This window comes from Pseudonocardia endophytica, from assembly GCF_004339565.1.
Classification (GTDB): domain Bacteria; phylum Actinomycetota; class Actinomycetes; order Mycobacteriales; family Pseudonocardiaceae; genus Pseudonocardia; species Pseudonocardia endophytica.
The window spans coordinates 1-111,820 of sequence record NZ_SMFZ01000002.1 but is presented as its reverse complement, the minus strand read 5'-3'; the positions used below and the strand labels follow the sequence as shown (position 1 = coordinate 111,820).

The 111,820-nt window shown below is 72.7% G+C and carries 116 protein-coding genes and 2 pseudogenes (1 of these 118 cut by a window edge); 56 read left to right on the top strand and 62 right to left on the bottom strand.

Going from position 1 to position 111,820, the window contains the following annotated elements; translation table 11 throughout:
- The 3 genes from EV378_RS19295 to EV378_RS19285 all read right to left on the bottom strand — a co-directional run.
- Positions 1–1,067: the 5' portion of an acyl-CoA dehydrogenase family protein gene (locus EV378_RS19295; protein ID WP_132428327.1), read on the bottom strand. Its footprint begins 79 nt before the window's first position; only the first 1,067 of its 1,146 coding nucleotides appear in the window; the start codon lies at positions 1,065–1,067; its stop codon lies off the left edge, out of view.
- The gene (locus tag EV378_RS19290; RefSeq protein WP_132428325.1) at positions 1,064–3,097 is read right to left on the bottom strand and encodes an acetyl/propionyl/methylcrotonyl-CoA carboxylase subunit alpha; all 2,034 of its coding nucleotides are present in this window, start codon (positions 3,095–3,097) and stop codon (positions 1,064–1,066) included. Before EV378_RS19290 ends, EV378_RS19295 begins: the two co-directional genes overlap by 4 nt.
- A 156-nt stretch (positions 3,098–3,253) precedes the next feature.
- On the bottom strand, positions 3,254–4,834 hold the full coding sequence (locus tag EV378_RS19285) for a carboxyl transferase domain-containing protein (RefSeq protein WP_243653648.1): 1,581 nt from the start codon (positions 4,832–4,834) through the stop codon (positions 3,254–3,256).
- Between the two features lie 112 nt (positions 4,835–4,946).
- On the opposite strand from EV378_RS19285, the gene EV378_RS19280 reads away from it, so the two are divergent.
- Entirely contained in the window at positions 4,947–5,633 is a 687-nt protein-coding gene (locus EV378_RS19280) for a response regulator transcription factor (RefSeq protein ID WP_132428323.1), read from the top strand.
- Positions 5,634–5,687: 54 nt separating this feature from the next.
- Here the strand turns inward: EV378_RS19280 and EV378_RS19275 are convergent, their stop codons facing one another.
- The gene (locus EV378_RS19275; RefSeq protein WP_132428321.1) at positions 5,688–7,568 is read right to left on the bottom strand and encodes a sensor histidine kinase; all 1,881 of its coding nucleotides are present in this window, start codon (positions 7,566–7,568) and stop codon (positions 5,688–5,690) included.
- Between the two features lie 113 nt (positions 7,569–7,681).
- Between EV378_RS19275 and EV378_RS19270 the strand changes: the two genes are divergently transcribed.
- Entirely contained in the window at positions 7,682–8,269 is a 588-nt protein-coding gene (locus EV378_RS19270) for an SACE_7040 family transcriptional regulator (protein ID WP_132428319.1), read from the top strand.
- Here the strand turns inward: EV378_RS19270 and EV378_RS19265 are convergent.
- Positions 8,198–10,135, bottom strand: coding sequence for a heavy metal translocating P-type ATPase (locus EV378_RS19265; protein WP_132428317.1), 1,938 nt, complete (start codon positions 10,133–10,135; stop codon positions 8,198–8,200). The genes EV378_RS19270 and EV378_RS19265 overlap by 72 nt on opposite strands.
- Before the next feature lie 106 nt (positions 10,136–10,241).
- Between EV378_RS19265 and EV378_RS19260 the strand changes: the two genes are divergently transcribed.
- Positions 10,242–10,559, top strand: coding sequence for an ArsR/SmtB family transcription factor (locus EV378_RS19260; protein WP_207908803.1), 318 nt, complete (start codon positions 10,242–10,244; stop codon positions 10,557–10,559).
- Positions 10,560–10,623: 64 nt separating this feature from the next.
- Here EV378_RS19260 and EV378_RS19255 read toward each other — a convergent pair whose 3' ends face one another.
- Together EV378_RS19255 and EV378_RS19250 are read right to left on the bottom strand one after the other, a co-directional pair.
- The gene (locus tag EV378_RS19255; RefSeq protein ID WP_132428313.1) at positions 10,624–11,664 is read right to left on the bottom strand and encodes an aldo/keto reductase; all 1,041 of its coding nucleotides are present in this window, start codon (positions 11,662–11,664) and stop codon (positions 10,624–10,626) included.
- A 130-nt stretch (positions 11,665–11,794) separates the two neighbouring features.
- Complete coding sequence (locus tag EV378_RS19250; protein ID WP_132428311.1) at positions 11,795–12,634, bottom strand: SDR family NAD(P)-dependent oxidoreductase; 840 nt, start codon at positions 12,632–12,634, stop codon at positions 11,795–11,797.
- A gap of 250 nt (positions 12,635–12,884) precedes the next feature.
- Here EV378_RS19250 and EV378_RS19245 point away from each other — a divergent pair, with 250 nt between their 5' ends.
- Complete coding sequence (locus EV378_RS19245) at positions 12,885–13,706, top strand: amidohydrolase family protein (RefSeq protein ID WP_165922397.1); 822 nt, start codon at positions 12,885–12,887, stop codon at positions 13,704–13,706.
- A gap of 4 nt (positions 13,707–13,710) precedes the next feature.
- Positions 13,711–14,502 (top strand): inositol monophosphatase family protein, encoded by a 792-nt coding sequence (locus EV378_RS19240; protein ID WP_132428307.1) that lies wholly within the window; start codon positions 13,711–13,713, stop codon positions 14,500–14,502.
- A gap of 4 nt (positions 14,503–14,506) precedes the next feature.
- Here the strand turns inward: EV378_RS19240 and EV378_RS19235 are convergent, their stop codons facing one another.
- Complete coding sequence (locus EV378_RS19235) at positions 14,507–16,279, bottom strand: DICT sensory domain-containing protein (protein ID WP_132428305.1); 1,773 nt, start codon at positions 16,277–16,279, stop codon at positions 14,507–14,509.
- 578 nt (positions 16,280–16,857) lie between these two features.
- Between EV378_RS19235 and ppc the strand changes: the two genes are divergently transcribed.
- The 7 genes from ppc to EV378_RS19205 all read left to right on the top strand — a co-directional run bounded on the left by ppc (position 16,858) and on the right by EV378_RS19205 (position 24,310).
- Complete coding sequence (ppc, locus tag EV378_RS19230) at positions 16,858–19,650, top strand: phosphoenolpyruvate carboxylase (RefSeq protein ID WP_243653647.1); 2,793 nt, start codon at positions 16,858–16,860, stop codon at positions 19,648–19,650.
- Positions 19,651–19,743: 93 nt separating this feature from the next.
- Entirely contained in the window at positions 19,744–20,577 is an 834-nt protein-coding gene (locus tag EV378_RS19225) for an SCO6745 family protein (protein ID WP_243653646.1), read from the top strand.
- A gap of 78 nt (positions 20,578–20,655) precedes the next feature.
- A complete protein-coding gene (locus tag EV378_RS19220) occupies positions 20,656–21,540 on the top strand; it encodes a phytanoyl-CoA dioxygenase family protein (RefSeq protein ID WP_132428303.1) in 885 nt (294 codons plus the stop codon).
- Positions 21,541–21,555: 15 nt separating this feature from the next.
- Positions 21,556–22,593 carry a Gfo/Idh/MocA family protein gene (locus EV378_RS19215; protein WP_132428301.1) on the top strand — a complete coding sequence of 346 codons (1,038 nt, stop codon included), beginning with the start codon at positions 21,556–21,558 and terminating at the stop codon, positions 22,591–22,593.
- Positions 22,590–22,721 (top strand): hypothetical protein, encoded by a 132-nt coding sequence (locus tag EV378_RS36790; protein ID WP_279389654.1) that lies wholly within the window; start codon positions 22,590–22,592, stop codon positions 22,719–22,721. The genes EV378_RS19215 and EV378_RS36790 overlap by 4 nt, the downstream gene beginning before the upstream one ends.
- Before the next feature lies 1 nt (position 22,722).
- Positions 22,723–23,442, top strand: a complete 720-nt coding sequence (locus tag EV378_RS19210; RefSeq protein WP_132428299.1) for an rRNA methyltransferase — start codon at positions 22,723–22,725, stop codon at positions 23,440–23,442.
- A gap of 100 nt (positions 23,443–23,542) precedes the next feature.
- A complete protein-coding gene (locus EV378_RS19205; protein ID WP_132428297.1) occupies positions 23,543–24,310 on the top strand; it encodes a LamB/YcsF family protein in 768 nt (255 codons plus the stop codon).
- 109 nt (positions 24,311–24,419) lie between these two features.
- Here the strand turns inward: EV378_RS19205 and EV378_RS19200 are convergent, their stop codons facing one another.
- From EV378_RS19200 to EV378_RS19170, 7 genes are all read right to left on the bottom strand, one after another.
- Complete coding sequence (locus EV378_RS19200) at positions 24,420–24,944, bottom strand: winged helix-turn-helix domain-containing protein (RefSeq protein WP_132428295.1); 525 nt, start codon at positions 24,942–24,944, stop codon at positions 24,420–24,422.
- Between the two features lie 123 nt (positions 24,945–25,067).
- Positions 25,068–26,033 carry a ribose-phosphate diphosphokinase gene (locus EV378_RS19195; RefSeq protein WP_132428293.1) on the bottom strand — a complete coding sequence of 322 codons (966 nt, stop codon included), beginning with the start codon at positions 26,031–26,033 and terminating at the stop codon, positions 25,068–25,070.
- A 6-nt stretch (positions 26,034–26,039) separates the two neighbouring features.
- Positions 26,040–26,693 (bottom strand): HAD family hydrolase, encoded by a 654-nt coding sequence (locus EV378_RS19190; protein WP_132428291.1) that lies wholly within the window; start codon positions 26,691–26,693, stop codon positions 26,040–26,042.
- Positions 26,690–27,202, bottom strand: coding sequence for a CinA family protein (locus tag EV378_RS19185; protein ID WP_132428289.1), 513 nt, complete (start codon positions 27,200–27,202; stop codon positions 26,690–26,692). The genes EV378_RS19190 and EV378_RS19185 overlap by 4 nt, the downstream gene beginning before the upstream one ends.
- Positions 27,203–27,249: 47 nt before the next feature.
- Positions 27,250–27,969 carry a beta/alpha barrel domain-containing protein gene (locus EV378_RS19180; RefSeq protein WP_132428287.1) on the bottom strand — a complete coding sequence of 240 codons (720 nt, stop codon included), beginning with the start codon at positions 27,967–27,969 and terminating at the stop codon, positions 27,250–27,252.
- Between the two features lie 34 nt (positions 27,970–28,003).
- Positions 28,004–29,470, bottom strand: a complete 1,467-nt coding sequence (locus tag EV378_RS19175) for a nicotinate phosphoribosyltransferase (protein WP_132428285.1) — start codon at positions 29,468–29,470, stop codon at positions 28,004–28,006.
- Between the two features lie 404 nt (positions 29,471–29,874).
- Positions 29,875–30,573, bottom strand: coding sequence for a GntR family transcriptional regulator (locus tag EV378_RS19170; protein ID WP_243653645.1), 699 nt, complete (start codon positions 30,571–30,573; stop codon positions 29,875–29,877).
- A gap of 109 nt (positions 30,574–30,682) precedes the next feature.
- Between EV378_RS19170 and EV378_RS19165 the strand changes: the two genes are divergently transcribed.
- Entirely contained in the window at positions 30,683–31,882 is a 1,200-nt protein-coding gene (locus EV378_RS19165; protein WP_132428283.1) for an NRAMP family divalent metal transporter, read from the top strand.
- Positions 31,883–31,896: 14 nt separating this feature from the next.
- Positions 31,897–32,664, top strand: coding sequence for a putative hydro-lyase (locus EV378_RS19160; protein ID WP_207908957.1), 768 nt, complete (start codon positions 31,897–31,899; stop codon positions 32,662–32,664).
- Here the strand turns inward: EV378_RS19160 and EV378_RS19155 are convergent.
- Positions 32,661–34,274: an acyl-CoA synthetase gene (locus tag EV378_RS19155; RefSeq protein ID WP_132428279.1), complete on the bottom strand. Its 1,614-nt coding sequence runs from the start codon at positions 34,272–34,274 to the stop codon at positions 32,661–32,663. The genes EV378_RS19160 and EV378_RS19155 overlap by 4 nt on opposite strands.
- 7 nt (positions 34,275–34,281) lie before the next feature.
- On the bottom strand, positions 34,282–34,806 hold the full coding sequence (locus tag EV378_RS19150; RefSeq protein ID WP_207908801.1) for an SRPBCC family protein: 525 nt from the start codon (positions 34,804–34,806) through the stop codon (positions 34,282–34,284).
- A gap of 228 nt (positions 34,807–35,034) precedes the next feature.
- Here EV378_RS19150 and EV378_RS35930 point away from each other — a divergent pair, with 228 nt between their 5' ends.
- Positions 35,035–35,952 (top strand): SHOCT domain-containing protein, encoded by a 918-nt coding sequence (locus EV378_RS35930; protein WP_207908800.1) that lies wholly within the window; start codon positions 35,035–35,037, stop codon positions 35,950–35,952.
- Between the two features lie 167 nt (positions 35,953–36,119).
- Here the strand turns inward: EV378_RS35930 and map are convergent, their stop codons facing one another.
- Entirely contained in the window at positions 36,120–36,911 is a 792-nt protein-coding gene (gene map / locus EV378_RS19140; protein ID WP_132428275.1) for a type I methionyl aminopeptidase, read from the bottom strand.
- 33 nt (positions 36,912–36,944) lie between these two features.
- On the opposite strand from map, the gene EV378_RS19135 reads away from it, so the two are divergent.
- From EV378_RS19135 to EV378_RS19115, 4 genes are all read left to right on the top strand, one after another.
- Entirely contained in the window at positions 36,945–37,235 is a 291-nt protein-coding gene (locus EV378_RS19135; RefSeq protein ID WP_132428273.1) for a helix-turn-helix domain-containing protein, read from the top strand.
- Between the two features lie 336 nt (positions 37,236–37,571).
- On the top strand, positions 37,572–38,903 hold the full coding sequence (locus tag EV378_RS19125; RefSeq protein ID WP_132428271.1) for a type I glutamate--ammonia ligase: 1,332 nt from the start codon (positions 37,572–37,574) through the stop codon (positions 38,901–38,903).
- A 70-nt stretch (positions 38,904–38,973) separates the two neighbouring features.
- Complete coding sequence (locus EV378_RS19120) at positions 38,974–40,344, top strand: carotenoid oxygenase family protein (RefSeq protein WP_132428269.1); 1,371 nt, start codon at positions 38,974–38,976, stop codon at positions 40,342–40,344.
- 2 nt (positions 40,345–40,346) lie between these two features.
- Entirely contained in the window at positions 40,347–41,000 is a 654-nt protein-coding gene (locus tag EV378_RS19115) for a VC0807 family protein (RefSeq protein WP_341540463.1), read from the top strand.
- Positions 41,001–41,022: 22 nt separating this feature from the next.
- Here EV378_RS19115 and EV378_RS19110 read toward each other — a convergent pair whose 3' ends face one another.
- Both EV378_RS19110 and EV378_RS19105 read right to left on the bottom strand, forming a co-directional pair.
- A complete protein-coding gene (locus tag EV378_RS19110) occupies positions 41,023–42,546 on the bottom strand; it encodes an adenylate/guanylate cyclase domain-containing protein (protein ID WP_132428265.1) in 1,524 nt (507 codons plus the stop codon).
- 9 nt (positions 42,547–42,555) lie between these two features.
- A complete protein-coding gene (locus tag EV378_RS19105; RefSeq protein ID WP_132428263.1) occupies positions 42,556–44,082 on the bottom strand; it encodes an adenylate/guanylate cyclase domain-containing protein in 1,527 nt (508 codons plus the stop codon).
- Between the two features lie 110 nt (positions 44,083–44,192).
- Here EV378_RS19105 and EV378_RS36935 point away from each other — a divergent pair.
- Positions 44,193–44,795 (top strand): annotated as a pseudogene (locus tag EV378_RS36935) (VC0807 family protein); the annotation flags it as partial.
- 59 nt (positions 44,796–44,854) lie between these two features.
- Here the strand turns inward: EV378_RS36935 and EV378_RS19100 are convergent.
- From EV378_RS19100 to EV378_RS19090, 3 genes are read right to left on the bottom strand one after another with little or no spacing between them, the layout of a single operon-like run.
- Positions 44,855–45,256: an SRPBCC family protein gene (locus EV378_RS19100; RefSeq protein ID WP_132428261.1), complete on the bottom strand. Its 402-nt coding sequence runs from the start codon at positions 45,254–45,256 to the stop codon at positions 44,855–44,857.
- Positions 45,257–45,298: 42 nt separating this feature from the next.
- Positions 45,299–46,465, bottom strand: coding sequence for a pyridoxal phosphate-dependent aminotransferase (locus EV378_RS19095; protein WP_132428259.1), 1,167 nt, complete (start codon positions 46,463–46,465; stop codon positions 45,299–45,301).
- Positions 46,466–46,509: 44 nt separating this feature from the next.
- Complete coding sequence (locus EV378_RS19090) at positions 46,510–47,055, bottom strand: L,D-transpeptidase (RefSeq protein WP_132428257.1); 546 nt, start codon at positions 47,053–47,055, stop codon at positions 46,510–46,512.
- Between the two features lie 284 nt (positions 47,056–47,339).
- Here EV378_RS19090 and EV378_RS19085 point away from each other — a divergent pair, with 284 nt between their 5' ends.
- Positions 47,340–49,157, top strand: coding sequence for a glycosyltransferase family 39 protein (locus EV378_RS19085; protein ID WP_132428255.1), 1,818 nt, complete (start codon positions 47,340–47,342; stop codon positions 49,155–49,157).
- 328 nt (positions 49,158–49,485) lie between these two features.
- On the opposite strand, the gene EV378_RS19080 is transcribed toward EV378_RS19085, so the two are convergent.
- From EV378_RS19080 to EV378_RS19065, 4 genes are all read right to left on the bottom strand, one after another.
- Positions 49,486–50,367: a class I SAM-dependent methyltransferase gene (locus EV378_RS19080; RefSeq protein WP_132428253.1), complete on the bottom strand. Its 882-nt coding sequence runs from the start codon at positions 50,365–50,367 to the stop codon at positions 49,486–49,488.
- 221 nt (positions 50,368–50,588) lie between these two features.
- Positions 50,589–51,446, bottom strand: a complete 858-nt coding sequence (locus EV378_RS19075; RefSeq protein WP_132428251.1) for a MaoC family dehydratase — start codon at positions 51,444–51,446, stop codon at positions 50,589–50,591.
- Positions 51,447–52,805, bottom strand: a complete 1,359-nt coding sequence (locus EV378_RS19070) for a 3-oxoacyl-ACP reductase (protein WP_132428249.1) — start codon at positions 52,803–52,805, stop codon at positions 51,447–51,449.
- The gene (locus EV378_RS19065) at positions 52,802–54,103 is read right to left on the bottom strand and encodes an acetyl-CoA C-acetyltransferase (protein ID WP_132428247.1); all 1,302 of its coding nucleotides are present in this window, start codon (positions 54,101–54,103) and stop codon (positions 52,802–52,804) included. The genes EV378_RS19070 and EV378_RS19065 overlap by 4 nt, the downstream gene beginning before the upstream one ends.
- Positions 54,104–54,177: 74 nt before the next feature.
- Here EV378_RS19065 and EV378_RS19060 point away from each other — a divergent pair, with 74 nt between their 5' ends.
- The 4 genes from EV378_RS19060 to EV378_RS19045 all read left to right on the top strand — a co-directional run bounded on the left by EV378_RS19060 (position 54,178) and on the right by EV378_RS19045 (position 58,785).
- Positions 54,178–54,864: a TetR family transcriptional regulator gene (locus tag EV378_RS19060; RefSeq protein ID WP_132428245.1), complete on the top strand. Its 687-nt coding sequence runs from the start codon at positions 54,178–54,180 to the stop codon at positions 54,862–54,864.
- Positions 54,861–56,804 (top strand): acyl-CoA dehydrogenase family protein, encoded by a 1,944-nt coding sequence (locus EV378_RS19055; protein ID WP_132428243.1) that lies wholly within the window; start codon positions 54,861–54,863, stop codon positions 56,802–56,804. Before EV378_RS19060 ends, EV378_RS19055 begins: the two co-directional genes overlap by 4 nt.
- 90 nt (positions 56,805–56,894) lie before the next feature.
- The gene (locus EV378_RS19050) at positions 56,895–57,914 is read left to right on the top strand and encodes an aldo/keto reductase (RefSeq protein WP_132428241.1); all 1,020 of its coding nucleotides are present in this window, start codon (positions 56,895–56,897) and stop codon (positions 57,912–57,914) included.
- A gap of 1 nt (position 57,915) precedes the next feature.
- On the top strand, positions 57,916–58,785 hold the full coding sequence (locus EV378_RS19045; protein WP_132428239.1) for an LLM class flavin-dependent oxidoreductase: 870 nt from the start codon (positions 57,916–57,918) through the stop codon (positions 58,783–58,785).
- Positions 58,786–58,841: 56 nt separating this feature from the next.
- Here the strand turns inward: EV378_RS19045 and EV378_RS19040 are convergent, their stop codons facing one another.
- Positions 58,842–60,134, bottom strand: coding sequence for a D-arabinono-1,4-lactone oxidase (locus tag EV378_RS19040; protein WP_165922396.1), 1,293 nt, complete (start codon positions 60,132–60,134; stop codon positions 58,842–58,844).
- A gap of 157 nt (positions 60,135–60,291) precedes the next feature.
- On the opposite strand from EV378_RS19040, the gene EV378_RS19035 reads away from it, so the two are divergent.
- The 4 genes from EV378_RS19035 (at position 60,292) to EV378_RS19020 (ending at position 64,512) form a co-directional block, all read left to right on the top strand.
- A complete protein-coding gene (locus tag EV378_RS19035; RefSeq protein WP_132428235.1) occupies positions 60,292–60,915 on the top strand; it encodes a DUF4190 domain-containing protein in 624 nt (207 codons plus the stop codon).
- A 73-nt stretch (positions 60,916–60,988) separates the two neighbouring features.
- Entirely contained in the window at positions 60,989–62,281 is a 1,293-nt protein-coding gene (locus EV378_RS19030; RefSeq protein WP_243653644.1) for a multidrug effflux MFS transporter, read from the top strand.
- Between the two features lie 51 nt (positions 62,282–62,332).
- The gene (locus tag EV378_RS19025) at positions 62,333–64,201 is read left to right on the top strand and encodes an ABC transporter ATP-binding protein (protein WP_207908955.1); all 1,869 of its coding nucleotides are present in this window, start codon (positions 62,333–62,335) and stop codon (positions 64,199–64,201) included.
- A 92-nt stretch (positions 64,202–64,293) separates the two neighbouring features.
- A complete protein-coding gene (locus EV378_RS19020; protein ID WP_132428231.1) occupies positions 64,294–64,512 on the top strand; it encodes a hypothetical protein in 219 nt (72 codons plus the stop codon).
- A 4-nt stretch (positions 64,513–64,516) separates the two neighbouring features.
- On the opposite strand, the gene EV378_RS19015 is transcribed toward EV378_RS19020, so the two are convergent.
- Positions 64,517–64,777, bottom strand: coding sequence for a hypothetical protein (locus tag EV378_RS19015; protein ID WP_132428229.1), 261 nt, complete (start codon positions 64,775–64,777; stop codon positions 64,517–64,519).
- 23 nt (positions 64,778–64,800) lie between these two features.
- The gene (locus EV378_RS19010; RefSeq protein ID WP_132428227.1) at positions 64,801–65,127 is read right to left on the bottom strand and encodes a hypothetical protein; all 327 of its coding nucleotides are present in this window, start codon (positions 65,125–65,127) and stop codon (positions 64,801–64,803) included.
- A gap of 85 nt (positions 65,128–65,212) precedes the next feature.
- Here EV378_RS19010 and EV378_RS19005 point away from each other — a divergent pair, with 85 nt between their 5' ends.
- Positions 65,213–66,430 carry an FAD-binding domain-containing protein gene (locus EV378_RS19005; RefSeq protein WP_207908799.1) on the top strand — a complete coding sequence of 406 codons (1,218 nt, stop codon included), beginning with the start codon at positions 65,213–65,215 and terminating at the stop codon, positions 66,428–66,430.
- Positions 66,431–66,438: 8 nt separating this feature from the next.
- On the opposite strand, the gene EV378_RS19000 is transcribed toward EV378_RS19005, so the two are convergent.
- Positions 66,439–66,984 (bottom strand): bifunctional nuclease family protein, encoded by a 546-nt coding sequence (locus EV378_RS19000; protein WP_243653643.1) that lies wholly within the window; start codon positions 66,982–66,984, stop codon positions 66,439–66,441.
- 103 nt (positions 66,985–67,087) lie between these two features.
- Entirely contained in the window at positions 67,088–67,825 is a 738-nt protein-coding gene (locus tag EV378_RS18995) for an SDR family oxidoreductase (RefSeq protein WP_132428221.1), read from the bottom strand.
- A 217-nt stretch (positions 67,826–68,042) separates the two neighbouring features.
- Here EV378_RS18995 and EV378_RS37085 point away from each other — a divergent pair.
- Both EV378_RS37085 and EV378_RS18985 read left to right on the top strand, forming a co-directional pair.
- Positions 68,043–68,105 (top strand): annotated as a pseudogene (locus EV378_RS37085) (hypothetical protein); the annotation flags it as partial.
- Positions 68,093–68,302 carry a hypothetical protein gene (locus EV378_RS18985; RefSeq protein WP_132428219.1) on the top strand — a complete coding sequence of 70 codons (210 nt, stop codon included), beginning with the start codon at positions 68,093–68,095 and terminating at the stop codon, positions 68,300–68,302. The pseudogene EV378_RS37085 and the gene EV378_RS18985, both read left to right, overlap by 13 nt.
- Here the strand turns inward: EV378_RS18985 and EV378_RS18980 are convergent.
- Together EV378_RS18980 and EV378_RS18975 are read right to left on the bottom strand one after the other, a co-directional pair.
- The gene (locus EV378_RS18980) at positions 68,283–68,786 is read right to left on the bottom strand and encodes a TIGR03086 family metal-binding protein (protein ID WP_132428217.1); all 504 of its coding nucleotides are present in this window, start codon (positions 68,784–68,786) and stop codon (positions 68,283–68,285) included. The genes EV378_RS18985 and EV378_RS18980 overlap by 20 nt on opposite strands.
- Before the next feature lie 329 nt (positions 68,787–69,115).
- Complete coding sequence (locus tag EV378_RS18975) at positions 69,116–70,105, bottom strand: AraC family transcriptional regulator (protein WP_132428215.1); 990 nt, start codon at positions 70,103–70,105, stop codon at positions 69,116–69,118.
- A gap of 132 nt (positions 70,106–70,237) precedes the next feature.
- Between EV378_RS18975 and EV378_RS18970 the strand changes: the two genes are divergently transcribed.
- The 3 genes from EV378_RS18970 (at position 70,238) to EV378_RS18960 (ending at position 71,970) form a co-directional block, all read left to right on the top strand.
- Positions 70,238–71,131 (top strand): NAD(P)H-binding protein, encoded by an 894-nt coding sequence (locus EV378_RS18970; RefSeq protein WP_165922395.1) that lies wholly within the window; start codon positions 70,238–70,240, stop codon positions 71,129–71,131.
- Positions 71,128–71,592 (top strand): anthrone oxygenase family protein, encoded by a 465-nt coding sequence (locus tag EV378_RS18965; protein ID WP_132428211.1) that lies wholly within the window; start codon positions 71,128–71,130, stop codon positions 71,590–71,592. Before EV378_RS18970 ends, EV378_RS18965 begins: the two co-directional genes overlap by 4 nt.
- A 108-nt stretch (positions 71,593–71,700) precedes the next feature.
- Complete coding sequence (locus EV378_RS18960) at positions 71,701–71,970, top strand: hypothetical protein (protein ID WP_132428209.1); 270 nt, start codon at positions 71,701–71,703, stop codon at positions 71,968–71,970.
- A 71-nt stretch (positions 71,971–72,041) separates the two neighbouring features.
- On the opposite strand, the gene EV378_RS18955 is transcribed toward EV378_RS18960, so the two are convergent.
- Entirely contained in the window at positions 72,042–73,502 is a 1,461-nt protein-coding gene (locus EV378_RS18955; RefSeq protein WP_132428207.1) for a peptide MFS transporter, read from the bottom strand.
- Positions 73,503–73,563: 61 nt separating this feature from the next.
- Positions 73,564–74,553, bottom strand: coding sequence for a Gfo/Idh/MocA family protein (locus tag EV378_RS18950; protein ID WP_132428205.1), 990 nt, complete (start codon positions 74,551–74,553; stop codon positions 73,564–73,566).
- Between the two features lie 125 nt (positions 74,554–74,678).
- Between EV378_RS18950 and EV378_RS18945 the strand changes: the two genes are divergently transcribed.
- A complete protein-coding gene (locus tag EV378_RS18945; RefSeq protein WP_132428203.1) occupies positions 74,679–75,083 on the top strand; it encodes a VOC family protein in 405 nt (134 codons plus the stop codon).
- Positions 75,084–75,164: 81 nt separating this feature from the next.
- Here the strand turns inward: EV378_RS18945 and EV378_RS18940 are convergent, their stop codons facing one another.
- Positions 75,165–76,028 (bottom strand): type IV toxin-antitoxin system AbiEi family antitoxin domain-containing protein, encoded by an 864-nt coding sequence (locus EV378_RS18940; protein ID WP_132428201.1) that lies wholly within the window; start codon positions 76,026–76,028, stop codon positions 75,165–75,167.
- Positions 76,029–76,341: 313 nt separating this feature from the next.
- Between EV378_RS18940 and EV378_RS18935 the strand changes: the two genes are divergently transcribed.
- The gene (locus EV378_RS18935) at positions 76,342–78,213 is read left to right on the top strand and encodes a hypothetical protein (RefSeq protein ID WP_132428199.1); all 1,872 of its coding nucleotides are present in this window, start codon (positions 76,342–76,344) and stop codon (positions 78,211–78,213) included.
- Between the two features lie 64 nt (positions 78,214–78,277).
- On the opposite strand, the gene aroQ is transcribed toward EV378_RS18935, so the two are convergent.
- The 3 genes from aroQ to EV378_RS18920 are packed head-to-tail and all read right to left on the bottom strand — an operon-like array spanning position 78,278 to position 80,606.
- A complete protein-coding gene (gene aroQ, locus EV378_RS18930) occupies positions 78,278–78,742 on the bottom strand; it encodes a type II 3-dehydroquinate dehydratase (protein WP_132428197.1) in 465 nt (154 codons plus the stop codon).
- A 14-nt stretch (positions 78,743–78,756) separates the two neighbouring features.
- On the bottom strand, positions 78,757–79,425 hold the full coding sequence (locus tag EV378_RS18925) for a response regulator transcription factor (RefSeq protein ID WP_132428195.1): 669 nt from the start codon (positions 79,423–79,425) through the stop codon (positions 78,757–78,759).
- Positions 79,422–80,606, bottom strand: a complete 1,185-nt coding sequence (locus EV378_RS18920; protein ID WP_132428193.1) for a sensor histidine kinase — start codon at positions 80,604–80,606, stop codon at positions 79,422–79,424. The genes EV378_RS18925 and EV378_RS18920 overlap by 4 nt, the downstream gene beginning before the upstream one ends.
- A gap of 191 nt (positions 80,607–80,797) precedes the next feature.
- Between EV378_RS18920 and EV378_RS18915 the strand changes: the two genes are divergently transcribed.
- Positions 80,798–81,241, top strand: coding sequence for a DUF1707 SHOCT-like domain-containing protein (locus tag EV378_RS18915; RefSeq protein ID WP_132428191.1), 444 nt, complete (start codon positions 80,798–80,800; stop codon positions 81,239–81,241).
- Complete coding sequence (locus tag EV378_RS18910) at positions 81,238–81,777, top strand: hypothetical protein (protein ID WP_132428189.1); 540 nt, start codon at positions 81,238–81,240, stop codon at positions 81,775–81,777. The genes EV378_RS18915 and EV378_RS18910 overlap by 4 nt, the downstream gene beginning before the upstream one ends.
- Here the strand turns inward: EV378_RS18910 and EV378_RS18905 are convergent.
- Together EV378_RS18905 and EV378_RS18900 are read right to left on the bottom strand one after the other, a co-directional pair.
- The gene (locus EV378_RS18905) at positions 81,719–82,930 is read right to left on the bottom strand and encodes an RNA polymerase sigma factor (protein WP_132432381.1); all 1,212 of its coding nucleotides are present in this window, start codon (positions 82,928–82,930) and stop codon (positions 81,719–81,721) included. The two genes, EV378_RS18910 and EV378_RS18905, sit on opposite strands and share 59 nt — an antisense overlap.
- 8 nt (positions 82,931–82,938) lie before the next feature.
- Positions 82,939–83,331: a YciI family protein gene (locus EV378_RS18900; protein ID WP_132428187.1), complete on the bottom strand. Its 393-nt coding sequence runs from the start codon at positions 83,329–83,331 to the stop codon at positions 82,939–82,941.
- 120 nt (positions 83,332–83,451) lie between these two features.
- Between EV378_RS18900 and EV378_RS36930 the strand changes: the two genes are divergently transcribed.
- Together EV378_RS36930 and EV378_RS36925 are read left to right on the top strand one after the other, a co-directional pair.
- Entirely contained in the window at positions 83,452–83,784 is a 333-nt protein-coding gene (locus tag EV378_RS36930; protein WP_341540443.1) for an ArsR/SmtB family transcription factor, read from the top strand.
- Complete coding sequence (locus tag EV378_RS36925) at positions 83,768–84,259, top strand: SRPBCC domain-containing protein (protein WP_132428185.1); 492 nt, start codon at positions 83,768–83,770, stop codon at positions 84,257–84,259. The genes EV378_RS36930 and EV378_RS36925 overlap by 17 nt, the downstream gene beginning before the upstream one ends.
- Before the next feature lie 206 nt (positions 84,260–84,465).
- Here EV378_RS36925 and EV378_RS18885 read toward each other — a convergent pair whose 3' ends face one another.
- Positions 84,466–84,975, bottom strand: coding sequence for a DnaJ family domain-containing protein (locus tag EV378_RS18885; RefSeq protein ID WP_132428183.1), 510 nt, complete (start codon positions 84,973–84,975; stop codon positions 84,466–84,468).
- A 61-nt stretch (positions 84,976–85,036) separates the two neighbouring features.
- Here EV378_RS18885 and EV378_RS18880 point away from each other — a divergent pair, with 61 nt between their 5' ends.
- Positions 85,037–85,684, top strand: a complete 648-nt coding sequence (locus EV378_RS18880; protein WP_165922394.1) for a nuclease-related domain-containing protein — start codon at positions 85,037–85,039, stop codon at positions 85,682–85,684.
- Here EV378_RS18880 and EV378_RS18875 read toward each other — a convergent pair.
- On the bottom strand, positions 85,681–86,382 hold the full coding sequence (locus EV378_RS18875) for an alpha/beta hydrolase (protein WP_132428179.1): 702 nt from the start codon (positions 86,380–86,382) through the stop codon (positions 85,681–85,683). The two genes, EV378_RS18880 and EV378_RS18875, sit on opposite strands and share 4 nt — an antisense overlap.
- A gap of 144 nt (positions 86,383–86,526) precedes the next feature.
- On the opposite strand from EV378_RS18875, the gene EV378_RS18870 reads away from it, so the two are divergent.
- From EV378_RS18870 to EV378_RS18850, 5 genes are all read left to right on the top strand, one after another.
- Positions 86,527–87,156, top strand: coding sequence for a class I SAM-dependent methyltransferase (locus EV378_RS18870; protein WP_132428177.1), 630 nt, complete (start codon positions 86,527–86,529; stop codon positions 87,154–87,156).
- 87 nt (positions 87,157–87,243) lie between these two features.
- Positions 87,244–88,131, top strand: a complete 888-nt coding sequence (locus tag EV378_RS18865) for an alpha/beta fold hydrolase (RefSeq protein ID WP_132428175.1) — start codon at positions 87,244–87,246, stop codon at positions 88,129–88,131.
- A gap of 5 nt (positions 88,132–88,136) precedes the next feature.
- The gene (locus EV378_RS18860; protein ID WP_132428173.1) at positions 88,137–89,147 is read left to right on the top strand and encodes a TIGR03617 family F420-dependent LLM class oxidoreductase; all 1,011 of its coding nucleotides are present in this window, start codon (positions 88,137–88,139) and stop codon (positions 89,145–89,147) included.
- A gap of 10 nt (positions 89,148–89,157) precedes the next feature.
- Positions 89,158–90,321, top strand: coding sequence for an acyl-CoA dehydrogenase family protein (locus EV378_RS18855; protein ID WP_132428171.1), 1,164 nt, complete (start codon positions 89,158–89,160; stop codon positions 90,319–90,321).
- Positions 90,321–90,983 (top strand): spermidine synthase family protein, encoded by a 663-nt coding sequence (locus EV378_RS18850; RefSeq protein ID WP_132428169.1) that lies wholly within the window; start codon positions 90,321–90,323, stop codon positions 90,981–90,983. The genes EV378_RS18855 and EV378_RS18850 overlap by 1 nt, the downstream gene beginning before the upstream one ends.
- Positions 90,984–91,073: 90 nt before the next feature.
- Here EV378_RS18850 and EV378_RS18845 read toward each other — a convergent pair whose 3' ends face one another.
- On the bottom strand, positions 91,074–91,421 hold the full coding sequence (locus EV378_RS18845) for a transglycosylase family protein (RefSeq protein WP_424511245.1): 348 nt from the start codon (positions 91,419–91,421) through the stop codon (positions 91,074–91,076).
- Between the two features lie 568 nt (positions 91,422–91,989).
- Between EV378_RS18845 and EV378_RS18840 the strand changes: the two genes are divergently transcribed.
- A complete protein-coding gene (locus EV378_RS18840; protein WP_132428167.1) occupies positions 91,990–92,538 on the top strand; it encodes a PadR family transcriptional regulator in 549 nt (182 codons plus the stop codon).
- On the opposite strand, the gene EV378_RS18835 is transcribed toward EV378_RS18840, so the two are convergent.
- On the bottom strand, positions 92,520–93,002 hold the full coding sequence (locus tag EV378_RS18835; RefSeq protein ID WP_132428165.1) for a methylated-DNA--[protein]-cysteine S-methyltransferase: 483 nt from the start codon (positions 93,000–93,002) through the stop codon (positions 92,520–92,522). The genes EV378_RS18840 and EV378_RS18835 overlap by 19 nt on opposite strands.
- A gap of 40 nt (positions 93,003–93,042) precedes the next feature.
- Positions 93,043–93,717 carry a DUF4386 domain-containing protein gene (locus EV378_RS18830; protein ID WP_132428163.1) on the bottom strand — a complete coding sequence of 225 codons (675 nt, stop codon included), beginning with the start codon at positions 93,715–93,717 and terminating at the stop codon, positions 93,043–93,045.
- Positions 93,718–93,804: 87 nt separating this feature from the next.
- Here EV378_RS18830 and EV378_RS18825 point away from each other — a divergent pair, with 87 nt between their 5' ends.
- Entirely contained in the window at positions 93,805–94,323 is a 519-nt protein-coding gene (locus tag EV378_RS18825; protein WP_243653642.1) for a MarR family winged helix-turn-helix transcriptional regulator, read from the top strand.
- Here the strand turns inward: EV378_RS18825 and paaE are convergent.
- The 5 genes from paaE to paaA form a co-directional block, all read right to left on the bottom strand.
- Complete coding sequence (paaE, locus tag EV378_RS18820; protein ID WP_424511268.1) at positions 94,311–95,396, bottom strand: 1,2-phenylacetyl-CoA epoxidase subunit PaaE; 1,086 nt, start codon at positions 95,394–95,396, stop codon at positions 94,311–94,313. The two genes, EV378_RS18825 and paaE, sit on opposite strands and share 13 nt — an antisense overlap.
- 119 nt (positions 95,397–95,515) lie before the next feature.
- Entirely contained in the window at positions 95,516–96,037 is a 522-nt protein-coding gene (gene paaD, locus EV378_RS18815; RefSeq protein ID WP_132432370.1) for a 1,2-phenylacetyl-CoA epoxidase subunit PaaD, read from the bottom strand.
- A 53-nt stretch (positions 96,038–96,090) separates the two neighbouring features.
- The gene (gene paaC / locus EV378_RS18810) at positions 96,091–97,035 is read right to left on the bottom strand and encodes a 1,2-phenylacetyl-CoA epoxidase subunit PaaC (protein ID WP_243653641.1); all 945 of its coding nucleotides are present in this window, start codon (positions 97,033–97,035) and stop codon (positions 96,091–96,093) included.
- Positions 97,032–97,409 (bottom strand): 1,2-phenylacetyl-CoA epoxidase subunit PaaB, encoded by a 378-nt coding sequence (paaB, locus tag EV378_RS18805; protein WP_132428156.1) that lies wholly within the window; start codon positions 97,407–97,409, stop codon positions 97,032–97,034. Before paaB ends, paaC begins: the two co-directional genes overlap by 4 nt.
- A complete protein-coding gene (paaA, locus tag EV378_RS18800; protein WP_132428154.1) occupies positions 97,406–98,401 on the bottom strand; it encodes a 1,2-phenylacetyl-CoA epoxidase subunit PaaA in 996 nt (331 codons plus the stop codon). The genes paaB and paaA overlap by 4 nt, the downstream gene beginning before the upstream one ends.
- Positions 98,402–98,701: 300 nt before the next feature.
- Between paaA and EV378_RS18795 the strand changes: the two genes are divergently transcribed.
- Positions 98,702–99,616 (top strand): DUF559 domain-containing protein, encoded by a 915-nt coding sequence (locus EV378_RS18795; protein ID WP_165922393.1) that lies wholly within the window; start codon positions 98,702–98,704, stop codon positions 99,614–99,616.
- Between the two features lie 137 nt (positions 99,617–99,753).
- Here the strand turns inward: EV378_RS18795 and EV378_RS18790 are convergent, their stop codons facing one another.
- Entirely contained in the window at positions 99,754–100,359 is a 606-nt protein-coding gene (locus EV378_RS18790; RefSeq protein ID WP_132428150.1) for a TetR/AcrR family transcriptional regulator, read from the bottom strand.
- Between the two features lie 34 nt (positions 100,360–100,393).
- Entirely contained in the window at positions 100,394–101,200 is an 807-nt protein-coding gene (locus tag EV378_RS18785; RefSeq protein WP_132428148.1) for an enoyl-CoA hydratase/isomerase family protein, read from the bottom strand.
- Positions 101,201–101,288: 88 nt separating this feature from the next.
- Here EV378_RS18785 and EV378_RS18780 point away from each other — a divergent pair, with 88 nt between their 5' ends.
- The 3 genes from EV378_RS18780 to paaK all read left to right on the top strand — a co-directional run bounded on the left by EV378_RS18780 (position 101,289) and on the right by paaK (position 104,958).
- Entirely contained in the window at positions 101,289–101,528 is a 240-nt protein-coding gene (locus EV378_RS18780) for a DUF397 domain-containing protein (protein ID WP_132428146.1), read from the top strand.
- A gap of 77 nt (positions 101,529–101,605) precedes the next feature.
- On the top strand, positions 101,606–103,636 hold the full coding sequence (gene paaZ / locus EV378_RS18775; protein ID WP_132428144.1) for a phenylacetic acid degradation bifunctional protein PaaZ: 2,031 nt from the start codon (positions 101,606–101,608) through the stop codon (positions 103,634–103,636).
- On the top strand, positions 103,633–104,958 hold the full coding sequence (gene paaK / locus EV378_RS18770) for a phenylacetate--CoA ligase PaaK (protein ID WP_132428142.1): 1,326 nt from the start codon (positions 103,633–103,635) through the stop codon (positions 104,956–104,958). Before paaZ ends, paaK begins: the two co-directional genes overlap by 4 nt.
- A gap of 165 nt (positions 104,959–105,123) precedes the next feature.
- Here paaK and EV378_RS18765 read toward each other — a convergent pair whose 3' ends face one another.
- The 6 genes from EV378_RS18765 to EV378_RS18740 all read right to left on the bottom strand — a co-directional run bounded on the left by EV378_RS18765 (position 105,124) and on the right by EV378_RS18740 (position 108,377).
- A complete protein-coding gene (locus tag EV378_RS18765) occupies positions 105,124–105,756 on the bottom strand; it encodes a class I SAM-dependent DNA methyltransferase (RefSeq protein WP_132428140.1) in 633 nt (210 codons plus the stop codon).
- 36 nt (positions 105,757–105,792) lie between these two features.
- Positions 105,793–106,221 carry a DUF1707 SHOCT-like domain-containing protein gene (locus EV378_RS18760; protein WP_132428138.1) on the bottom strand — a complete coding sequence of 143 codons (429 nt, stop codon included), beginning with the start codon at positions 106,219–106,221 and terminating at the stop codon, positions 105,793–105,795.
- Positions 106,222–106,290: 69 nt separating this feature from the next.
- Complete coding sequence (locus EV378_RS18755) at positions 106,291–106,689, bottom strand: hypothetical protein (RefSeq protein ID WP_132428136.1); 399 nt, start codon at positions 106,687–106,689, stop codon at positions 106,291–106,293.
- Between the two features lie 53 nt (positions 106,690–106,742).
- Positions 106,743–107,000 carry a hypothetical protein gene (locus EV378_RS18750; RefSeq protein WP_132428134.1) on the bottom strand — a complete coding sequence of 86 codons (258 nt, stop codon included), beginning with the start codon at positions 106,998–107,000 and terminating at the stop codon, positions 106,743–106,745.
- Between the two features lie 4 nt (positions 107,001–107,004).
- A complete protein-coding gene (locus EV378_RS18745) occupies positions 107,005–107,832 on the bottom strand; it encodes an SDR family oxidoreductase (protein WP_132428132.1) in 828 nt (275 codons plus the stop codon).
- A gap of 44 nt (positions 107,833–107,876) precedes the next feature.
- Positions 107,877–108,377: a PadR family transcriptional regulator gene (locus EV378_RS18740; protein ID WP_132428130.1), complete on the bottom strand. Its 501-nt coding sequence runs from the start codon at positions 108,375–108,377 to the stop codon at positions 107,877–107,879.
- A 147-nt stretch (positions 108,378–108,524) separates the two neighbouring features.
- Here EV378_RS18740 and EV378_RS18735 point away from each other — a divergent pair, with 147 nt between their 5' ends.
- The gene (locus EV378_RS18735; RefSeq protein WP_132428128.1) at positions 108,525–108,851 is read left to right on the top strand and encodes a putative quinol monooxygenase; all 327 of its coding nucleotides are present in this window, start codon (positions 108,525–108,527) and stop codon (positions 108,849–108,851) included.
- A 69-nt stretch (positions 108,852–108,920) separates the two neighbouring features.
- Here the strand turns inward: EV378_RS18735 and EV378_RS18730 are convergent, their stop codons facing one another.
- Positions 108,921–109,268: a hypothetical protein gene (locus EV378_RS18730; protein WP_132428126.1), complete on the bottom strand. Its 348-nt coding sequence runs from the start codon at positions 109,266–109,268 to the stop codon at positions 108,921–108,923.
- 313 nt (positions 109,269–109,581) lie between these two features.
- Here EV378_RS18730 and EV378_RS18725 point away from each other — a divergent pair, with 313 nt between their 5' ends.
- Both EV378_RS18725 and EV378_RS18720 read left to right on the top strand, forming a co-directional pair.
- Positions 109,582–110,133: a L,D-transpeptidase gene (locus EV378_RS18725; protein ID WP_132428124.1), complete on the top strand. Its 552-nt coding sequence runs from the start codon at positions 109,582–109,584 to the stop codon at positions 110,131–110,133.
- Positions 110,134–110,254: 121 nt separating this feature from the next.
- Entirely contained in the window at positions 110,255–111,052 is a 798-nt protein-coding gene (locus EV378_RS18720; protein ID WP_132428122.1) for a class I SAM-dependent DNA methyltransferase, read from the top strand.
- A gap of 7 nt (positions 111,053–111,059) precedes the next feature.
- Here the strand turns inward: EV378_RS18720 and EV378_RS18715 are convergent.
- Positions 111,060–111,820: GGDEF domain-containing protein (locus EV378_RS18715; RefSeq protein ID WP_132428120.1), on the bottom strand; the 761-nt coding region annotated here is incomplete at its 5' end.

Sequence of the window (111,820 nt, the reverse complement as noted above, 5' to 3'; positions counted from 1 at the left end):
CGGTAGAAGCGGCCGACCGGGTACTCGTTCATGAACCCGTAGCCACCGAAGATCTGCGTCGCGTCACGCGAGTTGTCCATCGCCGCGTTGGACGCGACGAGCTTCGCGATCGCCGCCTCCTTCTTGAACGGCTCGCCCGCGACCAGCTTCCCGGCCGCGTGCTGCCAGGCCAGGCGGGCCGTGTGCGCCCGCGCCTCCATGTCGGCGATCTTGAACTGGATCGCCTGGTAGTCGCCGATCGGGTGGCCGAACGCCTCCCGCTCGTGGGCGTAGCGCACGGACTCGTCGACGCAGCCCTGCGCCAGCCCGACCGACAGCGCAGCGATCGCGACCCGTCCCTCGTCCAGGATGGACAGGAACTGGGCGTACCCGCGGCCGCGCTCGCCGAGCAGGTTGGCGGCGGGGACGCGGACGTCGTCGAAGAACAGCTCGCGGGTGTCCGAGCAGTTCCAGCCGACCTTCGAGTACTTGCCGCCCACCCGGAAGCCGGGCGTGCCGGAGGGCACGAGGATCGCCGAGATCTCCTTGCCGCCGTCCGGCTTCTCGCCGGTCACGGCCGTCACGGTGACGACGGAGGTGATGTCGGTGCCGGAGTTCGTGATGAAGCACTTCGACCCGTTGATCACCCACTCGTCGCCCTCGAGACGGGCGGTGGTGCGGGTGGCGCCTGCGTCGGAACCACCGCCGGGCTCGGTCAGCCCGAACGCGCCGAGCGCCCGGCCGGCCGCGATGTCCGGCAGCCAGCGGGCCTTCTGCTCGTCGGTTCCGAAGCGGTAGATCGGCATCGCGCCGAGCGAGGTGCCGGCCTCGACGGTGATCGCCACCGACGAGTCGACGCGGGCCAGCTCCTCGAGGACCAGGCAGAGGGCGTAGTAGTCGCCGCCCATGCCGCCGTGCTCCTCGTCGATGGGCAGGCCGAACAGGCCCATCTCGCCCATCTTCCCGACGATGTCGTACGGGAACTCCTCGCGGATGTAGAGGTCGCCGATGACCGGCGCGACCTCCTTGCGCGCGAACTCCTCGACGGTCTCCCGCAGCGCGTCGTACTCCTCGGTCGTGGTGCTCATGACGATCCCTCCGCTGAGCTGGTGCTCGTTCCGCGTTCGCTGCTCTCGGTGGCGGGCTCGACCACGACGAGCACGTCGCCGCGCGCGACGGTGCCTCCGGTCCGGGCCCTCAGCTCGCGCACCGTCCCGTCGACCGGGGCGGTGAGCACGTGTTCCATCTTCATGGCCTCGACCACGACGAGCGTGGTCCCGGCCGTGACCTGGTCGCCCTCGGCGACCTCGACGACGGTCACCGTGCCGGGCATCGGCGAGACGACCGGCCCGCCACCGCCGTCGGTCGCGGTGCGCGCGGCCTCCAGCGGTTCCTGCTCGCGCACGCCCCAAGCCGAGCCGTCGCGGGCGATCCAGACGACACCGTCGGCGCCGGTCGCGACCGCGTAGCGGCGGCTGCGCCCGTCCCGGACGTGCGCCAGACCGCCGGCGACGGCAGACGTGCTGGTACGCACCGGGTCCGCGTCCCCGACGACGATCTCGGCGTCCCGGGCACGGCCCCTGGCACGAACCTCGACGGGCTCGTGCCCGGCGACGACGAGACGGCGCGTCGTCCACGCGGCCTCACCGACGCGCCAGCCGCCGGGCACGTCGAACGGGTCGACGACGGCGGAGTCCGGCTCCAGGCGCAGCAACGCCTGCCCGACGACGGCGGTGAGCACGTCCGGCGGCAGTTCGGTCGTGGCCAGGTCGGCCAGGCGCCGCCCGACCAGTCCGGTGTCCAGGTTCCCGGCGCGGACGTCGGCGTCGGCGAGCAGCCCGCGCAGGAAGCCGACGTTCGTGTCCAGGCCGAGCACGGTCGTCGCACCGAGGGCGGTGTCCAGGCGGCGCAGCGCCTCGTCACGGTCCGCCCCCCAGGCGATGACCTTGGACAGCATCGGGTCGTAGTCGGAGCCGACGAGCGTGCCATCGGCCAGGCCGGAGTCGACCCGCACGCCGGGCCCGACCGGCTCGTGCAGCGCGAGCACGCGTCCGCCGGACGGGAGGAACATGCCGTCGGAGACCGTCTCCGCGTACACCCGGGCCTCGACCGCGTGGCCGCGCAGCTCGACGTCGTCCTGCGTGATCGGCAGCCGCTCACCGGCCGCGACGCGCAGCTGCAACTCGACCAGGTCCAGACCGGTGACCATCTCGGTGACCGGGTGCTCGACCTGCAGCCGGGTGTTCATCTCCATGAAGAAGAACTCGTCCGGACGGTCGGAGCTGACGATGAACTCGACGGTCCCGGCGCCGGTGTAGCCGACCGAGCGGGCCGCCTCGCACGCCGACTCGCCCATCGCGCTCCGCTGCGACGCGGTGAGCAGGGCGGACGGCGCCTCCTCGACGATCTTCTGGTGGCGGCGCTGCAGCGAGCACTCGCGCTCGCCGAGGTGCACGACGGTGCCGTGCCCGTCGGCCATCACCTGGATCTCGATGTGCCGCGGCGTGGTGACCAGGCGCTCGACGAGCAGTGTGTCGTCGCCGAACGAACCGCGTGCCTCGCGCCGGGCGCCGGCGATCGCGTCGGGCAGCTCGGACTCGGCGTACACCTCCCGCATTCCCTTGCCGCCGCCACCGGCGGACGGCTTGAGCAGCACCGGGTAGCCGATCTCGGCGACGGCGTCGGCCAGGTCGTCGTCGGACAGCCCGGCGCCGTCGGATCCCGGCACGACCGGAACGCCCGCCTTGGACACGGTCTGCTTGGCGCGGATCTTGTCGCCCATCGCGTCGATCGCCGACGACGGCGGCCCGACGAACGCGATCCCGGCCTGTTCGCAGGCCGCGGCGAACGCCGTGTTCTCGGACAGGAAGCCGTACCCGGGGTGGATCGCCTCGGCGCCGGTCGCGCGGGCCGCGGCGATCACGTTCTCGATGGAGAGGTACGACTCGGCCGCGGCGGCCGGGCCGATCCGGACCGCCTCGTCCGCCGCGAGCACGTGCGGGGCATCGGCGTCGGCGTCCGAATACACCGCGACCGACCGGATGCCCAGCGCACGCAGCGTCCGGATCACGCGGACCGCGATCTCCCCGCGGTTGGCGACCAGCACGGTGTCAAACACGCGTTCCCCTTCCCGAACGAACGGCACCTTCGTCACATGTGATTGCCCGAACGGCACCTTCGTTCGGGTGGGGGGTGGGCCGTGGCGCCGCGGTGGTCCGGGCCGGGCCGGCGGGTCGCGGAGCCGAGGTGGGCTGTGCGGTGGTGGGCACGGCGCTCACATCCGGAAGACGCCGAAGGCCGGGTCGGCCAGAGGCGCGTTGGCGGCGGTGGACAGGGCCAGGCCGAGGACCGTGCGGGTGTCGGCGGGGTCGATGACGCCGTCGTCCCAGATCCGGGCCGTGGAGTAGTACGGGTGGCCCTGGCTCTCGTACTGCGCGCGGATCGCGTCCGGGTCGGCGTTGCCCACGGTGCCCAGCACGGTGGCGGCCTGCTCGCCACCCATCACCGAGATCCGCGCGTTCGGCCACATGAACAGGAACCGCGGCGAGTAGGCCCGCCCGCACATGGCGTAGTTCCCGGCACCGAACGACCCGCCGATCACGACGGTCAGCTTCGGCACCCGCGTCGAGGCCACCGCGGTGACCATCTTCGCGCCGTTCTTCGCGATCCCGCCCGCCTCGTAGTCGCGCCCGACCATGAACCCGGAGATGTTCTGCAGGAACACGAGCGGGATGCCCCGCTGGTCGCACAGCTCCACGAAGTGCGCGCCCTTGACGGCGGACTCGGAGAACAGGATCCCGTTGTTCGCGACGATCCCGACCGGGTGCCCGTGGATCCGGGCGAACCCGGTGACCAGCGTCGTCCCGTACTCCGGCTTGAACTCGTGGAACCGCGAGCCGTCGACGACGCGGGCGATCACCTCGTGCACGTCGTACGGCGTGCGGGTGTCGGTCGGCACGGCGCCGTAGAGCTCAGAGGGGTCGACGGCCGGCTCCTCGGTCGGCGTCACGTCCCACGGCCGCGGCGCGCGCGGACCCAGCGTCCCGACGATCGACCGGACGATCTGCAACGCGTGCGCGTCGTCGTTCGCCAGGTGGTCGGTCACGCCCGACGTCTTCGAGTGCAGGTCACCGCCACCCAGTTCCTCGGCCGTCACGACCTCACCGGTCGCGGCCTTCACCAGAGGCGGACCACCCAGGAAGATCGTCCCCTGGTTCCGGACGATCACCGCCTCGTCGCTCATCGCCGGCACGTACGCACCGCCTGCCGTGCACGAGCCGAGCACGGCCGCGATCTGCGGGATGCCGAGGCCGGACATCGTGGCCTGGTTGTAGAAGATCCGGCCGAAGTGCTCGCGGTCCGGGAACACCGAGTCCTGCTCGGGCAGGTACGCGCCGCCGGAGTCGACGAGGTAGATGCAGGGCAGGCGGTTGTGCAGCGCCACCTCCTGCGCGCGCAGGTGCTTCTTGACCGTCATCGGGTAGTACGTGCCGCCCTTGACCGTCGCGTCGTTCGCGACGATCACGCACTCCCGGCCGGACACCCGCCCGACACCGGTGATCATCCCGGCACCGGGGGCCTGCCCGTCGTACATGTCGTGCGCGGCCATCGGGGACAGCTCGAGGAACGGCGACGACGGGTCCACCAGCGTGTCCACCCGGTCGCGCGGCAGCAGCTTGCCGCGCTCCACGTGCCGCGTCCGCGACTTGGCCGGCCCGCCGAGACGACTGGACGCCAGATGCGCGTTCAGGTCCGCGACGAGGTCACGGTGGGCCGTGGCGTTCCGCGCGAACGCCGGGTCCGACGGGTCCACCGACGTCTCCAGCCGCGGCGCGGCGTCGATGCCGTGCGTCATGCCGTCCCTCCTCGGTAGTTAATACTCATTAACAGGTTAGCGGTCATTAACCGATCGGTCCACCCCGAGGTCGTTCAGCGCGCTCACAGGCCCGCCCTCTACGGTTGACCTGGTGCGGGTACTCCTGGTCGAGGACGAGAAACCGCTCGCCGAGCTGGTCCGTCGCGGGCTGGCCGCCGAGGGCCACGACGTCGAGGTGACCCACGACGGGAACAGCGGCCTGCAGGCCGCGCTGTCCGGGCGCCACGACGTCGTCGTGCTGGACATCATGCTCCCGGGACAGTCCGGCTACCGGGTGCTGCAGCACCTGCGGGGCGCCGGTGTCTGGACGCCGGTGCTGATGCTCACGGCCAAGGACGGCGAGTACGACGAGGCCGACGCGTTCGACCTCGGCGCCGACGACTACCTCACGAAGCCGTTCTCGTTCGTCGTACTGCAGGCGCGGCTGCGGGCGCTGCTGCGCCGGGCCGGGGAGAGCGCGCCCGCCGTGCTCCGGGTCGGCGATCTGACGCTCGACCCGTCCACCCACCGCGTGCACCGCGGCGAGGTGGAGATCTCGCTGACGCCGCGCGAGTTCGGCGTGCTCGAGCACCTCATGCAGCGGACCGGGCAGGTCGTCACGAAGATCGACATCCTGCGTTCGGTGTGGGACGCGCACTACGACGGCGAGGTCAACGTCGTCGAGGTCTACGTCGGCTACCTGCGGCGCAAGATCGACGCGCCGTTCGGTACCGCGAGCATCGAGACGCTGCGCGGCGTCGGCTACCGGATGGTGGAGCCGGCCGGCAGGCCGGGCTGACCGCTCCGGGCGCGCGTTGCGAGCGCGCGGGACCCGGTGCTGGGTTCCGGGTACTCAGTTCCGGGACGACGACCCGGGTGTCCGGCGCGGACGGACCGGCATGGTCGGGCGGCCGGGCGTCTCGCGCGTCCCGCCGGGCGGGGTCGCGACGGCCGTCCCGGTCCGCGGCACGATCGGCAGCGGACGGGTGGCGTTCTGGTCGGCCGGGCTGCCGACCGTGTTCGGACGGATCGGCAGCGGGCCGGTCGGGGGGTCCAGTGCGGACCGCCCGACGGGGTGCGGCGTCACCGGCGTCCTGACCGGACCGGGCGACGGCCGGCCCGGGCGCGGGCCTTCCCACGGTGGGCCGCCCGTCGGCGCCGGTGGCACGGGCATCCGCTCGTCCTCCGCTCCGGCGACCGTCTCGCCGGTGGTGTCGCCCGCCGTGACGGACAGCTGCTGGTCGTCGTCCTCGACGGGATCCGGTTCGGCCGCGGCCATCGGCATCGAGACCCGGAAGCGCGCCCCACCGAGCGTCGTGGACTCGTCCACCGCGACCGAGCCGCCGTGTGCCGCAACCAGCTCGGACACGATCGCCAGCCCGAGCCCGGAACCGCCGTCGCCACGGGCACGCGCCTCGTCGAGGCGCACGAAACGCTCGAACACCCGCGCCCGGTCGGCCTCGGGTACGCCGGGACCGTCGTCCTCGACGTCGACGACGGCCGTCTCGCCGTCACCGTGCACGGTGACCAGCACCGCGTGGCCGGCGTGCCTGCGGGCGTTGTCGACGAGGTTGCGCAGCACCCGGACGAGCTGCCCGCGGTCGCCGGTCACGCGCACCGGCTCGGTGCTCACGGTGACCGCCACCCGGTCGTCGGCGCTGGGACGCACGCGCTCGGCCTCGGCGATCTCGTCGAGGTCGACCTCCTCGCGGCGCGGGGTGAGACCGCGCTCGTCGGCCCGCGCGAGGAACAGCAGGTTCTCCACCAGAGAGGTCAGCCGCGTCGTCTCGCCGCGGAGGGTCTGCACGGTCGCCATGTCCGCGGAGTCCTCCGGCATGCCGGCGCCGAGCAGCTCGAGGCCGGTGGAGACGGTGGCCAGCGGGCTGCGGAGCTCGTGGCTGGCGTCCGCGACGAACCGCCGCTGGGTGGCCTGGGACTCCTGCAGGCGGGAGAGCATCCCGTTCATCGTGCGGGCGAGCTTGCCGACCTCGTCCTGCGTCACCGGTTCCGGTACCCGCGTGGACAGGTCGCGGTCGGTCAGCCCGGCGACGCGGCGGCGGATCGCCTCGACAGGGCGGAGCGCGCGGCTGGAGAACAGGTAGGTGAAGAAGCCGGTGACCAGGACGAGGATCGGGACGCCGACCATCACCATCACCTCGACCGTGTCCACGGCCTGGTGGACCGGCAGCAGCGGCTGACCGACCAGCACGGTGATCGGGCGGCCCTGCGCCGAGTAGCCCTCTGCGACGAGCAGCACCTCGTCCGTCGTCCCGTCGGCGCGGGTGATCACCGTGCTGGGGATGATCAGTTGCTGGCCCGGGTCGAGGACGACGTCGGACATCCGCGCCTGGTCGTCGAGCGTGTCCGACGAGCCGATGATCTGGACCTCCGGCTTGTCCGGGACGTAGGCGTAGCCGTCCGGACCGCGGTTCTCGTCGGAGTCGTTCGAGTAGTCGGTGACCACCTGCACCAGGTCGCCGCGCTTCCCGGTGGCCTCCAGCGCGTTGCGCTTGGCGTCCCCGGTGCCGGAGAAGTTGGCCTGGATCCGCTGGCCCAGGACCTCGGCCTGCTGCTGGCCCGCGTCCGCGACGGTCGAGCGCAACGACTGGTTGAGCAGGAGCACGAGCGACAGCCCGGCCACCACCAGCACGACGGCCACCGCACCGGCCGCGGCCAGCGCGGACACCACGCGCACGCCCATCCGGGCGCGCAGCCAGCGCAGGGGGCCGTTCACACGACAAAGGGTATCGAACGGCTCCTGTGACCCGGCTGAGCGGACCGCGGCGCCGACCTGCCCGGTGACCTGCACGGTGAACGATCGTTAACCTCCCGCGCTATCCTCTCGGGATGACCGCCCCGCGCACGACCCGGCAGGAGGACCCCGCACCGACCCGGCGCGAGCAGATCCTCGTCGTCGCGGCGCGCCTGTTCGCCCGGCACGGCTTCCACGGCGTGAGCATCGCGGACCTCGGCGCGGCCGTCGGCGTCAGCGGGCCGGCGCTGTACCGGCACTTCCCGGGCAAGGAGGCGCTGCTCGAGGAGATCCTGGTCGGGATCAGCGAGCGCCTGCTGGCCGGTGGGCGCGAGCGGGCGGGCGGCGAGCCCCGGGCCACCCTGGTCGCGCTCGTGGATTTCCACGTCGCGTTCGCGTTCCGCGAGCCCGAGCTGATCGTCGTCCAGGACCGGGACATGGCGAACCTGCCGGACGAGGGACGACGACGGGTGCGGCTCCTGCAGCGCACCTACGTCGAGATCTGGGTGGAGACGCTGCGCCAGGTGCACCCGGACATGTCCGCAGAGGCGGCGCGGATCGCCGTGCACGGCGTGTTCGGGCTGCTCAACTCCACGCCGTACTCGACGGGCTCAGGAGACTCCGACGCGGTCGGCGCCGAGGTCCTGCGCCGCATGGCGCTCGTCGCGCTCGGCGTCGGCTGAGGATCCGCCCGGCACGTTCCAGCCCGGCCACACCAGAAGGCGCAGGCCGTTCAGGCACACGAGCACGGTGGACAGCTCGTGCCCGGCCACGCCGACGGCGAGCGGCAGCGTGCCGAACAGGTCCCATCCGACCAGGACCGCGATCACGACGGCGGCGAACGCGAGGTTCGCCCGCGAGATCCGCCGCGCCCGCCGCGCCAGCCGGACCAGCGGGGCCAGCGACGCGACCGGATCCCTGGTGAGCACGCCGTCGGCGGCTCGCACGCCGAGGCCACCGGCACCGTCGCCGACGACGAGCCCGACGTCCGCGCTCGCCAGCAGCGGCGCGTCGTTCAACCCGTCGCCCGCGGCGAGCACCCGGCCGTAGCGCTGCAGGCGGCGCACGTGCTCGACCTTGTCGGCGGGCAGCAACCCGGCGTGCACCCGGTCGACTCCCAGCTCGGCACCGACCCGCCGGGCCGGGCCGTCCGCGTCGCCGGTGAGCAGCTCAGGAGCCCGGCCGAGCGTGGCCGTCAGGTCCGCCAGTGCCGCGCCGGCACCCGGTCGCAGCTCGTCGGCCAGCGCGAGGACGCCCGCGAGCGCGCCGTCGACGACCACGACGACGGCCGTGTGGCCCTCTGCCCGCAGGTCCTCGACCTCGGCGGGAGCGGGCCCGTCGAGCAGCTCAGGACGGCCGACCGCCACGTCGTGCCGACCGACCCGGGCGCGGACGCCGGTACCGGGGAGTGCCGTGGTGCCGTCGGCCCCGGGGATCTCCAGATGGCGGGCGTGCTCGCGAACGGCCCGGCCGAGCACGTGCTCGCTGCCGACCTCCGCCGCCGCGGCCATGGCCAGCACCTCGTCCGCGCCCCATCCGCCGACCGGACGCACGTCGAGCACCCGGGGACGGCCGACGGTCACGGTGCCGGTCTTGTCCAGCGCGACGGCGTCGACCTCGGCCAGCGCCTCCAGCACGGTCGCGTCCTTGACCAGGGTGCCGCGACGACCGGCCACGGCGATCGCGGCGAGCAGCGGCGGCATCGTCGCGAGCACGACGGCGCACGGCGAGGCGACGATCATGAACGTCATCGCCCGCAGCAGCGTCTCCCGGAGGTCCGCGCCGAACGCCGGCGGGACCGCGAGCAGCGCCGACGCGGCCACGACGACGGCCACCGAGTACCGCTGCTCGATCCGCTCCACGAACAGCTGGCGGCGCGACTTCGTCTCGCTGGCCCGCGCGACCTGCGCGGCGATCCCGGCGACGACCGTGTCCGCCGCGTCCCGCGTGACGTGCACCCGCAGCGAGCCGGTGCCGTTCACGGTGCCGGCCAGCACGTCGTCGCCGACGCTGCGGCGCTGCGGGACCGGCTCGCCGGTCAGCGTCGCGGTGTCCACCTCGCTCACGCCCTCGTCGACGCGGCCGTCCCCCGGGATCCGCTCGCCCGGACGGACCAGCACCCGGTCGCCCGCGACCAGGTCGGCGGCCCGCACCGTGCGCTCGCCGTCCGGGTCCAGCCGGGTGGCGGTCTCCGGTGCCAGATCGAGCAGCGCGTCGATGCTGGCCCGGGTGCGCGCCGTCATCACCGCCTCCAGCGCGCCGGACGTCGCGAAGATGACGATCAGCAGGCCACCGTCGAACCACTGGCCGATCGCCGCGGCGGCGACCGCCGCGACGACCATCAGCAGGTCCACGTCGAGCGTCCGCTCGCGCAGCGCCCGCAGGCCCTCGAGCAGCGGCTCCCACCCGCCCGCGAGGTAGCACGCCAGGTAGGCGGCCACGACGAGCGGCCACCAGGCACCGAGAAGGTCACCGACGGCGGCGACCGCGAACGCGGCCAGGGCCGCCGCGGCCCACCGGACCTCGGAGAGGACGAGAGCGGAGCGCATACCGTCGGACACTACCTGCGCACTCACGAAGGTACGCAGTGAACTGACCAATAATTCTGATGAACGATCACCCGCGCAGATGCGCAGGTGTCGTAGACTGCGTGGCGTGCACGACGAGATCACCGGCTTCGAGATGCCGCCCGACGGCGAGGTCCGTCGTGCCGCGGACCGGCTGCGGATGCTCGGGGACCCGACCCGGCTGAAGATCCTCTGGGCGCTCGCGCAGGGCGAGTCGTCCGTCGCGTGCCTGGCCGAGATCGTCGGCGCGGCACCGACGGCGGTCAGCCAGCACCTGGCGAAGCTGCGCCTCGCCGGCATCGTGAACCACCGCCGCGAGGGGACGTTCGTCCACTACACGCTGGACGACGAGGACGTGCATGCGCTCCTGACCAGCGCCCTGCCCCACGCCCCCCGTCCCAGCTGAGTCCCGCACCTCGCGAACGCGCCGAACGGCTGTGGCGTCCGTGCCACGTCCGTGCGCGGCGTGACTACCCCAGTAGCGTCAGGTCGGCGGCCGAGAGCCGGTCGGACGCCGTCTGCTTCTGGTGCCAGTACGGGTAGCGCAGCGGGGTCGCGCTGACCTCGTCGAGGCGATCCACCTCGTCGCCGGAGAGCTCCAGTTCGGCCGCGGCGAGGTTGTCGGTGAGCTGCTCCTCGTTCCGCGCGCCGACGATCAGTGACGACACGCCGGGCTTGCGGAGCAACCACGCCAGCGACACCTGCGCGGCCGAGACGCCGTGCGCCGCACCGATCTCGACGGCGACCTCGACGATGTCGTAGAGCCGCTCCTGGTCGTGCACCGGCGGCTCGCTCCACTCGGTGAGGTGCCGCGACGTCTCCGGCGAGTCCTTACCGCGCCGGAACTTGCCGGACAGCAGACCCCCCGCGAGCGGGCTCCACACGAGGATGCCGAGGTCCTGGTCGATCGTGGCCGGGACGAGCTCCTGCTCGGCCGCCCGCTCCTGCAGCGTGTAGTGGATCTGCTGGGAGACGAAGCGCACCACGTGTTCCCGCTCGGAGACGCCCAGCGCCTTCATCAGATGCCACGCCGAGTAGTTCGAGCAGCCGACGTAGCGGATCTTGCCCTTGCGGACGAGCGTGTCCAGCGCCTCGAGCGTCTCCTCCAGCGGCGTCTGACCGTCCCAGGCGTGCACCTGGTAGAGGTCGATGTGGTCGACGCCGAGCCGGCGCAGGCTGTCCTCGCACCCGCGCACGATGTGCTCGCGGGACAGCCCGGCGTCGTTCGGGCCGTCGCCCATCGGCATCCGGACCTTCGTGGCGAGCAGGACGTCGTCGCGGCGGCCCTTCACCACCTCGCCGACGATCTCCTCCGACGCGCCCTGCGAGTAGACGTCCGCCGTGTCGATCATGTTCACGCCGCGGTCGATGCTGAGGTCGACGAGCCGTCGGGCCTCGTCCACGCCCGAGTTGCCGACGTTGGCGAAGCCGCCCTTGCCGCCGAACGTCATCGTGCCGAGCGTCATCGTCGAGACGCGCAGCCCCGACCGTCCGAGCTTCCGATACTCCATGCGGGCGGTGTTCCCCGCCGGCGCCGCGATCATGCTCGACGGGCGCACGTCGCAGGGCGTCGGCCGACGTCGCATACCCCGCACGATCTGCGACGACCGGTGAGGGCCTGCGCGGCCCCGGCCGTGCGGTTCAGACGCGTCGGATCGTCGGCGGGACGCCGGTGCTGCCGCGGTTGACGCCGGTCAGGCCGCGCTCGCCGGGGCGCCCGCCGTAGGCCTCGTGCATCCGCGGACCGGCGGCCGTCAGCCCGCCGTCCACGGTGATCTCCTCGCCGGTGACGAACCGGGCGCCGTCGGAGACCAGGAACCCGATCGCCTCGGCGACGTCCTCGGGACGGCCCATGTCCGGCCACGGCTGGCGTCGCGCCATCACGGCGGCCGCCTTCTCCTGCGCGGCGGCACCGTCGACGGCGAGCGGAGTGACGATCAGGCCGGGACAGACGGCGTTCACCCGGATCCGGTCGGCGGCCAGCTCCTCGGCGGCGGAGCGGGTCAGGTTCAGCACGGCGGCCTTCGCCGCCGAGTACGCCTGCGGGCCGGCCCCTCCGCTCTTCGCGGCCACCGACGCCGTGTTCACGATCGCGCCGCCGTTGCCGGCCGCGCGCATCGCCCGCGCGCCGTGCTTGATCCCGAGGAACACGCTGCGCACGAGCACCGCGAACGTCCAGTCCCACTCGTCGACGTCGATCTCGGTGAGCGACCCGAACGCGCCGCCGACGCCCGCGTTGTTCACCACGGCGTCGATCCGCCCGAACTCGTCGACGCACCGGGCGACGGCGCCCGCCACGTCGTCCTCGGACGACACGTCGACGACCGAGAACGACGCACCGAGCTCCTCGGCGGCGGCCGTACCGGTCGCCCGGTTCAGGTCGGCCACCACGACCGACCAGCCCCGCTCGCGCAGCAACGCGACCGTCGCCCGACCGATGCCGCTCGCCCCGCCCGTGACAAGGGCCGCCCGCTCCGTCACACCGACCTCCCGTTCCGTGCACCGATCGAGTGCGACGGTAGGCCACCGCGCCGGTGTCGGGCGGGGTTCAGGGCGCCCCCGGTCCGCCGGACGGCTCCGGCACCGGTGATCGGCGCAACCGGCACGAGGACGCCACACGTGGCGCGTTCCGGCCGGTTCCCCCGATCACGGTGCCGGGCGCTCCTGCGGAAGCCGACCGAACGACGGCGGCGTGGTCCCCCGCTGCGCGGGGATGTGTGACGGTGGGGCCATGAGCCCGGTGCCGGACGGAGCGGTGGACGTCCACGCCCATGTGATGACCGGCGCGTCCGCCGGCGTGCCGGGCGCGGCCTACGCCCCGTTCGAGGCTCCGCTCGGCGACTACCTGGCCCATCTGGACGGGCTCGGTCTCGCCGCGGGCGTGCTGGTCACACCGAGCGCCTACGGCACGGACAACTCCGTGCTGCTCGACGCACTCGCGGCGTCGCCGGGACGCCTGCGCGGTGTCGCGGTCGTGGGCGACGGCGACGATCTCGGCGCTCTGGACCGCGCTGGCGTGCGCGCGGTGCGGGTGCAGGACCGGTTCGCCGGTGGCGCCCCGGTCGGCGCCCTGCCGGATCTGTTGCGGCGCAGCGCGTCCGTCGGTGACCGGCCGTGGCACGTCGAGGTGTGGACCGATCCCCGCGAGCATCTCGACGTGCTGGCCGCGAGCCTCGCGACCGGCCGGGTACTGCTCGACCACCTCGGCATGATCCCCGCACCCGCGCCCGGCCGGTCCGATCCGGCGATCCCGGTCCTGCGGACCCTGCTCGGGTCCGGAGACTGCTGGGTGACGCTGTCCGGCGCGTACCGGCTGGCGCCCGGCGTGCCGGAGACCGACGCGGCCGAGCGGCTGGCCGACCGCGTCGACGCCGTGCTGGACGTCGCCCCGGACCGGGTCGTGTGGGGGTCGGACTGGCCGTACGTCGCGGCGCCCGGCCCGGCCCCGACTCCCGACGACCACCGCGCCGTGCTCGACCTGTGGCTGCCCGACACCGAGGTGCGCCGGCGGGTGCTGGTGGACAACCCGCGTCGCCTGTACGGCCTAGGCTGAACACATGACCACAGTGGACCTCGCGCACGCCAGGGACATCGCCGAGGCCGCGGCACGAGCGGGCGGAGCGGTGCTGGCCGCCACCGACCGGACGCAGATCGACGTCCACCTCAAGGACGAGCGGGTCGACCTCACGACGTCGGCGGACGCCGCCTCCCAGGAGGCCGCCGTGACGGCGATCCGGGCCGCGTTCCCGGACCACACGGTCGTCGGCGAGGAGGGCACCGTGCCGGGCTCCGACTCCCGGCACGTCTGGTACGTCGACGGGCTGGACGGCACGTCGAACTTCACGCACGGCCTGCCGTGGTTCTGCGTGTCCGTCGCGTTGCGGATCGACGGCGCGGCAGCGGCCGGCGCGGTCCACGACCCGGTGCACGACGAGCTGTTCTCGGCCGCCCGCGGGCTTGGCGCCACCTGCAACGGGCACCCGCTGACGACCGGCGGACCCGATGAGATCCGGCGCGCCGTCGTCGCGACGCAGGTGCAGACGTCGGACCCGTCGCGGATCGCGCGCTTCACGCGCGAGCTGGAGGCGCTGATGAACGCGTGCGGGGGCGTCCGGTTCCTCGGCGCACCCGCGCTGCTGCTCTCGCACATCGCGGCCGGTCACCTGACCGCCTACGTCGAGCGGGAGATGCCGCCGTGGGACATCAGCGCCGGGCAGATGATCCTCACCGAAGCCGGTGGGCGGCTCACCGACCTGGACGGCACCGACGTCGACACCGCCGCCGTCACCGACGTGGTGGCCACGAACGGCCGGATCCACGACGCGCTGCTGGCGGCGTTCCCGCGCTGAGGAGTCAGCGACGGTGCCCGTTCGGCGGGTCGGACAGGTCGGCGAACACGTCCATCCGGGCCCGCGGGTCGCCGGTCGACACCGGGTCGTCGCCGTAGACCAGCCGGTGCAGGGCCTCCTGGGCGGTCCGTTGCGGCAGATCCGGCGCCGCGACGGCCGCGGGCTCCGCGTCGTCGACGGGCCCGTCCGGCGCCGTCCCGTGACCGCCGTGCCGCGATGCCGGAGGGTCGAACCCGCCGGCCGCAGGCCCCGCGTCCGGCGAGCCCGTGTGGCCGAACGGCGAGACCGCGGGCCGCGGTTGCGGTGGCGCGGGGACCGGCGGGGCCTCCTCCGGATCCGCCTCGACGGCGTCCGGATCGTTCGAGTACCGGCCGTTCGCGTCGTCGCGACTCTCCTCGGGTCCGGCCTCGTCCGGCGTGACGTCGGACGAGGCCTCGACGACCGGACCACGGGAGGCCGCCCGTCCGGACCGGCCGGCGTGCAATGCCGTGGACGACACCGTGACCCGGCCGCCGTCGATCTCGCCCGCGTCGAGCGGGCCGGATCCGCCGTCGAGATCCAGGCGTGTCAGCGAGCCGTGGAGCTCGTCCACCGGCAACGGACGGCGGCAGGTGACGACCGTGGCGACCCGCGCCCGCAGCGCGATGTCCGGGTACCCGTGTGAGGCCAGCTCGAGCTGCTCGGAGATCTGGTCGCAGAGCCCGGCCAGGTGTCGCTGCGACGCGCCGGGCACCACCACGAGGAACTCCCGCGCGCTCATCCGCACGACGGCGTCGACCGGCCCGAGGGGTTGGGTGAGCGCGGCCGCGACCTGGTGCGCGGCGAAGTACGACGCCCGCTCGTCGTCGCGCATCGCGTCGCCGTCGAGCTCGGCGACGTCGAACAGGGCGAGCCCGATCGGCAGCGGGTTCGCGCCCGTGGGGTGCGACCACCGCCGCAGGAAGTCCGGGTTCGCGACGCCGCTGTGCGGGTCGGTCGTCGCAGCCGCGCGAGCGGAGACCGCCCGCTGCGCGTCGGCCAGCTGCTCGCGCAGCTCGCGGGTGCCGGCCCTGGCGGTCAGCATCCCGTCCATCATGTGACCGAGCGACGTCGTCGCCCAGGTCTCGCCGGGTGTGCCGGCGGAGGCGGCGGGCGCGCCGCCGGCCGGCATGTGCTCGGCCAGCAGGTCGTCGATCGTGCCGCGGAGCACGACGTCGAGGCGGTCACCGAGGGAGAACCGCAGCCGGGCCAGCTCGGTACCCGCCTGGGCGCGCGAGTAGCCCCAGCGCCCGACGAACTCGCGGTTCGCCTCGTGGTCGCGCTCGGAGGGGTCGAACGCGTGCTGGTCGGTGGCCACCAGGAACGCGCCTGCCGCCGGTCCGACGGCGACGACGCTCCACTCGTCGGCCAGCGGCTCGTCGGGGCGCAGGGACACGACGTGCACACCGTCCGGCGGTTGGTGTTCGTCGCCCTCCACGAACCCGACGACGACGATCGCCCCCGCCGCGGCCATCCGCGCGTAGACCTCGCGCTCGCGGTCGAAGAACCGCAGCTGCTGGAACAGCGCGACGACGACCGTCGGGTACCCGATCGGTCCACCGAGGACGGCCTTCTCGATGCTGTGCGAGAGCGACACCAGCAGCCGCTTCGGCGTCCGCTGCGGCCGCGCACCGGACGCCCGCTCCCACGCGGAACGGCGAGTGTCCACGAGTCCGTCCAGATAGGACTGATCGGACGCGACGCGTGCCGCGTGCGCGAGGGGACCCTCGTCCCCCCGCTCGCCCTGACCGGTAGCCATGGCCGCTCCCTCCGCTGCGGATGGCGACGATCCAATTACCGTCCGACCTCACGGGCAACCTCACCGGGGCCCCGAACGTCGGACCTACGGAAGCCCGCGACCAGCGGCAACAGCCGGTGAACGACGGCCGACGTGACGACGAACGTGAGGTCCGACGCGGCCAGCGGACCGACGTAGCCCGTCCGGGCGACGCCATGGTCGAGATTCCGGACGGCCGCCCCTCCGGACCCGACAGAACGTGACCGGGTGTCACCCGGATGCCGGGGCTCAGACCTGCGATTCCGCGACGCCGCCCCCGCTTCCCCGAGCCGCGCCCCACTTCCCCGAACGAACGGCACCTTCGAGCAGTGTCATTGCTCGAAGGTGCCGTTCGTTCGACAGGGCAGGGGTGGGCGGGGCGGGGGTGGCCCGTGGGTGGGGTGGGGGTGTGGCAGAGGGAGGGGGTGTGTTTCCCGCGGGTTACGGGTGGGCGCTGGAGTTGGCGACGCCGGCCGCCGGCGGGGGACGATGCCGGGACGACCCGCTCCCACCGGTGCGAGCGGCCCGACGACCCGCCGCGCGCGGGGAACGGAGTACCCGTGCCGGAGAACACCACGCCCGCCGCCGTCCCGTCCGAGCCGTCGCACACGGAACTCGCACCGGACTCGCTGTCCGCGCACTCCGGCGTCGTGTCCGAGTCCGAGCACGAGGCCCTGCGCAAGGACATCCGCCGCCTGTCCACGATGCTCGGCGAGACGCTGGCCGAACAGGCCGGACCGGATCTGCTGGAGCTCGTCGAGGACGTCCGGCACCGGGCCCGCGAGGTGACCGACGGCGAGGTGGAGCCGGACGCCGTCGCAGCCCTGCTGCACGGCATCGACGCGGGCACGGCCGTCGTGCTGGCCCGCGCGTTCTCGCAGTACTTCCAGCTGGCGAACGTGGCCGAGCAGCTGCACCGCTCCCGCGAGCTGCGGGCGCTGCGCCCGGCCGACGCGCGCCCGTTGCGCACGGTCATGCGACGCCTCGCCGAGGAGGCCGACCCGGACGAGGTCGCCGACGTGCTGTCCCGCGCGCAGCTGCGGCCGGTGTTCACGGCGCATCCGACGGAGTCGTCGCGGCAGTCGGTGCTGGCGATCCTGCGCCGGGTCGTCGACGGGCTGGACACCGGCCTGTCGGACCGGAAGCTCGGCGCGCTCGTCGACATGCTCTGGCAGACCGACGAGATCCGGCCCGGCAGGCCGACCGTCGTCGACGAGGCCCGCAACATCTCCTGGTTCGCCGAACGCCTCGGTGAGCGCACCGTCCCGGACCTGCTCGACGAGTTCGCCGCCGAGGCCGCCGGCGCCGGGCTGACCGTGCCCGACGACGTCCGCCCGCTCGCCCTCGGGTCCTGGGTCGGGGGCGACCGGGACGGCAACCCGAACGTCACCCCCGCCGTCACGCGCGAGGTGCTGGAACTCTATGCGGACAGGGCGCTGCGCATCCACGCCGACCAGGTCGCGCAGCTGATCACCGAGCTGTCCGTGTCCACCCGCGTGATGGGTGTGTCCGAGGAGCTGCGCGGGTCGCTGGCCCGCGACCGCCGCGCGCTGCCCGATGTCTACGACCGGTTCATCCGGCTCAACGCGCACGAGCCCTACCGTCTGAAGCTCTCCTACGTGCAGGAACGCCTGGAGCGCACCCGCCGCCGGATCGCCGAGCACGGACCGCACGTGGAGAACGAGGACTACCTCGGCGTGGCGGGTTACCTCGACGATCTCGGCGTCCTGGACCGCTCGCTGCGCGGGCACCTGGGCACCCGGATCGCGGAGGGGACGCTGGCGCGGGCGATCCGGTCGGCCCGCGCGCTCGGCCTGCACCTGATGGAGCTCGACGTCCGGGAGCACTCCGAGAAGCACCACGAGGCCCTCGGGGCGATCTTCGACGCGCTCGGCGAGCTGGACCGCCCGTACGCCGACCTGAGCCGCGACGAGCGCCGCGAGCTGCTCTCGGCCGAGCTGCGGGGCCGCCGCCCGCTGATCCGCCGGCACTACGGGGTACCGGAGGCCGCGGCGAAGGTGGTCGACACGTTCGACACGCTGCACGCCGTCCAGCACGAGTTCGGCCAGGACGTCGCCCGCACCTACATCGTGTCGATGGCCCGCGACGTCGACGACCTGCTCGCCGTCGCCGTGCTGGCCCGCGAGTCCTACATGGTCGAGATCAACGACCACCCGCGGTCCTCCGTGGACCTGGTCCCGCTGTTCGAGACGGTCGAGGAGCTGTCCAAGGCGGGCGAGCTGCTGGACGGGCTGCTGACCGACCCGGGCTACCGCCAGCAGGTCCGCAACCGCGGTGACCTGCAGGAGATCATGCTGGGCTACTCGGACTCGAACAAGGGCGCCGGGATCACCAGCTCGCAGTGGGAGATCCACCGCGCGCAGCGCCAGCTCCGCGACGTCGCCGCACGGCACGGCGTGAAGCTTCGGCTGTTCCACGGGCGCGGCGGGTCGGTCGGCCGCGGCGGCGGACCGGCCGGCGAGGCGATCGCGTCCGCACCGTTCGGCTCGGTGGACGCGACGATGAAGCTCACCGAGCAGGGCGAGGTCATCTCCGACAAGTACTCGCTGCCCAGCCTCGCGCACGACAACCTGGAGATCCTCCTGGCGTCCATGTTGGACGCTTCGCTGTTGCACCAGGCGTCGCGCTGGCCGGAGGAGACCCTGGAGCGCTGGGACGAGGTGATGACGTGCGTCGCGGCCGCGTCCACCGAGTCCTACCGGCGCCTCGTCGGCGACCCGGACCTGCCGGAGTTCTTCACCGCGGCGACGCCGGTCGACGAGCTGGGGCGGCTCAACGTCGGGTCGCGCCCGTCGAAGCGGCCCGGTGCCGACCCCTCCCTCGACGATCTGCGCGCGATCCCCTGGGTGTTCGGCTGGACCCAGACGCGGATGGTCGTGCCCGGCTGGTTCGGGCTGGGCAGCGGCCTGCGCGCGGCCCGTGAGGCCGGATACGACGACGACCTGCAGGACATGCGGAAGTGGGCGTTCTTCGCGAACCTGATCGGCAACGTCGAGATGACGCTCGCGAAGACCGACCTGCGGATCGCCTCGAACTACGTGAGCACGCTCGTCGAACCCGCGCAGCAGAAGCTGTTCGAGCTGATCCGCGAGGAGCACGAGCTGACGCTGCGCGAACTGCTGCGGCTCACCGGCGACCGCGCGCTGCTGGCCCGGCACCCGGTGCTGCGCAACACGCTCGAGGTCCGCAACGCCTACCTGGAGCCGCTGCACCACCTGCAGGTCGAGCTGCTCGAGCAGCGCCGCCGCACCGAGGAGCCGGACCCGGACCTGGAGCGCGCGCTGCTGCTGACGATCAACGGCATCGCGGCCGGGATGAAGAACACCGGCTGACCCGTCCCCCGCGCTCGGCGCCGTCCGGCGAGGCCCGGATTTCACTCCGCAAGGCTCCGATGAGTCCGGGTTGCACGGCCGGTCGAACAGGCCATGAGCACCCCGAGCACCGCCCGTCGCATGTTCGAGCTCCTCGAGCCGATCTGCCTGGTCACGTTCTTCGCCGACGAGGCCGACGAGGAGCTCGCCGCCCTCGGCCACCGCACCTACTGGGACGGCTACTTCGCCAGCCGCGCCTTCCCGCTGGGGCGGGTGCCGGCGCAGGTCGTGCACGCGGCCTTCTACAGCTTCGCCGACGGCGAGGCCGCGCGGCACATCCCGAGCGCGTGGGCGACGGTCCCGCCGGAGACGTCGTTCGACGCGTGGCGGCGCGGCAGCGCGGCGTCGGTGCGGCGGATCCTCGGCGACGGGCTGGCCGCCTCCCCCGGCCTGGCGCGGGCCGCCGACCTGGCCACGAAGGCCGCGCACGGCGCGCCCACGAACGGCCGGGTGCTGTTCGCCGGGTGGCGCTCGCTCGACGTGCCGAGCGACCCGGTCACGCGCCTGTGGCACTCCGCGACGATGCTGCGGGAGCACCGCGGTGACGGGCACGTCGCCGCCCTCGTCGGCGCGGGCGTCGGCGGCACGGAGGCCCACATCCTGTCCGCCCTGGAGCACGGCATCCACCCGCCGGAGTCGTTCGGGCGCGTGCACCACCTGCCGCGCACGCGGTTGGCGGCGGTCATGGACGGCCTGCGCGAGCGCGGGCTCGTCGACGCGGACGGCCGGTTCACCGACGCCGGCCGCGAGACCAAGCAGCGGATCGAGGACCTGACCGACGAGCTCGCCGTCCCGCCGTACGACGCCCTGTCACCGGCCGAGCTCGGCGAGCTGTTCGGCGAGCTCGAGCCGATCACCGCGACGCTGGTGGCCGCCGGATCGCGGTGACCCGAGGTCCGGCCACGGGTGGACGAAACGCCCCTCCGGCAGGTTCCCTGGTGTGCTGGGAGCCAACGAGGAGGAGCAATGACGCTCGCCGACAACCGGACGCGACCGAAGGTGATCACCGAGGAGCAGCGGGACTTCTACGACCGCAACGGCTACCTCGTCCTGGAACGGATCATCCCCGACGAGTGGCTGGAGCGCCTGCGCGCGGTCACCGACGAGATGGTCGAGCGCAGCAGACCGCTGACCGAGTCGGACAGGGTGTTCGACCTCGAGCCCACGCACTCCGCGGAGGACCCGCGGCTGCGACGCGTGACGAGCCCGGTCGACCAGCACCCGGAGTACTGGGCGTTCGCCTCGGAGTCGGTGATCGCGGACGTCGCGGCCGACCTGGTCGGCGACGACGTGAAGTTCCACCACTCCAAGCTCAACTTCAAGTGGGCGAAGGGCGGCGCGGAGGTCAAGTGGCACCAGGACATCCAGTTCTGGCCGCACACGAACTACAGCCCGCTCACGATCGGTACCTACCTCTACGACTGCGGCATGGAGCAGGGGCCGCTCGGTGTGATGCCGGGCAGCCACGAGTGGGAGCTCTACGACCTCTACGACGACCAGGGCAACTGGCGCGGCGCACTGTCCGAAGAGGACGCGGCGGCCGTCCCCGCCGAGCGGACCGAGTACCTGCCGGGACCGGCCGGGTCGATCACGATCCACAACTGCCGGATGCTGCACCATTCCGCGGCCAACCACTCGGACATCGGCAGGCCGCTGCTGCTCAACATCTACAGCGCCGCCGACGCGATGCCGTACACGTACAACCCGTTGAACTCGAGCCACGCCGGGGACGTCGTGCGCGGGAACCCGGCCCGGATGGCGCGCCACGACCCGCGCCCGTGCCCGATCCCGCCGGACTGGTCGGGCGGCTACTCCGGCCTGTTCGCCCAGCAGCAGGCGCCGGCGATGTAGCGCTACGGTCGTCGCGTGGGTCTGCGAGCCGGGATCATCGGGACGGGCTTCATCGGGGCCGTGCACGCGCACGCCGTACGCGCCGCGGGGGGCACCGTCTCCCGGGTCGCGGCGTCCACTCCGGACCGTGCCGTCGCTGCGGCACAGCGGCTCGGAGCCGCGGCCGCGTCCGGCAGCGCGGAAGAGCTGATCGACGCCGACGACGTGGACGTCGTGCACGTGTGCACGCCGAACTCGCTGCACGTGCCGCTCGCGCGGCGGTCGCTGGACGCCGGGAAGCCGGTCGCGTGCGAGAAGCCGCTCGCGACGACCCTGGCCGACGCGTCGTCGCTGGCCGGTCTCGCGAGGGGCCAGGTGGCCACGGTCCCGTTCGTCTACCGGTTCTACCCGGTCGTGCGCGAGATCCGGGCGCGGGTCGCGGCCGGTGACGCGGGGGCGGTCCACGTGCTGCACGGCGCCTACCTGCAGGACTGGCAGGCCGCGAGCGCCCCGGCCGGGTGGCGCGCTGACCCGGCGGAGGGCGGCACCCACCGGGCGTTCGCCGACGTCGGCGTGCACTGGTGCGACCTGGCCGAGTTCACCTCCGGCCAGCGGATCACCCGGCTCTGCGCCGTCACGGCCGAGTCCGGCACGACGACGACCGTGCAGCTCGCGACGGACGCCGGCGCACTCGGGTCGGTGGTGATCAGCCAGAGCTCGCTGGGCCGTCGCAACGCGCTGCTGCTCTCGCTGGACGGGGAGCGCGCGTCGTACCGCTTCGACCAGGAGGACCCGGAGACACTGCGGATCGGACAGGTCGACGGCGACCTCGCGCAGCACCGCGGATCGCCCTCGTTCTCTGCCGACTCGGCGCGGTTGTCGCTGATCCCGCCCGGCCATCCGCAGGGTTACCAGGACTGCTTCAACGCGTTCGTCGCCGACACGTACGCGGCGATCGGAGGTGCTGTGCCGGAAGGACTCCCGACGTTCGACGACGGGCTGCGCGCCGCCGTGCTCGTCGACGCCGTGATCCGGTCGCACGAGTCGGGGAGCTGGGTGGAGGTCCCGGCGTGAAGCTCGGCATGCCGACCGCCTGCCTGCCGGAGTCGTCGCTCGCCGACATCGCCGCGCGGGCGTCCGGGCGGGGATGCGAGGCGCTCGAGGCCGCGGACCGGACGCTGCGGCCGCTGATCGTGGCCTGAGGTGCGGTATCACCACGCGCCTGCCGCCGACCACGGAGCGCTGGACGCCGTGCTGGTCTCCGCGCCAGGACGCCCGACCCTGCCGGTCCGGTTGACGCTGGAGCTGTTCGGGAGGGCGCTGTCGTTCGTCGGGGACGGCACCGGCCCGGTGACGGTGTGGGACCCGTGCTGCGGCGCCGGGACGACGCTGGCGGTGCTCGGTCTGTGCAGGGGCTCGGTGCTCTCCGGCCTCCTCGGCAGTGACGTCGACCCCTCCCCGCTGGACCTCGCCCGTCGCAACCTGGCACTGCTGGATCCCGGTGGTCTCGACGGCCGCGCCCGTGACCTGGACGCGCTCGCCGCACGGCACGGCAAGGCGAGCTATACGGGCGCGGCCTCCGCCGTCCGGGGTCTCGGCGGCGCGCCGGTCTCGCACGAGGTCGCGGTCGCCGACGCGACCGATCCGGCCGCGACCGCCCCGCTGGTCGCCCGCCACCGTCCGCACGTGGTGATCGCCGACCTCCCGCACGGCATCCGGACGAGCTGGTCGGGCTCCGACGACGCCGCGTCGGAACTGGTCACGGCGCTGGCGGCCGTCCTCACACCGGATGCGGTGATCGCGATGGCCGGGCTCGGCCGGAAGCTCGTGCTCCCGTCCGGAACCCGCGCGCTCGATCGGCTCCGCGTCGGACACCGAGCGGCCGCGATCGCACGGGCCGGGGACGTCTCGCGCTCGACGTGAACGTGACGGTCGTCCGGAGGCGGCCGGACAGCTGTGGTGTTCACGTCGACGGGGGCCACCCCTCTCGCGGGCTGCGGGCTCAGCCGGGACGATCCGGGCCATGGCTTCCGAGCGCGCCCTCGACCTCAACGCCGACCTCGGCGAGTCCTTCGGGCAGTGGACGCTCGGCGACGACGACGCGATGCTCCGGCTCGTCACGTCGGCGAACGTGGCCTGCGGGTTCCACGCGGGTGATCCGTCCACGCTGCGCAGGGCGACGGCAGGGGCGGCGCGGTCGGGGGTCGCCGTCGGAGCTCAGGTGTCCTATCCGGACCTGGGCGGGTTCGGGCGGCGGTTCGTCGACGTCGAACCGGCCGCGCTGACCGACGACGTGCTCTACCAGCTCGGCGCGCTCGAGGCGATGTGCCGGGTGGCGGGCGACCGGGTCCGGTACGTGAAGCCGCACGGCGCGCTCTACAACGCGACGCGCACGCACGAGGCGCAGGCGGCGGCCGTCGTCGAGGCGGTGCGGGCCTACGACCCGTCGCTTCCCGTCCTCGGCCTCCCCGGCTCCGCCCTCCTGGCCGCCGCCGAGTCGGCCGGCCTGCGCGCCGTGCCGGAGTTCTTCGTCGACCGCGGCTACACCTCGGAGGGCGCGCTCGTGCCGCGGCGTGAACCCGGCGCCCTGCTCGACGACGCGGACGAGGCCACCCGCCGCCTGATCCGGATGGTCGACGAGGGCGTGGTCCGCTCGGTGGACGGCACCGACGTCACGGTGCGGGCCGAGTCCGCGTGCGTGCACGGCGACTCTCCCGGCGCCGTCGCGATGGCACAGGCGGTCCGCGACGGCCTGGGTGCCGCCGGGATCCGGCTGTCCGCGTTCGTCTGAGCGCGACCTCGCAGGCCATCCGGCGACCGCGCAGGACGCGCAGGGGCTGCGACGTCTGCGAATCGCCTGCGAGGTCACGCGAGCGACGAGCCGGCGCGACGGGACGTGGTCACGGTCGGTCGTCGATGACGAGGAACCGGTCCGACGGCTCGTACCGGTACCCCACCCCCCGCACGGTGGCCAGCGGCGGTGGCGTCCAGGTGAGCTTGGCCCGCAACCGGGAGAGGATCACGTCGACCGCTCGTGGGCCGAGCGACCCCTCCGAGTCACCGATGCCCTCGCAGAGCTCCTGGCGGGAGACCGGCCGGCTCGGGCGGTGCACGAGATAGGACAGGACGGTCGCCTCCCGTGGAGTCAGCCTCACCGCCGCCCCGTCGACCACGAGCTCCTGGGTCTTGACGTCGAACACACCGCGTGCGGCCTGCGGGCGGTGCGGCGAGCCGAGCACCGACACCGACGCGGCGCGGGTGCGCGGGCTCAGCTCGGACAGCGCTCGCAGTGCGACGCCGACCGCGTCGGCGACGTCGTGCGGTGAGGTGTCCGGGTCCACGGCCTCCACCTCGACCAGGAGGTGGACACGCGGAACCGGGATGCGGTCCGCGGTGCCGATCGCGGACGGGTCTTCCTCGGGCATCGGGATCTCCAGGCGCACGGCTCTGCGGGGGACGGTGGGTCCCGCACACAGAGCGCGCTGGAGCAGTGACTGAGGTCCACGTGGCGGCGCGACGTCAGGTGCGGCAGGGCGGATGTCGGCATGTCACCCCTCGAACAGCGAGGTCACGGAGCCGTCCTCGACGATCTGCTCGATCGCGCTGGCGATCAGTGGGGCGATCGAGAGGACGGTGAGACCGGGGAACCGGCGCTCGTCGGGCACCTCGAGCGTGTTCGTCACGATCACCTCGCGCACACCGGAACCGGCCAGGCGGGTGCTCGCCGGGTCGGAGAGCACGCCGTGCGTCGCCGCGACGACGACGTCGCGCGCGCCGGCGGCGAACAGCCGCTCCACCGCAGCAGCCACCGTACCGGCGGTGTCGATCATGTCGTCGACCAGCACGCAGAGCCGTCCGGCGACATCGCCCACGACCCGGTTGGCGACGGCGTGGTTCGGCACCGCGACGTCCCGGGTCTTGTGGATGAACGCCATCGGGGCCGAACCGAGCCCGCCGGCCCACTTCTCGGCCAGCCGGGCACGCCCGGCGTCCGGGGAGACGACGGTCAGGTCGTCCGGACCGTAGGTGGCCTGCACGTGCGCGGCCAGCAGCGGCTGGGCCTGCAGGTGGTCGACCGGCCCGTCGAAGAACCCCTGGATCTGGTCGGCGTGCAGATCCACCGTGATCAGCCGGTGCGCCCCTGCGGTGTGCAGCAGGTCCGACACGAGACGCGCGGTGACCGGTTCCCGGCCGCGGTGCTTCTTGTCCTGCCGGGCGTACGGGTAGAACGGCAGGATCACCGTGATCCGTCCGGCCGACGCGCGCTTGAGGGAGTCGACCATGATGAGCGTCTCCAGCAGGGCCTTGTCCGGCCGCGAGCCCACCGACTGGACCACGAACACATCCGCGCCGCGCACCGACTCCTCGAACCGGACGAAGGTCTCCCCGTTCGCGAAGTCGTAGACCGACTGGGGTGTCACCGGGACGTCGAGGTGCTTGGCGACCTGCTCGGTCAGCTCGGGGTAGCCGCGGCCTCCGACCAGCATCGTCCGTCGTCTGGTCTCATCGGTCATCGTGGTTCACCCGGTTCCCTCCTGCAGAGTCCGGGCGCCCAGCAGCATCCGGCCCCGCCCGTAGGCGTCGCGCAGGTCGTCGCCGTCGTAGACGACACGCGCCAGGCGCCGGATCCGGCTGTCGGCGTTGATCGCCACCGTGTTCGGCACCGCCCGGAACAGCGCCGTGTCCGTGTAGGAGTCGCCGTAGGCCACGCAGTCGTGCGGCTCCAGCCCGTGCTCGCCGAGCAGCGACTCGACGATGGTCACCTTCGCCTCGGTGGTCAGCACCAGGGACTCGTCCAGCGGTCGACCGATCGGCACGTCGGTGGCGTGCACCGAGCCGGCTCCCCAGTCGAGCAGCCTCCGGACGAAGAACAGCGGCGACATCGAGACCACCGCCGAGCGCTCGCCGCGCTCGGCGATGTCCGCCCAGACCTCGGCGATCCCGCCGATCCACGGGGCGGCGGCGAACGCGTCGTCGACGTCGGTCTCGGTGAGCGTCTGCCAGATCGGATGGCAGGCCCTGGCGAACGCGACGTTGTCCATCGTCCCCGCCGAGGACGCCGCCTCGAACTCCTCGATGTCGGGCAGCCTGCCGATCCCGCGGCCGATCTCCAGGCTCGCGCTGGTCCCGCGCAGCAGGGTGCCGTCCATGTCGAAGACGTGCAGCGCGGTCACGGCTCGTCGCTGCCCTGGAGCTGGTCGCCGAGAAGGCGCAGGGCCACCTCCACCGCCTGCAGCTTGACCTCGGTGCGGTCGCCGTCGAACACGTGCCGTTCGGTGACCACCTTGCCGCCGCGGTGGATGGCCGAGGTGTAGACGGTGCCGACCGGGTCCCGGTCGTTACCGCCGGTCGGTCCGGCGTAGCCGGTGAGGGCGACGCCCGCGTCGGCCGTCGAGTTGTCCAGGATCCCCGCGGCGATCCCCTCGGTGACCGCGGCGCTGACCACGCCGTGCTCCTCGGACACCTCCTGCGGGACTCCCAGCCCGACGGCCTTCGCCGTCGGGTGGTACAGGACGAAACCGCGCTCGAACACTGCCGACGCACCGGACACCGAGGTGAGCGCGGCCGCCACGAGCCCCCCGGTGACCGTCTCGGCGGTCGCGATGCGGACACCGCCGTCCCGGGCGCGGGCCAGCACCTGCGCCGCCTGGTCGAGTACCTCGCGGTCGAACAGTTCGGACATTCCTGCTCCTCGTGTGGTCGTCCCGGCCGGGCCCGGTCCGGGAACGGTCAGTGGGTCGCTGCGGCCAGTGCCGTGTCGGCCAGCCGGCGGGTGGCCGCGGCCGGGTCGGGGTCGGCGTGGATCGCGCGCCCGACGATGGCGTGCGCGCGCGGGCCACGGACGGCGGAGAAGGCCGCGGCAAGAGGGCTGCCCTCGGCCCCGATCCCCGGCAGGAAGAACGTCGGGTCCTGCCCGCCGTCGGTCAGCTCGCCGGTGACGGTCTCGAGCTGCCGCAGGTCGTGGGCCGGCACGACGACGTCGCGCGCCCCCTCGGCCAGCGCGAGTGCCGCCACCCGCGCCAGCACGTCGTCGTGCAGCCAGCCGCCCCCGGAGATCGTGAAGTCGGGCAGCGGGAGCGCGGCCCCGACGATCGGCCGAACGCCGTGGTCCAGCGCTCCCCGGACGAAGCCGCGCACCGCGGTCGGTCCGGCGACCGGGAAGACGATGACGCCGTCCACGCGGGCCGATGCCACGGCCGAGGCGAACCCTGCCCCGTTGGACGGGACGTCCAGGCCCGCCTTCTGGTGGTCGTAGTACAGCGGGCGGTCGGTGACGGTGCGCAGCGCCCGCACGGCGTCGACGAGACCGATCTCCAGCACCGTGCGCTGGCTGATCTTGTACCCGACGACGCCGTCGATCCCGGTCGTGGCCTCGACGAGCCGCAGCACCTCGTCGATGCCCGAGACGTCGAGAGCGGGTATGACACCGTGGGACGGTTCGGCCCCCATGTGGTGAGTCCTCCCGGAAGGCGGGTCGCCGGTCTCAGGCACCGGCCGCGGGCAGCGGGGCGTCGGAGGAGCTGCTGGGCAGGATCGAGGAGTAGTAGTGCTCCGGCACGGAGCGCTCGCTGCGCTCGATCAGGTCGAGGAAGTCCCATCGCCTGAGCAGCTTTCCGTTGCGGTAGACCGGCTGGAGCAGGTTCTCCTCCGGCGGGACGGAGTCCTTCGGGACGGTCTCGTACCCGTCCCCGACCCTGCGCACGGCCAGCCTGCCGCGCTTGGAGGCCTTGAGGTCGACACCGCTGGGGCTCTTCCAGATGTCCACCCACTCACCGTCGATGCGCACCGCGTTGGCCTTCTGCGCGAAGTGCAGCGTGTCCCGGTTGATCTGCTGCAGCAGGCCGCCGCCCATCCCGAAGTACACGTTGTCGGCGGCGAGCTTGCGCCGGTCGAGCTCGGCGTAGATGTCCCGCAGGCTGTCCAGGGTGATGCCGTCGCCCTGGCAGACCCGGATCTGGTCGGGCAGCACCTTGTAGCCCTTGCTGTTCTCGATGTGGCCGTAGTGCTTGATCAGGCCCTCGATCGTGTCCGACACGATCGACACCGGGTCGCCGGAGTCCGGCCGGACGAACACCGTCCCGGTGTGGTTGTCCACCAGCTCCTTGAGCTCGCGGCCGAAGATGTTGTGCACCGCGTTCTCGAGGTCGTAGGAGTCGGACACGATCACGACGACCGGCCAGCCGCGGTACTTGTTGATCGCGTTGGCGTACGCGGCCGACTCGTTCTCGGGCCCCCATGCGGTCATCGTGGAGTGCTCGGAGTTCGGTCCGGACGCACCGGGGGCGATCGCGTTGTAGTACCGCTGCGCGGCGAGCGAGCCGGAGATCGTGTCCGTCTGCTCGAAGTTCACCAGGTGGGCGAGCCCGCCCAGCGCGGCCGACTGCTGCGAGCTCACCCCACGTGCGCCGTAGTCGTGCAGCAGGTCACGGATGATCTCCGGGTGGTCGGAGGTCCGCTGCAGCGCCGTCCGGATGATCTGCTTGCCGAGCCAGCTCAACGTGCCCACCGACGTCGGGTACCAGACCGAGCGCAGCAGCGGGGTCTCGACGAAGCTGGTGAGCCAGTAGTACTTCGGATCGGTGTTGATGATCTGGACGAGGGCGTTGCGGACCGGCAGCACGGTGCCCTCGGGGATCGCCTCGATCTCCAGCGGCAGGTAGCCGTCGTGGTCGTTGAGCACGCCGAGCCAGCCGTCCCGGTTGAACGGGATCTTGTGCTGGCGGGTGACGACCTCCGCCTCGTCGATGTCCTCCAGCGTGATCGGCTTGAGCAGGTATTCCTTGACGAACGCCTGCAGACCGACGAACAGGTGCGCCGGGTAGGGCCCACCGCGGGACTCGATGTAGCTGGAGACGTACTCGGTGTTCGGCGGGTACAGCACGTGGTGGGAGTGCTTGTAGCTGTCGGTGTTGAGGATGATGTTCCCGAAATCGGAGAACTTCGTGACCATGAGCGTTTCCTCTCGATGATGCGAGCTGCAGAACGCCGTTGTTCGAGAGCCGGAATCGGTACGAATCGGTGACGCACCACGAACCGGGATGCGCCGGCAGGCATCACGGAAAATGGTGCGGAAGAAGAACCGGGAAGATCACCCGGAGGGCGTCGGTCCGAGCGCTCGCAGCGACTGCGGGGCCCGACGGGACGACGGGTCGAGAATCAGGAGCGACAACAGCGCAGGACACGGTGACACGGACCGCCCCACACTGCCTCGTCGGCACCAAGACTCCGTCGCATGCAACGAAAATACGAAAGAAAAGCAGTCGCGAACAAGCGCCTGTGCTCGCTCTCACACTGTTTCGTTCGTATCAAACATGTCAATTGTTTCAGGCTGCGAGGCCCATTCATATTGACGCGTCAGAGCCCCGCGTACGCCTCCACGATCTGGTCCCGCGCCACGACGAGGTAGGCGGCCAGCTCGTCGGCGGCCTCGGGAAGCGCGCCGCGCTCGATCAGGTCGGTGATCGCGATGTTGCGGGCCAGGTACGGCTCGTGGAACGCGCGAACCTCGGGCATCCGCTGGAACACCAGCCGCATCTCGGCGAGCAGGCGGTCCATCTCCCGGTCCAGTCGAGGGCTTCCGGCCAGGCCGACGACGGCGCGGTGGAAGAACTGGTTCGCGTCCGCGACGCCGGTCCAGTCGCTGCGCGCGGCGGACGCCCGACCACCCTCGACGGCCGAGCGGACCCGCGCGACCGCCTGCGCGTCGTCGACGAGCTCGCCGTGCCGCAACGCGCCCGTCTCGATCACGAGGCGGGAGCGGTACACGTCGCGGACGTCGTCGACCTCGGGCTGCACGACGAACACGCCGCGGTTCGGCACCCGCACCAGCACGCGCTCGGCGATCAGCTGGGACAGCGCCTCGCGCACGGTGTTCCGGGAGACCTGCAGCGCCCGGCCGAGACCCTCCTCCGGGAGACGCGCACCGACCGGCAGCTTCGCGGCGGCGACCTGGTCACGGATGTCGGCCGCGACCCGCTCGGACGCCGGGACGACGACATGACGGGTCGCCGCGAGCGAGGCCAGCGCCTCGGCGACCACGGCGTCGGTTCCCACGTGACCCGACACTACCCAGATCGTCAACACGTCGGATTGCGGGATCGTTGAACAATCTCTACCGTCTTCGTGACGCGCACCACCAACCGCAATCCGGCTGGAGGACGTCATGTCCCAGGACACGCGCCCGGTGAACGCCAGGGCCACCGTGCTCGGAGCCATGTTCCTGATGGCGACGAGCGCCATCGGGCCCGGCTTCATCACGCAGACCACCACGTTCACGGCACGGCTCGGGGCCGCGTTCGCCTTCGCGATCCTGGTGTCCACGCTGGTCGACGCCGCCGTGCAGCTCAACGTGTGGCGCGTGATCGGGGTGACCCGGATGCGCGCGCACGAGCTGGGCAACCGGGTCGCGCCGGGCGCGGGTTGGGTGCTGACCGTGCTCGTCGTGGTCGGCGGGTTCATCTTCAACATCGCGAACGTGGCCGGTGCGGGCCTCGGGATGAACGCGATGTTCGGGATGGACGCGCGGATCGGCGGCGCGATCTCGGCGGCGCTGGCCGTCGCGCTGTTCTGCATCAAGCGGGCGGGCGCGGCGCTGGACCGGGTCGTCGTCGTGCTCGGGTTCGTGATGATCCTGCTGACGGCGTACGTCGCCGTCGTGTCCGGGCCGCCGGTCGGGGATGCGCTGCGTCAGACCGTGCTCCCGGACCAGATCGACTTCATCGTGATCACCACGCTGATCGGCGGCACGGTCGGCGGGTACATCACCTATGCCGGGGCGCACCGGCTGGTCGACTCCGGCATGACCGGGCCGGAACACGCGCGCGAGGTCAGCCGCAGCTCCGTGCTCGGCATCCTGGTGACGGCTCTGATGCGGGCGCTGCTGTTCCTGGCCGTGCTCGGCGTCGTCGCGGCCGGCACGTCGCTGTCCACCGACAACCCGACGGCGACCGTGTTCGAGACGGCGGCCGGTCAGGTGGGCCTGCGGATGTTCGGCGTGATCCTGTGGGCCGCGGCGATCACGTCCGTGATCGGTGCCGCGTACACGTCGGTCACCTTCATGACGTCCGAGGCGACACCCGCCCGTCGCAAGACGCTGGTCACGGTCGCCTTCATCGTGCTCAGCGCCGCGGTGTTCCTGGTCGCCGGGACGACGCCGGTGACGCTGCTCGTGTTCGCCGGCGCGTTCAACGGCCTGATCCTGCCGATCGGGTTCACGGTGATCCTCTGGGTGGCCTGGCGACGGCGGGACCTGCTCGGCGGCTACCGGTATCCGGTGTGGCTGCTGGTGATCGGCATCCTGGCATGGCTGGTCAGCCTGTTCCTCGGCTACCAGACGATCGTCGAGTTCGTGGGGAAGCTGTGAGCGCCCCGACCGCCCTGCACCCGGCGGACGCGCGGGCCCGCTTCCGGGACGGTCTCGTGACACCGACGACCGGATGGTGCGACGGGTGGGTGCAGGCGAACCTGATCACCATCCCGTCGGCGAACGCGTGGGACGTGCTGCTGTTCGCCCAGCGCAACCCGAAGTCCTGCCCGGTGCTCGACGTGCTGGAGGCCGGTGAGATCTCCGGCCCGCTGCTGGGCGGACCGGACGGCGACGTGCGGACCGACCTCCCCGCCTACCGTGTGTACCGCGACGGCGAGCTCGTCGAGACCGTCCCGGACGTGCGCGACCACTGGCGCGACGACCTGGTCAGCTTCCTGCTCGGCTGCAGCTTCACGTTCGAGCGCGCGCTGCTGGCGGCCGGGGTCCCGGTGCGGCACATCGCCCGCGGCTGCAACGTGCCGATGTACCGGACGACGCGGCGCTGCCGGTCGGCGGGCGCGCTCGGCGGCCCGCTCGTGGTGTCGATGCGCCCGATCCCGGAAGCGCTCGTGCAGCGGGCCGTCGAGATCACCGCCCGGTACCCGGAGACGCACGGGGCACCGGTGCAGGTCGGCGACCCCGGTGCGCTCGGGATCACCGACCTGGACGACCCGGACTACGGCGACCCGGTCCCGGTCGCGCCGGGCGAGGTGCCGGTGTTCTGGGCGTGCGGCGTGACACCGCAGGCGGCCGTCGTCGAGTCGCGGCTGCCGCTGGTGATCGCGCACGAGCCGGGGCACATGCTGATCACCGACACGCCGGAGCCGCTCGTCGGTTAGTCGTTCTTCGCCAGGTCGCCGTGCCGGTCGCGCAGCTCCCGCTTGAGGATCTTGCCGCTCGGGTTCTTCGGCAGCTCCTCGGCGAACACGACGTACTTCGGGCGCTTGTAGCCGGCCAGCTTCTCCTTGGCGTGCGCGTTGACGTCGTCCTCGGTGAGCGTGACGCCGTCCTTCGGCACGACGACCGCCGTCACCGCCTCGATCCAGTGCGGGTGGCTGATCCCGAACACGGCCACCTCGGCGACGCCCTCGAGCAGGTAGAGCGACTCCTCGACCTCCCGGCTGGCCACGTTCTCCCCACCGGTCTTGATCATGTCCTTCTTCCGGTCGACGACGGCGAGGTACCCGTCGTCGTCCATCACCCCGAGGTCGCCGGAGTGGAACCAGCCGTCGGCGAACGCAGCGGCTGTCTTCTCCTCGTCGCGGTAGTACCCGAGCATCGCGTGCGGGCTGCGGTGCACGATCTCACCGACCTCCCCGCGCGGGAGCTCGGTGTTCTCGTCGTCGACGATCCGGGTCTCGACGTTCAGCGACGCCCGCCCCGCCGACCCGGCCCGCTCGAGCTGCTCGTGCGGACGCAGGATCGTGGCCAGCGGCGACATCTCGGTCTGGCCGTAGAAGTTCCAGAACCGGACGTCCGGCAGCCGGCGGCCCAGCTCGTGCAGGACCTCGACGGGCATGGCGGCGGCGCCGTAGTAACCCTTGCGCAGGCTGGACAGGTCGGTGTCGTCGAACCGGGGATGGCGGAGCAGCGAGATCCACACCGTCGGCGGGCAGAACAGCTTCGTGACCTTCTCCCGCTCGATCGTCGCGAGCAGCGTCCCGGCGTCCGCGCCCGGCAGGATGATGCTGGTCGCGCCCAGGTAGACGTCGACGGAGAAGAAGCAGTCCAGCTGCGCGCAGTGGTACATCGGCAGGGAGTGGGCCTCGACGTCGTCGTGCTCCATCCCGCCGTCGACGATGCAGGACAGGTACTGCGAGATCAGCGAGCGTGACGGCAGCAGCACGCCCTTGGGCTTCGACTCGGTGCCCGAGGTGTACATCAGGCGCAGCGGATCGTCGTCGGCGACGTGGACGTCCGGGGCGCCCGGGTTCCGATCGCCGTCGATCCAGGTGTCCACATCGGTCCAGCCGTCCGCGGCGGGCGTACCGCCGAGGTTCACCCAGCCCCGGATCGGGACGTCGATCCCGGCGACCTCGATCGCCTTCTGCACGGTGCCGGACAGCGAGTCCTCGGTGACGACGGCACGCGAGCCGGAGTGCTCCAGGATGAACGCGATCTCCTCGGCGTTCAGCATGAAGTTGACCGGCACCAGGACGACCCCGAGCCGCGCGGTCGCGAAGTTCAGCACGCCGAACTGCCAGCTGTTGTGACACACCAGCGCCAGCCGCTCGCCCTGGGACAGCCCCGCGTCCGACAGCGCGGCGGCGCACCGGTTCACGGCGGCGTCGAAGTCGGCGAACGTCACCCGGCGCTCGCCTGCGATCACGCCGATCTTGTCCGGGTGGCGCTGGGCGGTGCGGTGCAACAGCGTGCCGATCGACTGCTGGCGGGCGCGGTCGACCGAGGCCTGCGTCTCGGCGGAGTAAGCGAACACGTCGTCGGGCATGCCCGGATCATGCCTGGCCCGGTCGGCCTCCGGCCAGGGCGGCGAGCGTCCGGAGCTGCCTGCGCATCATGACCAGGTCGCCCCACGCGATCAGGTGCGCGACCACCCGTCGAACCCGGTTGTCCACCGTCACGTCCAGCCGGGCGACCAGCCTGCTGCGACCGGGCCCGTCCGGCACGACGCGGTACGTGCAGGCCACCGGACCGAACGCCCGGTTCCCGCCGACGGCGGTGATCTCGCGGCCGGGCACGAAGCCGCTGATCCGGAACATGATCAGAAAGCGCTGGCCGGGGCTCAGATCGTCGAGCCCCGGGGTGAGCGTGCGCGGGCTGCGACGACCGAGGTTGTCGACGAGGTCGTAGCTGTACGGCGCGACGCGCAGCTGGCAGAGCCGGCGGAACACCGTCTCCGGGTCGGCCGCGACGTCGACGGCCCGGACCATGGACCGTCGCGACGGCACGTGGTCACCACACGGGAACGGCGCCGCCACCTCGTCGGGCCGGGCGCCCCACACCCACGGCAGTCCGGTCACCACACCAGCGTGCACCGGTGCCCGGCACGCCGCGATTCGTGTAGATCGCTACAGTTTGCGACCTCGTCAGCCGAAGGAGGACTGATGCAGCCGGTCATCGGATCGAAGGTGAAGGACCGCCACGCTCAGAAGTGGTTGGACGCACTGACGTCGCACATGTTCCCGGGGGAAGCGGTGACAGCTCTGTCGCGGACGACGCTCGGCCGTCCGATGTGCGACGGCCTCGCCGTGACGAACGCCCGGTTGGTCGCGTTCAACAGCGTCGACATCGACGCGAAGGGCATCAAGCGTTTCGTGCATGCCGACGACATCGCCCGCATCGAGGTCGTCAAGAAGACGCTCACGCCGAACAACCTCACGGTGACGACCCGCTCCGGCGAGCAGATCAGCTTCGGTGACATTCCTGGACCCGACCTGGATCTCGTTCTCGGTGCTGCGCAGCAGCTCGGCGTTTCGGGCGCCGCTCCTGATGCACGCAGGGCGATGGCCCACCAGGCCGCGGACGATCGCCGCAGTACGGACGCGTGGGCGCAGGTCCCGGTCGTCGGTACCGCGCCCAGCGACAAAGCATGGAAGGCGCTGAAGGACCACTGTTCGCCGGGCGAGCTCCCGATCTTCGTCATCGGCTCCGGAACCGGCGGCGTCTTCGCGGCACTGCCGGACCGCGCCATGATCATCAAGGTTGGCGCGATGACGAGCATGATGGCCGGCTCGCTGGGGGGCGGACGGGTGACGACGTTCCCGTTCTCCGAGATCACGGGCATCGAGTACAACGCAGGATTCGTGAACGGCGTGCTCGAGGTGCTCACGCCCAGCTACAGCGGAACCGCGAACAAGGACTACTGGCGCGGCTCCAACAAGGGACGCAACGCCGACTCGAACGACCCGTGGACGTTGTCCAACTGCCTGCCGTTACCGAAGCCGGTGTATCAGCAGGCACTGCCACGCCTGAACGAGATGCGCGCGCACATCGCCCAGCTCAAGCGGCCGACCGTCGTCGTCCAGCAGCAGCCGTCGAACGGATCGGCACCGAGCGTGGCGGACGAGTTGGGCAAGCTCGCGGGCCTCCGCGATCAGGGAATCCTGTCGGACGCCGAGTTCCAGGCCGCGAAGCAGCGGGTACTCGCCCAGCACGGCATGGGGTGAGCGCGCGAGGCGCCCCGAACAGCAGCAACGTGCCACTCGATCCGGTTCGCGGATCGATCGGCACGTTCCGGTCGTCGCGACCGCCACAACGTTCCACTCGATTCGCCGGGCCGATCGAGCGGCACGTTCCGGTCGTTCGGACCGCCGGGAGGTGACGACGGCGTGGGTCAGGCCGGGACGCGGTCCCGCGCTCCGTTGCCGGTGAGCACGCGCGGGCCGTCGGCCGTGACCGCCACCGTGTGTTCGACGTGTGCGGCGCGGGATCCGTCGGCCGTGCACAGCGTCCAGCCGTCGGGGTCGACGCGGTAGGCGTCCCCGCCTCCGGCGATCAGCATCGGCTCCAGCGCCAGCACCATGCCGGTCTGCAGCCGCAGGCCACGGCCGGCGCGGGCCTCGTTCGGGACGTGCGGGTCCTCGTGCATGGAGCGACCGACGCCGTGACCGCCGAAGCCCTCCATCAGGCCGTACCCCGCCGGGCGGGCGACGGAGGCGATCGCGTGCCCGACGTCGCCCATCTTCGCGCCGGGGACCAGCTGCGCGATGCCCGCGTCCAACGACCGCCACGCCGTGTCGATCAGCGTGGCGTCCGCGGCCGAGGGCGACCCGATCGCGACGGTGAACGCGGCGTCGGCGCACCAGCCGTCGAGGTACACGGCGAAGTCGACGGACAGCAGGTCGCCGCGGCGCAACGGGGTCGCGGTCGGGATGCCGTGCACGACGGCGTCGTTGACGCTCACACACAGCGGGCCGGGGAACGGCCGCGGCGCCCACGACGGGTGGTAGCCGACGAAGCTCGACCGCGCGCCCGCGTCGGCGATCAGGTCGGCGGCCAGCGCGTCCAGCTCGACCGGGCGCACACCAGGGCCCGCCGCCTCCCGCACCGCGTCCAGCACCCGTCCCACGACCTGCCCGGCCGCCGCGACGGCGTCGATCTCGTCCGGTGTCTTCAGCTCGATCACGTCGATAACTATACCGGTATTACTATCGACGTCATGGTGCGCGTCCCCCTGACCCCGGAAGAGCGCGAGCGCGGCGAGCGGCTCGGCTGCGCGCTGCGCGAGGCCCGAGGCGACCGGAGCATCGTCGACGTCGCGGCCGCCGCCGAGATCTCGGCCGAGACGCTGCGCAAGATCGAGACCGGCCGGATCCCGACGCCCGCGCTGTTCACGGTGGCCGCGCTCGCCGCCGCGCTGGACCTGTCGCTGGACACGCTGGTCGCCGCGACCGGAACGCCGGCGGCCCCGGCGGCCGGATCCGTGACACGGCCACGGCCGGCGGCCTGAGGCGACCCGCGCAGCTCCGGCGATCCCGCACGGCCGGATCCCGCACGGCCGGATCCCGCACGGCCGGATCCCGCACGGCCGGATCCCGCACGGCCGGATCCCGCACGGCCGGATCCCGCACGGCCGGATCCCGCACGGCCGGATCCCGCACGGCCGGATCACGCACGGTCGCGATCCCGCGGGACCGGTTCACGGACGGCCGCACGATCGCCGGAACCGGCGCGGATGCGACGGGAATGTCGCGTTCGGACCAGATCCGGGAGATCGTGAGTCGCGACAGCGCACGGTCCGACCGGGCATGCTGACGGCCCCCGCCGTCGTCCCCGGAGCCGCCCCATGAGCAACGACGCCCTTCTCCGCGAGCTGATCGACGCCGGCGTGGCCGGCCTGACCGTCTCCTGGGCCGACAACAACGGGATCCCGCGCTCGCGCACCGTGCCGATCCGCGGCCTGCACGCGGCCGGCGAGACCGGCATCGGGGTCACGTCGCTGTTCGCCGTGTTCGACAGCTCGGACGCGATCACGTTCGAGCACCCCGGACTGTCCACACCGTCCGGTGACACCCGGCTGGTGGCCGACCTGAGCCGCGTCGTGCAGCTCGCCGGTCAGCCCGCACTCGCCTGGGCGCCCGGCAACCTCGTCGCGGCCGACGGCTCGACCTGGCCGTACGACCAGCGCGGTGTGCTGCAACGGGTGGTGGCCGAGCTGGCCGGCACCGGCCTGACCGCGCTCGCCGGCTGGGAGATCGAGTTCACGGTCGAGCGCGACGGCGAGCCGGGTCACCACGGGCCCGCCTACGGTCCGGCCGCGCTCACCGAGATCGACGAGTTCGTGGCCGCCGTGCTGCAGGACTTCGCCGCGAACGGGCTGGCGATCAACCAGCTGCACGCGGAGTACGGGCCGGCGCAGGTGGAGCTGTCACTGGACGCCACCGACCCGGTCAGCGCCGCCGACGACCAGCTGCTCGCCCGCCAGACGCTGCGCGCCGCCGCCCGGACGCACGGCCTGACGCTCAGCTTCGCTCCGCTCCCGTCGCTCTCACACGCGGGCAACGGGTGGCACCTGCACACGTCGCTGTGGCGCGGGGCCGAGAACCTGCTGACCGGCGGGCCGGACGGCCCGACCGGCGAGGGCGCGTCGTACCTGGCCGGACTGCTGCGCGACCTGCCGGCCGTCGCCGCGATCACCGCGCCGAGCCTCGGCTCGCTCGCCCGGCTGCGGCCCGGGTTCTTCGCCGGCGCGTTCGCGTTCTGGGGCGTCGAGAACCGCGAGGCGCCGCTGCGCTACGTGCCCGGTACCGACTTCCTCGGACAGGAGCGCGCGAACCTCGAGCTCAAGGTGTGCGACGCGTCGGCCAACCCGTACCTGGCGCTGGCCGTCACGCTCGCCTGCGGGGCGGCGGGCATCGCGGAGGGGCTGACCCCGCCCGCCGCGTACGGCACCGATCCCGGCACCTGGGACGAGTCGGACCGCGCGGCCCGCGGCGTCGCGGCGCTCCCCAGCACGCCGGACGACCAGGAGGCCGCGCTGGCCGCCACGCCGCGGATCGAGGGGGTCCTCGGATCCGACCTGCTCAGCGCGTTCCGGGCGGTCCGGCGCTCGGACGCGGCGGCGGCGCGCGACACGACGCAGGACGACGTGCTGGGGGGCCTTCGATTCCGGTACTGACATGTAAGTATTGACATGTCACGGCCGAGGGGTGGACTCTGGTCCCGTCACCACGAGACGGGAGCTGCCGATGAGCACCACCGAGCACTCCGTCCGGCTCCCCGGGTACCTCGCCCCGGTGCCGGACGAGATCGACGCCCACGACCTGACGGTCCACGGCTCGCTGCCGCCGGAGCTCTCCGGCCGCTTCCTGCGCAACGGGCCGAACCCGCGGCCCGGCGAGCCGGCGTCGCACTGGTTCACCGGGCACGGCATGGTGCACGGCATCCGCCTGCGTGACGGTCGCGCCGAGTGGTACCGCAACCGTTGGGTGCGGACCCGGGCGCTGGACGGCGAGCGGATGGTCGGCGAGGACGGCACCGTCGACCGCCGCGTCGGGACGGCGAACACGCACGTGCTCGCCCACGCCGGTCGGATCATGGCGCTGGTCGAGTCGTCGTTCCCGCACCTGCTCACGCCGGAGCTGGAGACGCTCGGGACCTGCGACTTCGACGGCATGCTCACCACCGCGATGACCGCGCACCCGAAGACCGACCCGTCCACCGGCGAGCTGCACTTCTTCGGCTACGGCCTGTCCGAGCCGTACCTGACCTACCACCGGCTCTCCGCCGCCGGGAGGCTCGTGACCAGCGCCGGGATCGACGTGCCGGGCCCGACGATGATGCACGACTTCGCGATCACCGCCGAGCACGCCGTGTTCCTCGACCTCCCGATGACGTTCTCCGACGAGCGCAGGCGGCGCGGGGAGATGCCGTTCGCCTGGGACGACGCCTACGGCGCACGGATCGGCGTCATGCCGCTGGCGACGCCGGGCACCGTGCGCTGGTTCGACGTCGAACCCGGTTACGTGTTCCACGTCGGCAACGCGTTCGCCGACGACCGGGGGCGCGTCGTGCTGGACGGCGCCCGCTACTCGCCCGCCGGGATCCGGGCGGCATGGGAGTCGCTGGGCACCGACCCGTCCGACCTGGCCGCGCAGGCGGCCGACTCCGGGCAGGCGCGGATGCACCGCTGGGTGCTCGACCCGGCCACCGGCGCGGTCTCCGAGTCCGTGCTCGACGAGCGCGGCATCGAGTTCCCGACCGTCGACGACGAGCGCGTCGGCCGCCCGGCGCGCTACCGCTACGCGGTGGCCGACACGCTCGGCGACACCGGGATCGTCAAGATCGACACCGGCGCCGGGACGTCCAAGCTGCACGATCTCGGCGAGGACACGGTCGCCGGTGAGGCCGTGTTCGTGCCGTCCGGGGCGCCACACCGGGCCGAGGACGACGGCTGGCTGCTCTCGATCACCACCCGCCGGGACGGCAGCGCGTCGCAGCTGCTCGTGCTCGACGCGACGGACGTGGCCGGCGCACCGGTCGCGGCCGTCGACCTGCCCCGCGGGGTGCCCGCGGGTTTCCACGGATCCTTCCTGACCGACGACGAGCTGGGGCTGTGACGATGATGATCGCCGACCGCACGGAACGCACCGAGTCCACCGGCGGCACCGACCGCGGCGGCCCGCGGATGGGGAAGATCCTCCGCGGCCTGCTGCTCGACGTCGGGCTGCCGGTCGTCGTCTACTACGCCCTGCACCTGCTCGGCGCCGACGACTGGGTGGCCCTGCTGGCCGCCACCGGCGCCGCGGCGCTGCGGATCGTCTGGGGCGCCGTCGCCCGCCGCGAGCTGAACCTGTTCGCCGTGGTGATGCTGCTGGTCTACGGCCTGAGCCTGGTGATGGCCGTGGCCACCGGCGACCCGCGGCTGCTGCTGCTCAAAGGCTCTCTGATCACCGGCGGTGTGGCCGCGGTGTTCCTGACGACCGCGTTCGGCAGGCGCCCGCTGACGTTGGCCGCGGCACAGTCGTTCGAGCCGGACCGGGCCGCGGAGATCGCCGAGGAGTTCCGCACCCAGCCCGCCGCGCGTCGCGGTCACCGGGTCGCCTCCACGGTGTGGGGTGTCGGCCTGGCCGTCGAGGCGCTGGTGCGACTGCCGGTGATCTTCCTGCTGCCGATCCCGGTGGCGACCGGGGTCTCGGAGGGCATGCTCGTCATCGCGTTCGTCCTGCTCATCGCGTGGAACGCCTGGTACGTGCGGCGGCTCACCAGCGCCTGAGCCCGCGCAGGGAGGACTGCGATCACCGACCGGGACCGGCCAGCACGGCGGTCCCGGTCGGTGTGTCGCGTCCGCGCAACGTGACGTCGTCGGTGACCGTCCAGTGCCGGCCCTCCGTCTCGCCCACCCCGGCCACCGCGTGACCGGCCGCCACCACCCCGCCCGGCGCCTGCTTGGCCACGTCGGTGAGCCGGGCGGCCTCGTTCACCGGGTCGCCGATCACCGTGTACTCGAAGCGGCGGACGTCGCCGACGTAGCCGGCGACCACCTCGCCGGCGGACACCCCGATCCCGAACCGGGCCTCCGGGACCTCCTCGACCAGCCGTCCGGACAGGTGTCGGGCCGCGGCCAGCGCCGCCGCCGACGGCTCGTCCAGCTCCGCAGGGGCGCCGAACACGGCCAGCGCCGCGTCGCCCTCGAACTTGTTGATCCAGCCGCCGGACGACTCCACGACCTCGACGACCACGTGGAAGAACCGGTTGAGCAGCTCGACGACGTCGGCGGGCGAGCGGCGCAGCGCCATCGCCGTCGACCCGGCCATGTCCACGAACAACACGGCGACGTGGCTCGCCTGCCCACCGAGCTCGATCTCGTCCGGGCCGTCCGCCGCGGCCGCCGCCACCTCCCGCCCGACCTGGCGGCCGAACCGGTCGCGCAGCCGCTCCCGCTCGCGCAGGCCGGCCACCATCTCGTTGAACCCGTACTGGAGCTGGCCGAGCTCGGTGTTGTCGTAGACCGGGACCTGGGCGTCCAGGTCGCCCTCCCGCACGCGCAGCAGCGCCCGGCGGACCGCGACGACCGGGTCCGCCGTCGCCCGCGCGGCACCCACCGTCGTCAGCAGGCCGCCGCCGACCGCGATGCCCCCGATCACCAGGATCGTCGTGGCCAGCTGCGTCGACGACGCGTCGCGGTAGAGGAGCGCGAACAGCCCGGCCAGCATCAGCCCGACGACCGGGATCGCCGTGCCCAGCGCCCAGAACGCGACGGACCGCACCAGGACGCCGGACAGGAGCCGCCGTCGTCGCACTGGGACACCGCCGAGCGCCCGGATCGCGGACCGGCGCAGGATCCGCTCGACGAGCAGGTACGTCAGCCCCCAGGTGGCGAACGCGCCGAACATCGTCGTCATCGCCACCGACAGCGCCAGCCGCCCGGAGTGCTCCAGGTTGAGCAGGCCGAACAGGACCGCGGCACCGCTCCACGCCACGACCAGCAGGTAGACGACGCGTCGTGGTCCGTTCGCGATGATCGTGCGAGCCCGCGCGGCGGGGTCCGGCGCGTTCCGCCCGACCCGGAACCACTGGCGACCGAGCACGAGCCCGACCGGGAGGACGACGAGCCCGTATCCGGTCAGGACCTCCAGGTTCAGCAGCCGCAGCGCCGCGTCGTCCGGGACGCCACTGCCGCCGGGCAGCACGAACGCGGCGACGATCGCGACGATCGCCATCCCACCGATGTTCGCGCACACGACGGTCACGGCCAGCGCCGCGCGCACCGGGACGCGCAGCGCCGACCGGCCTGCGCTCGCGACGTGTTCGTCCGTCATTTCCTGCGATTATAGGCCGAACGGGTGAGCCTGTACCGTCGCGCGGGGCGACGCGGTGCCGGTCGACTGCCGGCGCCCGCGCAGCGTCACGTCCTCGCCGGGCTCCCAGCGGGCCGCCTCGCCGGGGCCTGCGGCGTCCACCGCGCGCTGCGCGGCGAGCACCCCGCCGGGCGCGGACTTGGCCAGCTCGGTGAGCCGGGCCGCCTCGTTCACCGGGTCGCCGATCACCGTGTACTCGTAGCGCCGCACGTCACCGACGTTGCCGGCGACCGCGTCACCGGCGGAGACGCCGATGCCGGCGGAGATCTCCGGCATCTCCACGGCCAGCAGCTCGCCCATCCGGCGCGCGGCGGAGAGGGCCGAGCCGGCGGCGTCGTCGAGATCGTTGGGGGCGCCGAACACGGCCAGCGCCGCGTCGCCCTCGAACTTGTTGATCCACCCGCCGGCGTCCTCGACGCACTCGACGACGATGCCGAAGAAGCGGTTCAGCACGTCGACGACCTCCTCCGGCGGCCGGTCGGCGGCCATCGTCGTCGAGCCGGTGAGGTCGACGAACAGCACGGCCACGGGTCGCACCTCCCCGCCGAGCCGGATCTCGTCCGTGCGCGCGGCGGCGGCCTCGGCGACGTCGCGTCCGACGTGCCGTCCGAACAGGTCCCGGATGCGTTCGCGCTCGCGAAGGCCCTCGACCATCGTGTTGAACCCGGCCTGCAGCTGGCCGAGCTCGGTGTTGTCGTAGACCGGCACGCGGACGTCGAGATCGCCGTCCTGCACGCGGGCCAGCGCGCGGCGGACGGCGACGACCGGGTCGGCGATCGCGCGCGCGGCACCGATCGTCGTGAGCAGCCCCGTTCCCACCGCGGTCCCGCCGATCGCCAGGATCGCGATCGCCAGCTGGGACGGCGTCGCGTCCCCGTAGATCAGCGCGACGAGCCCGGCCAGCATCAGGCCGATCACCGGGACGACCGTGCCGAGCACCCAGAAACCGACGGTGCGCACCATGACGCCGGTCAGCAGGCGCCGCTTCCTCGGCGGCTGCCCGGACAGCACCCGCGCAGCGGAGCGGCGCAGGATCCGCTCGGTGAGCAGGTAGGACACGGCACAGGTGCAGACCGCGCCGATCACGATCGTCGCCGACACCGAGAACGCCAGCCGCGGTGAGTACCGCACGTTCAGCACGGCGAACAGCACGAGCGCGACGAGCCACAGGAAGCCGAGGAGCTGCACGATCCGCTTCGGGCCGGCGAGCACGAGCGCGCGGGCCCGCCGCTCCGGGTCCCGGGACCGGCGCCCGACGACGAACCGGCGGCGGCCCCACGCGATACCCAGCGGGATCGCGACGACGAAGAACGCGACGAGGGCCGTGATGTTGACCAGCCGGACCCCGCTCGGGTCCGGGATGTTGCTCCGGGGCAGGACGAACGCCGCGAGCACCAGCACGACAGCGCCGCCGATGAGGTTCGCGACCACCATGGCGAACGCGAGGAGCAGCCGGATCGACAGCGTCAGGACCGAGCGGCCGGATTCCTGCTCCATGAGCGGATCTTAGTGGTGGGCCCGCGCTCCACCTCCGCGTGCCGGATCTCCACCCGGGGTCCGACGCCGGGTGGATCCGGCGCGCCCCTCCACGGCGGAGTCTCGACGGCATGACCGACACCGAGTCTCCGTCGTCTCCGTCCTCCCGCCGCTGGTCCGTGGTGAAGACCATGGTCCCGACGCTGGCGATGGAGGTGGCCCTGCCCTACCTCGTGTACCTCGTGCTGCACGCCTGGGGACTGTCCGAGGTCGTGGCGCTGGCGTGGTCGGCGCTGCCGCCCGTGCTGAGCATCGGCTGGCAGGCCTGGCGGTCGCGGCGGCTGGGCGGCGTCAGCGTGTTCGTACTGGCGTCGATCGCCGTCGGTGTCGCGATGGCGCTGCTGGCCGGGAGCCCGCAGCTGGCCGTCGCCCGCGACGCCGTGCCGAACCTGGTCATGGCCGTCGCGCTGGGCGGGTCGCTGCTGGTCGCCCGGCGGCCGCTCGTGTTCTACGTCGTCCGCGCGTTCGGTGAGACCTACCAGCCGGACCTGCGCTCGCGCATGGCGACGGCGTGGGCGGAGAACCCGCGGTTCCGGCAGGTGCTGCGCCGGGCGACGGCGGTCGGCGCCGTCGTGCTGCTGGCCGAGGCCGCGCTGCGGCTGGTCGCGGCGGCGGTGCTGCCGGTCGCCGTCGCGCTTCCGGTGCTGCAGATCCAGTCGTTCGTCGTGTGGGCCGGGCTGGTCCTGCTGCTGCGCCGTTCGATCATGCGCGTGGTGCGGGAAGGAAAGGCAGCTCAGGCCTCCGACTCGGCCAGCACGCGCAACGTCTCCAGGTCCGACGCGATGGTCGCGGCGTCGCCCTCGAACTCCTCGGCGCTCACGCCGTCGCGCCACCTCAGGGTGAACACGACCTCGGAACCCGTCGGGTGAGCGAGCACCCGGAGCGGGTTGTGGACGGTCTCGCCGTTCGGGAGCTCGACGTCGTGGTCGAGCACCCCGAACTCGTTCCGCGGAGCGAAGCGGACCGTCACCCGCCCCAGCGGCCCGTCGACGACGAGCGTTCCGTCGCCCTCGTCGACGGCCGCGCCCAGGCCGGAGGCCCAGCGGGACAGGTTCCGCGGGTCTCCGGCGAACGCGTACACCCGCTCCGGGTCGGCGGCGACGACGACGGACAGGTGGCGGGTCTCGTGCGACACGAGCTCATCCTCGCGCCGGGCGGCGAGCGCGTCGTGAACGGATCAGACACGCCCGCGCAGCCCGGCCAGCCGGTCGGCCGCCTCGGACAGCACCTCGTCGCGCTTGCAGAACGCGAACCGGACCAGCGGCCTCGTCGCCGCGACGCCCTCGTCCGAGCTGCAGAACACCGACACCGGCACGGCGGCCACCCCGCACAGCTCCGGGAGCTTCCAGGCCAGCGCGACGCCGTCGTCGACGCCGAGCGGGGACGCGTCGGCCACCACGAAGTACGTGCCGCGCGGGGTGTAGACGTCCAGCCCCGCGGCGCGCAGGCCGTCGGAGAGCAGGTCACGCTTGCGGGCCAGCTCGGAGGAGATGCCCGCGAAGAACGCGTCGTCCAGGGCCAGCGCGTTGGCGACGGCGGGCTGCAGCGGCGTCCCGCCGTGGAACGTCAGGAACTGCTTCACCGCACGCGCGGCCGCGACCAGCTCGGACGGCCCGTGCACCCAGCCGACCTTCCAGCCGGTGACGGAGAACGTCTTGCCCGCGCTCGAGATCGTGAGCGTGCGCTCGGCCATCCCCGGCAGCGTCGCCATCGGGACGTGCGGGGTGCCGTCGAACGTCATGTGCTCGTACACCTCGTCGGTGACGACGACCGCGTCGAACTCCGCGGCGAGCGTCCCGATCTCGACGAGCTGCTCGCGCGAGAACACGGTCCCTGTCGGGTTGTGCGGCGTGTTGACCAGCACGACCTTCGTGCGCTCCGAGAACGCGGCGCGCAGCTCGGCCGGGTCGTAGACGAAGTCCCGCCCGCGCAGCGGCACGGTTCGACGGGTGGCGCCGGACAGCGCGATCGAGGCGGCGTAGGAGTCGTAGAACGGCTCGAACGTGACCACCTCGTCGCCGGTCTCGCACAGCCCCAGCAGCGTGGACGCGATCGCCTCGGTCGCGCCGAACGTCACGACGACGTCGGCCGGGTCGACGTCCAGGCCGTAGAACCGGCGCTGGTGCGCGGCGACCGCGTCGCGCAGCGCCGGGACGCCGGGCCCCGGCGCGTACTGGTTCAGTCCGTGCCCGGTGATGTTCGACGCGGCGTCGGCGAGCAGGGAGTCCGGACCGTCGGTGTCCGGGAAGCCCTGCCCGAGGTTGATCGCCCCGGTCTCGACGGCCAGCCGCGAGATCTCCGTGAAGATCGTCGAGGTGAACGGGCGCATGCGCTCGACCAGCATGGCCCGACCCTAGTGCCGCGCCGGGGACCGTCCTCGGCGCGGCGTCAGTGCCCGCCGCGCGCCGCCATCTCGGCCTTCGCGGAGACGACCTGGACCTTGTCGCCGATCTGCAGGTAGTCGAACCAGGCCTTCGCGTCGTCCGGGTTCAGGTGCACGCAGCCCGCCGACGAGCGGCTCGGACTGCCGCTGTGGAACGCGATGCCGCCGTCCTCGAAGAACACCGAGTTCGGCATCGGCGCGGGTGCCCCGTTCGGCAGCCGCGACTCCTGGCTCTTGTGGTTCGCGTCCTTGCGGTAGACGCGCAGCGAGTGCCCGACCGGCGTGGCCTGACCGTCGCCGCCGGTGGCGACCGGGACCGGCCCGCGCAGGATCGTGCCGCCGGAGAACAGCCACGCACGCTGCGAGTCGAGGTCCACGCAGGACTTCGCGCTGACGGTGCAGGGGGTGCCCGGGACGAGCGCCTCCTTGTGCGCGGCCGCCGCGGCGGGCGACTCGGCGAGCGCGGTGCCGGCCAGCAGCACTCCGGCCGTGGCGACCAGCCCGACCACGGTCAGGCGACGGCGGCCTCGGAAACGCCGGATGTCGATCATCAAGTTCCTCTGCTCTCGTCGGACTCCCGAATGGTCGACGCATCACCGGCGGCGCGGGTTGCGTCGAATTCCGAAATTCGACGACCCGATCTCGGACGTCCGGTCACGGGGGTCGAAATCGGATATCCGACACACCCGGACAACTCCGACATGGCCTGCCACCAGGTATTTTATTCGCGCCGTCGCATTCAGCCCGATTCGCCGTGAATGCGCACCGATATCCTCTCGCGGATCGAGCTCATGATTTCTACGGTGCACTCGACGATCGACGCGGGGGGTGCGGGATGACGGACACGGCGACCGTTGAGGCACCACCGGTGCCCGACCCCACACCACCCCGGTGGCCGCGCCGCGCCGCGCTCGGACTGCTGACGCTGATCGCGGGCGGCCTCTACGGGTGGGGCATCGGCGAGACGCCGCTCGAGCCGTACTACGCGGCCGCGGTCCGGACGATGGCAGGCAGCTGGCGGGCGTTCGCGTTCGGCGCGTTCGACCCGGCGCAGACGATCACGCTCGACAAGCTGCCCGGAGCGTTCTGGCTGCAGGCGCTGTCCGTGCGCGCGTTCGGCTTCCATCCGTGGGCGCTGGTGCTGCCGCAGGTACTGGCCGGCATGGCGACGGTCCCGCTGCTGTACCGCGCGGTGCGCAGGCTCGCCGGTCCCGGCGCGGGCCTGACCGCCGCGCTGGTGCTGGCCGTGACACCTGCCGTCGTCGCGCTGGACCGGGGCAACATCTCGGACACCGTGATGGTGCTGCTGCTCGTCGCGGCCGCGGACGCGATGTCCGGCGCGATCGTGCGCGGCGGGTGCGGGCGGGTCCTGCTCGCCGGCGTCTGGGTGGGGCTGGCGTTCCAGGCGAAGATGGTCGAGGCCTGGATCGTGCTGCCCGCGCTGGCGCTGCCGTACCTCGTCGCGGGCCCCGGGCGGGCCGGGAGGCGGACGCTCGACGTCGTGCTCGGGGGCCTCGTCACGGCGGCGGTCTCGCTGGCCTGGACGACGGCCGTCGCGCTCGTCCCGGGGTCGTCGCGGCCGTGGGTGGACGGCAGCACCGGCAACTCGCCGTTCGAGCAGGTCTTCGTCTACAACGGGCTGGGCCGGGTCGGGCAGCAGAGCCCGCTGCAGGTGCTGGCCGGGCAGGGGCTCTCGGTCGGCGTGGCCAGCGACCCCGGCCCGCTTCGGCTGGTGTTCGGCGTGCTCGGGATCACGACCGGCTGGATCCTGCCGCTGGCCGTCCTGATCGCCGTGGCCGGCGTCGTCGCGCGACGACGCGAGCCGCGCACCGATCCGGTGCGCGCGGCCGTGCTCCTGTGGGGGACATGGCTGGTGCTGTTCGCGGTCGCGTTCTCCGTGCTGTCGACGGTGAACCCGTACTACACGGCGGCGCTCGGCCCGCCCGCAGCCGCGCTCGTCGGGATCGGTCTGGTGCAGGCGTGGGCGCACCGGCACTCGGTGCGGCTCCGGATCGCGGTGGCCGTACTGGTGCTGCTCACCGCGGCGCACGCGGCGCTGCTGTCACTGGCGCCCGGCGCCCCGCGTGGACTGTCGGCCGCCGTTCTCGTGGTGGGTGTCGTCGCGGTGGTGCTCGTGGCCGTCGCCCGGCGGACCGCGGGCCGGACGGCGGCCGCAGGATTCGCGCTCGCGGTGGTGGCCGTGCTGCTCGCCCCGGCCGTGGCATCGGCGACGGTCGTCGCCAGGGACGAGGGCGCCCTCGACGTGCCGTTCGAGCCGGCCCGCGCGACGACCGCGATCCGGGGGCTGTTCGTCCGGACGCCGGAGCAGGTCGCCGGGACGCTGCCCGTGCTGGAGCAGGTCCGGGCGGGCGCTCCGGACCTGATGGCCGTGCAGTCGTCGGCGGTGGCCTCGGTGTTCGCCGAGCAGGCGGACGAGGAGGTCCTGCCGATCGGCGGCTTCACCGGGACCGGTCCGACGCCGTCGCTCGACGAGCTGCGCGCGGACGTCGCGGCCGGGCGGTTCCACCTCGTGCTGGCGTTCCCGAGTCACGACCCGCGGATCGTCTGGGTCGCCACGCACTGCCGGCATCTCGGCCGCACGCCGCCGCCGTTCCGGGACTACGTCTGCACCCCGGCGGACGCGGCGCGCTGACCGGGCAGGACGTCAGTCCAGCCCGCGCACGATGTTCGTCTCGTCCTCGGCGTCGTAGACCTCGACGTCCTCGCGCTCGGCGGTCAGCTCGGTGACGGGCATGGCTCCTCCTCGGGTTCGCGCGGCGAGGTGTGGGGAGGACCCACGGGAACGCCGGGCTTGCATCACGACCTTGAAATGGTGAACGCCGGAAGAACGCCGGTCATTACACCTCAGGAGCTTTTCCGGTCTGTGAACCGATCCAGAGCCCTCGGGAGACGGCGTGGGCCACGCTGCCCACGCCCGTCGCCGATTGTCACCGCCACATGCGTCGGAACACCAGAGGTGCTCACGCGTCGTGACGGAACCGCCACACGACGAGAGCAGGCACGCCGTCGTTCGCCGCCCGGGCGGCCCGCGGCACCATCGCGGCGAGCGACCACGGCCAGACGTCCCAGGGGCCGGGATCGGCCGTCGGTTCGGTGGCGGCGGGCGGCGGCGGTACCGGCTCCTCGCAGCGCTCGACGGCCAGGCCGAGCGGCAGCGCGGCGCGCAGGTAGTCCCCGACGAGGTGGCGGTGCGCGGGCAGCCGGCCCGGGCGACCGTCGCCGTCGCGCACGGTGGGGACGGAGCTGCGCAGTACGGACTCGTGGTGCATGTCCGACACGACGAGCCGGCCGCCCGGTCGCAGCACGCGCGCGAACTCGCGCATCGCGGGAGCGAGATCGGGCAGGTGGGCCAGCGCGAGCCCGCAGACGACGACGTCGATCTCGTTGTCCGGCAACGGGAGCGCGGACAGGTCGCCGCCGCGGAACTCGGCGGCGGGGATCTTGTCGCGGGCGACGGCCAGCATGTCCGGGGAACGGTCCACGCCGATGACCTCATGCCCGCGGTCCAGCAGCGCGGCGGTGTGCCGGCCCGTCCCGCAGGCGGCGTCCAGTGCCCGGCCGGGCGGCAGGTCGTCGAGCATGCCGTGGACGAGCGCGGTCTCCAGGCCGAACGCGGCGTTGGCCGGGTCGTCGTAGGTGGGCGCCCAGGCGCGGTAGCCGTCGACGGTCCCGGTCTGTTCGACGTCGACCGCGAGACCGTCCAGCGCCGGGTCGTCCAGGAGCGCACGGATCTCCCGGAGGCGGTCGGCGACGAACTCCCGATCGTGCTCACCGCGGAACGCCCGCAGCAGCGCCTGGCCTTCGACACCGAGCAGGTAGGCCCGCGGGTCCTCGTGGATCATGCACCCGACGCTAGGAACGGACGCCGCGCGCGTTCCACCGGATTTCGGCGGCGGCACCCGGCCGTCTCCGGCAGCAGGCCCGCGCGATCCGGGGCGGCACACCGCATCCCGGTGGCGCCCCGGATGTCCCGCGGCGCCCCGTTACGGACCGCGGCACCCTGCCGCGCTCTCCGGCACCCCGCGCGACAGGAGCCGCGCGGGGTGCCGGAGTACCGCAGGGGTCAGGACACCCGACCGACCAGGTGGACCTTCTCCGCGTCCTTCGCCGAGCGCACGGCGAGCGACCACCCGCCGTCGCGCTGCGCGGTGACGAGCTCGACGCGGCTGGGCAGCAACAACGGCTTGCGGAACGCGACGTCGTAGGTCAGCGCGTCCGGGACCCTCCCCTGCAACGACGCCAGCGCGTGCGCGGCCGTCCACATGCCGTGCGCGATCGCGCGCGGGAAGCCCATCGCCTTCGCGGTCAGGCCGTACAGGTGGATCGGGTTCACGTCCCCGCTGGCCGCCGCGTACCGGCGACCGGTGTCGTCGGCGACCTTCCACGTCGCCGCGGCCGGTCCGGTCGGCGTCTCCGGGTCCGGGATGTCCGAGCCGGCCTCGGTCTCTCGCGGGGCCTTCGCGCCGCGGGCCAGGTACGTGCTGCGGCCGTCCCAGACCCGCTCGCCGCCGGAGTCCACCTCGGCCACGAGGTCGACCTGGGCACCCTTGCGGTGCGCGACGAACCGCTCGGCCCGCACGGCGATGTCCAGCGTCTCGGTCGGCGCGATGCCGCGGTGCACGGTGATCCGGTTCGCCAGGTGCACGAGGCCGGGCAGCGGCACCGGGAACGCCGGATCGGCCATCAGCACGACCTGCAGTCCGAACGCCAGCACGTGCGGGTAGGTCGCCGGCAGCGTGCCGCCGATGCCGAACCCGCAGGCCAGCGCGTAGTCCGCCAGGTGGTCCTGCTCGACGGTCACGCCGCGGCGGACGATCTGTCTGTCCGGCAGCTCCGTCGCGCCCCGTCCACCCGGTAGCACGCTCCTGGCGTACAGCGGCCCGAGGGACGGCGGTCCGTCCAGTTCGGTCACGGTGCCCATTCAGGCCCCCAGCATCGACTGGCCGCACACGCGCACGACCTGCCCGTTGAGCCCGCCGCTCTCCGCGCGGCCGAGCCAGCCGATCGTCTCCGCGACGTCCACCGGCAGCCCGCCCTGCTTGAGCGAGTTGACCCGGCGGCCCGCCTCACGGGTGCCGATCGGCATCCTTCCGGTCATCTCGGTCTCGATGAATCCCGGCGCGACGGCGTTGATCGTCGCGCCGCGCTCGGCGAAGCGCGGGGCCATCGCCCGCACCATTCCGATCACCCCGGCCTTCGACGACGCGTAGTTCGTCTGCCCGCGGTTGCCCGCGATGCCGGACTGGGAGGACACGCAGACGATCCGGCCCGCGTCCCGGAGCGGGGACCCGGGAGCCAGCAGTGCCTCGTTGATCGTCAGTTGGGCGCCGAGGTTCACCGCGAGCACGGAGTTCCAGCGGTCCTCGGTCATGTTCGCGAGCAGCTTGTCGCGGGTGATGCCGGCGTTGTGCACCACCAGGTCCACGCCGCCGTGCCGCTCCGCGAGGTGGTCGAGCAGGCGCTGCGGCGCGTCGTCGGCCGTGATGTCGAGCTGCAGCGCCGTACCGCCGATCCGGTTCGCCGTGCGCGCCAGGCCCTCGCCCGCCGCCGGGACGTCCACGGCGACGACCGACGCGCCGTCGCGCGCCAGCGTGTCCGCGATCGCCGCGCCGATCCCGCGCGCCGCCCCGGTGACGACGGCGACACGCCCGGCCAGCGGCCGCTCCTCACCGCGCGGGTCGTCCACCTCGGCCGGGTCCAGCGTCGGCCCGACCGGGACGCCGACGTGCACGACCTGACCATCCACATAGGCCGAACGGGCGGACAGGAAGAACCGCACCGAGGAGTCCACGGCGGACGGTGCCGCGTCGCCGTCCACGACGAGCAGGTTCGCCGTCGCGCCGAAGCGCAGCTCCTTGCCGATGGACCGGATCAGGCCCTCCAGCGACTGCGCGACGGCGGCCGCCTCCGCGCCGGACGCCCCGGACGGCTCCGCCCCGAGCAGCAGCAGCCGCCCGGACGGTCCGAGCTTCTTCACGGCGGGCGACAGGATCTGCTGCGCGGCCGCGAGATCGGCCAGCGTCGTCGCACCCGAGAGATCGACGACGACGCCGTGCAGCTTCTCCTCGCCCGGCTCGGTCACGGCGTTCTGGCCCTGCTCCTCGACGAACGCCGTGATCGGCTTCGCGAACCGCCCGTCGCCGACGGACGTCACGAGCACCGGGCCGGCCAGCAGCGGGTCACCCGGGGAGTGCCGGCGCAGCTTCGGGACCGTCGGCAGGCCGAACTGCTTCGCGATCGGCGTGCGGGACAGCGTGGTCAGCAGATCGTCCGAACTCATGCCTTCGCCTCCAGGATCGCGACGACGCCCTGGCCGCCCGCGGCGCAGATCGAGATCAGGCCGCGCGTGTCCTTCCCGGTCTCGGTCGCCTTCTCGCGCAGCAGCTTCGCCAGCGTGGCGACGATCCGTCCGCCGGTCGCGGCGAACGGGTGCCCGGCCGCGAGCGACGAGCCTGCGACGTTGAGCTTCGCGTCGTCGATCGCACCCAGCGGGGCGTCCAGGCCGAGGCGCTCCTTGGAGAACCGCGGGTCCTCCCAGGCCTTGCGCGTGGTGAGGACGACGGACGCGAACGCCTCGTGGATCTCGTACAGGTCGAAGTCCTGGAGGCTCAGGCCGTTGCGCGCCAGCAACCGCGGCACGGCGAACACGGGCGCGGTGAGCAGCCCGTCCGGGCCGTGCACGTAGTCGACGGCGGCCGTCTCGGCGTCCACGAAGTGCGCGAGGACGGGCAGCCGGTGCTCCGCGGCCCACTCGTCGGAGCCGAGCAGCACGAGCGCGGAGCCGTCGGTCAGCGGCGTCGAGTTGCCGGCCGTCATCGTCGCGTCCGGACCCTTGCCGAACACCGGCTTGAGCTTCGCCAGCTTCTCCACGCTGGAGTCGGCGCGCAGGTTGTTGTCCCTGGTCAGCTTCAGGTACGGCGTAACCAGGTCGTCGAAGAACCCGCGGTCGTAGGCGGCGGCGAGGTTCTGGTGGCTGCGCACGGTGAGCTCGTCCTGCTCCTCGCGGCCGATGCCCCACTCGGCGGCCGTCCGCGCGGCGTGCTCGCCCATCGACAGGCCGGTGCGCGGCTCCCGGTTCTCCGGGATCTCCGGCACGATCTGGCCGGGTCGCAGCTGGCCGACCAGCTTGAGGCGCTCCACCGGCGTCTTCGCCGCGTTGATCCGGACCAGGACACGGCGCAGGTCGTCGTTCAGCGCGATCGGCGCGTCGGACGCGGTGTCCACGCCGCCCGCGACGCCGCTCTCGACCTGGCCGAGCGCGATCTTGTTCGCGACGGCGATCGTGGCCTGCAGGCCGGTGCCGCACGCCTGCTGGACGTCGTAGGCCGCGGTGGCCGGGTCCAGACGGCTGCCCAGCACGGCCTCGCGCGTGAGGTTGAAGTCGCGCGAGTGCTTGAGCACCGCGCCGGCGACGACCTCGCCGAGCCGCTCACCGGCCAGCCCGAAGCGGGCCACCAGCCCGTCCAGCGTGGTCGTCAGCATGTCGAGGTTGGACGCACGGGAGTACGCGCCGTTGGCGCGCGCGAACGGGATCCGGTTGCCGCCGATGACGGCGGCGCGCCGGGGACTGGCTGGCATGGAACGTCCTCCTACCGAGGGGTGCGTGCTCTCCGGAGTGACCGGGGTAGCCGGTACTCAAGGTACACGGTACTATGAGTTTCGTGAAGGCGGCACGAGATCGACGCGACAGCCGGTGGGACGCCCATCGGGAGCAGCGGCGTGCCGAGCTCGTCGCCGCGACGATCGGGGCGATCCGCGAGCACGGCGCGGGCGTCGGGATGGACGACGTCGCGGCCGCGTCGGGCACCAGCAAGACCGTCGTCTACCGGCACTTCGGCGACCGCACCGGCCTGTACACCGCGGTGTGCGATCAGGTCGCGGCCGTGCTGTTGGACCAGGTCCGCCGCGCGACGGACGAGGCACTGCCGACCGGTCCCCGGGCCGCCGTGTCCGCCGGGATCGACGCCTACCTCCGTCTGATCGAGTCCGATCCCGAGCTCTACCGCTTCGTGGTGCACCGGCCGTTGTGGGTGCAGCCCACCGGATCCCGCGGTGAGGCGCCCGGCGAGACACCCGATCCGGTGAACGACCTGGTCTCCGTCATCGGCGACGAGATCGCTGCCGTGATCGCACAGCGCCTGCGCGGCAGCGGTGTCGAACCGGGTGATGCCGCGCGGCCGTGGGGACACGCGATCGTCGGGCTGGTGCGCGGCGCCGCCGACGACTGGCTGCTCCGCCCCGGCGGCATGACCCGCGACCGCCTCACCACACACCTCACCGACCTGGCCTGGTCCGGACTGTCCGGCCTGGCATCGCAGTTGCAGGAGGACGACGCATGACCCCCGCGGTTTCCGCACTCCGCACGGTCCTGGACGGGCGCTGGGCGCACGTCCGCGAGGACACCCGCGAGCAGATGGGGCAGCACGCCCTGTCCGCCGACCCCGACTTCACGACCGAGCAGTACCGCGCCTGGACGCTCGAGGCGCTCAAGGTCCTGACCGCGTCCGGCCGGCCGAACACCGGGTTCGATCCGTCCGTCGGCGGCGAGGGCGACGTCGGCGGTGTCGTCACGTCGTTCGCCATGCTCGCCTACGGCGACCTGTCGTTGCTGGTCAAGGCCGGCGTGCAGTGGGGACTGTTCGGCGGGGCCGTCCAGGTGCTCGGCACGTCCCGTCATCATGAGACGTACCTCCGGAAGATCATCGACGGCGAGCTGCTCGGCTGCTTCGCGATGACCGAGACCGGACACGGCTCCGACGTGCAGCACCTGCACACCACGGCGACGTACGACCCGTCGTCGCAGGAGTTCGTGATCGACACCCCGCACCCGGGCGCGCGCAAGGACTACATCGGGAACGCCGCGCGCGACGGGCGGATGGCCGTCGTGTTCGCGCAGCTGATGACGCGCGGCGAGAAGCACGGCGTGCACGCGTTCCTGGTCCCGCTCCGCGACGGGAACGGGCAGCCGATGCCCGGCGTCGAGATCACCGACGACGGCCGCAAGGCCGGCCTCAACGGCGTCGACAACGGGCGCCTGGCGTTCGACTCCGTCCGGGTTCCGCGGGAGAACCTGCTCAACCACTTCGCCGACGTCGCGGAGGACGGCACGTACTCCAGCTCCATCGAGAACGAGACGGCCCGCTTCTTCACGATGCTCGGCACGCTCGTGCGCGGCCGGATCAGCGTGGCCGGCGGCGCGGGTGCCGCGGCGCAGAAGGCGCTGACGCTGGCGATCCGCTACGGCGAGCAGCGCCGCCAGTTCGCCGACCCGACGACCGGCGAGGAGATCGCCGTCCTCGACTACCTCGCCCACCAGCAGAAGCTGCTCCCGGCGCTGGCCACGAGCTACGCGCTGCAGTTCACGCAGGACGATCTGGTGGCCCGGATGCACGAGATCCAGGCTCCGGGGAAGCCCCCGGCCGGAGCCAGGGAGCAGCGGATGCTCGAGCAGTCCGCCGCGGGGATCAAGGCGATCGCCACGTGGCACGCCACGCACACGATCCAGACCTGCCGCGAGGCCTGCGGCGGCGCCGGCTACCTGTCCGAGAACCAGCTGCCCGCGCTCAAGGCGGACACCGACGTGTTCACCACGTTCGAGGGTGACAACACGGTCCTGCTCCAGCTGCTGGCCAAGGAGCTGCTGTCCGACTACGGGCGGACGATCAAGGTCGGCAACCCGCTGAAGATCGCTCCGCTGCTCGGCCGCCAGCTCGCGAGCATCGGCGCCGAGCGGACCGGGCTCGCGTCGGCCCTGCGCCGGCTGCCGGGCCTGTCGCTGGACCTGACCGACCGCCGTCGTCGACAGGCGTTGCTGGAGACCCGACGCGACGACACGCTCGCCACGGCGATCCGGAACCTCGCCCCGGCGCTGCGCAGGTCCAACGACGAGTTCACCGTGTTCAACTCCTCGCAGGACCTGCTGCTGACGGCGGCCCGCGCGCACGTGGACGCGCTCGTCGAGGAGTCGTTCCGGCAGGCGATCGAGCGCACGACCGACCAGGACGTCGCCACCCTGCTCCGGCGGGTCTACGACCTGCACGTCCTCTCGGTGATCGACCGCGAGCGCGCCTGGTACCTGGAGACCGGACGGCTGACGGCGACCGAGTCGCGCCGCATCCGGCCGCTGGTCAACGAGCTGTGCGCCGAGCTCCGCCCGCACGCCCGGCTGCTGGTGGACGCGTTCGGCATCCCGGAGCCCTGGCTCGCCTGCCCGATGCTGGACGGCGCCGCGCCGCTCCCGGCCACCCAGGAGACCGCGGAGGTCGCCGCCGCCGGCTGAGACACGACCGCCTTGATATCCGGAACCTTGTTCCGCTAGCGTGAGCGGAACAAGGTTCCGGATATTCATGATGGCAGGAGGCGAGCTCTCGTGCAGTACCGCACGTTGGGCCGGACCGGCATTCAGGTCAGCACGCTCGTACTGGGCGCGATGAACTTCGGCGGCCTCGGCCGCACCACGCAGGACGACGCCACGGCGATCGTCGACGCCGCCCTCGGAGCGGGCGTCAACCTGATCGACACCGCGGACTTCTACTCGCACGGCGAGTCCGAGGAGATGGTCGGCAAGGCGATCGCGGGCCGCCGCGACGACGTCGTGCTCGCCACGAAGGCCGGCCTCCCGATGGACGACGACCGCAACCACCGCGGCAGCTCGCGCCGCTGGCTGGTCACCGAGCTGGAGGCGAGCCTGCGCCGTCTCGGCGTGGACCACGTGGACCTCTACCAGGTGCACCGCTGGGACCCCTCGGCCGACGACGAGGAGACGCTGTCCGCGCTGACCGACCTGCAGAGGGCCGGCAAGATCCTCCACTTCGGATCGTCGACGTTCCCGGCGTACCGGATCGTCGAGGGCCAGTGGACGGCGCGCGAGCGCGGGCTCGGGCGGTACGTCACCGAGCAGCCCGGTTACTCGGTCCTGCAGCGCGCCATCGAGACCGACGTGCTGCCGGTGACCGAGCGGTACGGGATGGGCGTGCTCGTGTGGAGCCCGCTCGCGTCCGGCTGGCTCTCCGGTGCCGTCCGCAAGGGACGCGAGGTCACGACGAACCGGTCCGCCGTCGTGCCGCACTACTTCGACACGTCGGACCCGGTGAACCTCGCGAAGCAGGACGCCGTCGAGAAGCTGGCCGACGTCGCCGACGGGGCGGGCCTGACGATGATCCAGCTCGCGCTCGGCTTCGTCACCGCGCACCCGGGCGTGACCAGCGCGATCATCGGCCCGCGCACACTGGACCACCTGACGTCGCAGCTCGCGGCAGCGGACACCGTGCTGCCCGCGGACGTACTGGACGCGATCGACGGGATCGTCGCCCCTGGCGTCGACCTCGCGCCGGGGGAGAAGAACTTCACCCCGCCTGCGCTGGCGGACGCGACGCTGCGGAGGCGCTGAGATGGCACCCTCGTTCGGGATCATGACCGCGCCGATGCAGGTCGGCTACGACGACGTGCTGCGCGTCTGGCGCGAGGCCGACGAGATCCCCGAGATCGAGCACGCGTGGCTGTTCGACCACCTCATGCCGATCGGCGGTGACCCGGACGGCCCGGTGTTCGAGGGCTGGACGATGCTCTCCGCGCTCGCCGCGAGCACCCGGCGGCTGCGCATCGGACTGCTCGTGACGAGCAACCGGATCCGGCCGCCCGCACTGCTGGCCAAGATCGCGACGACCGTGGACGTCGTCTCCGGCGGACGGCTCGACTTCGGCATCGGAGCGGGGTCACGGCCGAGCGTCCCGATGGCCCGACGCGAGTACGACATGCACGGCCTGCCCTACGTGACCGGACCGGAGGCCGTCGAGGCACTGGGCGAGGCGTGCACGGTGATCCGTCGGCTGTGGACCGAGAACGAGCCGTTCGACTTCGACGGCGAGCACGTCCACCTCACCGGGGCGTTCGGCAACCCGAAGCCCGTGCAGGAGCCGCACCCGCCGATCATGATCGGCGGGCGGGCGTCGTCGACGCTGCGGGTGGTGGCCGAGCACGCCGATCTGTGGAACATCCCGGGCGGCGGCGACGTGGAGGACCTGCTCGGACGCGGCAGGCTGCTCGACCGCTACTGCGCCGAGATCGGCCGCGACCCGTCGTCGATCACGCGCTCGATCCACCTGTCGGTGTCCTACGAGGACCCGGGTGCCACGCGCAAGCAGGTCGAGGCGGCCGTCGGTGCCGGGTTCACGCACGTGATCCTCGGCCTGGGATCGCCGTACCCGGACGGCGTCGCCCGGCGGGTGGCGGACGAGATCATCACGCCGGTTCGCGGGTAGCTCGCCGTCGCCGGCCGCGGCTCGCGCCGCCAACGGTGACGGCGCGCTGCGCCGGCTCAGCCCAGCACGCGCGTGACGTGCGGGTTCGTGAAACGCCGCTGCGGGTCCAGCCGCTCGCGGACGGCGGCGAACCGCTCCCACGCCGGGTACAGCGGGGCCAGTGCGTCCGCGCGCATCAGATGGCGCTTGCCCCAGTGCGGGCGACCGTCGAACGACCGCGCGATGTCCTGCACGGCCCGGAAGTACGGTTCCCACGGCATCCCGCGGTACACGTGCGCCGCCACGAACACCGTGTCGCGGTCCCAGGAGGGCGAGAGGAACGCGTCGGTGTCCGCGGCGCCGAACCGCACCTCGATCGGGAGGGTGACGTCGTAGCGGCCGCCGGCCAGGTGGATCGCGCGCACCGCGTCGGCGGCGGCGGACCGCGGCATCGCCCACTCCGTCTCGGTGAACCGGACGGTCCGGCGGGAGCAGAACACCCGGTGGGCGACGTCGACCCGTTCCGCAGGACGCAACGCCGTCGCGGCGAGGCGGTTGAGCAGCGGGATCGCGGTGGGCGCCGTCCGCCCGAGCCGGCACACGGCGCCCAGCCCGCGGTTCCGCAGCAGCGTCTCGTCGACCCACCGCGACGCGCGCCCCTGCGGCCGGGCCGGTACGCCGGTGACGTCGTTCGTGCGGGTCAGCGCCGTCGCGGTGTGCGGGAACAGGTGGAACTCGAAGTGGTCGTGGCGATCTGCCAGCTCGTCGATCCCGGAGAGCACCTCGGCCAGCGGCATCGGCCGGTCTCGCGCCCACAGCCGGAAGGCCGGGACCACGTCGAGCGCGACGGCGGTGACGACACCGAGCGCGCCGAGCGGGACCCGCGCCGCGGCGAGCGTCTCCGGATCCCCCCGGTCGATCGTCGTGACGGTCCCGTCCGCGGTCACCATCTCGAGTGCGACGACGCGCGTGGCCAGGTTCCCGTGCCGGGCGCCGGTGCCGTGGGTGGCGGTCGCGACCGCGCCGGCGACGGTCTGCCGGTCGATGTCGCCGAGGTTCGGCATCGCCAGCCCGAGACCGTCGAGCTCCCGGTTCAGCTCGTGCAACCGGGTCCCGGCACCGACGGTCACGACGGCACCACGGCCGGTGCGCTCCAGCGACCGGATCCCCCGCAACCGTCCGAGGTGGACCAGCACGCCGTCGGTCGCGACGACGTCGGAGAACGAGTGGCCGCTGCCCGCCACGCGTACGACCCGGCCGGTGCTCTCCGCCCGGCGGACGACGTCCACCACGCCGTCCACATCGGAGGGTTCCGCGTACTCGGCGGGCCGGCACATCTGGTCGCCGGTCCAGTTCCGCCACCGCGCCACGGCGTCAGAGCGTAGGCGGTCTCCGTCGAGAGAGTGCATCGCCTCATCAGTCCTGATGAGCTGCCCGGGCGAGTCGCTAACGGCATTCGGCCCAGCGACGTGGAGCAGATGACAGGCGCGGTCGTCGGGGACCGGCCGTGATCCACCGGAGGCCGAGATGACGAGCACGACCGAACGACCCGTCGCGCCGTGGCCGACCCGCCGTGAGCGCGAGGGCGGCCCCGCGCGACGGCCGATCTCCGTGTCACGTCCCGCCGCCTACATGCCACGGCACGCCGTCGCCGACGTGACCGAGCGACTGCCGATCGTGATCCCGGCGCAGCGGTCGGCCGAGGCCCGCCCCGCGACCTCCGCCACCCCGCACCCCGCCCCGTGGCGGCCGACACACGCGCCGCGCCCGCCGCGCCCCGCGGTCGGCAGCGCCGTCCACGACGTCCGCCCGGTGACCGGGACGGCACGCGACGGGCTCGGCATCGCCGCCGTGTGTCTCGGGGCGGTCGGGCTGCCGTTCGGGCTGGTCCCGGTCACCGGGTTCATGGCGGCCGGGCTCGGTGTCCTCGCGCTGGCGTTCGGGATCGCCGGATGGTCGCGATTCCGGGCCGGGCTGGTGTCGAAGCGGGGCGCCGCCGTCACCGGGGCCGTACTCGGCCTGATCGCACTCGGAATCGGGGTGGCCGGCACGGTCGCGTTCGTCCGGGCACCCGACCGGCTGACCTACGACCTGAACTCGATCTCCACCTCGTGGTCGGGTGCGACCGCCGTCACACCGGCGGGGGAATGACTCCTCGCCGACCGGGGTTGGCCCCTGACGTGGCTGTGACGATTCCGACGACGACTCCGAACCGGACGACCTCGTGAGCTCGGGCCTCCTGCGGTCCTTCGCGTCCGGGCCGACCGGGATCCCCGGCCGGCTGCGGGTCGCACTGATCCTCGGTGCGCTGATCGCGCTCGGCCCCCTGACGATCGACACCTACCTGCCCGCGCTGCCGCGCGTCGGCGCCGATCTGCAGGCCGCCGAGACGACGGTGCAGCTCACGCTCACCGGAACGCTTCTCGGGCTGGCGCTCGGCCAGATGCTGATCGGCCCGCTGTCCGACGCGTGGGGGCGCCGGCTCCCGCTGCTCGCCGGCACGGCGCTGCACGTGCTGGCCTCGGCCGCCGTCGCGGTCGCGCCCTCGATCGAGGTGCTCGCCGTGCTCCGGGTACTTCAGGGCGTCGGTGCGTCCGCGGGCGCCGTCGTCGGTCTGGCCGTGGTCCGCGACCTCTACACCGGACGCCAGGGCGCCACGATGCTGTCCCGCCTGATCCTCGTGATGGGCGCGTTCCCGGTGATCGCCCCGACGCTCGGCGGCTTCCTGCTGCGCTGGACGTCCTGGCGCGGCGTGTTCCTGTTCCTGGCCGTCTACGGGCTGGTCATGCTCGTGGTCGTCACGCGAGGGCTCCCGGAGACGCTCCCGGCGAACCACCGGCGCAGCGCACGGCTCGGCCCGACGCTGCGCACGTACGGGACGCTGCTGCGCGACCGCACGTTCGTCGGGCTCGTCCTGGTGGCGGGCCTCGCGATGGCCGGGCTGTTCAGCTACGTCTCCGGCGCCGCGTACGTCTACCAGCAGCAGTTCGGCATGGACCAGCAGACGTTCGGGCTGTTGTTCGGCGCGGGCGCGGTGTGGCTCGTGATCGGCACGCAGCTGAACCCGGTCTTCCTGCGCCGCTACGAGCCGCGGCGGATCCTGACCGTCGCCGTGCTGGCGGGCGTCGCGATCGGTGCCGTGCTGTTCACGCTGACGGCGACCGGCACCGGCGGGCTACCCGCGCTGCTCGCCGGCGTGTGGGCGCTGCTGCTGTCGGCCGGGTTCGTGCTGCCGAACGCGCCCGCGCTCGCGCTGGCCCGCTACGGCGAGTCGGCCGGCACCGCGGCCGCGCTGCTCGGTGCGCTGCAGTTCGGGATCGGGGCGGCGACATCCCCCGTGGTCGGCGTGCTCGGCAACGACGCGTGGGCGATGGCGACCTCGATGTTCGGCGCGACGGCGCTCGGCGCGCTGGCGCTGCTCGCGGTCGTGCGGCCGTGGACGCTGCCCGACCTGGGCGACGACGCGGACACCACCGACGACGAGCTCGACGGGGACGCGCTGCCCGCCGCCGCATGACTTCTTGACCTGAAGTCAGCTTCAACTCATACCGTCGTGCCCATGACGGACATGAACGCCTGGATGGCCCTGCGCAACGTCAGCGAGCGGCCGGGACGGCACACGCAGCCGACCGGTCGCGTGGTCCGGCGGATCATGGAGTTCGCCCGGCCGCACCGACGACGGATCGGATGGTTCCTCGTCGCCAGCGTGGTCGGCGCCGTGCTCACCGTCGCGACGCCGCTCCTGGCCGGCGAGGCGGTGGACGCCATCAACGGCCGCGCGCCGATCGGCGTGCTGGCCGGGATCGCACTGCTGATCGGTGCGATCGCGCTGGTGGAGGCCGGCGCGGGCCTGTTCACGCGCTGGCTGTCCGCCGGTCTCGGCGAGGGCCTGATCTGGCAGCTGCGCACGGCGGTGTTCGACCACGTCCAACGGATGCCGGTCGCCTTCTTCACCCGGACCCGCACCGGCGCACTGGTCAGCCGGCTGAACAACGACGTGCTCGGCGCACAGCGCGCGTTCAGCGACACGCTGTCCGGGGTGGTCAGCAACCTGGTCACGCTCGCGCTGACGCTCGGCGTGATGCTGGTGATCTCCGGGCCGGTCACGCTGCTGACGCTGGTCCTGTTCCCTGTGTTCGTGCTGCCGGCCCGGATGATGGGCCGCAGGCTGGCCACCCTGCAGCGCGAGGCCGCCGAGCACAACGCGGCGATGAGCACCCGGATGACCGAGCGTTTCTCCGCGCCCGGCGCCACGCTGATCAAGCTGTTCGGCCGCCCGGCCCAGGAGTCCGCCGAGTTCTCCGACCGGGCCGAGAAGGTCCGCTCGATCGGCGTGCGCTCGGCGATGGTGCAGTGGGTGTTCGTGACGGCGCTGACGCTGGCGTCGTCGCTGGCCGTGGCACTGGTCTACGGCGTCGGCGGGTACTTCGCGCTGGGCGGCAGCCTGAACGCGGGCGACGTCGTGTCGCTGGCGATGCTGCTGACCCGCCTCTACGCGCCGCTGACGGCGCTGGCCGGCGCCCGGATCGAGATCATGAGCGCGCTGGTGAGCTTCGAGCGCGTGTTCGAGGTGCTGGATTTGAAGCCGATGATCACGGATTCGCCCACGGCCCGCCCGGTCCCGGACGGCGGCGTCGCGGTCGAGTTCGACCACGTCCGGTTCGCCTACCCGACGGCGGACAAGGTGTCGCTTGCCTCGCTGGAGGAGGTCGCCACGCTGGACACCCGGGGCGGCGACGAGGTGCTGCACGACGTCTCGTTCTCCGTGGCACCCGGGCGGATGCTGGCGCTCGTCGGGTCGTCCGGGGCCGGGAAGTCGACGGTCGCGCAGCTGCTCGCGCGGCTGTACGACGTGGACTCCGGCGCGGTCCGACTGGCCGGGGTCGACGTCCGCGACCTGACCTCCGAGTCGATCCACCGCACGATCGGCTTCGTCACCCAGGACGGGCACCTGCTGCACGACACGATCGCCGCAAACCTGCGGATCGGCGCGCCGGACGCGGCCGACGCCGACCTGTGGGGCGCGCTGGAGCGGGCCCGCCTCGGCGAGCTGGTCGCGTCGCTGCCGGACGGGCTGGAGACGGTCGTCGGCGAGCGCGGCTACCGGCTCTCCGGCGGCGAGCGGCAACGGATGACGATCGCGCGGATCCTGCTGGCCCAGCCACGCGTCGTCGTACTGGACGAGGCGACCGCCAGCCTGGACTCGACGTCGGAGGCCGCCGTGCAGGCCGCGCTGGCCGAGGCACTGACCGACCGGACCGCGATCGTGATCGCGCACCGGCTGTCCACGATCCGCGAGGCCGACGAGATCCTGGTGCTGGAGTCCGGACGGGTCGCCGAGCGCGGTACGCACTCCGACCTGCTGCTCCGCGACGGCCGCTACGCGGAGCTGTACCGGACGCAGTTCGCGGACACGCCGGCGCCGGTCGCCGCGTGACCATCGGAACGACCGTGCGGCCGCGGCAGGTGGCCCGGCCGCACGATCGCGCCTGCGGCTCTGACCTCGGTGATCCGCGCTATCGTTCGCAGGTGATCGAGCGTTCGCTGGTCGTGACCCGGGTGTCCGCCGACCGCATGCCGTCCTCCGTCGGTGACGTGGCGTCCCTCGCGATCGACTACGCCGGGAACCCGGACCTGCTGGACCACCTCGGGGCGGACCGGCGGGTGGTGTCCCACAACCTCACCCCGCTGCCGAACGGCGACTTCCTGCTCTCGCTGTTCCTGGAGACGCGCGGCCACGAACGCTGACGCGCTACGGCGTGTTCAACGGCCCGTTGCCGAGCGGTCCGTAGTAGCCACCCGCGGGCGGCTCGGGCTGGGGCGTGCTCGGCTGCGGCGTCGTCATGATGATCGCGCGACCCTCCGGGTTGTCCGGCGTGCAGGGCACGGCCCCCGGCACACCGGGCGGACCGGGAGGCGGGTCGGCGGCGGCCATCGCGGGCCCGGCGCCCAGCAGGAGTCCGCCTCCGGTCAGCGCGGCGGCGGTGAGCAGTGTCGTGATGGTCGTCCTCATCATGCGTCTCCCGTTCGGTGTCGTCAGACGTCGTTGCGCGGGTCGTGGCATCCGGGCGGGAGCGGGACGCCCATGATGTCCTGGCAGATCGCGTTCTCGTTCGGCGGCGCAGGCGCGGGTGGCGGGGGCTGGTCGTACTGGCTGGAACCGGGTCCCTCCTGGCCGGGCTCCTGCATCGGCGGCGGGACCGGAGGCCCCGGCGGCACCGGGGGCTGCATCGGCACGGCGACCGCGACGGCGACCGGTGCGGTGACCTGGTCGGCGGCCTCTTCGGCCGTCGCCAACGCGCCGAGGATCCCGGCGGCCGCGACCGTCCCGAACGCCATCCGTGTCATGAACGTCGATCTCATGGGCCGGGACGCTAGGACGATCTCCGGGGAGGCCTCCCGAGCCGCTGCCGCGCGGGCCGACCCGCCCGACCGCACACTCGATCGCGTGCGACTCCCCACTCCCGGCACCGGCGAGGAGACCTCCTGGGTCGCCGAGCACCTCGGCGACCTGTGCCGCGACGAGCCCCACGCCTCCGGCGCGTTCCGCGGTGGCCAGACGGCTGCCGACGACGCGCTGGGCGCGCTGGACATCAGCTTCTACGCCCGCCGCCGCAACGAGGTGCTGCCCAGGTCCCGGCGCGGCGCCACCGGGCTGTCGCCGTGGATCCGGCACGGGCTGCTCGACCTCCCGAGGGTGTGGGACGCCGTGGCCGACACGCCGCCGTCGGACCGCAGGAAGTTCCGCGACGAGCTGTGCTGGCAGGAGTACTCGCGGCACCTCTACGCGCGGCTCGGCACCCGGACCCGGTCCGCACTGCGGGCCGCGCCGGCCAGGGCGACGGACGGCTGGGACGAACCCTGGCCGCGGGACATGGCCTGCGTCGACGCGTGCGTGACCGAACTGCACGACGACGGCTGGCTGGTGAACCAGACCCGGATGTGGATGTCCTCGCAGTGGACGGTCCGGGCCGGGCACGACTGGGCCGACGGCGAGTCGGAGTTCTTCGCCCACCTGCTCGACGGGTCGCGCGCGGCGAACCGGGTCGGGTGGCAGTGGACGATCGGTGCGGGCACCGGCAAGCCCTACGGCTTCTCGCGCTGGCAGGTCCGCAAGCGGGCGCCGCAGCTGTGCCGGTCCTGCGCCCTGTCCGACGACTGCCCGATCGAGAGGTGGCCGGACATCCCGTCGTCGCGCCCGGCGCCGGAGCGGGACCCGCGACTGCGCTCGGACCCCGATCCGGAGGCGACCGGCGGCCCGTCGGAGCCGGTGGGCGACGACGCCCCGGACGCCGTGTGGCTGACCGCGGAGTCGCTCGGGGACGCCGACCCAGCGCTCGCCGCGCACCCGGGTCTGCCGGCCGTGTTCGTGTTCGACGAGCCGCTGCTACGACGGTTGTCCCTGTCCGGCAAGCGACTCGTGTTCCTCGCCGAGACGCTCGCCGATCTCGCGACGCGGCGCGAGGTGCGGGTGTACCGCAGGACGCCCGGCGAGGCTCTGGCCGGGGCGGCCGTCGCCGTCACCCACGCACCGGTGCCCGGATTCGGCCGGCGCCGCGACGCCGTCGAACCGGCGGTGATCCACCCGTGGCCGTGGCTCCACCGCCCGCACGACGGGCCGGTCACGTCGTTCTCGGCCTGGCGCAAGCGGTTGGCCCGGCGCTGAGCGCCTGCTCAGCGGAAGTCGTCCGGCGACACCTCGTCGATGAACTCCTTGAACTCCCGCAGCTGGTCCTCCGGCGGGGCGTCCGGCCCGTCGGCGCCCGCGGCCGCCCGCGTCTGCGCGCCCTGACCGGAGGGATCCTCCGAGTCCGGCGGGATGACGTCGTCGACGTTCTGGCCGACCTCCTCCAGCACGTGCTCGGCGATCCCGATCGGGAGCCGCTCGCGCACCGCGACCGACAGCGCGTCGCTCGGCTTGACCTCGACCCGCTCCCCGGTGTCGAACACGAGCTCTGCCGTGTAGACGCCGTCGGTGAGGTCGGTGATCTCGATCCGCTCGAGGCTGTGCCCGAGCGCCTCGACGACCGGCAGCAGCACGTCCTGGGTGAGCGACGTGGAGTCACCGTCCCGGGGCCCGACGGCGATCACCTCGGCCTGCGCCGGTCGCAGGAAGATCGGAACACATCGCGTGCCCTCGATCTCCCCGAGGAGCAGGACCGGCTGCCGCGACCGTGCGTGCACGATCAGCCGCAGGACATGCATGGACTTGACGCTCACGCCGCCTCCGCAGGACAGAGCCATTGACGCTGATCCTCCATTCTCACCGGACCACCGGCACGGGCGCGTCTCATCGCGAGACGCCCGTCACAGTGCCGAGGCATCAGCCGCGGCCGATGAACGGCATGGTCGTCGCCGTGACGGTGAGGAACTGGACGTTCGCCTCCAGCGGCAGGGACGCCATGTAGAGGATCGCGTCGGCGACGTGCCGGGCGTCGAACGTCGGTTCCGGGCGCACCGAGCCGTCCGCCTGCTTCGCGCCCGTCGCGATCCCGGACGTCATGTCGGTGGCCGCGTTCCCGATGTCGATCTGCCCGCAGGCGATCCCGAACGCGCGCCCGTCCAGCGACAACGAGCGGGTCAGGCCGGTGATCGCGTGCTTCGTCGCGGTGTACGCGGCACTGCCGGGGCGCGGCACGTGCGCGGAGATCGACCCGTTGTTGACGATCCGCCCGCCCTGCGGGTCCTGGGAGCGCATGGCCGCGAACGCCTCCCGGGCGCAGAGGAACGAGCCGGTCAGGTTCGTCGCGACGGCGGCCTTCCAGTCCGCGACGGCGATCTCGTCCACCGTGCCGCCCGGACCGAACGTGCCGGCGTTGTTGACCAGCAGGTCCACCCGCCCCCAGCGGTCCCGCACGGCGGAGAACAGGGCGGCGACCGACGACTCGTCGGAGACGTCGGTGGGCACGGTCAGCGACTCCGGGTGCCCGCCAGCGACGGCCTCCAGCCGCTCCGCCCGCCGCCCGGCCAGCGCGACGCGCCATCCCGCGCCGAGCAACGCCTGGGAGATCACCTCCCCGAGCCCCGAGCTCGCCCCGGTCACCACCGCCACGCCACCCATGCACGCACTCTCGCACCGCTCGTCGGTCCCCGTCACCGGCATCGCATCGTCTCGGCGCGTCTACCGCAGATCCGATACGCGGCGAGACGGCGCGATGCCCGTCGGCCACGTGTCGATCAGGACAGGGGAGCGGTCACCGCACGATCGAACAGCGCTGATGTCCTGATCGACGTCTGCCCGGCCGGAGTCGCTGGTACGCGGCGACCTGGTCACCGGCGTGATCGACTGGAGCGACGCCCGGAGCGCCGACCCGGCCGAGGACCTCGCGTGGGCCCTGCGCGGTGCGCCCGCCGGGTTCGCCGCGGCCGTGGCGGACGCCTACCGGTCGACGCCGGACGAGGTGTCCCGCGCGGGGGCTGGCTGCCGGTCGGCCCGTTCCACGCGGTCGCGCACGGGCTGGACACCGGCGACCGGGCGCTCGTCGCGTCCGGCCGCCGGGAGATCGTGGACCGGCTCGCTACGGCGTCCGGCCGGTGATCGCGACGATCCGGTCGATCAGCGGAGCACCCTCGTCGACGACGGCGGGTGGTCCCCACAGCTGCGGCACCGGCGCGTCGGGCACGAACTCGGCGACGTGGTCCAGGCACGCCCGCAGCGTCGGCTCGTCGGAGAGGTCGAACTGCCGGCCGATCGCGCGGGCGAGGTCCCAGCCGTGGACGACCATCTCGGTGAGCACGATCCGGCCCCACACCGCGTTCGGCAGGTCCAGGGCGCCGACGCCCTCCCACGCGGCCGGATCCGCCCACTCGGCCGCGAGCGCGTCGAGACGCTCCGGGACGTCCGTCCGCCAGCCGGGACCGAGCGGGTCGGCGGTGTCGGCGCCGCGGGCGACCTGGTCGAGATGGGCGATCAGGTCGCGCACCGCGAGGTCGGTGCAAGGGGTCGGGTCGTCCAGCCGGTCGGCGGGTACGTCCGCGACCAGCGATGCGGTCACGGTGCACGCGGGCGCGAGATCGATCACGGGATCCTCCGTTCGTCACCCCCATGACCACCCGGACCGGCCGGACTCATCGCGAATCGAGGATTCTCGGACCGTCTAGATCACACCCGATAGTCGGGCAGACGAACCGATCGGACACCGATCGCGTCGTATCCGGCGGTATAGATCCTCACCGAGACACCGGAATACGGCGCCGTCGCGCCAAGACCCTTCCGCACCGCCCCGCCCCCTCTCCGAACGAGCGGGCCGTTCGGGCAATGACATTGCTCGAAGGTGCCGTTCGTTCGGGGTCGAGGGCGGTGCGCCGGGGAACGGCGGCCGGCCCCGACCTCGGCTCGATCGCGGAATCTTCAGGCGTATAGCGAATTGATGAGAGATGCGGATACGAGGCGATCGCCGCGGCGGCGGACGGCTCCCGGCGACTCGCCGACCACGCGGCTGAACGCCCGGCTGAACGCCGCCTCCGACCGGTAGCCCATGCGGCCGGCCAGCTCGGACACCGTCACGTTCCCGGTGCTCAGCTGGTCGACGGCCGAGTGCATCCGCCAGCGCGTCACGTAGCTCATCGCCGGCTCGCCGACCAACTCGGTGAACCGCGCCGCGAACGCCGAGCGCGACATCGACGCCGCCGCGGCCAGCGTGCCGACCGTCCAGTCCCGCTCCGGCTCGCGGTGCACGCGGGCGAGTACGGCACCGATCCGGTCGTCGGCAAGCGCGCCCAGCCATCCGGTGCGGGCGGCCGGATCGTGGGCCAGCCAGGTCCGGATGGCCTGGATGACCAGCACGTCGGCCAGCCGGGTGATCACCGCCTCGCCGCCGGGACGCAGGTCCTCGACCTCGGCCGCGAGCAGCCGCAGCGTGTCCTCCAACCGGCCGGACAGCGCCGTCGGCTCCACCCGGATGATCCCGGGCAGCACGTCGACCAGGCTCTGCGCGGCCGGGTGCTCGAACCGCACCGCACCGCACACCATCCGGGTCATGTCCCCGCCGCCGCCGTGACGCAGCAGCGCGTACCGGTCGTCGATCATGGGGTGCGGGATCGATCGGATGTCGGGCACCGCGGCACCCTCCGCGCTGCGCAGCCGGTGCCCCTCACCGCGCGGGACCAGCACGAGCTCGCCGGGGCGCATGTCGACGCGGGCGCCGCCGTCGACATCGACGTCGAGCAGGCACGAACCCGACGTGACGACGTGGAACCACAGGCAGCCCGGCGTCGGCGGCAACGACATGCCCCACGGCGCGGAGAGCTCCGAGCGCCCGTAGAACGTCCCGCTCATCCGCAGCACGTGCAGGGCTTCGCCGACAGGGTCGGCGGTCGCGAACGGAGGCGCGATGTCCATGGACCAAGGCTCCCCCCGAACCACGAGGTCGTCCACGAGGTCGGACGATCGAGCATGAAGACAGGACGGTTTGAGCTTCTACGTCCACGCGGCCTCCCCGATTCTGGATCCACCAACGAACAGGGAGTGGACATGATCACCGTGCTGGGAGCGAGCGGGAACACCGGCGGACGGGTCGTCGAGCGGCTGTGCGCCGAGGGGGAACGGGTGCGTGCGGTCGGCCGCGACGCCGACCGCCTGGCCGCGGCCGTCGCGCAGGGGGCCGAGCCGGTCGTCGGTGACGCGCGGGACCCGGAGTTCCTGCGCGTCGCGTTCGACGGCGCCGACGCCGCGTACGTCCTGATGCCGATGGACGTCGCGGCCGCCGGCTACGCGGGCCAGCAGGCCGCCGTCGGCACCGCGATCGCGGGGGCGCTGGCCGCGACCGCGGTCCCGCGGGTCGTCGCGCTGAGCTCGCTCGGCGCCGACGTGCCCGGCGGGCCGGACCTGGAGGCCACCGGCTACCTCGGGACGCTGCACGACCAGGAGGGACGGCTGCGGACGCTGGACGCCGCCGTGACGCTGCTGCGGCCGGGCATGTTCCTCGAGTCGTTCCTGTTCGCGGTCGACGCGATGCGCGGGCACGGCGTGCACGCGGACTCGATCGACCCGCAGGTGTCGCTGCCGATGGTCGCGACCCGCGACGTCGGTGACGTCGCGGCCGAGGAGCTCCGCCGGACCGGACCGCAGGGGGTGGTCGTGCGCGAGGTGCTCGGGGCGGCCGACGTGACGGTCCCGGACGTCGTCGCGGCGCTCGGGCCGGCGCTCGGTCTGCCGGACCTGACGTATGTCCGCGTCCCGGACGAGGAGATGGTCGGCGTCCTGCGGGAGGCGGGCATGCCCGCCGACGGCGCGCGGCTGCACGTGGCGATGAACCGCGCGTTCAACGAGGGCCGGGTCGCCTCGCTCGCCGGTCGCGGCGCGGAGAACAGCACGCCGACGACGGTCGGGGACTGGGTCGCGACGCTGACGGCGGTCGCGCGATGACCGGCCTGTGGATCACCCGCGGCGTCCTGTGGGTCGCGACGATCGGCTCCGGCCTGCTCGGCGGGATCTACCTGGCGTTCTCGGTGGCGGTGATGCCCGCGCTCGCGGCACGACCGGCGGGGGAGTCGGCCGCCGCGATGCAGGAGATCAACCGTGTGATCGTCAACCCGGTGTTCGGACTGCTGTTCGCCGGCACGGCACTGGCCTGCCTGCTGACGGCCGGGTCACCGCTCGTCGTCGGCGGCGACGGGAGCGGGTGGCGGGTCGCGGGCGGGGCGGTGGGGCTGCTCGGGTTCGTCTCGACGGCCGCGGTGAACATCCCGCTCAACAACCGGCTGGACGCCCAGGGTGTGCAGGTCTGGACGCAGTTCCTGGCGCAGTGGGTGCCGGCCAACCACGTGCGGGCGGTCACCTCGCTCGTCGCCGCCGTCGCGCTGACGCTGGCGCTGCGGACGACCTGAGTGCGGGAGGCCACCCCGGCGGGGCCTGGATTCCACCCCGCCGGGCATGCACTCTGAACACCTGCCCGCTCCCCCGGGCCAGGAGACACCGACCGGCACCGGGGGAGCATGAACCACCAGCAGCGCGCGGCCCTGCGCGCCGACCGCGAGGCCGTCCTGGCCGCGGCGGCGTGGCTGCGGCACGCCGCCGTCCAGCGCAGCTACGCCGGGCTGGACCGCCCCGAGCACGCGTTCTCGCTCGCCTCGATGCTCGAGATGTTCGCGATCCGGATCGCCGACCAGGACCCCGCCTACCGCTTGTACGTCGTGCGGGTGTGCCGGGAGCTGGTCGGCGACGGGATGGACCGCCCCACGGTCCGGCGGACCCGCCGCCGGTAGTTCTCCACATCTGTGGATGACCGTGGGGACAACTCGAACAGGTGTTCGGGGTCACGCCGAACGACGCGACGTCAGCGGACGCCCTCCATCAGCACCTTCAGCTTCGGCACCATCGCGACGACCACCAGACCGACGACGATCGCGACCCCACCGGTGATCCCGAAGTAGGCCACCTCGGCGTCGGCGGAGTAGTAGTCGGCGAGCAGGCCGGACAGCACGGTGCCCATCGAGACGGACAGGAAGAACAGCGCCACCATCTGCGTCCGGAACGCCATCGGCGCGAGCTTGGTGGACAGCGACTGCCCGACCGGGGACGTGAGCAGCTCGGCCACGCAGAACACGAGCAGGATCCCGACGAGCGCGATCAGCGGCGACCCGTTCGGGCCGGTTCCCGCCATCGGCACGAACAGCAGGAACCCGAGGCCGACGATGATCGTTCCGAACGCCATCTTCAGCGGTGACGACGGCTGCCGCGGCCCCATCGTCGTCCACACCGCCGCGAACACGCCCGCCAGCAGGATCACGAACACCGGCTCGATCGACTGGGTCCAGGTGACCGGCATCTCCCAGCCGAAGACCGTCCGGTCGAGGCGCTCGTCGGCGTAGATCGTGAGCACCGTGAAGATCTGCTGGAAGATCGCCCAGAACACGGCACTCGCGACCCACATCGGCAGGAACGCGAGCACCCGGCGCCGCTCGATCCGGTCCACCTTCGGACTGGAGAGCATCAGCGAGAAGTAGGACACCGTGGCGACCACGACGATCCCGAACACGATCCACTTGAGACGGTCGGGCGTGATCACGTCGGTGGCGATCAGCACGGCGACGAGGACGACCACGACCAGCACGATCCCGCCGACGACCGTCCGGCCGGACGGTGGCAACGGGTTCGGCACCTCACGGCCGGTCTCCGGCAGCTTGCGGCGGTTGAACGCGTACTGCGTCAGACCGGCCGCCATGCCGACCGCCGCCAGCCCGAACCCGGCGTGGAAGCCCCAGGTCTCCTGGAACAGGCCGGTCAGCAGCGGACCGACGAGCGCGCCGATGTTCACGCCGAGGTAGAAGATCGAGAACCCGGCGTCGCGACGGTCGTCGCCCTCGCCGTAGAGCGTCGCCAGGATCGTGCTGGCGTTCGCCTTCACCCCGCCGCTGCCGAACGCGACCAGCACCAGGCCGATCGCGAGCCCGACACCGCCCGGGACCAGCGCGAGCGCGATGTGGCCCGCCATGACCGAGATCGCGCTGCCGAACAGGACGCGCTCCGGGCCGAACAGCCGGTCGGCGACCCAGGCCGCGAGGATCGTGGACAGATAGACCGTCCCGCCGTACGCACCGACGATGCCGGCCGCGACGCCCTGGTCGATCCCGAGACCGCCCTGGACGGCCTCGTAGTACATGTAGAGGAGCAGGATCCCCTGCATCCCGTAGAAGGAGAAGCGCTCCCACATCTCGACGCCGAACAGCGTTCCGAGCTGGGTGGGATGGCCGAGGAAGGTCCGTTCCCGGGGCCGTGGTGAGACGGTGTTGGTCACGGGGTTCCGGATTACTCCTCCGCCCGTGCGTCACGCAACGATCTTGAGCAGGTGTTGAGGGTCAGAGTTCGGCAGAACCCTCGATCGGGCGCATGCCCAGCCGCTCCGCGACCGCCGCCATCGCGTCCTGCACGGCGACGGTGTCCGACAACGGCATCACCGGGCTCTCCGGTTCACCGGCCGCGATCCGCTCGGTCACCTCGGCCAGCTCGTGGGTGTAGCCGCCGCCGACGGAGGGAGCGACGATCTCCTCCGGGTCGGAGCCGTTGCGGTGCAGCACGATCCGGTCGGGGTGATGGAAGCGCGGTGGCACCTCGATCCAGCCGTCGGTGCCGATCACGCGCGCGCTGCCGGGCATCGCGCACCGCAGCGAGACCTGCAGGGCCGCGCTGCACCCGTCGTCGAAACCGAGGACGATCGACTCCTCGACGTCCACGCCGGTCGGCGCCATCGAGCCCGACGCCGCGACGGACGTCGGCGCCCCGAGCACCATCTGCGCGAACGACACGACGTAGACGCCGAGGTCGAACAGCGCGCCGCCGCCGAGCTCGGGGGACCAGAAGCGGTCGTCGGGGCCCGCCGTGTTGCGTACCCCGAGATCGGCCTGCACGGAGCGGACCTCGCCGATTGCACCGGAGTCGACCAGCTCCCGCATCCGGACGACGGCCGGGAAGAACCGGGTCCACATCGCCTCCATGGCGAACACCCCGGTGGCCCGTGCCGCGGCGACGACCTCGCGGGTCGCCTCCGGGGTCACCGTGAACGCCTTCTCGACGAGCACGGCCGTGCCTGCGTTCAGTGCGGCGAGGGCGATCGCGCGGTGCTGCGGGTGCGGCGTCGCGACGTAGACGACGTCGACGCCGTCGTCCTCGAGGATCGCGCGGTAGCCATCGTGCACGGTCGGGATGCCGTGGCGGGACGCGAACTCCGCCGCCCGGTCCTTCGAGCGCGATGCCACGGCGACGAGCTCGGCGCCCGGGACGTGCACGAAGTCCTGCACGAGCTTGTCGGCGATCCGGCCCGGTCCGATCACACCCCACCGCACGGTCATGCACGCGATCCTGCCCGATCCGGTGACGCCCGAAAAATCCCCGGCGACCGACCGATGAGTCACCCGGCCGTCGCCGGTCCATCCGTTCGACCGCATCAGCACACCCCGCACCCCAGGAGCCCGCCATGGTCAACATGATCTTCCCGAACCTGCCGGTCGCCGACGTCGACCGCTCCCGCGATTTCTACGCCGCGCTCGGCTTCACGCCGAACGCCCAGTTCTCCGACGAGAACACGGCGTCGATGGTCGTCAACGAGTCCATCGTGATCATGCTGCTGAGCCGGCCCCGGTTCGCCGACTTCACGAAGAAGGAGATCGCCGACGCGCACACGACCACCGAGACGATCATCGCCCTCGGCGTGGAGGCCCGCGACGAGGTGGACCGCCTGGCCGACGCCGCGCTCGGCGCCGGCGGGACGGTCGGCGGGGACACCCAGGACCACGGGTTCATGTACGGCCGCAGCATCGACGACCCGGACGGCCACCGCTGGGAGTTCGTCTGGATGGACCCGTCGGCCGTCCAGGGCTGAGCAGCCCGCCCACCGTCCGGTGATCGGGTTCCGGGCAGTGCAGGCGGACAGAGTTGTCCTTCCGCACTGCCGAGGAGCCGATCACCGGTGGAGCGCGGCCCGGATGCGGGCGACGACCCGCTCCGGGCGCCGGGTGATGTCCCGCCACGTGAAGCGCAGGACGGTCCATCCGGCCAGCGCGAGCGCATTGCCCTTGTCCCGGTCCGCCGCGAACCGGGCCGGATCGGTGTGCCACGCCCAGCTGTCGATCTCGACGGCCACCCGCTCGTCGGGGAACGCGAGATCGACCCGGGTGTCGCCGAACGGGTACCGCGGCACGAAACCGTCCAGCCCGGCCCGGCGCAGCAGCGCCACGAGGCGGCGTTCCAGGGTCGAGTCCACCCCGACCCCCGCGGCGACGAGCAGCTCGCCGGCTCGACCCATGCCCCGGGCTCCCTCCGCACGGCAGTAGGCCGCGTGGAGCTGCGCGAACGTCACCTTCCGTCGTTGGAGAACGCGGTCCAGGAACGTCTCGCCGTCCGGCAGCACGGCCGCCGTCTCCAGGACGGTCAGCGGGACGGCCGTGACGGCGACCCCGCGACGGACGGTCCGGTCGATCGGATCGAGGTTCCGGCGACGCACCCGGACCAGATCACGTGACGGCCGGGTCGTGCTGCGCGGCAACGTGATCGTGACGACCGGCGGGGCCCGGTCCAGGAGGCCGGACCAGTACGCCGCCGCCGGTCCGCTGACGACTCCGTCCCGGCCCGCCCACAGGGCCGCCGCCCACACGCGGGCCGTGTCGTCGAAGGTGTGGCCGTCCACGAGGTAGACACCGGGCAGCGGTTCCCTCCACCGGCCGGTGAGCACGCGGCGCCGGACCGTCCGGACCGAGAGCCCGCACCCCACGGCCTGGCTCCGGGAGACCACGCCGTGCTGGCGGGCGAGCACGTTCTCGAGGCGCACCCTCCGACGGTGCCGGTACGGGAGCACCGTACGGCGCCGAACGGTGTCGACGTTCGCAGGCGTGATCGACGCCCGCGGCCCATGATCGGGCCCATGATCGGGTCCTCGGTAGCCGGGGCGGACAGATGTGTCCGTCCGGACTGCCGGCAGCCCGATCACAAGGGGCAGCCTTGACGTTCGGGGGGCCGCTGTGGGTAGTCCGTGACGGTCGGTTGAGTAGCGCTTTACTCATGTACTCGGGGCGGCCGGGTCGCATTCTCGTCTCCAGCACCGCAGCGACCCCGCCGAGCAGAGCCGAGAGCCGAGGCCCCCGATGTCCCAGTTGCCGATGACCCAGCCCGCCCCGTTCCTTCCCGGGGGCTGCTTCCCCACACCGAAGCCGTTCAACTTCGACCCGCACACCGGGCTCCCGATCGAGTACGACACGCACGGCAACCCGTACTCGCCGATCGTCCTGGTCGACCCGCCGGAGCTACCGGAGGGCGTCACCGGATACGACCCGTACACCGGCAAGCCGCTCGACGAGCACGGCCACCCCGTCTACGGCGAGCACAACCCGTTCGGCCAGCACACGTTCACCACCCGCCTCGAGGACCGCGGCGGCGTGGACCCGGCCGGGCACGTCATCGCCCAGCGCCCGCTCTACGACACGCACAACGGCCAGCCGATCCACTACGACGAGAACGGCGTCGGCATGGTCAACCTGATCGGCGTCGTCCTCCCGGAGGGCGTGGCGGGGTTCGACCCCTACACCGGCGTGCCGGTCGACGAGCACGGCGAGCCGGTCAGCGGGGCGGACAACCCGCACCTGCGGCCGCAGTACGACTCCGAGACCGGCCTGCCGATCACCTACGACGACCACGGCAACCCGCTCGTCCCGAACGTCCACGTGGAGAACCCGCCCGGGGTGGACGGCTACGACCCGATCACCGGGCAGCCGCTCGACGAGTACGGCGTGCCCGTCGAGGGCGCCGTGAACCCGAACTGGCGACCCGAGGACCGGCCGGAGCCCGAGCACGAGGGTCTCCCGAACTTCGACCCGGAGACCGGCTTCCCGCTCGAGTACGACGAGCACGGCAACCCGTACCCGGCCGTCGACCTCGGCTACACGCCGACGCTGCCGGACGGCGTCGCCGGCTACGACCCGTACACCGGTGAGCCGGTGGACGAGCACGGCAAGGTCGTCGAGGGCGTGGACAACCCGCACGGCGACCACACGTTCACCACGAACCTGTCCGACCGCGAGGGCGTCGACCCGGCCGGTCACGTGGTCGCCCAGCGCCCGATGTACGACGAGGACACCGGCCTGCCGATCTACTACGACGGTCAGGGCCAGCCCTACGTGTTCAACGTCGACACCGAGAAGCCGGACGGCGTGTACCGCTACGACGAGAAGACCGGCGAGCCGCTCGACCCGTTCGGCCACGTCGTCGACGGCGTCGAGAACCCCTACCAGCGCCCGAACTACGACGCCTCCACCGGCCGTCCGATCCAGTACGACCAGAACGGCTACCAGGTCCCGCAGCCGCCGGTGTACCTGCCGCCGAAGCCCGAGGACGTCGTGGGCTACGACCCGCGTACCGGCGAGCCGGTGGACGAGGACGGCGACCCGGTCGACGGCGCGATCAACCCGTGGCTGCTCGACGAGAACGACCTCATGTACCCGGGACCCCGCACGCCGGAGGAGCCGGAGGACCTGAACCAGCCGAACATCGGCGAGGACGACGGCACGATCGTCGACGAGCCGGGCAACACCGGCCCGTTCGCGCCGGGGACCGAGATCCTCGTCGACCCGCCGGTGGACGAGATGGGCGAGCCCGGCGACATCTTCGGCAAGACGGAGAGCCCGGCCGAGCCGACCGACCCGACGGTTCCGACGACGGAGCCGACCGACCCGATGGTCCCGACGACCGTGCCCACGGACGGGAAGGTCACGGTGCCCGAGCCGCGCGACACCGACGACGAGGATCCGTTCGCGCACACCGAGGCGCCGAAGGAGACCGTCGCGACGACGGTGAAGGACTCCGACGACGACGGCGGGTTCCGGGACGAGCCCACGTCGCACGAGCCGGTCGCCACCGAGCCCGCCGAGACGACCGCGTCGCACGAGTCGTCCTCGCTGGACGACGCTCCGGACTCCGGGGCGGACGCGGCCGACCACGCCGACCCGGTCGCCGCGGGCTGATCCGCACCGCACCACGGCCCGTCCCCGGAACCTCCGGGGGCGGGCCTTCGCCGTGTTCCGGGCTTCAGACGCTGCGGCTCGGGCGCCGGAGCCGCACCAGGCCGTCGATCGCCAGTGCGTACCCGGTGACGCCGAACCCGACGACGATCCCGGCCGCGACCGGCGAGACGTACGAGTGGTGCCGGAACGTCTCCCGTCCGTGCACGTTGGACACGTGCACCTCGATCGTCGGCAGCTCGGCGCCCTCGACGGCGTCGTGCAGCGCGACCGACGTGTGGGTGTAGGCGGCGGCGTTGAGCACCGCGCCGAGGGCCGTGCCCGCCTTCACCGCGGCGCCCGCCTCCTGGACCCAGTCGACGAGCACGCCCTCGTGGTTCGTCTGCCGGAAGTCCAGCTCCAGGTCGTGGCGGGCGCACTCGTCGCGGCACAGCGCCTCGACGTCGGCGAGCACGGTCGTGCCGTAGACGTCCGGGCGCCGCACGCCGAGCAGGTTCAGGTTCGGGCCGTTGAACACGAACACGGTCGTCACGGGCGTGACCGTACTCAGGTCGCCCAGCCGGGCCGGACCAGGCCGCTCTCGTAGGCGAGCACGACGAGCTGGGCCCTGTCCCGCGCGCCGAGCTTCGACATCGCGCGGCTGACGTGCGTCTTCGCCGTCGTCGGGCTCATGAACAGCGTCCCGGCGATCTCCTCGTTCGTCAGACCGGCCGCGACCTGGGCGACGACCTCACGCTCCCGGTCGGTGAGTCCCTCCAGCGCCCGCGCGGTGCCCGGCCCCGGCCGTGAACGGGCCGCGAACTCGGCGATCAGCGTGCGGGTCACGGCCGGCGCGAGCAGCGCGTCACCGCCGTGCACGATCCGGATCGCCTTGATCAGGTCCTCCGGCTCGGAGTCCTTGACGAGGAACCCGCTCGCGCCGTGGCGGATCGCGTCGAACACGTAGGAGTCCTCGGTGAACGTGGTCAGCACGATCACCCGCACGGTCTCCAGGCCCGCGTCGGCGGTGATCTCCCGGGTGGCGGCGAGGCCGTCGGTGCCCGGCATCCGGATGTCCATCAGCACGACGTCCGGGACCAGCTCCCGCACACGGGCCAGCGCCTCGGCCCCGTCCGCCGCCTCGCCGACGACCTCCAGGTCGGGCTGCGACCCGAGCAGCGCCCGGAACCCGGAACGGACGAGCGCCTGGTCGTCGGCCAGCAGGACCCGGATCATCGGCGGACCGTGGCGTCGCCGGTCTCCACGACGGCCTCCGCCGGCTCGGGGAGCGGGAGCCGGGCACGGACGCGGTACCCGCCGTCGGGCCCGGCGCCGGCCTCCAGGGTCCCGCCGAGCGCGTGCGCGCGTTCGGTCATGCCGAGCAGGCCGTTCCCACCCGTGGTCTCGACGGCCGGTGGTCCGGTGCCGTCGTCGTCGACGCGCAGTTCGAGCTCCCGGTCCCGGTAGCCGATCAGCACGGTCGCGGTCGACGCGCCCGCGTGCCGGCGGGTGTTCGTCAGCGACTCCTGCACGATCCGGTACGCCGCCAGGTCGACGCCGGTGGGCAGCGGTCGCGTGTCGCCTGCCGTCCGTAGTGTCACCTCGAGGCCTGCGGCGCGGACGTCGTCGAGCAGGGCGTCCAGACGGTCCAGCCCGGGAGTCGGCTGGTGCGGCGCCGCGGCGTCCACTCCCCGTAGCACGCCGAGCGTGGAGCGCATCTCGCGCAGGAGGTCCCGGCTGGACCGCTTGATCTCGGCGAGCGCCGTGCGGGCCTGCTCCGGATCGTCGTCGAGCAGGAAGAGCGCGACGCCGGCCTGGACGTTGATCAGCGAGACGTGGTGGCCGAGCACGTCGTGCAGCTCCTGGGCGATTCGCAGCCGTTCCTCGCCCGCCTTGCGTCGCTGCTCCTCGGCGAGCGCCGCGCGGACCTGCTCACGGCGTTCCCGGCGGAACCGCCACAGGACACCGGCCGCCACGACGACCGTGAGCCAGGCGAGCACGATCAGGACGCCCGGCCACGAGACCGTCCCGCCGGCCACGTACGTCCACACCGCGAGCACCGCGATGGACGTCGCCGCGGTGATCGCCGCGACGTGGTGGTGCCCGGCCACCGTGGCCCCGAACAGCGCGATCACCGCCGCGGCGGGCATCGGACTCCCCGGATAGCCGAGCCCGAACCAGACGACGACGGCCGCGGCGGCCAGCACGACGACCTCGCGCGGGTACGCCCGCCGCACGACCAGCGCGGCGGGCCCGATCACGAGCAGCACCACGCCCAGCACGTCCAGCGGGCGCGCGTAGGGCTGGCGCAGAGCCGCGAACGCCGTGCTGCCGAACGTCAGGAACGCGACGACGGCCGGCAGGGCGAGTGTCCGGGGGACACCGCCCCACCAGCTCGGACGGGTCGCGGCGGGCACGTGGGTCACGGTAGGGCAGGGCACCGACAGAAAGCGTCCTCCTGGAGAAGACCGGGCTGCTACTCCCACGGGTGTAGCGGGCACCCGGCCCGTCGCCCGAGGACAGCAGCCGGATCGCCGCCGCCGGGCGGACGCGCGCGGGGCGTGCCGCGCGGAGGCTTGCCGCCATCACCCACGAGAGGCGGGACACCATGAGTACCGACACCACACCCACACCGGCTCCGGCCGTGCTGGCCTCGGACGCGGAGCGCGAGCGGGTCACCGACCGGCTCCGCGAGGCGGCCGTCGAGGGCAGGCTGACGCTGGCCGAGTCCGACGAGCGCCAGGCCGCCGCCTACGCGGCGCGGACGAGGGACGAGCTGGTCCCGCTCGTCGCGGATCTGCCCGCGGTCCGCCGCCCGTCACGTCCGCGCCGCGGCCCGATGACCCCGCGCGCCCGGCGGATCTTCACGATCCACGCGGCGGTGACCGCCGTCGTCGTCGTGGCGCTGGTGATCGCGTGGGCGTTCAGCCCGGCGCCGTTCTTCTTCCCGGCGTTCCCGACGTTCTGGCTGGCGCTGGCGCTGTTCGTGCACAGCCGCCGCGCCGAGCGCGAGCCGTCGGCGGACGAGCTGATGCCGGAGGCCCTGCGGTGACCGTCCGGTCCCCGGCACCCGTGCGGTTCCGGCTCGCGCGACCGGCACGGTCGGGGGTGCGTTCCGCGCACGTCGTGCTGGGGATCGGCTGGACCGGGCTGGCGCTGGTGATGCTGGCGCTGCCGGTCGCGCTGCTGCTCGGCGGGACCGGACCGCACAGCACGTTCGTGCTGGACGTGATGGCGGTCGTCGGCGAAGGGATGATCCCGTTCTTCGCCGTCGGCACCGTGCTGACCGGTGTCGTCGCCGGGCTCGGAACACCGTGGGGGGTGTTCCGGTACCGGTGGGTCGTCGCGAAGACGGTGCTGGCGCTGGCCGTGATCGCCAGCTCGGTCGCGGTGAGCACCCGGTTGCTGGCGACCGCGCAGGCTGCAGGCGGGACGGACGTGCTGTGGTGGCTGGCCGGCGTGTCGGTCGCGCACCAGGTGGCGCTGATCGCGTCGACCGTGCTGTCGGTGGAGAAGCCGGGTGGCCGTCTCACCGGCCGTTCAGGCGTCCCTGCAGGAAGCGGCGCTCGGCCGGGTCGTCCACGGTGAGCAGGGCCGTCCGGTAGGCGTCGGCGGCCTCCGTGGACCGGCCGAGCCGGTCGAGCAGATCGGCACGGGCGGCGTGCAGCAGGTGGTAGCGGTCCAGGCCGTCGATCGCGTCGATCAGCTCCAGCCCGGCGGCCGGACCGCGGGCCATCGCCACCGCGACGGCCCGGTTCAGCTCGACGACCGGGCCCGGCGCCCGTCGTCGCAGCTCGCCGTAGAGCGCGACGATCTGCTCCCAGTCCGTCTCCGACGCGCTCGGCGCCGCCGCGTGCACGGCCGCGATCGCGGCCTGGATCTGGTACGGCCCGGGCCGTCCACGACGCAGGGCGTGTTCGACGAGCCCGGTGCCCTCCTCGACGAGGCCCCGGTCCCAGCGGTCCCGGTCCTGGTCGGCGAGCAGGACCAGCCCGCCGTCGGCGTCCGTGCGGGCGTCGGAGCGCGAGTGCTGCAACGCGATCAGCGCGCACAGGCCGAGCACCTCCGGCTCGTCCGGCATCAGCAGGGCGAGCAGCCGGGACAGCCGCAACGCCTCGTCGCAGAGATCCTTCGCGTGCATCCCGTAGCCCTCGGTGAAGATCAGGTACAGCACGGTCAGGACGCCGTCCAGGCGGTCCGGCAGCATCGCGTCGGACGGGACGGCGATCCGGATCCCGGCGTCGCGGATCTTGCGCTTGGCCCGCACGAGCCGCTGCGCCGTCGTCGCCTCCGTGGCCAGGAAGCCGCGCGCGATCTGCGCCGCGGTCAGGCCGCCGACCAGCTGCAACGTCAACGCGACCCGGGCCGGCATCGCGAGCGCCGGGTGGCAGCAGGTGAACAGCAGGCTGAGCCGGTCGTCGCCGAGCCGCTCCAGCGATCCGTCCCATGTAGACAACTCGGAGACCTCCCCCCTGTCGGTCGCGGCGAGCGTGCGGTACTTCTCCCGGCCGACGGACTCGCGGCGCAGCCGGTCCAGAGCGCAGCGGCGTCCGACCGTCATCAGCCAGGCGGCCGGGTCGTCCGGGACCGAGCCGTCGGCCCAGCTCGTCGCGGCCTTCGCGGCCGCGTCCTGCAGCGCGTCCTCCGCCAGCCCCACGTCGCCGAGCGCCCGGACGAGACCGGCCAGGACGCGGCCGCGCTCACGCGCGTAGACGTCCGCCAGCGCGGCACCCGTCGTCAGCACAGCGATCACTCGGAGAGCAGCCGGTGGAGCTCGGCGGCCGGATCGCCCGCCAGGCCGGGCACCCGGCGCACCGGGCGGACCTCGATCGACCCCTCGGCCGCCAGCGGACAACGGGCGGCCAGCTCGAGCGCCTCGTCCAGGTCGCGACAGTCGAGCAGGTAGTAGCCGGCGAGCTGCTCGCGCGTCTCGGCGAACGGGCCGTCGGTCGTGAACGCCTCGCCGTCGCGGACCCGCACGGTGGTCGCGGTCCCGGTGTCCTCCAACGGGTTCGAGCCTCGGCAGACACCGCGGGCGCGGCACTCCTCGGTGAACGCGTTCACGGCCGCCAGCGTGGCCCGGAACGCGGCGCTGTCCGGTTCCGTCCGCTCGCACCCGTAGATCAGAAGCATGTAGTCCATCGGTCCTCCTCACCCGATCCCTCGTCCCGGTGGACGGGTTCGTCACGCGCACAGGACGAACGGCGCCCATCGGGCTCGACCGATTGACATGCAACTTTTTGGTTGCCTATTGTGGCGTCCGTGACCGACGTGGACGCCGTGTTCCGGGCGCTGGCCGACCCGACGCGGCGGGAGATCCTCGACCGGTTGCACGCGAGCAACGGGCAGACCCTCGGCGAGCTGTGCACCGGCCTGGCGATGACGCGCCAGGCCGTCTCGAAGCATCTGGCACAGCTGGAGTCCGCCGGGCTGGTCTCGACCCTCCGCCGTGGCCGGGAGAAGCTCCACCACCTCGACCCGGTGCCCATCCAGGAGATCCACGACCGGTGGATCGGCAAGTACGAACGAGCGCGCGTGCAGGCGATCACGAACCTGCGGGCCGCGCTGGAGGAGACCGATGACCGAGATCAGTGACCGTACGTACGTCTACACGACCTACATCCGTACGACGCCGCAGCAGGTGTTCGACGCGCTGACCACGCCCGAGTTCACGATGCAGTACTGGGGAGGCGCGGAGCTGCGCTCGGACTGGACGCCCGGCGCGCTACTGGAGGCCTACCACCCGGAGCGCGACGACTTCATCGGCGAGGTGCTCGTCGTCGAGCCGCCGACCAGGCTGTCCTACACGTTCACCGGCCGCGCCGAGCAGGAGGCCGGACGCCCGGCGACGACGGTGGAGTTCACGATCTCCCCGTTCGGCGACGAGGTGGTGAAGCTCTCCGTGTTGCACACCGGCTTCACCGCCGACGCGAAGGGCGAGCAGGACCACCGCGACATCGGCGAGGGCTGGCCGGCCATCCTGTCCGCGCTCAAGACGCTGCTCGAGTCGGGGACACCGCTGCCCAGCCCAGGGCATCTCGCGCCACGCACACCGGCGACGCGGGCCTGATCCGGCCCGCCGCTGCTGGACGGGAGTTCCTCTCGCACCGTATTGCCGCGCCAGAGCTGCTCTCGCAGGGCTTCCCGCGGATCGCGGCGTCCCGGCCCTGGTTGGACGAGAGCTCCTTTCGCGCCGCGCGACCGTACGAGAGCTGCTCTCGCGCAACTCGGTCCGGGGCGCCGGCGACGGCCGGGCCGGTGCCGGGCGCGAGGCTGTCAGCGGCGGCCGAGCAGGCGGGTCCACCAGGAGCGGCGCGCGGGCGCGGGCACCGGCCCGGTCTCCGGACGCGACGCCGGGACCGCCGTCTCCCGGGCCAGGCGGTCCGCCCTCCAGGCGGCGACCACCTCGTCCGGGTCCAGCTTGCGGATCGGAACGCGCGGCCCGACGGGGTGGCGCATGTGGTCGACGATCTGGCGGTTCAGCTCCTCGACGCGGTCGCGGACCCAGCGCTCGTCGCGCAGCGGGCGCAGCGTCTCCGGGAGCTTGTCGATCTGTTTGCGCAGCTGAAGCGACGTCGGCAGCAGCGCGTCCGTCGACAGGCCCTCGCGCTGCAGGTACCCGCGCACCCACCAGGTCTCGTCGATCGGCCCGGTCTTCCCGGCGCCGGGGAGCGGCTTCCCCTTGCCGGGCAGGTTGTCGAAGTCGCCGCGCTCGGTGGCCTCGCGGATCTGCTTCTCGACGGGCGACTCGAACCGCGGGTCGGCCGGGCGGTGCATTCGGTGCATGGGCCCTCCTCCCACCTCGACATTATCCGTTTCTGTCGGTGGTCCGCGCCACACTGCGCGTATGGACCACGGAACGCTGCACGCACCCGACGACCTGACCGCCAGCTACCCCGGCCGCGTGGTCGGGCACGAGGCCGCCCGCCGCCGCGTGGCGCACGGCCCGGGTGCCGACCGCAACTGGCGGGTCGGAGCGGACGGGGAGCAACGGGCGGCGGCTCTGCTCGAGTCGCTGACCCAGCGGCGACGCAGGCGGGACCGGCTGCTGCACCGGCCACCGTCCTGGCGGGTGCTGCACTCGGTGCCGCTGGACGGTGGCGCGGACATCGACCACGTGCTCGTCGGGCCACCCGGGGTGTGCACGGTCAACACCCGGCACCACCGCGGCGGGCGGATCGAGCTGGACGGTGAGGCGCTGGTCGTGGACGGGTTCCGCACCACGGCGGTGCCGGACGCCCGTCGGGAGGCGGCGCGGGCGCGGGACCTGCTCGTGCCGCGGCTCCCTCCGGTGCTGCGCACGCTGCCGGTCCGGCCGGTCGTCGCGCTCGTCGGTGCCGCGATGCAGGTGCGCCGGTGGCCGGACGACGTGATCGTCGCGACCGAGGGCGCGCTGGTCGCGGCGCTGCGCGGGCTCACGCCGGCGCTCGACGCGTGGGCCGTGGACGAGGTGTACGCCGTCGCGCGGCGCACCGGCACCTGGATCGCCTACTAGGCGAGCCCGAGCAGGATCGCGGCGAGCTCGTCCGGGCGGTTCTGCGGGACCATGTGGGTGGTCTCGATCTCGTGGTAACGCCACGCGTTCGACGAGCGGGCGTGCGCGGCCGCGGCCTCGAACGCTCCGCCGGTGACGTCCGGCCCCCCGGTCGCGCGGATGTAGGTGCGGCCGAGCGGGCGATCGTCCACCGGCACGGCGGTGCGTACCGCCTCGGTGAACGTCGCGACCGGTTGCGGGCTGCGCCGCGGTGCGTTCCAGGCACCCTCGGCCGGGTCCTCGTACTCGCGGTCCGGGCCCGGGATCAGCCACGGAGCACCGAGCCCGGTCGGGATCGCGGCGGCCATCGCGGGCGCCAGGTCGGCGGCGCTCTGGCCGTCGGCCGGGACGAACGCGTCGAGATACACGAGCTCGCGTACCCGGTCGCCGATCGCGTCCAGCGCGCCGGTCACGACCATGCCGCCGTAGGAGAAGCCGAGCAGCACGATGTCGGTGAGGTCCTCGTAGAGCACGGCGTTCACCACGTCGAGGACGTGCAGGTGAAGTCCGACGGTCGGTGCGGCGAGGTGCGAGCGCTCACCGATGCCGGTCAGCGGCGGCGCGACGACGTCATGGCCCGCGGCGCGCAGCCGCGGACGGAGGAGGTGGAAACCGTGCGCGCCGCCCCAGGCGCCGTGCACCAGCACGAACGTGGTCATGGTCGTGATCGTGCCGCACGCCCCGTCCTGCGGGGAGCGGCGAAGGGGAGGAACACTGGCGCGCGATGAGCACCCACCCGTCGATCGAGCGCAGCGAGGGCGCGCGATGAGCCGCCCGTCGACCGGGCGCGGCCAGGGCGCGTGATGAGCACCGACGCTCCGGGCGACTTCCCGCCGGGCTTCTTCTCGCGCACCGACGAGGTCGACGACGCCGCGTTCTACGGCCCGCCGCGCCTGGTCCAGCACATCGACGACGGTGCGATCGCCGCCGTCGGCGAGTTCTACGCCCACATCGGGGCCACCGGACGGGTGCTGGACCTGATGTCGTCGTGGGTCTCGCACCTGCGGACCGAGCCGGCGCACCTGACCGTGCTGGGGATGAACGCCGAGGAGCTCGCGCAGAACCCGATGGCCCGCGACCGGGTGCGGCACGACCTGAACGCCGACCCGGTGCTCCCGTTCGACGGCGGCGTGTTCGACACCTGCGTGTGCACCGTCTCGGTGGACTACCTCGTGCAGCCGGTCGCGGTGTTCGCCGAGGTCGCCCGCGTGCTGGTCCCCGGCGGCACGTTCGCGTGCACGTTCTCCAACCGTTGCTTCCCGACGAAGGCGATCCGCGGCTGGCTGGCCACCGACGACGAGACGCACGTCCGGATCGTCGGCGAGTACTTCCGGCGCAGCGGCGGCTTCGACGTGCCGGAGGCCGGGCGATGGGACACACCGGACGGCGGGGACCCGCTGTACGCGGTGTGGGCGAGTACTCCGGCACGCTGATTGACCGGCCGGACTGCGGTGCAGCACGATCCGGGGAAAGGTCCGAGCGATCCACTCGGACTCGCCAGCGGACGACGAGGTGGTCGCATGTCGGACTCGGTCCGCACGCACGAGACGTTCACGTTCACCGCGGCCGACGACACCGCGATCGCGGCGTACCGGTGGCTCCCGGACGGCCCGCCGCGCGGGATCGTCCAGATCACGCACGGCATGGGCGAGCACATGCTCCGCTACGCCGCGCTCGCCACCGCACTCACCGCGGGCGGCTTCGTCGTGCAGGGCCAGGACCACCGCGGGCACGGCGCCACCGCCGGGTCGCCGGACCGGCACGGCGTGCTCGGCGAGACCGGATGGGCCGGCCTGGTCGACGACATCGACGTGCTCGTCGGGATCGGCCGCGACACGTTCCCCGGCGTCCCGGTCGTGCTGCTCGGGCACAGCATGGGCTCGTTCGCGGTGCAGCAGTACCTGCCGGCGCACTCGGACCGGGTCGACGCCGTGATCCTGTCCGGCACCGGGCTACTGGACCTCCTGGAACCGGCGCTGGACCTGTCCGGGCCCCTGGACCTGGCGTCGTTCAACGCGCCGTTCGAGGACCGCACCGGCTACGAGTGGCTCTCCCGCGACGCCGAGCAGGTCGACCTCTACGTCGGCGACGAGCGCTGCGGCTTCGGCCTGGACACGCCCGGCACCGTCGCCATGTTCACCGACGCCCGCCCGCTGGCCGACGCCGGGACGCTGTCCGCGGTCCGTGACCTGCCGATCTACATCACCGTCGGGGACGCCGACCCCGTCAACGCCGGGCTCGCGCTGGTGAACCCGATGCCCGAGCGCTACCGCGCGGCGGGCCTCACCGACGTGACGCTGAAGGTCTGGCCCGGCGCGCGCCACGAGGTGTTCAACGAGACCAACCGCGACGAGATCGTCGCGGACCTGCTGACCTGGCTGGACCGGGTCGTACCCGAGAGGAACTGACGAGCGTGCGCGTCGACACCACCGGCAGCTTCACCGCCGACCCGCTGGAGACCGAGCAGGTCGCCGTCGCGGCCGAGAAGGAGGGCTACGACGGGGTGTCGGTCCCCGAGACCGCGCACGACGCGTTCGTCGCGCTCGGACTGGCCGCCCGTGCCACGTCGCGGATCCGGCTGCAGTCCGGGATCGCGGTCGCGTTCGCCCGTAACCCGATGACGCTCGCCTACCAGGCCAACGACGTGGCACTGCTGTCCGGAGGGCGGTTCGACCTCGGCATCGGTTCCCAGGTGAAGCCGCACATCGAGCGCCGGTTCTCGATGCCGTGGAGCAACCCGGCCGCTCGCATGGAGGACTTCATCCGGGCGGTGCGGGCGATCTGGGAGTCGTGGGCGACCGGCGAACGGCTGCAGTACAAGGGCGAGTACTACTCGCACACGCTGATGACCGAGTTCTTCTCGCCCGGCCCGAACCCGCACGGCAACCCGCCGATCATGCTGGCCGCCGTCGGCGAGCGGATGACCGAGGTCGCGGGCCGCGTGACCGACGGGATCCTCGCGCACTCGCTCACCACGCCGTCGTACATGGCCGAGGTGACCGTCCCCTCGCTGAAGCGCGGCCGCGGGCGGGACGACCTGGACGGCTTCGACGTGTGCCTGCCGGTGTTCGCCGTGCTCGGCGCGGACGCCGACGCCCGCGCCGCCGCCGAGCAGGGTGTCCGCCGCCAGATCGCGTTCTACGCGTCCACCCCGCCGTACCGCCCGGTGCTCGAGCACCACGGCTGGGGCGAGCTGGCGGAACGGTTGAACGGGCTGTCCAAGCAGCAGGCGTGGGACGAGATGGCCGGCCTGATCGACGACGACGTGCTGGACGCGTTCGCCGTCGCCGGCTCACCGGAGGAGGTGGCGTCCGGGATGGTCGACCGCTACCGCGACCTGGTCGACCGGATCTCGCTGTACACGCCCTACGACGCCGACCCCGGGCTCGTCCTGGACGTCGTGACGAGGCTGCGCGCGGCCTGAGGAGGAACCCGTGGACGTCCAGGACGACCCGTACAAGGAGATCCGCGAGGGCGTCCGTGACGTCTGCCGTCAGTTCGACGGCGAGTACTGGCGCGCCCACGACCGCGACCACGAGTTCCCGTGGGAGTTCTACAACGCGCTGGCCGACGGCGGCTGGATCGGCATCGCCATCCCCGAGGAGTACGGGGGTGGTGGCGCCGGGATCGGCGAGGCGGCCGTCGTGATGGAGGAGGTCGCCGCGTCCGGTGCCGCGATGAACGGCGCCTCCGCGATCCATCTCTCGGTGTTCGGCATGAACCCGGTCGTGAAGTACGGCAGCGACGAGATGCGGCGGACGTACCTGCCGCGCGTCGCGGACGGCAGCCTGCACGTCGCGTTCGGCGTGACCGAGCCGGACGCCGGGCTGGACACGACGGCCATCCGCACGGCCGCCCGCCGCGACGGCGACCGGTACCTCGTGCGCGGACGCAAGGTGTGGACGTCGAAGGCACCGTACTGCGACAAGGTCCTGCTGCTGGTCCGCACGACACCGATCGAGGAGTGCACCAAGCGCACGGACGGGCTCTCGCTGCTGCTCGCCGACCTGCAACGCCCCGAGGTCACGATCACGCCGATCGAGAAGCTGGGGCGCAACGCCGTCGTGTCCTGCGAGGTGGTCTACGACGACCTGCCGGTCGACGCCGCGGACCTCGTCGGCGAGGAGGGCAAGGGCTTCCGGTCCATCCTGGACGGTCTGAACCCGGAGCGGATCCTGATCGCCGCAGAGGCGCTCGGCATCGGAAGGGCCGCGATGGCGGCGGCCACGGAGTACGCGAAGGAACGCGTCGTGTTCGGACGGTCGATCGGCCAGAACCAGGGGATCTCGTTCCCGCTGGCCGAGGCCCACATGCGGCTGCACGCGGCGAGCCTGGTCGTGCGCGAGGCCGCCGAGCGCTACGACGCGGGCCTGCCCTGCGGCGAACATGCGAACTCGGCGAAGTTCCTGGCCGCCGACGCGGCGCACTTCGCGGCGGACCGGGCGATGCAGACGCACGGCGGATTCGGCTACGCCGCCGAGTACGACGTCACGCGTTACTTCACCGAGTCCCGCCTGATGAAGCTCGCCCCGCTGCCGCAGGAGATGGTGCTCAACTACGTGGCCGAGCACGTCCTCGGGCTCCCGCGCTCGTACTGATGGACTCCCGCGTCGTCGAGCGCACGACGGGCCGGGGCGGCGAGCTCGTCCTGCGCCACAGGGACGGTGTGTTCGAGATCGTCGAGAACGGCGTGTTCCTGATGGACACCCGTGACGGTCGTTCGGAGCGGCTGCTCGTCGGCGCCGCGGCCGACGCGATGCCGGCCAGGGGCCGGATGGTGATCGGCGGCCTGGGCGTCGGGTTCTCGCTCGCGGAGGCGCTCACCCGACCTGCCGTGCGCGAGGTGCACGTGATCGAGCGGGAGGAGGCGGTGGTCCGCTGGAACCGCGGCCCGCTCGCCCCGGTGCACGGTCACGCGCTCGACGACGACCGGGTGCGGGTCCACGTCACCGATCTCACCGACTGGATGGATGCGGCGGAACCGGCCGGCGTCGACGCGCTCTGCCTGGACGTGGACAACGGCCCGGAGTGGACGGTCACACCGTCCAACGACGACCTGTACCGGGACCGGGGGCTGGCCCGCGCCGCGCGGGCACTGTCCCCCGGTGGCGTGCTGACGGTCTGGAGTGCCGCTCCGGCACCGGATCTCGAGGCCCGGCTCGCCGGTCACTTCGCGACCGTCCACAGTCACGAGATTCCGGTCGACCGTGGACAACCGGACGTCGTGCTGGTCGCCGTCGGGCCCCGGGGGAGCGGATGACCCCGGACACGGCGCACGGCCGGCGACCATGTCGGTCGCCGGCCGTGCGAGGTCCCACCGTCCGTCCGCCGGGCGTGCCGGCGGGACGGCTCAGCGGAGGCCGAGCTTCTTCGAGCAGGCCGGCCAGGCCTTCCAGCCCTGCGCGTCCAGGACCTTCTCGGCGACGGCGATCTGCTCGGAACGCGAGGCGTTCTCCGGCTGGCCCTTGCCGCCGAAGGCCTTCCAGGTCGAGTCGGTGAACTGGAGGCCGCCACCGAAGCCGTTGCCGGTGTTGATGGACCAGTCACCGCCGCTCTCGCACTGCGCGAGGCGGTCCCACGTGCTCGCCGAGGCGGCGTTCGCCGTGCCGGCCATCATCACCGGGCCACCCACTGCGATCAGGCCGGCCATCGCGAAGCCGACAATTCGCCCACGGGTGGACATACCAGTGCTGCTCATTTCGCTCATCCCAGGATCCAGACCCGCGTCGACCGGGCGACCGCACGACGCATGGGGAGCGACGTTCGGGGGCGACTGCGCCCGCGGCCCGTACCCCGTCCCGCCTTGTGCAGGTCGACTGTCCGGAAACCGCGGGACGGGGGTGTCCGTGTGACGCGGCGGTTCCGGCATTCCGGTTCGGCCCGCTCCGGTCGGGGCGAGCCGCAACGAAGGTAGGCGGATCACCGGGTCGAGGGTCAAGCAATGGCATCGTGACGAATAACACTACGATAAACGACTAATCATCGTCGCAGCTCAGAGCCGCTTTATGCACCCGATAGTCGATCTTCGACGCCCATTGGAACTTTCATTACGGATCTATTTCAGCCATGACGGCCGCCGCGCGGGAACCTCGACGGCCGCTCGCGCGTTGAAGACCCGTGCCGACTTGACGCCTTCCGGACGTAGCCGGCAGCGGCCGTTCGGACCCGTCCTCGGCGCCCGAACGGCCACCACATGGGGACGACCCGACAGGCGCGGTCGATCCGCGACATGTCGTTCCCGACCTGTCGGTTGCTACTGTTGAGCGATGTCACTGCGCCACGCCCTGCTCGGTCTGCTGGCCGACCACCCGGCGAGCGGCTACGAGCTGACCCGCACGTTCGAGGCCAGCCTGCAGCAGCACGCGTGGCACGCGCGGCACAGCCAGATCTACCCGGAGCTGAACAAGCTGGCCGACGAGGGCCTGCTCACGGTCGTCGGCAGTGGCGCGCGCAACCGCCGCACCTACGGCCTGACCGACGACGGCAGGGCCGAGCTGCAGCGCTGGCTGCTGTCCGAGTCCGACTCGCCGGGCGTCCGCAACGAGGACGTGCTGCGGATGTTCCTGATCCCCGCCCTCCCGCCCGACGACGCGCGCACCGCGCTGGAGCGGTTCGCCGCCGAGGGGCAGGAGAAGGTCGGCGTCCTGTCCGGGATCCGGGGCCGGGACGAGTCCCCGCTCGGCTTCGGCCAGCTCGCCGCCGAGTTCGGCCTGCGCTACTACCGGATGCAGGTCGAGTGGGCGCACTGGGCGATCGAGCAGTTCGACGACGTCGCGCCGGCCCCGGAGCCCGGCTCTCAGCAGAGCACGGCCTGACCGGCGCGGTCGCGCGCCTCCAGGTCCAGCAGCGCTCGCTTGACGAGCGTGCCGCCCGCGTAGCCGACGAGCCTCCCGTCCACCCCCAGCACGCGGTGGCACGGCACCACGATCAGCACCGGGTTGCGGGCCATCGCCCCACCGACCCTGCGCGCCCCGTCCCTGTCGAGACCGAGGCGGGCGGCCAGCGCCCCGTACGTCGTCGTCTCGCCGAACGGCACGTCGGACAGGGCGTCCAGGATCGTGCGGTGCTCGCCCTGCACGCGGTCCAGGTCCACCGGCACGGTGAACCGCTCCCGCTCGCCCGCCAGGTACTCGTCGATCTCCCGGCGGGCCTGGTCCAGGATCGGGTTCCCCGCACCGTCCCCGACCTCCGCCGATCCGAACCGGACCCGGGTGAGGCCGGCGTCCGATGCCGACAGGGTCAGAGGGCCGAACGTCGTCTCGTGCACCGTGATGCTCATGCCGGGCAGAACCCCGGAGTGGCCGGACCGGTTGCACCGATCACGCCGCCCTGGCCGGCACGACCCGCGGCAGGAGCACGGCCGCCGCCACGAACCACAGCATGCCCCCGAAGCGCGCGATCGGGAGCAGGGCGTACAGCGCGGACGTGATCAGCGAGAGCGGTGCCAGCGCCGCGAGCACGGCCACGACGACGCCGGCCACCGCGAGCGGTCGCGGCAGCAGCCGCATCAGTCCCGCCGGGACGGCGAGCCCGGCCAGCAGCAGCGCCGACCCGAGCGCGAACCCCACGCCGCCCGCCGCGAACGACAGCGTGCTCGCCGTCAGCACGACGGCGCCGTCGCCCCACTGGGCGGCCGTCGCGGCCGTCCAGGCGGCCAGTCCACTCAGGACCAGCGCCGACGGGGCGAGCAGCCCGCCCACCAGGCCGATCACCGGTCCGGCGACGCGGGCGCCGAGCGCCCACAGCCGTTGTGCCGCAGCGGCGGCGAACACGGCCAGCGGCGCCGCGGACATCACGAGCAGGGCGGCGGCGACGTCGGCCCGCACCGGGGCGTCCCGCAGGACGGCGAGTGCGGTGGCCGGACTCGACCCCGGCCCCGCCCCCGGGTAGAGGACGGCACCGGCGACGGCCAGCAGGACGTACGCCGCGATCGGGGCCCAGAGCGGCGGACCGCCCTGCACCCGGACGGTCGGCGGCTCGAGGGCAACGGACATGACGACACCTCGTTCTCTCGGATAATCATTACAGTTTGTAAGAGTTACGCGAGACAGACGATGTGTCAAGCGGTATGGTCGACGACCGTGAGCACGTCAGAGCCTCCGCGCGTCCCACCCGCCGGCTCCGCGTTCCTGCTGACCCAGCTGGGCACGCACGCCGCGTCCGCGTTCGCCGAACGCATCGCGCGGCTGGACCTGACGCCGCCGCAGACGGGGTTGCTGCGGGTCGTCGCGTCCGAGCCGGGGCGCAGCCAGCAGGCGCTGGCGCAGCAGCTGGGGACGCCACCGACGCGTCTGGTCGCGCTCGTCGACGGCCTGGAGGAGCGCGGGCTGCTGGAGCGGCGCCGGAACCCCGGCGACCGGCGGCTGCACGCCGTCCACCTCGGACCGGCGGGCGAGAAGCTGATGGGCGAGATCCGCGACGTCGCCCGCGAGCACGACGACGCGGTCCTCGCCCCGCTGGACGACGACGAGCGCGCGCGTCTGCGCGAGCTGCTCGGCAAGCTCGCGGACGCGCACGGCCTCACTCCGGGGGTGCACCCCGGCTACCGCCACCTCGGGGCACCCGACGCGAAGGGCGCCCCGGGGGATCAGGCGTCGTAGTCGACGGTCACCTTGTCGGACAAGGGGAGCGCCTGGCAGGTCAGGACGAAGCCGGCGTCGACCTCGTCGTCCTCGAGGGCGAAGTTGCGCCGCATCGTCACCTCGCCGGACGTCACGAGCGCCCGGCACGTACCGCACACGCCGCCCTTGCAGGCGAACGGCAGGTCGGCGCGGACCTTCTGCGCGGCGTCGAGCACCGGTTCGTTGCGCGGCAGGACGAGCTGGGTCGACCGTCCGTTGAGGACGACCGTCACGTCGCTGCCCTCACCGTCGTCGACGACGTCGTCCTCGGCGCGGTGCACCTCGGGCGGCGGTTCGTCCACATAGAACAGCTCGCGGTGGATCCGCTTCTTCTCCACGCCGCGCTCGGACAGCACGGTGCGGGCGTCCTCGGTCATCCCGAGCGGGCCGCAGAGCCACCAGTGGTCGACGTCGTCGGTGTCCACGAGCGCGGACAGCAACGTGCGCAGGCGATCCGCGTCCAGGCGGCCGTTGACGATCTCGGCCTCGGTGGGCTCGCGGGACAGCACGTGGATGAGGTGCAGCCGCGCGCCGTAGGTGTTCTTCAGGTCGGCGAGCTCCTCGGTGAACATCACCGTGTCCGTGCGGCGGTTGCCGTAGAGCAGCGTGACGCGGGTGTCGGGGTGCGCGGCGAGCACGGACGCGGCGATCGAGAGCACCGGCGTGATCCCGGAGCCGGCCGCGACGAGCCCGTGGTGCGTGCCGGCCTCCAGATCCGGTGTGAACGAGCCGGACGGCGGCCCGACCTCGACCTCGTCGCCGACCTCGAGTCGATCCACCAGCCACTCGGAGAACATGCCGGTGTCGACCTTGCGCACGCCGACCCGCGGCCGCTCACCGGCGGGTGCGCAGATCGAGTAGGAGCGGCGGTGCTCACCGAGGTCGTCGGTGCGGCGCAACGTGAGGTACTGGCCGGGGCGGAACGCGTAGTGCTCCTCGAGCTCGGCCGGCACGTCGAACGTGACGGCGACGGCGTCGTCGCAGAGCCGTTCGACGGACGCGACAGCGAGCCGGTGGAAGCCCTCCGGCAGTTCCGCCGGGGCGTCCGGCAGGAACCCGGGGTCCGCGAGCAGCGCATCGATCTCGTCGGAGAGCGACAGACGGGTGGTCCTCCCGTGAGCCTGGTTCCCGCGGGCCTGCCACGCCGCGGCACGACGCCGGTCGCTCACGATCAGATCTCCTTCATGTGCTCGAACGGTTCCCGGCAGCTCCGGCAGCGGCGCAGGGCCGTGCAGGCGGTCGGACCGAAGCGCGAGATCTCCTCGGTCGCGGCCGCTCCGCAGTGCGGGCAGCGCACCGACTCACGGGGAGCCTCCAGCGTCAGCGGCACCGGGCCCGTGGGGCGCGGTCCCAGATGGTGCGGGGGCGCGACGCCGGCCTCGGCCAGCTTGCGACGGCCCTGGTCGGTGATCAGGTCGGACGTCCACGGTGGACTGAACACGACGCGCACGTCCACCGGGCCCCAGCCTGCGGCGCGCAGCCGAGCGTCCAGGTCCTCGCGCATCGCCTCGACGGCCGGGCAGCCGGAGTAGGTCGGCGTGAGGGTCACGGTCACGGCGTCGCCGTCGGTGGTCACGGACCGGACGACGCCGAGGTCGGCGAGCGTCAGCATCGGCATCTCGGGATCGGTCACGCGCGCGACGACGTCCCACGCGCTACCGGAGTCCTCGTGCGGCGCAGCCGGACCCGGCATGCTGCGGCCGGTCTCCGGCTCGTGCACCGGCGCGACATCGCTCCACACGGCGGTCACCACGACGCCCCCGGGTGGGCGCGGGCCAGCGCCTGCATCGTCGCGAGCACGTTGCCGAGCTGCTCGGTGTGCACGCCATGGCGTCCGCCGCGGCCGCCGATCGTGCCGGCGGCGGCACGCTGCGGGCGGGTCAGCGTGGCCCGGCCGATCACCTCGTCCAGCACGGCGTCGACCTCCTCGCGCAGCTCCGCCGGGTCGACGGCCACGTCCGCCCCGACGAGGCGTCGCTCCACATCGGACGTGCGGAACAGCTCGTCGACGTAGGGCCACACGGCGTCCAGCCCGGCCTGCATGCGCCGGTGCGACTCGTCGGTGCCGTCGCCGAGGCGCAGCGTCCAGCGCGCGGCGTAGTCGCGGTGGTAAGCCAGCTCGCGCACGCCCTTGACGGCGACGGCGGCGATCACCGGGTCGGCCGAGGTCTGCAGGCGGTACAGCAGCGCGAGACGCCAGGTCGAGAACACGAGCAGTCGGGCGATCGCCTGGCCGAAGTCGCGGTCGTCGGAGAGCTCGGCGATCGCGACGTTGCGGAAGTCGGTCTCCGTGCGGAAGTACGCCAGCGCGTCCTCGTCGCGGCCACGTCCGTCGGGGCCCGCGGAGGCGGCCGTCGAGCTCAAGCCTTCGACGTGCCCGCCGCGGGACAGCAGGATCCGCGCCTGCCCGAGCAGGTCGAGCGCGGTGTTCGCGAGCGCGACCTCCTCCTCCAGCTCCGGCGCGTTGGACACCCACTCGGAGAGCCGGTGGCTGATCACCAGCGCGTCGTCGCCGAGCATCAGGCAGTAGAGCGCGAGGTCGGCCGGGTCGGCGCCGTCCGGCACCGCGGCCGTGATCTCGGCCGCCAGCTCGTCGTCCATGCCGGTGCCGAACGCCCAGCGCGGGTCGTCGTGCGCGGTCGTCTCGGACAGGGCCTGGTAGGCGTTCTCGTCCGTGTCGGTGCCCGTCACAGGTGCGGGACCTCCTCCGGGATCGAGTAGAACGTCGGGTGCCGGTAGACCTTGTCCGCGGCGGGCGAGAAGAACGGGTCCTTCTCCGCCGGGCTGGACGCCGTCACGTCGTCGGCCCTGACCACCCAGATCGACACGCCCTCGTTGCGTCGCGTGTAGACGTCGCGCGCGTTGTGCAGCGCCATCTCCGCGTCCGCCGCGTGCAGCGATCCGACGTGGACGTGGTTCAGCCCGCGCTTGCCGCGCACGAAGACCTCCCACAGCGGCCACGGTTTCCGCGTCGACTTCTCGTCCACACCGGACTCGACGCCGGTCTGCGGGACGGCGCCGTGCCCGCCCTCCGCGACATACGAACCCCCGGCCGACACGCTCATGCCACCGCTCCCTTCGCGGCCCGCGCCGCCTGCTTGTCCGCGTACGCCTGCGCCGCCTCACGCACCCAGGCACCGTCCTCGTGCGCCCGACGGCGGTGCGCCAGCCGCTGCGCGTTCGCCGGACCGGAGCCCGAGATCACGGCCGCGAACTCGTCCCAGTCCGGCTCACCGAAGTCGTGCACGCCTCGCTCGTCGTTCCAGCGCAGCTGCGGGTCCGGCAACGTGACACCGAGCGCCGCGGCCTGCGGCACGGTCATGTCGACGAAGCGCTGGCGCAGCTCGTCGTTCGTGTGCCGCTTGATGCCCCACGCCATCGACTGCTGCGTGTTCGGCGAGTCCGCGTCACCGGGACCGAACATCATCAGCGACGGCCACCACCAGCGGTTCGTCGCCTCCTGCACCATCTCGCGCTGCGCGTCGGTGCCGCCCACCAGCGCGAGCAGCAGCTCGAAGCCCTGCCGCTGGTGGAACGACTCCTCCTTGCAAACACGGATCATCGCCCGGGCGTACGGCCCGTAGCTGCACCGACACAACGGCACCTGGTTGCAGATCGCGGCGCCGTCGACCAACCAGCCGATCACGCCGATGTCCGCCCAGGACAGCGTCGGGTAGTTAAAGATCGACGAGTACTTCTGCTTCGAGGAGATCAGCTTCTCGGTCAGCTCCTCGCGGTCCACGCCGAGCGTCTCGGCGGCCGCGTACAGGTACATCCCGTGCCCGGCCTCGTCCTGCACCTTGGCGAGCAGGATCGCCTTACGGCGCAACGACGGCGCCCGCAGCAGCCAGTTGCCCTCCGGCTGCATACCGATGATCTCGGAATGCGCGTGCTGGGCGATCTGCCGGACCAGCGACTTCCGATACGCCTCCGGCATCCAGTCCCTCGGCTCGATCCGCTGGTCGGCGGCGATCGTCGCCTCGAACCCCGCCAGGAGCTCCGCGTCGTCGGGCACCGGACACCTCCTCGTACCGAATGTTCGTTCGGCTACCAGCATGGCCGAGTCGGCGTCCGTACGCAAGGCCGGACCGCTCGAGGCCGCTCGACCCCGCGGAATCGTTCCTCCCGACCCGGGTCCGCGATCGAGAGGTACGTTCGCGCGCTCCGTCCCCCGGAAACGTTCCTCCCGATCCCGGCACGCCGTCGGGAGGAACGTTCGGGCGGTTGCCCCCGCGGAAACGTTCCACTCGATTCCGCGGCGCCGTCGGGAGGAACGTTCGCGTTGCTGGACCGCGGCTCCCCGTTCCGGAGCATGATCAAGTGGAACCGGTCGGCACGCCCGTCCCGTCCAAGGGCCATGACCACGACAGGACGACCCTTCGTCGGAGCCGAGGCGATCGCGGCGGGCGCGGTCACCCCGGCCGAGCTGCGCGGACCCCGGTACCGCTCGCCGTTCCGCGGCATCCACGTCGCCGCCGACGCACCGGACACGTTCACGACGCGCTGCGAGGCCGGGTTCCTCGCCGTCCGCGGGCACGGAGCACTCGCGGGGTACGCCGCGTCCGAGATCCTGGGGGCGGACTGCGCGCCGGCGCGTGCCCCGGTCGAGCTCGTCACGACGGACGGCCGGAAGCGTCGCGACCGCGCCGGGCTGGTCGCGCACCGCGACACCGTCCTCGACGACGAGATCCTGCACGACGTCCCGATACGCGTCCGCGACCGTCGGGGACGATGGCGGGTGCTGCCCGGACGGACGGTCGACACCACCTCGCCGCTGCGGACGGCCTTCGACCTGGCTCGACGCGAGCCGCGGATCGAGGCGGTCATCGCGCTCGACGCCCTCGGATGTCAGTGTGGCGTCGACCCGGCCGAGGTGCTCGGGCTCGCGACTCGCCACCCCGGCGTGCGTGGGCTCGACCGGCTCCCCGGTCTGATCGCGCTCGCCGACGTCCGCGCCGAGTCCCCGATGGAGACGCGGATCCGGCTGGCTCTTCTCGACGGCGGACTGCCCGCTCCCGAGCTGCAGTTCGAGCTCGGTCGCTACCGCCTCGACCTGGCCTATCCCGCGGCGATGCTGGCCATCGAGTACGACGGCGAGCACCATCGGACGGCTGAGCAGGCGCGCTACGACCTCGAACGCCAGTCGTACGTCGACTCCAGGGGCTGGACGGTCCTGCGTCCACCGGACTTCGAGGTTCTCGGCCGGCCCGACGTCGTCGCCGACCGCGTCCGCCACGCGCTCGCGTTCCGCCGGGACCGGTCCGCCTGGTGACCGCGCGAACGTACCGGCCGACGGTCTGCGCGGATCGAGTGGAACGTTTCCGCGCAGACGACCGCGCGAACGTTCCTCTCGATCTGAACCGTCGGTCGAGTGGAACGTTTCCGCGGGCCGATCTCAGCGGGTCGACCTCAGCGGGCCGGGAGGATGCCGGTGAACGCGGCGGCGGCGACGTCGTCGGGGAGGGTGGCCGTGCCGGGACGCCCTGGGCGGTACCACTCGACGATCGAGTTGACCACGCCGGAGAGCAGGCGGGCGGCCAGGGCGGGGTCGACGTCGGAACGGACCTCGCCCGCATCGACGGCGTCGCGGACCAGGGTGGCGATCGCGGCGTCGAACGCGCGGCGGCGTTCCAGGGCCCAGCGTTCGGTCTCGGTGTTGCCGCGCACGCGCAGCAGCAGCGTGACGTACGGCAGCTCGGCCATCAGGACGGCGACCTGGTCACGGACGATCGTACGCAGGCGCTCGGTCGGGGACCCGGTGGTCGCGGACGGTGAGTCGAGGACGCCGAACAGGCCGTCGACCGCCCGCTCCAGCGCGGCGCGCAGCAGCGCCTCCTTGCCGGAGAAGTGGTGGTAGAACGACGACTTCGTGATCCCCGCGGCGCGCGAGAGGTCCTCCATGGACGTCGCGTCGTAGCCGCGGGTGTTGAACTCGCCGACGGCGATCTCCAGCAGCGACCCGGCGCCGCCGCTGGGACGCCGGGCCCGACGCGCCGGAGCGGTGGACTCACTCACGAGCGCCGCACCGTCCGTCCGTTCGCACGCTCACTCACTGCCCCTCGAACGTCGGCGTGCGCTTGGCCAGGAAGTCCGCGACGGCGTTCTGGTGGTCACGGGTGTGCGCGAGACGCTTCTGCCCGTCGCTCTCGTTCTCCAGCACGGCGGGCAGCTCGTTCACCGCGCCGAACCGGACGGCGGCCTTGACCTCGGCGTACGCGGCCGTCGGACCGGAGGCCATGGTGCGGGCCAGCTCCAGCGCGGCGTCCACGACCTCCTCGCGCGGCACCACCGATCGCACGAGACCCCACGCCTGCGCGTCCTCGGCCGAGAACGGCTCGCCGAGCAGGAGCAGCTCGGTGGCCCGCGACACGCCGACGGCGTGCGCGAGGCTCGCGGAGAGCCCGGTGTCGGCGGTCAGCCCGATGCCGGTGAACGCCGTCGCGAACTTCAGACCGGCGGCGGCGACCCGCAGGTCGGCGGCCAGCGCGATACCGAGCCCGGCCCCGACGCACGGCCCGTTCACGGCGGCGATCACCGGCTTGGGCATGCCGGTCAGCGCCAGCACGAGCGGGTTGTAGTGCTGGGCGACCGTGTCGAACGCGCTCGTCGCGTCCTTCTCCAGCGCCGTCGCGTGCTCGCCGAGATCCTGCCCGACGCAGAACGCCTTGCCGGCGCCGGTGATCACGACGGCGCGCACGGACTCGTCGTCGGCGATCTCGCGGACGGCCGGGAGCAGGGCCTCCTTCAGCTCGACCGTCATCGCGTTGTAGCGGTCCGGACGGTTCAGCGTGAGGACGGCGACGGCCTTGTCGGTCTCGTCGCGGGTGACCAGGACGGCGGGGTCGGTGTCGGCCATCCGCGCATCGTAGCCTTCGACCGAACGATCGGTCAGCTACCGCGTTGGTACGCTCCGCGCGACGGCGCCTGGACGAGGAGGACACGGGATGACCAGCGCGGACACCTCGGGCGAGACCAGGCCGGACCCGTCGGAGCTGATCTGGGAACGCCCCGGCGGTGACCCGGGCGAGGCGGGCGACGCCGTCGAGATCGCGCCGCTGCCGGACGGCGGGCACGCGATGCGCAACGCCGCCGACGGTCCGGACGGATCCGTCCTGTACTTCACGAAGGGCGAGTGGGACGCGTTCGTGCTCGGTGTGCGCGACGGCGAGTTCGACGTCGGGTAGGGCACTGGTAGCCGCGCCGTTCCGGTGCTAGCTTTCCTCCCGAACGAACGGTCGGTTCACTCAGGGAGGAGTCGCGGATGCCCCTGCTCCGTAGCCATGTCCAGGGCGGTTGGCACACCGGGACCGGCGAGGGCCGGCCGGTGTACGACGCGGTGACCGGCGAGGAGGTTGCCCGGCTGTCCACCGACGGCCTGGACGCCGGTGCGGCCCTGGACTATGGACGTGCGGTCGGTGGCCCTGCGTTGCGTGAGTTGACGTTCCACCAGCGGGCGGCGCTGCTCAAGGCGCTCGGCGGGCACCTGCGCGAGCACCGCAAGGACCTCTACACCGTCTCGGCGCGCACCGGCGCCACGCTCGGCGACTCGAAGTTCGACGTCGACGGCGGAATCGGCGTACTGCTCGCCTACGCGTCCAAAGCGAAACGGGAACTGCCGAACGACACCGTCTACGTCGACGGCGACATCGAACCCCTCGGCAAGGGCGGCACGTTCCTCGGCCAACACGTCTGCACCCCACGCCGCGGCGTCGCGGTACAGGTCAACGCGTTCAACTTCCCCGTGTGGGGGCCGCTGGAGAAACTCGCCCCCGCGTTCCTGGCCGGCGTGCCGACCCTGATCAAACCGGCCAGCCCGACCGCGTTCCTGACCGCGACCCTGGTCGAGCTGATCGTCGACTCCGGACTGCTCCCCGACGGCGCACTGCAGTTCGTCGCCGGCTCCCTCGGCGACGCGTTCGACCACCTCACCGGCCAGGACCTGGTCAGCTTCACCGGCTCCGCGTCGACCGCACAGACCCTGCGCACACACCCCGCGATCGTCCGGAACTCGGTGCGGTTCTCCGCCGAGGCCGACTCACTGAACTTCTCCGCACTCGGCCCGGACGCCACACCCGGCACGGCGGAGTTCGACCTGTTCGTCACCGGCCTGGTCACCGAGATGACAGTCAAGGCCGGACAGAAATGCACCGCGATCCGCCGCGCATTCGTGCCCTCCCAGCACGTCGACGCCGTCATCTCGGCCACCTCCGAACGCCTGTCCAAGGTCGTCGTCGGCGCACCGGACGCCGAGAGCACGACCATGGGCGCGCTGGCCAGCCTGGACCAGCGCGAGGAGGTCCGGCGCAGCGTGAAAGCGCTGCGCGACGCCGGCCGGATCGTGTTCGGCGACCCGGACACCGTCGAGGTCACCGGCGCCGACGCCCAGCGGGGCGCGTTCGTGTCCCCGCTGCTGCTGCTCGGGGACCCGCAACGCGCCGAACCACACGAGGTCGAGGCGTTCGGCCCGGTCTCCACGATCCTGCCCTACGACGGCACCGACCAGCTGATCGACTTCGCGGCCCGCGGGCAGGGCAGCCTGGCCGGCTCGATCGTCACCGCCGACACCGCGTTCGCCCGCGAGATCGCGCTCGGCACCGCACCGTTCCACGGCCGCCTGCTCGTCCTCAACGAGCGGGACGCGAAGGAGTCCACCGGCCACGGCTCCCCGATGCCCCAACTCGTCCACGGCGGACCCGGCCGCGCCGGCGGCGGCGAGGAAATGGGCGGCATCCGCGGCGTGCTGCACCACATGCAACGCACCGCCCTACAAGGAGACCCGGACACGATCGCCGCGGTCACCGGCCGCTGGGTTCAGGGGGCCGAGCGCCGCGAGACCGACGTGCACCCGTTCCGGCTGCACCTCGAAGAACTCAAACCCGGCGACACCCTCGTCGCAGGCCCCCGCACGGTGTCCCAGCAAGACGTCGAACACTTCGCCAAGTTCACCGGCGACACGTTCTACGCGCACATGGACGCCGAGGCCGCCGCGGCGAACCCGCTGTTCGGCGAACGCGTCGCGCACGGCTACCTGATCGTGTCGCTGGCCGCGGGCCTGTTCGTCGACCCCGACCCCGGCCCCGTGCTCGCCAACTTCGGCGTCGACAACCTGCGCTTCCTCACCCCCGTCACGTTCGGCGACTCCCTCACCGTGACCCTGACCTGCAAACAACTCACCCCCCGCGAATCCGCCGGCTACGGCGAAGTCCGCTGGGACGCCGACGTCACCCGCCAGGACGGCCAGTCCGTCGCCCGCTACGACGTCCTCACCCTCGTCGCGAAGAAGGAATCATGACGGTCACCCAGCGGCTCGGGGACGCGCCGGACAAGGACCTGCTCGACCCGACGGAGCGCATGTCCGTCGACGAGCTGCGGGCGCTGCAGCTGGAGCGTCTGCAGTGGACGCTGCGGCACGCCTACGAGAACGTGCCGCACTACCGTCGGCGCTTCGACGAGCACGGCGTCCATCCGGACGACTGCCGCGAGCTGGCGGACCTCGCGAAGTTCCCGACGACGACGAAGGCCGACCTGCGGGACAACTACCCGTTCGGCCTGTTCGCCGTGCCGCGCGAGCAGGTCCGGCGGGTGCACGCGTCGTCAGGGACGACCGGCAAGCCCACCGTCGTCGGCTACACCGAGCACGACATCGACGTGTGGGCGACGGTCGTCGCCCGCTCGATCCGCGCGGCGGGCGGCCGTCCGGGCCACCGGGTGCACAACGCGTACGGCTACGGCCTGTTCACCGGCGGGCTCGGCGCGCACTACGGCATCGAGAAGCTCGGCGCGACGGCGATCCCGGTCTCCGGCGGCATGACCCCGCGCCAGGTGCAGCTGATCCAGGACTTCGAGCCCGAGGTCATCATGCTGACCCCGAGCTACATGCTCACGATCCTCGACGAGTTCGCGCGGCAGGGCATCGAGCCGACGTCGACGTCGCTGCGGGTCGGGATCTTCGGCGCGGAGCCGTGGACCGAGCAGATGCGCTCCGAGATCGAGGAGCGGATGGACATGCACGCCGTGGACATCTACGGCCTGTCCGAGGTGATGGGCCCCGGCGTCGCGCAGGAGTGCGTCGAGACGAAGGACGGCCTGCACGTCTGGGAGGACCACTTCTACCCCGAGGTGATCGACCCGGTCGATGCCACCGTGCTACCGGACGGCGAGGAGGGCGAGCTCTGCTTCACCAGCCTCACGAAGGAGGCGTTGCCGATCATCCGGTACCGCACCCGGGACCTGACCCGGCTGCAGCCCGGCACCGCACGCCCGTCGATGCGCCGGATCCAGAAGATCACCGGCCGCAGCGACGACATGATCATCCTGCGCGGCGTGAACCTGTTCCCGACGCAGATCGAGGAGATCGTCCTGCGCACGCAGGGCTTCTCCCCGCACTTCCAGTTGGAGCTGACCACCGAGGGCCGGATGGACGCGCTGACCGTCCGGGTCGAGGCGCGCGCGGACACCCCGGCCGACCGCAGGCAGGCGGCCGGCCGGGAGCTGGTCACCGCGATCAAGGAGACCGTCGGTGTCAGCGTGGTGTGCGACGTCGTCGATCCGGACACGTTGGAGCGCTCGGTCGGGAAGTTGCAGCGGCTGCTGGATCGGCGAGAGAAGCGCTAGCGGAACGAGCAGACAACACCGAGAGAAGCGCCAGCGGAACGAGCAGACGACACCGACGACCGGCGCCCGCGCCGAGAAACTGCTCGACGCGGTCCACGCGGCAGCCGTCGACCTCGGGACCGGTGCGGTCCGCCGCGCGGCGGGTGCGCTGCGCGGGGTGCCGGATCAGCGGACGCGCAACACGACCATCCGGCAGTCCACGCCCTGACCCGCGCGGTACGGGGTGACGTCGGTGGACACGGCCTCGACGACGTCGCCCGCCGCGAGGCGGTCCACCTCGGCCCGGTAGCCACCGGGCTCCCAGATGTCGTCGAGCACCGTGGCGACGACGACGCCGCCGGGCTTCGTGACGCGCGCGAACTCGCCGAGCACGGCCGGCCCGACGTGGCCGTGGGTCAGCGTGCCGACGCAGACGACCACGTCGTACCGGCCGTCGGGCGCGTCGATCGGCTGCGTCAGGTCCGCCGTGGCGAGGGTGCGGTAGGCCCCGGTCGCCCTGGCCCGCTCCAGCATCCCCTCGGACAGGTCCAGCCCGTCGACGACGGTCGCGCCGCGACGGACGAGCTCGACACCGGTCAGCCCGGTGCCGCAGCCCGCGTCCAGGATCTCGCCGTCCACACCGGCCGCGGCGGCCACGGCGTCCGCCGCCCGGGCCGGCGCGACGTAGCCCTGCTCCTCGCCGCCGAGCTCCTCGTCGTAGGTCGTGGCCCACTCGTCGTAGAGCTCGCGGACGTCGTCCGGGCCGTTCAGGGCGTAGGCGCGTTCCAGGTGCGGGTTTCCGCCGGTGTTCGTGGCCATCGGGTCATCATCGCCCGATCCGGGCCCCGGCGGGGATCAGACCGTCCGGCGCGATCCGCACACCCGGCCGCCGGTCACCGTGCCGATCGCGAGCATCGCGCCCCACGGGCCGATCACCCACATCGGCCAGAAGTAGCCGAGCGACCCCGTCCCGACGGCCACCATCGCCCAGATGACCAGGCAGATCACGCTGCTGGCCACCCACGATCCCCACACCGACGTCATCACGATCCGGTGCACGGCGCGCGGGTCCCGCTCGCGGCTGGGTGCCGGGGCGGGTCGGCCGACCGGCAGGTCGGCGAACACCGCGTCCAGATCGACCCGGGTCCGCGCCGCGTAGGCGGCCGCGCTCCGGGTCTCGAACTCGGCCAGGTCCAGGCGCCCGGACCCGACGTGCTCGCTCAGGCGGCCGACCGCCCGCTCCCGCTCGTCGTCCCCGATCCGTACCTGCTGCTCGACCGCCATCACGACCCCCGCTCCTCGGCTGTGCGAGAAGCATGCTCCGGTCGCGACGTACATGTCAATATTTACATGTCAGTTTCGGCGGAGGAGGCCCTTCTTCCTCGGGGCGGCAGCGAGCAGGGACAGCGCACACAGCGCACCCCAACCGGCCGCGACGAGCGTCGCCTTCTCCCGGCTCTCCTGATCCGGCAGGCCGGACCCGAGCGCGACGAGGTCGACGACGTCGGCACCCACCCGCACGGCGACGGCCGTGCGTAGCGGGTCGCCCGCCGGTGCGACGGCCATCGCCACGCCGGTCGCGAGGTCTCGCCCGCCGATCGCGCGGGTCATCACCTTCTGCTCGTCGCTCGGGGACGCGGAGTCCTCCAGCAGGCCCGTGGGGCGCAGGAACAGCTCCGGCTTGGCGATGATGGCGACGCTGTACGCGGCCGTGGCGACGCCGAGCAGGCGGGGAAACCAGGTTCGGTCCATGGGTCCACGAATACCCGAGGCCGGCGTCGGCAACCGCGTCGGCGGTCCCCCACCTAACCGGGCGGCGTCTCCCGGTCGCAGGTGCGGAAAACCAGCCCCGGCGCGACCTTGATCCACCACTCCTCCGGCCCGTCGGCGACGGACAGCGCCCACCGCCGCTCGCCCGTCCAGGACGGCGGCTTCACGGCGACCACCCGCAGCCAGCGGAGCGGGCCCTCGTCGATCGGGACCTCGACCCACGTGCTGGCCCGGATGTCCGCCACCGACTCCCAGCGCAGGCCGGGCCCGGGGTCGTGCAGGCCGTCGGGCACCGTGTCAGCCCTTGCCGCCCGCGTCCACCGAGACCGACTCCCAGCGGCGCCACTCGTCGAGCCGGGACTCGTAGTCGCGGGTGGCGATGGCCAGCGGACCGTCGCCGAAGAAGATCCGCAGCGGCGGGTTCTCGGCGTCGACGACGGCGAGGACGGCCCGGCCGCTGGCCGCCGGGTCGCCGGGAGTCCCCACGCGCTGCTGACGCTGCCGCTGCGCCTCGGCCCGGAACTCGTCGTAGGCCGGGAGCGGGGTCGCGTGCCGCGCCGATGAGCCCGCCCAGTCCGTCGCGAACCCGCCCGGCTCGATCAGCGTGACCCTGATCCCGAACCCGGCGACCTCCTGGGCCAGCGACTGGCTGATCCCCTCCAGCGCCCACTTCGACGCGTGGTACATCCCGACCAGCGGGAACGCGCTGATCCCGCCGATCGACGAGACCTGCAGGATGTGGCCGGAACGCTGCTCGCGCAGGAACGGCAGCGCCGCCTGGGTCACCCACAGCGCGCCGAACAGGTTCGTCTCGATCTGGTCGCGCGCCTCGGTCTCGCTGATCTCCTCGACGAGGCCGAACTGCCCGTAGCCCGCGTTGTTGACGATCACGTCGAGGCGCCCGAACCGCTCGTGCGCGCGGGCGACGGCGGCGAACACGCCGTCCCGGTCGGTGACGTCCAGCTCGACCGGGAGCACCCGCTCCCCGTACTTCTCCACCAGGTCGTCCAGCGTCGCCGCGTCCCGGGCCGTCGCCGCGACCGAGTCACCGCGCTCCAGCGCGGCGATCGACCACTCCCGGCCGAAGCCACGCGAGGCACCGGTGATGAACCAGGTCTTCGTCATGCCACGAGTGTTCCGCTCCACCGGTGGACCCGCATCTGCGGTGTTCAGAGCTCGTCCAGGAATGCCAGCGCCGCCTGTGCGGACGCCCGCCGCCACCCGATGAGCACGCGGTCGAACGCGTCGGCGCCCGCGTGCTCCTCGGCCAGCGCGTCGACGATCGGGACGAGCGTGCGCCGCTGGGCCGCGATCAGGTCGGCCGGGTCGGAGCCCTGGCGATGGTGGATCGCGAGCTTGAGCAGGAACTCCGAGCGCAGGTCCCGGATGTGCGGAACGGGTGCGTTCAACCACCCGCCGACCTGCCTGCGGCCCAGATCGGTGATCGCGTAGAGCGTCCGCGGCGGACCACCGGCTGCCTCCACGGAGTCGGCCGTGACGAGCTCGGCCTCCTCGAGCCGGCCGATCGCGCGGTAGACCAGTGGCCGGGGGACCTGCCACACGCGTCCGAGCTCGCCGTCGGGCGCGGTCAGCGCGGCGACGGCGAATCCGTGCACGGGACGTTCGCCCGTCACGGCGAGCACCGTCCACTCGGGCAGTCCGAGTCGCATCGCGCCAGCGTAGGCCGCGGCCGGGAGCTGCGACCGCCCGCCGCGGATACGGAGACCCCGGAGCGTCGCTGATCGAGACACCCGGGGCGTCGTCGCGCGTGGAAGACTCGCGGCGACGTTCCCGACGACCGTGAACCGGAGGTCAGGTTGATCCTCATCGTCCTCAAGGCCCAGATCCGCCCGGACAAGCGCGACGAGTGGCTGTCCGGCATCTCCGAGTACAAGAAGAACGTGAACTCCGAGCCCGGCAACATCTCGTTCGACTACCACGAGAACTTCGAGAAGAAGAACGAGTTCGTGATCGTCGAGGTGTTCAAGGACAGCAAGGCCGGCGAGGACCACGTCAACACCGACCACGCGCAGAAGTTCTTCGACTTCATGGGCTCCGTGGTGCCGGAGAAGCCGCTCATCAACTTCCAGAGCGAGGACGGCAAGGACGCCTTCGTCGAGATGGGCGAGGTCACGCCGCACTGATCCACGCACGACCACGAGGGCGGCAGCCGTTCGGCTGCCGCCCTCGTCGCGTTCCGGCGTGGGTCAGAGTCAGGTACCGGTCGTGCCCTGGGTGGCCGTCCCGTCCGTCGCGGTGCCCTGGGGCGCGGAGCCGGTGCCCGAGTCGGTGCCGGTACCGGTACCGTTCTGGCTCGACGTCCCGGGCGGGCCGCCCTGACCGTCCGGTCCGCCGCCGGGTCCGCCCGGACCGCCGACGAGCCCACCGGTGACCATGCCCAGCGCGACGCCGACGACGAGCGCGGCAGCGCCGATCGCGGCCGTGACCCTGGCCGTGAACGTCCGGCGGGTTCGGCCCGCCGCAGGCGCGGGAGTGGGCGAGTACGCCCCGGTGGGGGCCTCCGTGTGGTCGGTGACGGAGTGCTGCGGTGACGCTGTCATGGGTCCCTCCGGACTCGTGCGGCCGCCGCGGTGGTGCGGTGCGCCGTGATGTCACCCACCGTTGCGCGCGGTGCTGTCCGCTCCCTGTGTGGATCATGTGGTCGTTCTGTGCGACGGAGTCGCGAACGTCCGATCCGGTGGCACGACGATCGCCGACACGCGGGGGCCCCGTTCCGGGTGGGGTCGCACCGGAAGGCAGACTGTCGCCCGGACGAACGGCTGAGGGTTGCTCCGATCGGTCGCAGAGGCGACCACGGACGGACGCGACCGGCCGCTCTGCCGGACACGCGCGACACGGCGAGGAGCTCGGACGATGGGCACGAGGCAGCGGACGAAGCGCACCACGCGACGGGTCGTCGCGGGCGTGCTCGGCCTGGTCACGGTGGCAGGCGTCGCGTTCGCCGGATCGGCGGCGGCGGACTCGCCGGCGGCCGACGAGGCCAGGCGCCAGCCACTCGTGGCCGGCACGCCGTGCACGGTCACCGCGAAGGCGTGCGTGGACCTCGACTCCCAGCGGTCATGGCTGTTCGAGGACGGGAAGATCAAGCAGGGCCCGGTCGCCATCTCCTCCGGCGGGAACGGTCAGGAGACGCCGATCGGCCACTCGCTGCGCGTCTACCGCAAGGACGCCGACCACAAGAGCGAGGAGTCCCGGCTGCCGGACGGCCGGCCGGCACCGATGCCGTGGTCGACGTTCTTCGCCGACGGCGGCATCGCGTTCCACAGCGGCAGCCCGGACCGCTCGTCGGCCGGGTGCATCCACCTCGCCGACGGCGACGCGAAGGCATGGTTCGACTACCTCCAGGTCGGTGACCAGGTCCAGGTCGTCTCCGCGAAGCAGGAGATGGCCGCGCGCGGGAAGTGACAGATGCCCGAACGGGTACTCAATTCGGACTAAACGTCGGCAACGCCGTTAACGTGACATAGTCTCGCGATCGACAGCGGGGCAAGTGCCGTTGCACTGCCCCCGATCAGCAGGAGACTCCATGTCCGACCCCGCTCCCCGCCGCTCCCCGGTCGACCTCGCCCGCCATGCCGTCCGGATGACGCTCAGCCGGGGCACACGCGCCGCGGCCGCCCCGGTCCGTGCGATCGCCCGCGCCGGCCGCGACGACACCGACCCGCGCTGGGCGGGCGTGTCCTGGCTGTGGCAGCCGGGCTGGGGCCGGCACGCACACGACCGTCTCTACCGCACGGCGAACCCGTACGGCATCGACGCCAACCCGTACGAACAGCAGAAGTACACGTCGATCATGAACACGCTGGCCGGTCGCCGGTACCGGCGGGTGCTCGAGATCGGCTGCGGCGAGGGCCACCTCAGCGAGCGGCTGGCCGGCGTGACCGGCGAGCTGCTCGGTGTCGACATCTCCGCGGACGCGACGGCGCGGGCCGCGGCGCGGGTGCCGTCGGCCACGTTCGAGACGCGGATGCTGCCCGCCGAGATGCCGGCCGGCACGTTCGACCTGATCGTCTGCTCGGACGTCCTCTACTACTGGGAGCCGACGACGCTGCGCACCGGCCTGGACCGGCTGATCGACCACCTGGAGGCGGGCGGCGTGCTGCTCGCCTACCACTACCGCGGCGACTTCGGCCAGGTGAACAGGGCCGACCACGTCCACGACCGGCTCCGCGCGCTCGTCGCCGGCGGGAAGGTGCACGGCGTGGTCTCCGAGCGGATCGACGACCTCGGCCCGGACGGGGCGGGTGTCCGGTTCGACGTCGTCGCGACCGCACCGGTCCCGTCCATCCCGGCCCAGCGCCCGGAGGTCCCGGTCACCGTCTGAGCGACGGTCACGCTCGGTCCGGCCGGTTCCGCTCCGGAGCCACCTCGAACACGTGCAGGCGGTTCTTGCCGGTCGACTTCGCCCGGTACATCGCCGCGTCCGCGTCCCGGAGCACCTCGCCGGGGCCGATCCCGGGGCGCACCAGCGCGATCCCGATCGAGATCGTCACGGCCAGCCGGGTGCCCTGCACCTCGACCGGTCGTGACACCGCCTCCAGGATCCGTCGGGCGACGATCCGGGCGCGCCCCAGCACGTCGGCCCGCGTCTCGGCGGGCCGGCTCATGCGGGGCTCGAGCAGCAGCACGAACTCGTCGCCGCCCGCGCGGGCCGGGGTGTCGCCCTCGCGCAGCGACGCCACGATCCGCTGGGCCACCGTGGTCAGCAGCTGGTCGCCCGCGGCGTGTCCGAGCGAGTCGTTGACGGCCTTGAACCCGTCCAGGTCGCAGAACAGCACCGGGGTCGGGGCCGCGTCCGTGTCCGAGGCGCGCGCGACGACCACGCCGAGCCGGTCGAGCAGGGCCCGCCGGTTCAGCAGCCCGGTCAGCGGGTCCCGGTTCGCGGCGTCGGTCAGCCGCTGCTCGACCTCGACCACGTCCGTGACGTCGCGCGCGACGCCGAGCAACTGGACCACCCGCCCGTCGCGGTCACGGGTGAACGGCGTGACCCGCCTGGACATCCATCGCAGGTCACCGCGGTCGTTGCTCATCCGGACGCGCACCGTCCGCACCTCGCCGTCGCGCAGCAGGGCCGCGGCGTCGTCGGTCGCGT

What these genes read in the sequence shown, in the direction of transcription:
- EV378_RS18760 (WP_132428138.1), bottom strand. Translation starts at nt 106,221, where the DNA reads ATGGCGGTCGAGCAGCAGGTACGGATCGGGGACGACGAGCGGGAGCGG.
- EV378_RS19065 (WP_132428247.1), bottom strand. Translation starts at nt 54,103, where the DNA reads ATGCCAGCCAGTCCCCGGCGCGCCGCCGTCATCGGCGGCAACCGGATC.
- EV378_RS18765 (WP_132428140.1), bottom strand. Translation starts at nt 105,756, where the DNA reads ATGGCCACGAACACCGGCGGAAACCCGCACCTGGAACGCGCCTACGCC.
- EV378_RS18880 (WP_165922394.1), top strand. Translation starts at nt 85,037, where the DNA reads ATGGACCACGGAACGCTGCACGCACCCGACGACCTGACCGCCAGCTAC.
- EV378_RS18795 (WP_165922393.1), top strand. Translation starts at nt 98,702, where the DNA reads ATGACCACGACAGGACGACCCTTCGTCGGAGCCGAGGCGATCGCGGCG.
- paaD (WP_132432370.1), bottom strand. Translation starts at nt 96,037, where the DNA reads ATGCCGGGTCCGGCTGCGCCGCACGAGGACTCCGGTAGCGCGTGGGAC.
- EV378_RS19125 (WP_132428271.1), top strand. Translation starts at nt 37,572, where the DNA reads ATGAGCAACGACGCCCTTCTCCGCGAGCTGATCGACGCCGGCGTGGCC.
- EV378_RS19200 (WP_132428295.1), bottom strand. Translation starts at nt 24,944, where the DNA reads ATGCCCGAGGAAGACCCGTCCGCGATCGGCACCGCGGACCGCATCCCG.
- EV378_RS18755 (WP_132428136.1), bottom strand. Translation starts at nt 106,689, where the DNA reads ATGGACCGAACCTGGTTTCCCCGCCTGCTCGGCGTCGCCACGGCCGCG.
- EV378_RS18740 (WP_132428130.1), bottom strand. Translation starts at nt 108,377, where the DNA reads ATGCGACTCGGACTGCCCGAGTGGACGGTGCTCGCCGTGACGGGCGAA.
- EV378_RS19180 (WP_132428287.1), bottom strand. Translation starts at nt 27,969, where the DNA reads ATGGGGGCCGAACCGTCCCACGGTGTCATACCCGCTCTCGACGTCTCG.
- EV378_RS18945 (WP_132428203.1), top strand. Translation starts at nt 74,679, where the DNA reads ATGGTCAACATGATCTTCCCGAACCTGCCGGTCGCCGACGTCGACCGC.
- EV378_RS18720 (WP_132428122.1), top strand. Translation starts at nt 110,255, where the DNA reads ATGTCCGACCCCGCTCCCCGCCGCTCCCCGGTCGACCTCGCCCGCCAT.
- paaA (WP_132428154.1), bottom strand. Translation starts at nt 98,401, where the DNA reads ATGCTGGTAGCCGAACGAACATTCGGTACGAGGAGGTGTCCGGTGCCC.
- paaB (WP_132428156.1), bottom strand. Translation starts at nt 97,409, where the DNA reads ATGAGCGTGTCGGCCGGGGGTTCGTATGTCGCGGAGGGCGGGCACGGC.
- EV378_RS19075 (WP_132428251.1), bottom strand. Translation starts at nt 51,446, where the DNA reads ATGGGCACCGTGACCGAACTGGACGGACCGCCGTCCCTCGGGCCGCTG.
- EV378_RS19070 (WP_132428249.1), bottom strand. Translation starts at nt 52,805, where the DNA reads ATGAGTTCGGACGATCTGCTGACCACGCTGTCCCGCACGCCGATCGCG.
- EV378_RS19105 (WP_132428263.1), bottom strand. Translation starts at nt 44,082, where the DNA reads ATGGAGCAGGAATCCGGCCGCTCGGTCCTGACGCTGTCGATCCGGCTG.
- paaZ (WP_132428144.1), top strand. Translation starts at nt 101,606, where the DNA reads ATGCCCCTGCTCCGTAGCCATGTCCAGGGCGGTTGGCACACCGGGACC.
- EV378_RS19045 (WP_132428239.1), top strand. Translation starts at nt 57,916, where the DNA reads ATGGCACCCTCGTTCGGGATCATGACCGCGCCGATGCAGGTCGGCTAC.
- EV378_RS18875 (WP_132428179.1), bottom strand. Translation starts at nt 86,382, where the DNA reads ATGACCACGTTCGTGCTGGTGCACGGCGCCTGGGGCGGCGCGCACGGT.
- EV378_RS19085 (WP_132428255.1), top strand. Translation starts at nt 47,340, where the DNA reads ATGACGGACACGGCGACCGTTGAGGCACCACCGGTGCCCGACCCCACA.
- EV378_RS18960 (WP_132428209.1), top strand. Translation starts at nt 71,701, where the DNA reads ATGAACCACCAGCAGCGCGCGGCCCTGCGCGCCGACCGCGAGGCCGTC.
- EV378_RS18970 (WP_165922395.1), top strand. Translation starts at nt 70,238, where the DNA reads ATGATCACCGTGCTGGGAGCGAGCGGGAACACCGGCGGACGGGTCGTC.
- EV378_RS18900 (WP_132428187.1), bottom strand. Translation starts at nt 83,331, where the DNA reads ATGGACTACATGCTTCTGATCTACGGGTGCGAGCGGACGGAACCGGAC.
- EV378_RS19155 (WP_132428279.1), bottom strand. Translation starts at nt 34,274, where the DNA reads ATGCCCGACGACGTGTTCGCTTACTCCGCCGAGACGCAGGCCTCGGTC.
- EV378_RS18725 (WP_132428124.1), top strand. Translation starts at nt 109,582, where the DNA reads ATGGGCACGAGGCAGCGGACGAAGCGCACCACGCGACGGGTCGTCGCG.
- EV378_RS19285 (WP_243653648.1), bottom strand. Translation starts at nt 4,834, where the DNA reads ATGACGCACGGCATCGACGCCGCGCCGCGGCTGGAGACGTCGGTGGAC.
- EV378_RS19010 (WP_132428227.1), bottom strand. Translation starts at nt 65,127, where the DNA reads ATGAGATCGACGTTCATGACACGGATGGCGTTCGGGACGGTCGCGGCC.
- EV378_RS19220 (WP_132428303.1), top strand. Translation starts at nt 20,656, where the DNA reads ATGACGCTCGCCGACAACCGGACGCGACCGAAGGTGATCACCGAGGAG.
- EV378_RS19185 (WP_132428289.1), bottom strand. Translation starts at nt 27,202, where the DNA reads ATGTCCGAACTGTTCGACCGCGAGGTACTCGACCAGGCGGCGCAGGTG.
- EV378_RS19110 (WP_132428265.1), bottom strand. Translation starts at nt 42,546, where the DNA reads ATGACGGACGAACACGTCGCGAGCGCAGGCCGGTCGGCGCTGCGCGTC.
- EV378_RS19245 (WP_165922397.1), top strand. Translation starts at nt 12,885, where the DNA reads ATGAGCCCGGTGCCGGACGGAGCGGTGGACGTCCACGCCCATGTGATG.
- EV378_RS18745 (WP_132428132.1), bottom strand. Translation starts at nt 107,832, where the DNA reads ATGACGAAGACCTGGTTCATCACCGGTGCCTCGCGTGGCTTCGGCCGG.
- EV378_RS18780 (WP_132428146.1), top strand. Translation starts at nt 101,289, where the DNA reads ATGACCAGCGCGGACACCTCGGGCGAGACCAGGCCGGACCCGTCGGAG.
- EV378_RS19270 (WP_132428319.1), top strand. Translation starts at nt 7,682, where the DNA reads ATGACCGCCCCGCGCACGACCCGGCAGGAGGACCCCGCACCGACCCGG.
- EV378_RS18785 (WP_132428148.1), bottom strand. Translation starts at nt 101,200, where the DNA reads ATGGCCGACACCGACCCCGCCGTCCTGGTCACCCGCGACGAGACCGAC.
- EV378_RS19055 (WP_132428243.1), top strand. Translation starts at nt 54,861, where the DNA reads ATGACCCCCGCGGTTTCCGCACTCCGCACGGTCCTGGACGGGCGCTGG.
- EV378_RS18850 (WP_132428169.1), top strand. Translation starts at nt 90,321, where the DNA reads ATGGACTCCCGCGTCGTCGAGCGCACGACGGGCCGGGGCGGCGAGCTC.
- EV378_RS18865 (WP_132428175.1), top strand. Translation starts at nt 87,244, where the DNA reads ATGTCGGACTCGGTCCGCACGCACGAGACGTTCACGTTCACCGCGGCC.
- EV378_RS19205 (WP_132428297.1), top strand. Translation starts at nt 23,543, where the DNA reads ATGGCTTCCGAGCGCGCCCTCGACCTCAACGCCGACCTCGGCGAGTCC.
- EV378_RS18885 (WP_132428183.1), bottom strand. Translation starts at nt 84,975, where the DNA reads ATGCACCGAATGCACCGCCCGGCCGACCCGCGGTTCGAGTCGCCCGTC.
- EV378_RS18995 (WP_132428221.1), bottom strand. Translation starts at nt 67,825, where the DNA reads ATGGGTGGCGTGGCGGTGGTGACCGGGGCGAGCTCGGGGCTCGGGGAG.
- EV378_RS19090 (WP_132428257.1), bottom strand. Translation starts at nt 47,055, where the DNA reads ATGATCGACATCCGGCGTTTCCGAGGCCGCCGTCGCCTGACCGTGGTC.
- EV378_RS19080 (WP_132428253.1), bottom strand. Translation starts at nt 50,367, where the DNA reads ATGATCCACGAGGACCCGCGGGCCTACCTGCTCGGTGTCGAAGGCCAG.
- EV378_RS18950 (WP_132428205.1), bottom strand. Translation starts at nt 74,553, where the DNA reads ATGACCGTGCGGTGGGGTGTGATCGGACCGGGCCGGATCGCCGACAAG.
- paaK (WP_132428142.1), top strand. Translation starts at nt 103,633, where the DNA reads ATGACGGTCACCCAGCGGCTCGGGGACGCGCCGGACAAGGACCTGCTC.
- EV378_RS19115 (WP_341540463.1), top strand. Translation starts at nt 40,347, where the DNA reads ATGATGATCGCCGACCGCACGGAACGCACCGAGTCCACCGGCGGCACC.
- EV378_RS19060 (WP_132428245.1), top strand. Translation starts at nt 54,178, where the DNA reads ATGAGTTTCGTGAAGGCGGCACGAGATCGACGCGACAGCCGGTGGGAC.
- EV378_RS18965 (WP_132428211.1), top strand. Translation starts at nt 71,128, where the DNA reads ATGACCGGCCTGTGGATCACCCGCGGCGTCCTGTGGGTCGCGACGATC.
- EV378_RS19265 (WP_132428317.1), bottom strand. Translation starts at nt 10,135, where the DNA reads ATGCGCTCCGCTCTCGTCCTCTCCGAGGTCCGGTGGGCCGCGGCGGCC.
- EV378_RS19120 (WP_132428269.1), top strand. Translation starts at nt 38,974, where the DNA reads ATGAGCACCACCGAGCACTCCGTCCGGCTCCCCGGGTACCTCGCCCCG.
- EV378_RS18915 (WP_132428191.1), top strand. Translation starts at nt 80,798, where the DNA reads ATGAGTACCGACACCACACCCACACCGGCTCCGGCCGTGCTGGCCTCG.
- EV378_RS19015 (WP_132428229.1), bottom strand. Translation starts at nt 64,777, where the DNA reads ATGAGGACGACCATCACGACACTGCTCACCGCCGCCGCGCTGACCGGA.
- EV378_RS19175 (WP_132428285.1), bottom strand. Translation starts at nt 29,470, where the DNA reads ATGGTCACGAAGTTCTCCGATTTCGGGAACATCATCCTCAACACCGAC.
- EV378_RS18730 (WP_132428126.1), bottom strand. Translation starts at nt 109,268, where the DNA reads ATGACAGCGTCACCGCAGCACTCCGTCACCGACCACACGGAGGCCCCC.
- EV378_RS18830 (WP_132428163.1), bottom strand. Translation starts at nt 93,717, where the DNA reads ATGTCCGTTGCCCTCGAGCCGCCGACCGTCCGGGTGCAGGGCGGTCCG.
- EV378_RS19235 (WP_132428305.1), bottom strand. Translation starts at nt 16,279, where the DNA reads ATGGCTACCGGTCAGGGCGAGCGGGGGGACGAGGGTCCCCTCGCGCAC.
- EV378_RS18975 (WP_132428215.1), bottom strand. Translation starts at nt 70,105, where the DNA reads ATGGACATCGCGCCTCCGTTCGCGACCGCCGACCCTGTCGGCGAAGCC.
- EV378_RS18935 (WP_132428199.1), top strand. Translation starts at nt 76,342, where the DNA reads ATGTCCCAGTTGCCGATGACCCAGCCCGCCCCGTTCCTTCCCGGGGGC.
- EV378_RS18840 (WP_132428167.1), top strand. Translation starts at nt 91,990, where the DNA reads ATGTCACTGCGCCACGCCCTGCTCGGTCTGCTGGCCGACCACCCGGCG.
- EV378_RS19095 (WP_132428259.1), bottom strand. Translation starts at nt 46,465, where the DNA reads ATGCTGGTCGAGCGCATGCGCCCGTTCACCTCGACGATCTTCACGGAG.
- EV378_RS19225 (WP_243653646.1), top strand. Translation starts at nt 19,744, where the DNA reads ATGAGCACCCCGAGCACCGCCCGTCGCATGTTCGAGCTCCTCGAGCCG.
- EV378_RS19035 (WP_132428235.1), top strand. Translation starts at nt 60,292, where the DNA reads ATGACGAGCACGACCGAACGACCCGTCGCGCCGTGGCCGACCCGCCGT.
- EV378_RS19165 (WP_132428283.1), top strand. Translation starts at nt 30,683, where the DNA reads ATGTCCCAGGACACGCGCCCGGTGAACGCCAGGGCCACCGTGCTCGGA.
- EV378_RS18870 (WP_132428177.1), top strand. Translation starts at nt 86,527, where the DNA reads ATGAGCACCGACGCTCCGGGCGACTTCCCGCCGGGCTTCTTCTCGCGC.
- EV378_RS18835 (WP_132428165.1), bottom strand. Translation starts at nt 93,002, where the DNA reads ATGAGCATCACGGTGCACGAGACGACGTTCGGCCCTCTGACCCTGTCG.
- EV378_RS36925 (WP_132428185.1), top strand. Translation starts at nt 83,768, where the DNA reads ATGACCGAGATCAGTGACCGTACGTACGTCTACACGACCTACATCCGT.
- EV378_RS19195 (WP_132428293.1), bottom strand. Translation starts at nt 26,033, where the DNA reads ATGACCGATGAGACCAGACGACGGACGATGCTGGTCGGAGGCCGCGGC.
- EV378_RS18845 (WP_424511245.1), bottom strand. Translation starts at nt 91,421, where the DNA reads ATGAGCAGCACTGGTATGTCCACCCGTGGGCGAATTGTCGGCTTCGCG.
- EV378_RS19255 (WP_132428313.1), bottom strand. Translation starts at nt 11,664, where the DNA reads ATGGAGTATCGGAAGCTCGGACGGTCGGGGCTGCGCGTCTCGACGATG.
- EV378_RS19240 (WP_132428307.1), top strand. Translation starts at nt 13,711, where the DNA reads ATGACCACAGTGGACCTCGCGCACGCCAGGGACATCGCCGAGGCCGCG.
- EV378_RS19025 (WP_207908955.1), top strand. Translation starts at nt 62,333, where the DNA reads ATGAACGCCTGGATGGCCCTGCGCAACGTCAGCGAGCGGCCGGGACGG.
- EV378_RS18925 (WP_132428195.1), bottom strand. Translation starts at nt 79,425, where the DNA reads ATGATCCGGGTCCTGCTGGCCGACGACCAGGCGCTCGTCCGTTCCGGG.
- EV378_RS19135 (WP_132428273.1), top strand. Translation starts at nt 36,945, where the DNA reads ATGGTGCGCGTCCCCCTGACCCCGGAAGAGCGCGAGCGCGGCGAGCGG.